The sequence below is a fragment of the Clostridium thermobutyricum DSM 4928 genome (assembly GCF_002050515.1).
Classification (GTDB): Bacteria; Bacillota; Clostridia; order Clostridiales; family Clostridiaceae; genus Clostridium; species Clostridium thermobutyricum.
In genome coordinates, this window is the sequence record NZ_LTAY01000015.1 from 1 (window position 1) to 87339 (window position 87339).

The 87339-nt window shown below is 25.6% G+C and carries 82 protein-coding genes; 72 read left to right on the forward strand and 10 right to left on the reverse strand.

Going from position 1 to position 87339, the window contains the following annotated elements:
* The 28 genes from CLTHE_RS01115 to CLTHE_RS01250 form a co-directional block, all read left to right on the forward strand.
* A partial coding sequence (locus CLTHE_RS01115) for an O-antigen ligase family protein (RefSeq protein ID WP_207651183.1) occupies positions 1–863 on the forward strand: 863 nt, incomplete at its 5' end.
* A gap of 11 nt (positions 864–874) precedes the next feature.
* Positions 875–1768 carry a glycosyltransferase family 2 protein gene (locus CLTHE_RS01120; RefSeq protein WP_080021609.1) on the forward strand — a complete coding sequence of 298 codons (894 nt, stop codon included), beginning with the start codon at positions 875–877 and terminating at the stop codon, positions 1766–1768.
* A gap of 28 nt (positions 1769–1796) precedes the next feature.
* Entirely contained in the window at positions 1797–2702 is a 906-nt protein-coding gene (rfbA, locus tag CLTHE_RS01125) for a glucose-1-phosphate thymidylyltransferase RfbA (RefSeq protein ID WP_080021610.1), read from the forward strand.
* Between the two features lie 10 nt (positions 2703–2712).
* A complete protein-coding gene (gene rfbC, locus CLTHE_RS01130) occupies positions 2713–3264 on the forward strand; it encodes a dTDP-4-dehydrorhamnose 3,5-epimerase (protein WP_080021611.1) in 552 nt (183 codons plus the stop codon).
* A gap of 121 nt (positions 3265–3385) precedes the next feature.
* On the forward strand, positions 3386–4435 hold the full coding sequence (gene rfbB, locus CLTHE_RS01135; protein ID WP_080021612.1) for a dTDP-glucose 4,6-dehydratase: 1050 nt from the start codon (positions 3386–3388) through the stop codon (positions 4433–4435).
* Between the two features lie 16 nt (positions 4436–4451).
* Positions 4452–5282 carry an NAD-dependent epimerase/dehydratase family protein gene (locus CLTHE_RS01140; RefSeq protein ID WP_080021613.1) on the forward strand — a complete coding sequence of 277 codons (831 nt, stop codon included), beginning with the start codon at positions 4452–4454 and terminating at the stop codon, positions 5280–5282.
* A gap of 28 nt (positions 5283–5310) precedes the next feature.
* Positions 5311–6273, forward strand: a complete 963-nt coding sequence (locus tag CLTHE_RS01145; RefSeq protein WP_080021614.1) for a glycosyltransferase family 2 protein — start codon at positions 5311–5313, stop codon at positions 6271–6273.
* Between the two features lie 13 nt (positions 6274–6286).
* Positions 6287–7741 carry a lipopolysaccharide biosynthesis protein gene (locus CLTHE_RS01150; protein WP_080021615.1) on the forward strand — a complete coding sequence of 485 codons (1455 nt, stop codon included), beginning with the start codon at positions 6287–6289 and terminating at the stop codon, positions 7739–7741.
* A 3-nt stretch (positions 7742–7744) separates the two neighbouring features.
* Complete coding sequence (locus CLTHE_RS01155; protein WP_080021616.1) at positions 7745–8443, forward strand: WbqC family protein; 699 nt, start codon at positions 7745–7747, stop codon at positions 8441–8443.
* A 105-nt stretch (positions 8444–8548) separates the two neighbouring features.
* Positions 8549–9544 (forward strand): NAD-dependent epimerase/dehydratase family protein, encoded by a 996-nt coding sequence (locus tag CLTHE_RS01160; protein ID WP_080021617.1) that lies wholly within the window; start codon positions 8549–8551, stop codon positions 9542–9544.
* 1 nt (position 9545) lies between these two features.
* Positions 9546–10649, forward strand: coding sequence for a DegT/DnrJ/EryC1/StrS family aminotransferase (locus tag CLTHE_RS01165; protein WP_080021618.1), 1104 nt, complete (start codon positions 9546–9548; stop codon positions 10647–10649).
* Positions 10650–10737: 88 nt separating this feature from the next.
* On the forward strand, positions 10738–11325 hold the full coding sequence (locus CLTHE_RS01170; RefSeq protein ID WP_080021619.1) for a hypothetical protein: 588 nt from the start codon (positions 10738–10740) through the stop codon (positions 11323–11325).
* Positions 11304–12605 (forward strand): O-antigen ligase family protein, encoded by a 1302-nt coding sequence (locus tag CLTHE_RS01175; RefSeq protein ID WP_080021620.1) that lies wholly within the window; start codon positions 11304–11306, stop codon positions 12603–12605. Before CLTHE_RS01170 ends, CLTHE_RS01175 begins: the two co-directional genes overlap by 22 nt.
* Positions 12606–13066: 461 nt before the next feature.
* A complete protein-coding gene (locus CLTHE_RS01180; protein WP_002596891.1) occupies positions 13067–13717 on the forward strand; it encodes a sugar transferase in 651 nt (216 codons plus the stop codon).
* A gap of 11 nt (positions 13718–13728) precedes the next feature.
* On the forward strand, positions 13729–14841 hold the full coding sequence (locus tag CLTHE_RS01185) for a glycosyltransferase family 4 protein (protein ID WP_169840775.1): 1113 nt from the start codon (positions 13729–13731) through the stop codon (positions 14839–14841).
* 11 nt (positions 14842–14852) lie between these two features.
* Positions 14853–16067, forward strand: coding sequence for a glycosyltransferase family 4 protein (locus CLTHE_RS01190; protein WP_080021621.1), 1215 nt, complete (start codon positions 14853–14855; stop codon positions 16065–16067).
* A 10-nt stretch (positions 16068–16077) separates the two neighbouring features.
* On the forward strand, positions 16078–17190 hold the full coding sequence (locus CLTHE_RS01195) for a glycosyltransferase family 1 protein (RefSeq protein WP_080021622.1): 1113 nt from the start codon (positions 16078–16080) through the stop codon (positions 17188–17190).
* A 67-nt stretch (positions 17191–17257) separates the two neighbouring features.
* On the forward strand, positions 17258–18217 hold the full coding sequence (locus CLTHE_RS01200; protein ID WP_080021623.1) for a glycosyltransferase family 2 protein: 960 nt from the start codon (positions 17258–17260) through the stop codon (positions 18215–18217).
* Between the two features lie 86 nt (positions 18218–18303).
* A complete protein-coding gene (gene galU, locus CLTHE_RS01205; protein WP_080021624.1) occupies positions 18304–19188 on the forward strand; it encodes a UTP--glucose-1-phosphate uridylyltransferase GalU in 885 nt (294 codons plus the stop codon).
* Positions 19189–19198: 10 nt separating this feature from the next.
* Positions 19199–20302: a UDP-galactopyranose mutase gene (glf, locus tag CLTHE_RS01210; protein WP_080021625.1), complete on the forward strand. Its 1104-nt coding sequence runs from the start codon at positions 19199–19201 to the stop codon at positions 20300–20302.
* A gap of 11 nt (positions 20303–20313) precedes the next feature.
* A complete protein-coding gene (locus tag CLTHE_RS01215) occupies positions 20314–21336 on the forward strand; it encodes a glycosyltransferase (protein WP_080021626.1) in 1023 nt (340 codons plus the stop codon).
* Between the two features lie 177 nt (positions 21337–21513).
* The gene (locus CLTHE_RS01220) at positions 21514–22146 is read left to right on the forward strand and encodes a Wzz/FepE/Etk N-terminal domain-containing protein (RefSeq protein ID WP_080021627.1); all 633 of its coding nucleotides are present in this window, start codon (positions 21514–21516) and stop codon (positions 22144–22146) included.
* The gene (locus CLTHE_RS01225) at positions 22143–23117 is read left to right on the forward strand and encodes a glycosyltransferase (protein ID WP_158082637.1); all 975 of its coding nucleotides are present in this window, start codon (positions 22143–22145) and stop codon (positions 23115–23117) included. Before CLTHE_RS01220 ends, CLTHE_RS01225 begins: the two co-directional genes overlap by 4 nt.
* On the forward strand, positions 23114–23995 hold the full coding sequence (locus tag CLTHE_RS01230; protein WP_080021629.1) for a glycosyltransferase family 2 protein: 882 nt from the start codon (positions 23114–23116) through the stop codon (positions 23993–23995). The genes CLTHE_RS01225 and CLTHE_RS01230 overlap by 4 nt, the downstream gene beginning before the upstream one ends.
* The gene (locus CLTHE_RS01235) at positions 23985–25298 is read left to right on the forward strand and encodes an O-antigen ligase family protein (RefSeq protein ID WP_080021630.1); all 1314 of its coding nucleotides are present in this window, start codon (positions 23985–23987) and stop codon (positions 25296–25298) included. The genes CLTHE_RS01230 and CLTHE_RS01235 overlap by 11 nt, the downstream gene beginning before the upstream one ends.
* A complete protein-coding gene (locus tag CLTHE_RS01240; RefSeq protein WP_242945602.1) occupies positions 25273–26733 on the forward strand; it encodes a flippase in 1461 nt (486 codons plus the stop codon). Before CLTHE_RS01235 ends, CLTHE_RS01240 begins: the two co-directional genes overlap by 26 nt.
* Before the next feature lie 9 nt (positions 26734–26742).
* Positions 26743–27618, forward strand: a complete 876-nt coding sequence (gene galU / locus CLTHE_RS01245; RefSeq protein WP_080021632.1) for a UTP--glucose-1-phosphate uridylyltransferase GalU — start codon at positions 26743–26745, stop codon at positions 27616–27618.
* Positions 27619–27680: 62 nt separating this feature from the next.
* Positions 27681–29402 carry a phospho-sugar mutase gene (locus CLTHE_RS01250; RefSeq protein WP_080021633.1) on the forward strand — a complete coding sequence of 574 codons (1722 nt, stop codon included), beginning with the start codon at positions 27681–27683 and terminating at the stop codon, positions 29400–29402.
* A 33-nt stretch (positions 29403–29435) separates the two neighbouring features.
* Here CLTHE_RS01250 and CLTHE_RS01255 read toward each other — a convergent pair whose 3' ends face one another.
* Entirely contained in the window at positions 29436–29636 is a 201-nt protein-coding gene (locus CLTHE_RS01255) for a hypothetical protein (protein WP_002596906.1), read from the reverse strand.
* Positions 29637–29831: 195 nt separating this feature from the next.
* On the opposite strand from CLTHE_RS01255, the gene CLTHE_RS01260 reads away from it, so the two are divergent.
* The 5 genes from CLTHE_RS01260 (at position 29832) to CLTHE_RS01280 (ending at position 35504) form a co-directional block, all read left to right on the forward strand.
* Positions 29832–31154, forward strand: coding sequence for a J domain-containing protein (locus CLTHE_RS01260; protein ID WP_080021634.1), 1323 nt, complete (start codon positions 29832–29834; stop codon positions 31152–31154).
* Between the two features lie 17 nt (positions 31155–31171).
* Positions 31172–31750 carry a nucleotide exchange factor GrpE gene (grpE, locus tag CLTHE_RS01265; protein WP_080021635.1) on the forward strand — a complete coding sequence of 193 codons (579 nt, stop codon included), beginning with the start codon at positions 31172–31174 and terminating at the stop codon, positions 31748–31750.
* A gap of 3 nt (positions 31751–31753) precedes the next feature.
* Complete coding sequence (locus CLTHE_RS01270) at positions 31754–33463, forward strand: Hsp70 family protein (RefSeq protein ID WP_080021636.1); 1710 nt, start codon at positions 31754–31756, stop codon at positions 33461–33463.
* A gap of 7 nt (positions 33464–33470) precedes the next feature.
* Positions 33471–33977, forward strand: coding sequence for a tetratricopeptide repeat protein (locus CLTHE_RS01275; RefSeq protein ID WP_080021637.1), 507 nt, complete (start codon positions 33471–33473; stop codon positions 33975–33977).
* A 105-nt stretch (positions 33978–34082) separates the two neighbouring features.
* A complete protein-coding gene (locus CLTHE_RS01280) occupies positions 34083–35504 on the forward strand; it encodes an ABC transporter substrate-binding protein (protein WP_080021638.1) in 1422 nt (473 codons plus the stop codon).
* A gap of 69 nt (positions 35505–35573) precedes the next feature.
* On the opposite strand, the gene CLTHE_RS01285 is transcribed toward CLTHE_RS01280, so the two are convergent.
* Both CLTHE_RS01285 and CLTHE_RS01290 read right to left on the reverse strand, forming a co-directional pair.
* A complete protein-coding gene (locus CLTHE_RS01285; RefSeq protein ID WP_080021639.1) occupies positions 35574–36872 on the reverse strand; it encodes an APC family permease in 1299 nt (432 codons plus the stop codon).
* Between the two features lie 70 nt (positions 36873–36942).
* Complete coding sequence (locus tag CLTHE_RS01290; RefSeq protein WP_080021640.1) at positions 36943–37668, reverse strand: gamma-glutamyl-gamma-aminobutyrate hydrolase family protein; 726 nt, start codon at positions 37666–37668, stop codon at positions 36943–36945.
* A 443-nt stretch (positions 37669–38111) separates the two neighbouring features.
* Between CLTHE_RS01290 and CLTHE_RS01295 the strand changes: the two genes are divergently transcribed.
* Positions 38112–39230 carry an NAD/NADP octopine/nopaline dehydrogenase family protein gene (locus CLTHE_RS01295; RefSeq protein ID WP_080021641.1) on the forward strand — a complete coding sequence of 373 codons (1119 nt, stop codon included), beginning with the start codon at positions 38112–38114 and terminating at the stop codon, positions 39228–39230.
* 126 nt (positions 39231–39356) lie between these two features.
* The gene (locus CLTHE_RS01300; RefSeq protein WP_080021642.1) at positions 39357–40148 is read left to right on the forward strand and encodes a VgrG-related protein; all 792 of its coding nucleotides are present in this window, start codon (positions 39357–39359) and stop codon (positions 40146–40148) included.
* 78 nt (positions 40149–40226) lie between these two features.
* Here the strand turns inward: CLTHE_RS01300 and brnQ are convergent, their stop codons facing one another.
* The gene (gene brnQ / locus CLTHE_RS01305) at positions 40227–41495 is read right to left on the reverse strand and encodes a branched-chain amino acid transport system II carrier protein (RefSeq protein ID WP_080021643.1); all 1269 of its coding nucleotides are present in this window, start codon (positions 41493–41495) and stop codon (positions 40227–40229) included.
* A gap of 283 nt (positions 41496–41778) precedes the next feature.
* Between brnQ and galU (CLTHE_RS01310) the strand changes: the two genes are divergently transcribed.
* From galU (CLTHE_RS01310) to CLTHE_RS01320, 3 genes are all read left to right on the forward strand, one after another.
* Positions 41779–42657: a UTP--glucose-1-phosphate uridylyltransferase GalU gene (gene galU, locus CLTHE_RS01310; protein ID WP_080021644.1), complete on the forward strand. Its 879-nt coding sequence runs from the start codon at positions 41779–41781 to the stop codon at positions 42655–42657.
* Positions 42658–42801: 144 nt separating this feature from the next.
* A complete protein-coding gene (locus CLTHE_RS01315) occupies positions 42802–43737 on the forward strand; it encodes an LCP family protein (RefSeq protein ID WP_080021645.1) in 936 nt (311 codons plus the stop codon).
* A 108-nt stretch (positions 43738–43845) separates the two neighbouring features.
* A complete protein-coding gene (locus tag CLTHE_RS01320; RefSeq protein WP_080021646.1) occupies positions 43846–44982 on the forward strand; it encodes a hypothetical protein in 1137 nt (378 codons plus the stop codon).
* A 37-nt stretch (positions 44983–45019) separates the two neighbouring features.
* Here CLTHE_RS01320 and trpS read toward each other — a convergent pair whose 3' ends face one another.
* Together trpS and CLTHE_RS01330 are read right to left on the reverse strand one after the other, a co-directional pair.
* The gene (gene trpS, locus CLTHE_RS01325; protein ID WP_080021647.1) at positions 45020–46024 is read right to left on the reverse strand and encodes a tryptophan--tRNA ligase; all 1005 of its coding nucleotides are present in this window, start codon (positions 46022–46024) and stop codon (positions 45020–45022) included.
* Positions 46025–46155: 131 nt separating this feature from the next.
* Positions 46156–47232: a GerAB/ArcD/ProY family transporter gene (locus CLTHE_RS01330; RefSeq protein WP_080021648.1), complete on the reverse strand. Its 1077-nt coding sequence runs from the start codon at positions 47230–47232 to the stop codon at positions 46156–46158.
* A 104-nt stretch (positions 47233–47336) separates the two neighbouring features.
* Between CLTHE_RS01330 and CLTHE_RS01335 the strand changes: the two genes are divergently transcribed.
* From CLTHE_RS01335 to CLTHE_RS01370, 8 genes are all read left to right on the forward strand, one after another.
* Positions 47337–48764, forward strand: coding sequence for a spore germination protein (locus CLTHE_RS01335; protein ID WP_080021649.1), 1428 nt, complete (start codon positions 47337–47339; stop codon positions 48762–48764).
* Complete coding sequence (locus CLTHE_RS01340) at positions 48742–49866, forward strand: Ger(x)C family spore germination protein (protein ID WP_080021650.1); 1125 nt, start codon at positions 48742–48744, stop codon at positions 49864–49866. The genes CLTHE_RS01335 and CLTHE_RS01340 overlap by 23 nt, the downstream gene beginning before the upstream one ends.
* 97 nt (positions 49867–49963) lie before the next feature.
* The gene (locus CLTHE_RS01345; RefSeq protein WP_080021651.1) at positions 49964–51055 is read left to right on the forward strand and encodes a sensor domain-containing diguanylate cyclase; all 1092 of its coding nucleotides are present in this window, start codon (positions 49964–49966) and stop codon (positions 51053–51055) included.
* A 103-nt stretch (positions 51056–51158) separates the two neighbouring features.
* Positions 51159–51569 (forward strand): hypothetical protein, encoded by a 411-nt coding sequence (locus CLTHE_RS01350; protein ID WP_080021652.1) that lies wholly within the window; start codon positions 51159–51161, stop codon positions 51567–51569.
* Positions 51570–51721: 152 nt separating this feature from the next.
* On the forward strand, positions 51722–52948 hold the full coding sequence (gene tyrS, locus CLTHE_RS01355) for a tyrosine--tRNA ligase (protein ID WP_080021653.1): 1227 nt from the start codon (positions 51722–51724) through the stop codon (positions 52946–52948).
* Between the two features lie 106 nt (positions 52949–53054).
* Positions 53055–54935, forward strand: a complete 1881-nt coding sequence (locus CLTHE_RS01360) for a hypothetical protein (protein WP_080021654.1) — start codon at positions 53055–53057, stop codon at positions 54933–54935.
* Between the two features lie 92 nt (positions 54936–55027).
* A complete protein-coding gene (locus CLTHE_RS01365) occupies positions 55028–55291 on the forward strand; it encodes an EscU/YscU/HrcU family type III secretion system export apparatus switch protein (RefSeq protein WP_080021655.1) in 264 nt (87 codons plus the stop codon).
* Between the two features lie 7 nt (positions 55292–55298).
* A complete protein-coding gene (locus CLTHE_RS01370; protein WP_080021656.1) occupies positions 55299–55982 on the forward strand; it encodes a metallophosphoesterase in 684 nt (227 codons plus the stop codon).
* A 45-nt stretch (positions 55983–56027) separates the two neighbouring features.
* On the opposite strand, the gene CLTHE_RS01375 is transcribed toward CLTHE_RS01370, so the two are convergent.
* Both CLTHE_RS01375 and CLTHE_RS01380 read right to left on the reverse strand, forming a co-directional pair.
* Entirely contained in the window at positions 56028–57005 is a 978-nt protein-coding gene (locus tag CLTHE_RS01375) for a methyl-accepting chemotaxis protein (RefSeq protein ID WP_080021657.1), read from the reverse strand.
* A 101-nt stretch (positions 57006–57106) separates the two neighbouring features.
* A complete protein-coding gene (locus CLTHE_RS01380; protein WP_080021658.1) occupies positions 57107–57781 on the reverse strand; it encodes a DUF2225 domain-containing protein in 675 nt (224 codons plus the stop codon).
* A 134-nt stretch (positions 57782–57915) separates the two neighbouring features.
* Here CLTHE_RS01380 and yjbM point away from each other — a divergent pair, with 134 nt between their 5' ends.
* The 5 genes from yjbM to CLTHE_RS01405 all read left to right on the forward strand — a co-directional run bounded on the left by yjbM (position 57916) and on the right by CLTHE_RS01405 (position 62809).
* The gene (gene yjbM, locus CLTHE_RS01385; RefSeq protein ID WP_080021659.1) at positions 57916–58707 is read left to right on the forward strand and encodes a GTP diphosphokinase; all 792 of its coding nucleotides are present in this window, start codon (positions 57916–57918) and stop codon (positions 58705–58707) included.
* A 203-nt stretch (positions 58708–58910) separates the two neighbouring features.
* Entirely contained in the window at positions 58911–59630 is a 720-nt protein-coding gene (locus tag CLTHE_RS01390) for a hypothetical protein (protein ID WP_080021660.1), read from the forward strand.
* A 23-nt stretch (positions 59631–59653) separates the two neighbouring features.
* Positions 59654–60733, forward strand: coding sequence for an AAA family ATPase (locus tag CLTHE_RS01395; protein ID WP_080021661.1), 1080 nt, complete (start codon positions 59654–59656; stop codon positions 60731–60733).
* Positions 60734–60748: 15 nt separating this feature from the next.
* Positions 60749–62092, forward strand: a complete 1344-nt coding sequence (locus CLTHE_RS01400) for a vWA domain-containing protein (protein WP_080021662.1) — start codon at positions 60749–60751, stop codon at positions 62090–62092.
* Between the two features lie 54 nt (positions 62093–62146).
* The gene (locus tag CLTHE_RS01405) at positions 62147–62809 is read left to right on the forward strand and encodes a hypothetical protein (protein WP_080021663.1); all 663 of its coding nucleotides are present in this window, start codon (positions 62147–62149) and stop codon (positions 62807–62809) included.
* Between the two features lie 49 nt (positions 62810–62858).
* Here CLTHE_RS01405 and CLTHE_RS01410 read toward each other — a convergent pair whose 3' ends face one another.
* A complete protein-coding gene (locus CLTHE_RS01410; protein WP_080021664.1) occupies positions 62859–63866 on the reverse strand; it encodes an amidohydrolase family protein in 1008 nt (335 codons plus the stop codon).
* Positions 63867–64008: 142 nt separating this feature from the next.
* On the opposite strand from CLTHE_RS01410, the gene CLTHE_RS01415 reads away from it, so the two are divergent.
* The 9 genes from CLTHE_RS01415 (at position 64009) to CLTHE_RS01455 (ending at position 74962) form a co-directional block, all read left to right on the forward strand.
* Complete coding sequence (locus CLTHE_RS01415; RefSeq protein ID WP_080021665.1) at positions 64009–64620, forward strand: TetR/AcrR family transcriptional regulator; 612 nt, start codon at positions 64009–64011, stop codon at positions 64618–64620.
* Between the two features lie 36 nt (positions 64621–64656).
* Positions 64657–65418, forward strand: coding sequence for an EFR1 family ferrodoxin (locus tag CLTHE_RS01420; RefSeq protein WP_080021666.1), 762 nt, complete (start codon positions 64657–64659; stop codon positions 65416–65418).
* 375 nt (positions 65419–65793) lie between these two features.
* Positions 65794–68382 carry an ATP-dependent chaperone ClpB gene (gene clpB / locus CLTHE_RS01425; protein WP_080021667.1) on the forward strand — a complete coding sequence of 863 codons (2589 nt, stop codon included), beginning with the start codon at positions 65794–65796 and terminating at the stop codon, positions 68380–68382.
* 205 nt (positions 68383–68587) lie between these two features.
* The gene (locus CLTHE_RS01430; RefSeq protein WP_080021668.1) at positions 68588–69748 is read left to right on the forward strand and encodes a cation:proton antiporter; all 1161 of its coding nucleotides are present in this window, start codon (positions 68588–68590) and stop codon (positions 69746–69748) included.
* A 220-nt stretch (positions 69749–69968) separates the two neighbouring features.
* A complete protein-coding gene (locus CLTHE_RS01435; RefSeq protein WP_080021669.1) occupies positions 69969–70397 on the forward strand; it encodes an ATP-binding cassette domain-containing protein in 429 nt (142 codons plus the stop codon).
* Positions 70398–70461: 64 nt separating this feature from the next.
* Complete coding sequence (locus CLTHE_RS01440) at positions 70462–70755, forward strand: ABC transporter ATP-binding protein (RefSeq protein ID WP_242945604.1); 294 nt, start codon at positions 70462–70464, stop codon at positions 70753–70755.
* Positions 70756–70852: 97 nt separating this feature from the next.
* On the forward strand, positions 70853–72799 hold the full coding sequence (locus CLTHE_RS01445; protein WP_080021671.1) for an elongation factor G: 1947 nt from the start codon (positions 70853–70855) through the stop codon (positions 72797–72799).
* Between the two features lie 98 nt (positions 72800–72897).
* Positions 72898–73560 carry a response regulator transcription factor gene (locus tag CLTHE_RS01450; RefSeq protein ID WP_080021672.1) on the forward strand — a complete coding sequence of 221 codons (663 nt, stop codon included), beginning with the start codon at positions 72898–72900 and terminating at the stop codon, positions 73558–73560.
* Positions 73550–74962 (forward strand): sensor histidine kinase, encoded by a 1413-nt coding sequence (locus CLTHE_RS01455; RefSeq protein WP_158082638.1) that lies wholly within the window; start codon positions 73550–73552, stop codon positions 74960–74962. Before CLTHE_RS01450 ends, CLTHE_RS01455 begins: the two co-directional genes overlap by 11 nt.
* A gap of 36 nt (positions 74963–74998) precedes the next feature.
* On the opposite strand, the gene CLTHE_RS01460 is transcribed toward CLTHE_RS01455, so the two are convergent.
* Positions 74999–75625, reverse strand: a complete 627-nt coding sequence (locus CLTHE_RS01460) for a lysoplasmalogenase (protein WP_080021674.1) — start codon at positions 75623–75625, stop codon at positions 74999–75001.
* 195 nt (positions 75626–75820) lie between these two features.
* Between CLTHE_RS01460 and CLTHE_RS01465 the strand changes: the two genes are divergently transcribed.
* The 12 genes from CLTHE_RS01465 to CLTHE_RS01520 all read left to right on the forward strand — a co-directional run.
* On the forward strand, positions 75821–77269 hold the full coding sequence (locus tag CLTHE_RS01465) for an ABC transporter permease (protein WP_080021675.1): 1449 nt from the start codon (positions 75821–75823) through the stop codon (positions 77267–77269).
* A complete protein-coding gene (locus CLTHE_RS01470; protein ID WP_080021676.1) occupies positions 77262–77948 on the forward strand; it encodes an ABC transporter ATP-binding protein in 687 nt (228 codons plus the stop codon). Before CLTHE_RS01465 ends, CLTHE_RS01470 begins: the two co-directional genes overlap by 8 nt.
* 217 nt (positions 77949–78165) lie before the next feature.
* A complete protein-coding gene (locus tag CLTHE_RS01475; RefSeq protein ID WP_158082639.1) occupies positions 78166–78849 on the forward strand; it encodes a sensor histidine kinase in 684 nt (227 codons plus the stop codon).
* A gap of 127 nt (positions 78850–78976) precedes the next feature.
* Entirely contained in the window at positions 78977–79534 is a 558-nt protein-coding gene (locus tag CLTHE_RS01480) for a lytic transglycosylase domain-containing protein (RefSeq protein WP_080021678.1), read from the forward strand.
* A gap of 357 nt (positions 79535–79891) precedes the next feature.
* Positions 79892–80467 carry an NUDIX hydrolase gene (locus CLTHE_RS01485; RefSeq protein WP_080021679.1) on the forward strand — a complete coding sequence of 192 codons (576 nt, stop codon included), beginning with the start codon at positions 79892–79894 and terminating at the stop codon, positions 80465–80467.
* Positions 80468–80571: 104 nt separating this feature from the next.
* Positions 80572–82725, forward strand: a complete 2154-nt coding sequence (recQ, locus tag CLTHE_RS01490) for a DNA helicase RecQ (protein ID WP_080021680.1) — start codon at positions 80572–80574, stop codon at positions 82723–82725.
* Between the two features lie 73 nt (positions 82726–82798).
* Entirely contained in the window at positions 82799–84076 is a 1278-nt protein-coding gene (locus tag CLTHE_RS01495; RefSeq protein WP_080021681.1) for an L-cysteine desulfidase family protein, read from the forward strand.
* Positions 84077–84241: 165 nt separating this feature from the next.
* Positions 84242–84859 (forward strand): NUDIX hydrolase, encoded by a 618-nt coding sequence (locus CLTHE_RS01500; protein ID WP_080021682.1) that lies wholly within the window; start codon positions 84242–84244, stop codon positions 84857–84859.
* Between the two features lie 11 nt (positions 84860–84870).
* Positions 84871–85737, forward strand: coding sequence for a radical SAM protein (locus CLTHE_RS01505; RefSeq protein ID WP_080021683.1), 867 nt, complete (start codon positions 84871–84873; stop codon positions 85735–85737).
* 139 nt (positions 85738–85876) lie between these two features.
* A complete protein-coding gene (locus CLTHE_RS01510; RefSeq protein WP_080021684.1) occupies positions 85877–86179 on the forward strand; it encodes an urease subunit gamma in 303 nt (100 codons plus the stop codon).
* 17 nt (positions 86180–86196) lie between these two features.
* Positions 86197–86520 carry an urease subunit beta gene (gene ureB, locus CLTHE_RS01515; protein ID WP_080021685.1) on the forward strand — a complete coding sequence of 108 codons (324 nt, stop codon included), beginning with the start codon at positions 86197–86199 and terminating at the stop codon, positions 86518–86520.
* The coding region (locus CLTHE_RS01520; RefSeq protein WP_143324011.1) for an urease subunit alpha at positions 86520–87339 on the forward strand (820 nt) is incomplete at its 3' end. The genes ureB and CLTHE_RS01520, both read left to right, overlap by 1 nt.

Below are 87339 nucleotides of genomic sequence, written 5' to 3' on the forward strand. Positions count from 1 at the left end.
TAGTATATATGGCAATTATTAATCTAATTTTATATTTAATTATAAATGTAATAAATATACCAATTAATTATAAAATATTAAATTTTAGTGGTATACCTTTACAAAAGAGTTATTTATACATTTTTTTTACAGGACCTAAATTAATAATGTTCAATAGAATATTAACTAGAATACAAGGCGTTTTTTGGGAACCAGGATTATATCAAATATTTTTGAATTTAGCATTACTTTCATATCTTTTTCAGGAAAAAAAGCATAAAAAGAAAATAATTTTTATACTTATAGTCAGCATAATACTGACATACTCAACAACAGGATATATATTGGGAATAGTTCTTATATTTATAAAATTATTGGCTATGATTAGAGATATGAAAAATAATAAAATATTGAAGTTTTTATTAATAACTTTTATGCCGATAATAACTTTAATATGTATATATTTTGCATTAAAAATTATGATATTAAAAATAAATGCGGGAATAAATTATGGAAATAAGTCCTATAGTATTAGAACTACAGATCTTATTGATTGTGCAAAACAATTTTTAAAAACTCCTATTATAGGAAGTGGATTTTTTAATTATAGCGTATTGCCGAGAAAAGGAAGTGTAAATGGATTATTTTCAATTTTCTATCAAACAGGAATTATAGGGACTTTTATTTTATTAGTAATACCTATGAAGAGATTATTTGGTAAATTTAAGAAAGAGATTTGTTTAGAATTTGCTATTGGATTTATTTTATGGCTAATTATGTCTTTGATGAATGAACCAATACAATACAGTAATTTTATATTAATGATAATATCATACGGATATTTATTTAATTATGAGAAATATAATAAAAATAAGTTTTTTTAAAGAGGTGTGAAATGAAACCTAAAATAGGAATAGTTCTTGTAAATTATAATGGGGAAAAATTTCAAAATGAATGTATAGAATCTATAAAGAGTATGGATTATAAAAATTATGAAATAATAGTTGTAGATAATGCCTCAACTGATAAATCAGTTGAAAAATTGCTAGAAAGTTTTTCGGATATACATCTAATTAGAGAATCTGTTAATAAAGGAATTGCAGAAGGAAATAATATAGGAATAAAAAAGGCTATACAATTAGATTGTGAATATATTTTATTATTAAATAATGATACAGAAGTTGATAAATACATGTTAACAAATATGCTTAATAAAGCAAATGAAAGAACTTTAGTAACTTGCAAAATGTTTTATTTTGATGAAAAAAATAAGATATGGTTTGCTGGAGGAGAAATCTTATGGGGAAAAGGAACTACTAAGCATTATGGTATAGACGAATATGATACTGATAGGTTCAATAAATCAAAATATGTAGAATATTCTCCAACTTGTTCGTTATTAATACATAGAAATGTATTTGAAGATATTGGTTTTATGGATGAAAAATATTTCTTATATTTTGATGATACTGATTTTATTGCTAGAGCAAATAATAAAGGATATAAGATTTGGTATGAAGCAAGTGCTAAATTATGGCATAAGGTAAGTTCATCTAGTGGAGGAAACAATTCAAAACTATATAATTATTACATAAATAGAAATAGGATATATTTTATAAATAAGTTTTGTAATAAAAGAATATTACCTAAAATGTATTTTTGGACAAGTAGAAAAATATTGATTTTAAAGCATAAATTAAAAAAAGACGGAGTGGATGTAATTATAAAAGAAGCAATAAAAGATTACAAAATGAATAATATGTATTATAAAAATTTAAACAAAATATAATTGTTTTTGAATAAAAGGAGATGGAAATATGAAAGGTATAGTATTAGCTGGAGGAAGTGGAACAAGACTATATCCTGTAACAAAATCAATGTCAAAGCAAATGGCACCTATATATGATAAACCAATGATTTATTATCCAATGTCAGTACTTATGCTCGCTGGAATTAGAGAAATATTAATTATATCTACTCCAAGAGATATAGTTAATTTTAAAGAATTATTTAAAGATGGAAATGAATTTGGTCTTGAAATTGAATATGCTGTCCAAGAAAATCCAAATGGGCTAGCAGAAGCATTTATTATTGGTGAAAAATTTATTGGTTCTGATAGTGTTGCTATGATACTTGGAGATAATATTTTTTATGGACAAAATTTTTCAAGTCATTTATTAAATTCTGCAAAGTTAAAAGAAGGAGCTATAGTATTTGGATATTATGTACAAGATCCGAAATCGTTTGGAGTAGTAGAATTTGATAAAAGTGGAAAAGTTATTTCTTTAGAAGAAAAACCAGAAATACCAAAGTCAAAATATGCAATTCCTGGGCTCTATTTTTATGATAATACTGTTATTGAAAAAGCAAAATCTCTTAAACCATCTATTAGAGGAGAACTTGAAATAACAGATTTAAATAGGATTTATATGGAAGAAGAAAAACTTAGAGTAAATCTTTTAGGAAGAGGAATGGCTTGGCTTGATACAGGAACTCATGATTCAATGCTTAAAGCATCAAATTTTGTACAGGCAGTTCAAAGTACTCAAGGAACTTATATAGCATGTTTAGAGGAAATTGCATATAGAAAAGGGTGGATTGATTCAAAAAAAGTTCTAGAGCTTGCTAAACCACTAATGAAGACAGGATATGGTAAATATCTTATTGAGATAGTAGATGAAGTTGAAAAATTAAGAGCTGAATCAATGGCAACTATAATGTAAAGGAGAAAAAATGAGTAACTTTAAATTTATAAAAACAAAAATAAAAGATTTATATATCATAGAGCAAAAAATTTTTGAAGATGATAGAGGTTATTTTATGGAATTATATAATAAAAAGGATTTTAATGAGGCTGGACTTGATATGGAATTTGTTCAAGACAATGAATCAAAATCAAAAAAAGGTGTTTTAAGAGGGCTTCATTTTCAAAAACAACATTCTCAAGGTAAATTAGTTAGAGTAATCGAAGGTAAGGTTTATGATGTAGCGGTTGATTTGAGGAAAGAGTCAGAAACATATGGACAATGGGAAGGTGTACTTTTAACTTCAGAGAATAAAAAACAATTTTATATACCTGAAGGATTTGCTCATGGATTTTTAGTAATTTCTGATTATGCAATATTTAATTATAAGTGTACAGATTTTTATGCACCTGAATATGAAGATGGGATTATTTGGAATGATCCTGATTTAAAAATAATTTGGCCTTTAGATGGAATAGAAGAAATTTTTCTTTCAGAAAAAGATAAAAAACAAAAAAGATTTATAGATTTAGATATTTAATTTTTATGTGTATTTATTAAATAAAATATTTATAAAAGTTAAAATATAGACGATTATGAATTATGTTTTTAGAAATTAATTAAATAATTATTTTTATAGAAATATATAAGGAGAAAAGAAAATGAAAACTTATTTAGTTACAGGTGGAGCAGGATTTATAGGATCAAATTTTGTTCTATATATGCTTAAGAAATATAAAGATATAAAAATAATAAATTTAGATAAATTAACTTATGCAGGGAATTTAGAAAATTTAAAATCAATAGAAAATGATGAAAGATATATATTTGTTCAAGGAGATATATGTGATAAAGAATTAGTTTCAAATCTTTTCAAAACTTATGAAATAGATTATGTAGCTCATTTTGCAGCAGAATCACATGTTGATAGAAGTATAAGAGAACCAGAAGTTTTTGCAAAAACAAATGTTTTAGGAACAGTAAATCTTTTAAATTGTGCAAAAGAAGCTTGGGAAACTGAAAAAGGATGGAAAGAAGGCGTTAAATTCTTACATGTTTCAACTGATGAAGTATATGGTTCATTAGGAGAAACAGGTTATTTTATGGAAACAACACCACTTGATCCACATAGTCCATATTCATCAAGTAAAGCTAGTTCAGATCTTATGGTAAAAGCGTATTCAGATACTTATAAAATGCCAGTTAACATAACAAGATGTTCAAATAATTATGGACCTTATCAATTTCCAGAAAAATTAATTCCATTATTAATAAACAATTGCTTAAATCATAAAGATTTACCAGTTTACGGAGATGGATTAAATATAAGAGATTGGTTATTTGTTGAAGACCATGCAAAGGCAATAGATATGGTAATCAATAATGGTAGACTTGGAGAAGTTTATAATGTTGGGGGGCATAATGAAAGAACAAATATCCAAATAGTTAAAACAGTTATTTCATATATAAATGAAAATGTAGATAAAGAAGTAACAGAAAACTTAATTAAATATGTAGAAGATAGAAAAGGTCATGATAGAAGATATGGAATAGATCCCACAAAGATAAAAGAAGAACTTGGATGGTATCCTGAAACAACTTTTGAAGTTGGAATAAAGAAAACTATAAAATGGTATTTAGATAATAAAGAGTGGATGGAAAATGTAACATCTGGAGATTATCAAAAGTATTATTCAAAAATGTATATTTGAAAGGATGTGATAATTAATGAAAATATTAGTTACAGGGGCTAATGGATATTTAGGAAAACATGTAGTTAATAAATTGGTTGATATGGGATATACAGTATATGCGAGTGATTTAAATTTTAATGGAATTAATGAAAAAGCTATAAAAGTATATGAACCTATTTTTTCAGAGAAAAAGGATATTTATAAATTAGTTGGAGCACCAGATATATGTATACATTTAGCATGGAGAGATGGATTTGTTCATGAGTCTGAAAATCATATAGTAGATTTATCAAAGCATTATATATTTTTGAAAAATATGATTGAAAATGGATTAAAACATTTAGTTGTAATGGGGACTATGCACGAAGTTGGATATTATGAAGGTAAAATAGACGAAAATACCCCTACTAACCCATTATCAAAATATGGTATTGCTAAAAATACTTTAAGACAGTTGTTACAAAACTTGGAAAGAAGAAATGAATTTATTTTTCAATGGCTAAGAGCTTACTATATTATAGGAGATGATTTAAGAGGAAACTCTATTTTTTCCAAAATAGCTTTAATGGAAAGTAAAGGAGAAAAATATTTTCCTTTTACAACAGGAGAAAACAAATATGATTTTATATCAATTGAAGAGTTAACTAATCAAATTGTTATGAGCTCTATACAAAATGAAATAACTGGAATAATAAATTGTTGTTCTGGAAATCCTGTTAAATTAAAAGATAAAGTTGAAGAATTTATAAAGAAAAATAATTTTAAAATAAAACTTAAGTATGGAGTATATCCATCTAGGATATATGATTCTCCAGAAATATGGGGAGATAATAGTAAAATAATTAAGATTTTAAATAATAAGTAATATTATTTAATTTAGGAGTGGAGCAAATATGGAATCACAAATAATGGTAACAATAGGATGTATTACATATAATCATGAGAAATATATAGAAAAAGCTATACAGAGCTTTTTAATGCAAGAATGTAAATATAAATATGAAATAATAATACATGATGATGCTTCATTAGATAATACAGCTAAAATAATAAAAAAATATGAAGAAAAATATCCAGATATAATAAAGGGAATATATCAAACTGAAAATCAATATTCAAAAGGTATCATGACATCACAAATAGTTAGAAATGCAGCAAGAGGAAAATATATAGCTTTTTGTGAAGGAGATGACTATTGGATAGATAAAAAAAAGATAGAAGAACAAGTTGAGTTTCTTGAAAATAACCCCGATTATATAGCTACAGGGCATTGGTGTAATATAGTTGATAAATATGGAAAAATAAGTAATCAATATAAAAATGCAGATAAAGTTTTTAATTTTAAAGAAAATGAATATACATTAAGACATTATAAAAAAGATATGATTCCAGCACATATAAATACTATAATGCATAGAAATATATATTTAAATTCAAAATATGATTACAATCAGATATATAAAGCAAGCAGATTAGTAGGAGATAGAACGACAATATTAATATTAGCTTTATCTGGAAGAATTAATATAGAACATAAAGTAATGAGTGTATATAGATTTGTTATTGATGAGAAAGGAAGCTATAGTAGTAAAATTATAAATCAAAATAGATGTTATGAATGGTATTTATATTATAAAAAATTAGAAGAATATATTCTAAAAATAATGCAAATAAGAATTAATTTGAGTAAATTAAAATGTCAACATTTCATTAATTCAATAATATATTATTTGAAAACAAAAGATTTAGAGGATAAAAAAGTTATTTATAGAATATGGAAAGATTGCAATAAAAAAGATATTATATTATACTTTCCTATTTCAATAATTAATAAAATTAAATTCAAAATACAATAAATTGGAGTAATAAATGAAAGAAAAAAATGAATTAAGAAAAAAAACTTTTAGTGGGTTGATTTGGACTTTCTCTGATTTAGTTATAAACCAAGGTCTGCAATTTATAATTCAAATTGTTTTAGCAAGATTATTATTACCAGAAGAGTTTGGACTTATAGGAATGATTACTATTTTTATAGCTGTATCTAATTCAATAGTTGACAGCGGATTTTCAAATGCGTTAATTAGAGAAGATGAGGTTACACAAGAAGATTATTCTACAGTATTTTATTTTAATTTAGGGACATCTATTATATTATATATTATTTTATATTTTTCATCACCGAGTATAGGTAGTTTTTTTTCAGAGCCACAATTAATTAGTGTCTTGAGAGTGTTAGCAATTACTCTTATAATAAATTCTTTTGGATTAATTCAGAAAACTAAGATGACTAGAGAACTTGAATTTAAATTACAAATGGTAATAAATATGATTTCTTCAATTACTTCAGGAATAGGTGCAATTATATTAGCATACTTAGGATTTGGAATTTGGAGTTTAGTATTTAGAACAATAATTTTACAGGGAGTACAAGCCATAATGCTTTGTTTTTTTAATAGATGGTGGCCATCTTTTGTATTTAGTATAAAATCTTTTAAAAAGCTATTCGGTTTTGGATGGAAATTATTAGTTTCAGGGTTAATAGATACAACTTATAATAACTTATATTATGTAATTATAGGGAAAATATACTCTTCAACTGATTTAGGATATTATACAAACGCACAAAAACTCAGAGATGTAGCATCTAATTCAATTTCATTAGCTGTGCAAAAAGTTACATATCCAGTATTGAGTAATATTCAATCTGAAGAGGAAAGGTTGCGTATAGCTTATAGGAAAATGATAAGAAGTGCAGTTTATGTTACGTTTCCTTTTATGTTTGGATTATTGATTATAGCCAAACCATTAATAACAATTTTATTTGGTGAAAATTGGGTTAATAGTATAGTTTATTTTCAAATATTATGTATTGCAGGAATGCTATATCCATTACATGCTTTGAATTTGAATATTTTACAAGTTAAAGGAAGATCAGATTTATTTTTGAGATTAGAAATAATAAAAAAAGGAGTATCTGTATCATTAATAATAATTGCGATTATATTAAAATTTAGAATTGATAATCTTATATGGATTATGGTTTTGAATTCAGTAATATGCTTTTTTATTAACTCTTATTATTCAAAAAGTATAATTGGATATTCAACATTTCAACAATTAAAAGATATATCAAAAATATTTATAGTTACTATTTTAATGGGAATTATAGCTTGTATTCCTATATTTTTAAATATGGATAGCAATTTTCTATTATTAATAATTCAAGTTTTATTAGGGATTATATCATATATAATATTTAGTAAAATTTTAAAATTAGAAGAATTTAAAGTGATTTTAACATTATTAATAAAAAAAGGAGAATAGATAATGAAAGTTGGAATAATGCAACCTTATTTTTTGCCATATATAGGATATTGGCAGTTGTTAAATGCTGTTGATAAATATGTTATATATGATGATGTTAATTTTATAAAAAAAGGATGGATAAATAGAAATAGAATACTTATGAATGGACAAGCAACATTGTTTAACATACAAATGAAAGGAGCTAGTCAAAATAAAAAAATAAATGAGATAGAAATTTCAAAAGAAAATGTGTGGAGAAATAAGCTTTTAAAGAGTATAGAACTATCTTATAAGAAAGCACCTTTTTATGAAGTAATTTTCCCTATTATAAAAACTATAATTAATTTTGAGACAAAAAATTTAGCAAAATATATAGAAAATTCGATTAGAGTAATATGTGAGTACTTAGATATAAATACAAAATTAATTATTTCTTCTGATTTAAAAAAGGATAATATATTAAAAGGAGAAGATAAAATTATCAATATATGTAAAATTTTAGGTGCGAATGAATATTATAATGCTATTGGAGGAAGAGAACTATACAATTACGATACTTTTAAAAAAAATGATATAAAACTGAAATTTTTAAAAACAGAAAATTTTATGTATAAGCAATTTGGAGATAGCTATATTGAAGGATTATCTATATTAGATGTTATTATGTTTAATTCAAAAGAAGAGGTAAAAGCTATGTTAAATAAATATAGTTTAATATAATGAATAATATTTGATCATATTGTGATAATCATAAATAAAATAAAAATATATTTTAACATAAGTTATTTTATTAAAATTAGATATATAAAATGAGGAGGGAATTATATGAAAAAGATAATTATATTTGGTGCTAGTGGAAATATAGGCTCATATTTCACAAAATATTGTAAAGAGTATTTTAATAATAAGGAATATGAGATTATTGCAAGCGGAAGAAAGGAAACAGCTATATTTGATAAAATAGGAATTAAATATATATCAGTAGATATAACTAAAGAATCAGATTTTGAAAAATTACCTAAAAACGATATATATGCTATTATCTTATTAGCAGCAAAAATTCCTTCATATATGGATGTTTATAATCCAAAAGAATATCTTGAATCAAATATAATAGGAGCTTTTAATGTTTTGGAATATTGTAGAAAAGTAAAAGCTGATAGAATTTTATATACTCAAACTACATTTGATATATCAGAATATTTTGGAGAAAATGTGGTTTTAAAACCAGAGTTAGATAAAAAATTTAGTTATACAGGTGATCATGCGATTTATGTTATATCAAAAAATACAGCTATTGATTTAATAGAGCATTACCATCAAGAATTTGGTTTGAAAAAATTTATTTTTAGATTACCAACGATATATAATTATAGTTCATATCACTATTATTATCCTGATGGAGTTAAGAAAAAAAGACCAATATATATTATGATAGAAAATGCAATAAAAGGAAAGCCTATCGAATTATGGGGTAATCCTAAATATTCAAAGGACATGGTTCATGTATATGATTTTAGTCAAATGTTATGCAAAGCGATTGAGGTTGATAGAAAGTCTGGCATGTATAATGTAGGAACTGGAAATCCAATAACGTTAGAAGAACAAATTAAAACAATTATTGATGTATTTTCTCCTATAGATAAAAAATCAGAAATAATATACAAACCAGAAAAACCTTGTGGAGGTGGATTTTTAATGGATATATCAAATGCAAAAGAAGAGTTAGGATATGAACCTGTTTATAATTGCAGAAAATTATTTGAAGATTACAAAAAAGAAATGGAAATAAATAGATTTAAAGAGTTAAGAGGCGAATAAGATGAAACAAAATGAAGAAACTATACTAGTTACTAGATCTTCAATTCCAGATTTATATGAATATATAGATGAAATTAAAAGTATATGGGAAACTCATTGGTTAACTAATATGGGAGAAAAGCATAAAAAATTAGAGTATGAGCTAAAAAAATATTTAAAAGTTGATAATATAACTTTATTTACTAATGGACATTTAGCTTTAGAAAATATTTTGGCAGGTCTTAATTTAAAAGGAGAGGTTATTACTACGCCATTTACTTTTGCATCAACTACACATGCAATTGTTAGAAATGGATTGACACCAGTATTCTGTGATATAAATAAAGAAGATTATACAATTGATGTGAGCAAAATTGAAAAATTAATAACTGACAAAACATGTGCGATAGTTCCAGTTCATGTATATGGGAATATATGTAATGTAAAAGAGATAGATAATATTGCTAAAAAATATAATTTAAAAGTAATATATGATGCGGCACATGCTTTTGGTGTTAAGATTAATGGTAAAAGTGTTGCAAATTTTGGAGATGCATCTATGTTTAGCTTTCATGCTACTAAAGTATTTAATACAATAGAAGGTGGAGCTGTATGTTATAAGAATAGTAAATTAGAAAAAACACTAAATGATATAAAAAACTTCGGAATAACAGGACCAGAAACTGTTGAGTATATTGGTGGGAATGCAAAAATGAATGAATTTCAAGCAGCTATGGGTATTTGTAATTTAAGACATTTAAATGTTGAAATAGAAAAAAGAAGAAAAGTTGTTGAAAAATATAATTATAGGTTAAAGAATGTTAAAGGAATTAAGTTAAATAAGATTCCATCTAATATTGAAACTAATTATGCATATTTCCCAGTTATTTTTGATGGATATAAGTTAAGTAGGGATGAAGTTTTTGAAAAATTAAAAGAACATAATATAATAGCACGTAAATATTTTTATCCATTAACTAATAGTCATAAATGTTACAAAGAAAGATTTAAATGTGAAGAAACTCCAATTGCAGAATATATATCAGATAGAGTATTAACATTACCACTTTATGCTGACTTGGATTTAAAAATAGTGGACAAGATTTGTGATATAATATTGGAATAATAGAGATTTGATAATGCCTTAAAGATGTAAATACTATTTATGTTTAAATCTTTAAGGCTATTTGTTTATCAAAGAAGGGAGAAAACTTGTGATACGCAATGTTGAAATAAAATATAATAGATATTTTAATTTTAAAAAAATTTTGATAATAATAGTTAGTATTTTATTATTTTCTTTAATATCAATATTTTTAAATTTTGTATTATCAAAAGAAAAGTATTGTATAAATTTAAACTTAAAATTTGATTTGAATACTAAATATGATTGGAATATTATAAGTAAAAGATACGAAAACATAGTAAATTCATATGATACTGAATATAAAAAGGAAAATTTAATATATGAAGCTTTAAATAATAAAAACATTCCTTATGATTCAAAAAAATTAACAATAAATCCATACGTATATGGTAGACAAATTAATATAGAATATATGGCTCAAAATGAATCAAATGGAATAAAAGTTGTTGAAAGTATTGGAGATTCAATAATTAAAATTAATGAAAGTTTTATGCCTAATAAATTTGTAAAGTTAGAGAAAAATCTTTCAATTAATAAAGAAGAAGTTACATTAGATAAAAGGTTAAATGTTCTTATTTTTGCTATATGGGGACTAGCATTAGGAATAGGAATATCTATGATTATGGAGGCAAAATGTATATTAAGGAAAAAGTAATTAGCATCTTAGAATATTTATTAGCATTTTGCATAATAGTAAATGCTAATACTGTTTGGAATTTTTCATATTGCAGTCAGTATCTTTGGATATATACAATAATAATTTTATATTTGATTATAATTCTATCAGTAAAACATATCAAAAAGAATAAAGGTAGGTTATTTATTCTAGGAATTTTACTTATTATTATAAGTAGTTATAATGCTATATTTATAATGATAAATGGTAGAAGCAAAGGAACATTTATAATAGATTTTATGGCCATATTACTTGGGTTTGTTATATATTCTTTAATATGTATAAATAAAGAGGATAGATATAGGTTATTATTAAAAATATCTAATATTGTAGTAATACTAGCAATAATATCTCTTGTTTTTTATTTCGGAGGAACTATATTTAAATATTTTAAGCCTACAGAATATATACCATATCATTGGGGATTTACAAGAAAAATTCCGAGTTATCATAATATATATTATGAAACACAAGACGTACTTATTGGTGGAAAAGTATTTACCAGAAATACTGGAATTTTTACAGAAGCGCCTATGTATGGATTTTCGTTATCAATAGCATTAATAACAGAACTATTTATTAGAAAAATAAAAGGATTTAAAAATTTGATAATATTTTTTATAAGTATGCCAATATTAATTTTTACTATATTAACAACTTTATCAACAACAGCTATAGGAGTTATGAGTGTAGCAATCCCAATTAGGATTTTAATTTCAATAATAAACAATTTAAAAAAATCTAAAAAAATAGTTTTAGTAAATATAATATTACTTATAATAGTAGCTTTTATTGGACTAAAAGTAGGAGGATATTTCTTACACAATAAAATTCAAAATAGTGCCCATAATAAATATGGATCTTTTGCTGTAAGAAAAGATGATTTTAAAGTTGGTTATAAAGTATGGAAAGAAAATAAAATATGGGGTGTTGGTTTTGATCAATATCAATATGTCCAACAACAAATGAATTTTATTGGAAGAGGAAGTAATATTGGTGGAAGTTCTGCATTAATGAAAGTAATGCCAGAAGGTGGAATAGTTCTCTTAATACTTTATATAATTCCTTTTGTATTAGCTATGTTATACGGAATTAAGAAAAAAGATTTATGTGTAATTAGTATATTTATTTTTGTTTATATATTATTTGCAGTTACAGAAATTCAGTATAGATATATGATGATATATTTCTTAGCTTTAGGATATAGTTATATTTTAACAATTAAAAAAGATAAGTGTTTAAAAGAAAATAATAAATAAGTATATAATGGTCATAAACTATCTTTAATTTTATGACCATTATTTATTTGATATAAAGTGTATAAAAGCATAATTTTTTATAGAATTCTATTTATTATAAATAAAAATAATAAAATATATGTTTAAAATACAATCTTTTAATAAATAACTTTGTTAAATGATTAAAATTTTGTTTAAATATCAATTTAAATGGGAAAAATTTAATATATAGATAAAATAATTAAAATTATCGAAAAAAAACTTTTAAACAGCTTAAAATAAGGGTTTTAGAGGGATTTAAGCCAAACTATAACAATGGAGGAATTTTGATAATATTAAAATAACGGAGAAAATGTGCTATAATTCTATAGAACTAAAGTAATACTTTAGTTCTATTTATGTAATTTATAAAATAAATCGACAAAGGAAGATACTTAATTGTTATTTATATGAAACACAAAAGTTACAGGGAGGACTAATTAATGAGTGAAAAATTACGTGAAGATGTTAATGTATATACTCAACATGCTAAAAGTTATGAAGTAGTCAAAAGAATATCTGATATATTTCTTTCATTAATAGGGTTAATTATTTTAAGTCCAATATTATTAATAGTGGCAATAGCTATAAAGCTTGAATCACAAGGACCATTAATATTTTCTCAAGAGAGAGTTGGTAAAGACAGAAAAAATTTTAAAATGTATAAATTTAGAAGCATGGTAGTAAATGCTGAAGAAATAAAGAAAAAATTAAAACATAAAAATGAAATGTCAGGGCCGATGTTTAAAATGAAAGATGACCCTAGAATAACGCGCGTTGGAAAATTTATAAGAAAAACTAGTATTGATGAGCTTCCACAGCTTGTAAATGTAATAAAAGGCGATATGAGCCTTGTAGGACCAAGACCAAGCTTACCAGAAGAAGTTAAAGAATTTGAGCCATGGATGATGAAAAGATTTGAGGTAAAGCCAGGGCTTACTTGTTATTGGCAAGTTAATGGAAGAAATAAAATAGGTTTTGAAGATTGGATGAAGCTCGATATATATTATGTTAATAATAGAAGTGTTGCTGTAGATACTAAATTGATTTTTAAAACATTTTTTGTCCTGTTTGGTGATAAAAACGCACATTAGAGGTGAAATAGATGAAAAAAATTATGCATATTGTACAGTCAGCAGGGGGCGTTGAAAGATACATAGAAATGCTATTGAAAAATATAGAGGGAGATTATGAGCATATTTTAGTTTGCTCATATGATTATTCAGAAGAATTTTTAAATTCTTTAAACATAAAATATAAACGTATTTCAATGGTTAGGGAATTAAGTTTCTCTAAAGATTTAAAATCTATAAAGGAAGTAAGAAAAGCTATAAAAGAATATAAGCCTGATTTAATATATGCACATAGTAGTAAAGGGGGAGCTATAGGTAGAATTGCCAATATTGGTTTAGTAAAAACAATATTATATAATCCTCATGGTTGGGCCTTTAATATGAGATGTGGAAATTTAAAAAAGAATATATATAAGTATATAGAAAAAATATTAGCTTTATTTACTACTAAAATTATTGTTATTTCAGAATTCGAAAAAGAATCAGCCTTAAGAAATAAAATATGCAAAGAAGAGAAAATTGAATTAATTTTCAATGGAATAGATATTGATAAGTATGAACGTGAAAAATATGATTTCAATTTAAAAAGAAAAGATTTTAATATTGATGATGATGCTTATGTAATAGGAATGGTAGGAAGAATAAGTGATCAAAAAGCACCAGATACTTTTATAGAAGTAGCTAGTAGGATAGTTAAACAGATACCTAAAGCTTTTTTTATTATTGTTGGAGATGGTGATGAAAGAAAAGAAATAGAAGATCTGATTAAAAGAAAAAACTTAGAGGATAAAGTTTTAATAACTGGATGGATTAAAAATTCTTTAGAATATATTAATTTATTTGATTTAGCAACATTGTTTTCAAGATGGGAAGGATTTGGGCTAGCAGTAGCTGAATATATGGTATCTAAAAAGCCTATTGTAGCTAGTAGAATAGATGCTATACCAAATTTGATAGATGATAATTGTGGAATATTAGTTGAAGTAGACAATGTTGAACAAATGACAAATTCAATAATGAAAATATATAACGATAAAGAATTTAAAGATAATATTGTTGAAAATTCTTATAAAAGAGTTAAAGAAAAATTTGATATAAAAAGAGTAGCTTTAGAGCATAAAAAATTAATTGATAAAATTATTTAAAGGGGATTTTTATGAAGATTGCAATATTAACATCTGGAGTAGCACCTGTTCCGGCTACTAAAGGAGGAGCAGTAGAAAATTTAATTCAGAATATATTAGAAGTTAATGAAAAGAATAAATCTTTCCAAATTGATGTTTATAGTATTTACGATTTAAAAGCTGAAGAAGAAGCTAAGAGATATAAAAATACAAAAATTAAATATTTTAAACCAAGCTTTATTTGTAGTAATATGGATAAAGTTATTTATTTTGGAATGACTAATGTACTTAAGAAAAAAAATAATATGAAATATAGAAATATATTATGTAGATTTGAGTACATAAATAAAATAAAAAAAGAATTATATAAAAATGATTATGATAAAGTAATTTTAGAAAATCATCCTACACTTCTAATGGCTATGAAAGATAAGAATTATGAAAAATTTAAAGGTAAATATTATTACCATTTACACAATGAAGTTAATAATCTTTATGGCTGTGAAGAAATAGCTAGAAATAGTAAAAAGATTATGGGAGTTAGTAATTTTATATGTGAGAATATAAAAGAAGCTTGTAATGCTGAAGAAAGTAAACTTGTATCATTATATAATTGTATAGATATAAATAAATTTTCAAAAGATAATTATAAAGATGATATTAAGGAAATAAGAAAAAAATATAAAATTGCTGAAGATGACATAGTAGCTGTTTTTAGTGGAAGACTAACTAAAGAAAAAGGAATATTTGAAACCTTACAAGCAATAAAAAAAGTTAATAATAAAAAGGTAAAACTTCTTGTTATAGGAGCTTATTTTTATGGAAGTGATATGAAGAGTGATTATTTAAATAATATAAAAGCTCTTACAGATGGAATGGAAGATAGAGTTATATTTACAGGTTATGTAGATTATAATGAAATTCCTAAAGTGTATGCAGCAAGTGATTTTGCTATACTTCCATCTATGTGGAATGAGCCAGCAGGATTAACTATAATAGAAGCTATGGCTATGAGATTACCAGTTATAACTACTATATCTGGAGGTATTCCAGAGTATGCAGATAATACATGTGCGTTCTTACTTGAAAGAAATGAAAAAATAGTAGATGAAATAAAAGAAAAGATAGAGCTTTTAGTTAAGGATAAAGATTTAAGATTAGAAATGGGTTTAAAAGCAGAAGAAAAAGCTAAAATCTATAATATAGATAATTATTATAATAATTTTAAAAAGATAATTGAAGAATAGGTGAGTTACTATGAAAAATATATTAGTTTATGGATTGACTGCAACTAAAGGTGGCGTTGAAAGCTTTCTTATGAATTACTATAGAAACTTTGATTTAAATAAGGTTAATCTTCATTTTATATCTAATACAGAAGAAGCAGCTTATGAAGATGAAGTGTTAGCTTTAGGAGGAAAAGTATTTAAAGTTTGTTCTAAAAAGAAAAATCCTTTTAAGTTTAAGAGAGATTTAGAAAATATATTTAAAGAAAATAAATATGATGCTATATGGGTAAATCTTTGTAGTTTAGCTAACATAGATTATCTAAAAGTAGCTAAAAAATATGGAATAAAAGAAATCATAGTACACAGCCATAATGCAGGAAATATGTACGGAAAGCTTAAATTATATTTCCATGAAAAAAATAAAAAAAATATAGATAGTTATGCGAATCATTTTTGGTCTTGTTCTAGATTAGCTTCAAAATGGCTTTATGAAGATGAGATAATAAATAGTGACAAATTTAAAGTTGTAAATAATGCAATAGATATTGAAAAATTTGATTATAATGCAGATATTAGAGAAAAGTATAGAGAAGATATGAATTTAAAAGATAAATTTGTTCTCATGAATGTTGGAAGATTTAATATCCAAAAGAATCATCACTTCTTAATAGATGTTTTCAATGAAGTTAGAAAAGAAATTAATGAAGCAAAATTACTTCTAGTTGGAGTTGGAGAATTAGAGGATGAAATAAAAGATAAAGTTTCAAAATTAGGAATTAATGATTATGTAGAGTTTTTAGGAACTAGAAATGATGTTAATAATTTAATGCAAGCTTCTGATATATTTTTAATGCCTTCTTTATTTGAAGGATTACCAGTTTCAGCAGTTGAAGCTCAAGCATCAGGAATAAGATGTATTTTATCAGATAAAATTACAGATGAAATAAAAATAACAGATTTAGTAGAATTTTTAGATATAGATAAAGAAGATTCAGTTGATAAATGGAAAGATTTAATTATATCAATTAAAGATAAAGGTCTAGATGATAGAAAAAGTAAAAAAGAAGATATAAAAAATGCTGGTTTTGATATAAAGAGTGAAGCAAAGAAATTAGAAGAATTTTTCTTAAATAAGATTTAAATTGAATAGAGTAAGTTGGATTAAATATGTGTGTTGCTTATAAATCCAGGCTGTGGAGGTCAAAATAATGTTGAGTATAATAATACCAATATATAATACAGAAAAGTATGTAAAGGAATGTCTAGAGAGTTTATTAAATGAAAATATTGAGTGTGAAATTATTCTTGTAAATGATGGGTCAACAGATGGTAGTTATCTTCAAGTAAAAGAATACTTAGATCGTGATAATATTAAATATTTTTATCAAGAAAATAGTGGAGTTTCAAAAGCAAGAAATTTTGCACTTTCAAAAGCTACAGGTGATTATATAATGTTTGTAGATTCTGATGACGTTATAAAAAAAGGAGCTTTAAAGCTAATAAGTGAAAAAATAAAAAGATATAATCCGGATGGGATAATTTATGGAAACAGAAAGTTTGATTCAAAGGGTACTATAAGTATTGATAAATTAGATTTTTTAGAAGAAGATAAAATATATAGCTCAGATGAAATATTGAAATATGTTTTTAATTTAAAGATACGTGGATTTGTAAGTGATAAGATTTTTAAAAGATCTATTTGGATTGATAATAATATAAAATTTGATAATAAAAAATATTGTGAAGATTGGTATCCAATAACATTATGTATAGAAGAATCAAATAAAATAATAGCAATTAATGATGATATACATTTTTATAGACAGCATGATGAATCTGCAATGCATACTAAAGATATGAAACTTGCAATAGGATATAATGAAGCTGTTCATGATATATTAAATAGATTTGAAAATAAGGTTAATAATGAGAGTGTATATACTTTTAAAGGAAATACATTTGGAGAAATAATATCAGCATATAATGAAAATTATACAGGAGATTCTATATATAATGATTTCAAAAAAGAAGGATTTTTATGTATAAACTTTAATGAAACTTTGCATATACTTTTAAATTCTGAAGTTAGTAATAGAAATAAATTGGCAATTATACTTTGGAAACTAAGATTATATAGATTTATAAAAAAAGTAGCATGGAAAAAATAATAATATTTAATAAATTGAAATGCATAATTTAATGAGTTAATTCTTTCAGAGACAAAAGAAAATTTTAAGAAAAAGGGATGATTAGTATGGATAAGAAAATAAGGAAAGCAATAATACCTGCTGCAGGTCTTGGAACTAGATTTTTACCTGCAACTAAAGCTCAACCAAAGGAAATGCTACCTATAGTTGATAAACCTACTATACAGTATATTATTGAAGAAGCTATTGCGTCTGGAATTGAAGAAATTCTAATTATAACTGGAAGAAGCAAAAAATGTATTGAAGACCATTTTGATAGAAGTGTAGAATTAGAACTTGAACTTGAAAAATCAGGAAAGCAAAGTATGCTTGATATGGTACAAGATATTTCAAATATGGTAGATATACATTATATAAGACAAAAAGAACCAAGAGGATTAGGTCATGCTATAAATTGTGCTAAAGTATTTGTTGGTGATGAACCATTTGCTATATTACTTGGAGATGATATTGTTTATAATGACCAAAAACCATGTTTAAAACAACTTATTGATTGTTATAATGAGTATCATACATCAGTACTTGGAGTTCAAACAGTTCCACATGAAAAAGTTAATAAGTATGGAATTGTAGATGGTACATTTGTTAAAGATAGAGTTATGAAAGTTAAAGGATTAGTAGAAAAACCAAATATAGATGAAGCACCTTCAGATGTAGCAATATTAGGTAGATATATAGTAACTCCAAAAATATTTGAAATATTAGATAGAACTAAGCCAGGAAAAGGTGGAGAAATTCAACTTACAGATGCACTTTTAGAGCTTATGAATGAAGAAGAAATGTATGCATATGACTTTGAAGGAAGAAGATATGATGTTGGAGATAAATTAGGTTTCTTAGAAGCAACAGTTGAGTACGCTTTAAGAAGAGATGGTTTAAAAGATAAATTTACTGATTACTTAAAAGACATATTAAAAAGTGAAGAGAAATAAGGAGTTAAATATGAAAAAATATGATTATTTAGTAGTAGGAGCAGGACTTTTTGGAGCAACATTTGCTTATGAAATGAATAAAAGAGGAAAGAAATGTCTTGTTATAGATAAAAAATCACATATAGGTGGAAATGTATATTGTGAAAATATAGAAGGAATAAATGTTCATAAATATGGAGCGCATATATTCCATACAAGCAATAAGGAAATATGGGATTATGTAAATAGCTTTGTTGAATTTAATAGATATACAAACTCACCAGTGGCTAATTATAAAGGAGAGCTTTATAACCTTCCATTTAATATGAATACATTTTATCAATTATGGAAAGTTAAAACTCCACAAGAAGCTAAAAATAAAATAGAAGAGCAAAAAAAAGAAGCAAGAGTTGAAAATCCTAAAAATTTAGAAGAGCAAGCTATAAGTTTAGTAGGAAAAGATATTTATGAAAAACTTATAAAAGGATATACAGAAAAACAATGGGGACAAAAAGCTACAGAGCTTCCTGCATTTATAATAAAGAGACTTCCAGTAAGATTTACTTTTGATAACAACTATTTCAATGATAAATATCAAGGTATACCAATAGGTGGATATAATAAAATAGTTGAAAAAATGTTAGATGGAGTAGAAGTTAAATTAAATACAGATTTCTTCAAAGATAGAAATGAATTAGAAAATATTGCAGAAAAAATAGTATTTACAGGAATGATAGATGAGTATTATGATTATAAATTTGGAACTCTTGAATATAGAAGTTTAAGATTTGAAGACGAATTATTAGATGAAGAAAATCATCAAGGAAATGCAGTTATAAATTATACTGAATATGAAATACCATATACAAGAATAATTGAACATAAACATTTTGAAGATTGTGATTCTAGTAAGACAGTTATAACAAAAGAATATCCTGCAACTTGGAAAAAAGGTGATGAACCATATTATCCAATAAATAATGATAAAAATAATGACTTATATGCTAAATATAAAGAACTAGCAGATAAAGAAAACAATGTTATATTTGGTGGAAGACTTGGTCAATATAAGTATTTCGATATGCATAATGTAATAGAATCTGCATTGAATTGTGTAAAAGAAGAATTAAAATAGAAGGATGATATATGAATATGATTTATTTTTTAAAGGATTATCAAGAAGAGAATTTTAATGCTCTAAGTAAGGCAAGATTAGATGCTGAAAAGATAATGATTAAAAATGGATGTAAAGAATTAAATTTTTATTTAGGCGGAAGAAAAATATATTATAAATCATTTTTTAAGAGAAGAAATGAAAAGAAAAAATTAAAAAGTGGCGATACATTATTAATCCAATACCCATATTACTTTAAATATTGGGGAAGCTTTTTTAATACTATTCAAGAATTAAGAAGTAATGGAATAAAAGTTGTTGCTTTAATACACGATATAATATGTCTTAGACCTTATGAAAAACCTATAACAATGAATGATGAAGTAAAAGTTTTTAATCAGTTAGATGGTATTATTTCTCATAATGAACATATGACTAAGTTATTAGTCCAAAGTGGAGTTAAAGTTCCAATATATAATTTAGATATATTTGATTATTTATCAGATAAATTTGATATGGAAATTGTAGATGATTTTAAAAATATTAATATTGCAGGAAATCTAGTTATAGATAAAGCAAAATATATATATTTAAAAGAGTTAGATGATGTAAAAACTAAAATATCTCTTTATGGAGTTGGTTTTGAAAAGGAAAAAGTCCTTAATAACAAAAATAATTTAGATTATATAGGATGCTTTAAGCCAGAAGAATTAGGTAAGCATATGAAAACAGGATTTGGTTTAATATGGGATGGAGAATCCTTAGATAAATGTAGCGGAATGATGGGAGAATATTTAAAAGTAAATAATCCTCATAAAACTTCAATGTATTTATCTATAGGAATGCCTGTAATTGTATGGAATAAGAGTGCTATGAAAGATTTAGTGCTAGAAAATAATATTGGAATAGCAATAGATTCATTAAAAGAAATTGATAAGACTTTAGAAAATATAACATTTGAAAAATATAAAGAAATGGCTGAAAACTGTAGAAAATTTGGAGAAAAACTTAGAAATGGATATTTCTTAGGTAAAGCCATAGAAAAAATAAAGTAGAATAAAGATTATATAAAGTATAAACCAGGGGGATTTTTAGATAGTATTAATCTCCTTGGTTTTATTTTGTATAAACTGAAAAAAAGTTTTGAAGAAAATAAAATAATATTAAAAAAAAGAAAAAATGTGGTATAATTCTAATTGAATTTAAAATAGTACTATTAAGGAGGAGAAATATTGCAGAATAAAGAAGTAGAGATTAAAGAGCTATTAAATATATTAAAAAGAAAATATAAAATTATATTTGGAATAACATTTTTAATTTTCATAATATCCATTTTAATAAATTTTTTTGTTATGGGAATAGATTATAATGCAAAAGTAAAGTTAACTGTTGGAAATATTAATAGTGCTAAAATAGGAAAAGATAGTACAAAAATGTATCAAAGCATAATAAAATCATATTTAGGCAATGATATAGAAAGAAAAATGATAGAAAAAGCAATTAACAATTCTAAATTAAACGTTAATGTGGAAGATGTTATTAAAAATATAACTATAGATCCAAGCGTTTATTCTTCAACTTTTGATATAGACTATACTAATAAAAATAAAAATCAAGCTATAGATGTAGTTGAAGCTGTGGCAGCAACTATGATAAATGATGGAACAGAATATAGTAAAAGATATGGCGACATTACAAATGTTAATATGGAAGAAAGACTATTTTGTTCTAAAAAAGCTGTAATAAATCAAAGAGCATTAAATGTTGTTCTTATAACAAGTATAGGATTTGTATTAGTTTTAGGAATTGTTTTTTTAAGAGAAATTAATTATGATAAAAATAAAATAGGTGGATTAGAAAAGTGATAAAATTAAGCGTAATAGTTCCTGTTTATAATGTTGAAAAATATGTGTTGGAATGTATAAATTCTTTATTAAATCAGTCACTAGATTCTATGGAGATAATAGTAGTAAATGATGGATCAACAGATTCAAGCATGGAAAAAATATTAAATTTAAAAAATCCAAAAATAAAGATAATAAATCAAAAAAATGGCGGATTATCTAGTGCTAGAAATAGAGGAATAGAAGAAGCAAAAGGTGAATATATCTCTTTTGTTGATAGTGATGATTTTATAGAAAATAAAAATTCATTTGAAAATATGTATAACATAGGAATAGAAGACAATAGTGATATGGTAGTTGGAAGTTGCGTTAAATTATATGATGATGGAAGACGTGAAGAATTAAATTTTGATTTTAATATATTTAATAAAAGTCCTATGAACCCAGAAGAGTTTTTATTAAAATCTTTGAAAACAAAAAGAGTTTATGCTCCAGTGTGGTTAAGTATTTATAAAAAAGATCTTATAAATAAAAATAATTTGAGATTTATGCCCAATATTGTTCATGAAGATGAAGAATTTACACCAAGAGCATTATTATGTGCAAATAAAGTAAGTATTTACAAAGATATTTTTTATGTATATAGACAAAGAGAAGGTTCAATTATCAATTCTAAAAAAAATATTAAGTATGGAAAAGATATTTTAAAAATAGTTAGTAAGTTAAATAAAGAAGCGGATAAATTTAGAAATGAAGAACTAAAAAAATATTTTTGCAATAGATTAAGTGCAATGGCATTGAATTCTATATATAATTATAAAATTAAAGAATTTGATGAAGAAGTATTTGATCTTTTAGACAGAGATTTTTATGGTAAAAATATAAAAATAAGAAAAAATATTTTAAAAACTAATACAATAATATTTTTCTGTATAGAAGATATATATAGATTTTTTAGAGATATGATATCAGGAAAGGAAAATAACATATGAGAATATGTGCAGTAATTGTAACTTATAATAGGATAGACTTGTTAAAAAGTACAATAGAAAAATTACTTAATCAAAGCCTAAAATTAGATGAGATTATTATTATAGATAATAATTGTACAGATGGAACTAGAGAATATTTAAGAGATTTAAAAGAAGAAAAAGTAACGCCAGTATTTTTAGACGAAAATATAGGAGGTGCTGGTGGCTTTAATAAAGGTATTAAAAAGGCATATGAAAAAGGGCATGATTATATCTGGATTATGGATGATGATACATTTGCTACAGAAACCGCTTTAGAAAATATGATTAATAAAATAGAAATCATAGGAGAAGATAAAATAGGGTTTTTATGTAGTAATGTTCTTTTTAAAGATAATAAAGCATGTGTTATGAATGTGCCAACAGTAAAACCTGTTTGGAATGATTATATAACGGATGGATTAGTTAGAGTTAAAAATGCATCTTTTGTATCTATGCTATTTTCAAGAAAAATAGTAAAAGAGTTTGGACTTCCAATAAAAGATTTTTTTATTTGGGGAGATGATACTGAGTATACTTTACGAATAAGTGAAAAATATGAATGCTATATGTGTATTGACAGCATAGTACATCACTATATGAAATCAAATGTAGGGGTGGACATAATAAATGGAGATACAGATAGGGTAGGAAGATATTTTTTTGAATATAGAAATAAATTTTATATGAATAAAAAAAGAGGGTTTAGAGGAGTTATTTTTCATACAAAATATACTATTAAATCTATACTTCAAATATTACTTAAAAGTAAAGAGGGGAAAGGAAAAAAGGTTAAAGTTGTTTTAAAAGGATATTTTAGCGGAATAACATTTAACCCAAGGATAGAACATGTTAAATAAGTATTATGAAAATAATTTAGATAGAAAAGAAATGCTTTTAAATATTTTAGAATATATTTTAGCAATAGTTGTTGTAATTAATAGTAATAGTGTTTGGAACTTTATGTATATTTCTAAAAAGGTAACATATTTAACTATAATTGTGTTATATATTCTAATTATATTAAGTTTTAAAGATATTATAAGCATAAGGAAAAACTTTAAAAAGCTCATATATGTTTTTATGTTTTTAAGTATCTATAATATGGCATATGCATTATTTAGTGGAGTAAATAGAGTAAATTTCATTATAGATTTTGTTGTTATTTTAATAGGGTTCTTATTATATAATTTAGGATTAATAAATAAGGGACAAAAATATAGATTTTTACTTAAAATATCAAATATAATAGTAATTCTTGCAGCTATTTCATTAATATTTTATTTTTTAGGTAGCGTAGTTCACTTAATTTATCCTAGTAATCAAATGTATTATACATGGGGTGGAGATAGATTTATTCCTAATTACTATAATATATATTATGAAACTCAAACAATACACCTTTCAGGAAGAGAGTTTATAAGAAATTCTGGAATATTTACAGAAGCGCCAATGTATGCATTTATTTTATCTATAGGACTTATGTGTGAGCTTTTTGTAAGAAAAAATTTAAATAAAATAGCATTAGGTATATTAATAGTTACTATATTAACTACTCTATCAACTACAGGAATTTTAATTATGATGAGCTTAATATTTTTCAAAATATTAATAGTTATTAGTAAGAGTAAATATAGAAAAATGTTATTTAGAATTATAATTCCATTATTAATTATAATAGGGGTTGTAATAGGAGGATATTTCTTAATAAATAAAATTCATCAAGGAAATGGAAAAACAGGTTCATTTTCAGTAAGAATGGATGACTTTAGAGTAGGATTTGAGGCTTGGAAATCTCATAAATTACTTGGTTGGGGATATAATCAATATGACTATGTAAGACAATACATGAATCTAGTATTAAGAGGAACTGATATTGGTGGAAGTAGTGGATTATTAGCATTATTACCGGAAGGTGGATTAATGCAATTACTTATATATATTGCACCATTATTTTTATCTATTGCATATGGCATAAAGAAAAAAAAGATAGGATATGTAATAGTTAGTATAATATTATTTGTTTTACTAACTGTAACTAAAATACCATATAGATATATTATTATATATTTCTTATCTATTGGATGGAGTATTTTGTTTATGAACTGGGATAATACAAAAAAAGACGATAAAATTTATGAAGAGAGAAGTAATGATGAGTAAGACTGTAAGCGTAAAGAAAAATGTTTTATATAATCTAATATATCAAGTAGTAACTTTATTATTGCCATTAATTACTGTACCTTATATATCTAGAGTATTAGGACCAGATGGAGTAGGTATATCTAGTTATACAAATTCTATAGTTCAATATTTTGTAATACTTGGTACAATAGGGATAAGTTTATATGGAAATAGACAAATAGCATATGTAAGGGACGATAAACATAAATTGTCCGTTACATTTTGGTCTATTACTATATTAAAATTAATTACAACTGGAATAGCATTAATAGTCTATGTACTAATATTTTCTAGAGATAAGAATTATGGGACAATATTTTTAATTCAAGGAATAAACATATTAGTTGCTACTGTTGATATTTCTTGGTTATACATGGGATTAGAAGATTTTAAAAAGACTGTTACAAGAAATTTATTTGTAAGAATAGTTGGGGTTATACTTATATTTACATTTGTAAAAAACATGAATGATGTAGCTTTATATGTATTTATAAACGCTGGAATGGCTTTTTTGGGAAATTTAGTTATGTGGCCATATTTGCCTAAAACAGTATCAAAGGTTAAAATTAAATGGAAAGATATACAATATCATATAAAACCAGCATTAGCTTTATTTATTCCACAAATAGCTATACAAATATATGCTGTTTTAGATAAATCTATGCTAGGAATTTTATCAGACACAGTTCAAGTTGGTTTTTATCAACAATCTCAAAATATAGTAAAAATGGTTTTAGGATTAGTAACTTCATTAGGTGTTGTTATGCTTCCTAGAATGAGCAATGTTTTTGCAAGTGGTGATAAAGAAAAGCTAAAGGAACATTTAAATAATAGTTTAATAGGAGTATCATATGTTTCTATTCCAATGGCATTTGGACTTGCAAGTATTTCAGAAAAGTTTGTACCATGGTTTTTTGGAAAAAATTTTGATGAAGTAAAATATTTATTAATTATATCAGTACCTATTTTATTTTTCATAGCAATAAGTAATGTATTAGGAGTGCAATATTTATTACCTACAAATAAAAATAGGGCATTTACTATTTCAGTTACTGTAGGTGCAATAGTAAATGTAATCCTGAATTTTATATTAATACCATATTTTAAAGCTTTTGGTTCATGTGTTGCAACAGTAGTTGCTGAATTTGCCGTAACAGCTGTACAATATGCATTATTATATAAAGAAATAGATACAAAACCATTATTAAAAGCTATATTAAAATATATTATAGCTGGAGCTATAATGACAGTAGTTGTTGTATTCATAGGGAAATTTATGTCAGCTACATTTATAACGACAATAATCCAATCAATAGTTGGGGTAATAGTATATTTTATAGTTTTAGTTATTATTAGAGATGAAATAAATAAACTAGTGATTGAATTTATAATAAAAAAATTAAAGAGAAACTAAGGAGTAATTATGAATAACAAGATAAAAAAAGCGATAATCCCTGCCGCAGGTCTTGGAACTAGATTTTTACCTGCAACTAAAGCTCAACCAAAGGAAATGCTTCCTATAGTTGATAAACCTACAATTCAATATATTATAGAAGAAGCAATAGCTTCAGGTATTGAAGAAATATTAATCATAACTGGAAGAAGTAAAAAATGTATTGAAGACCACTTTGATAGAAGTGTAGAATTAGAACTTGAACTTGAAAAAGCTGGAAAGCAAAGTATGCTTGACATGGTTCAAGATATTTCAAATATGGTAGATATACATTATATAAGACAAAAAGAGCCAAGAGGATTAGGTCATGCTATAAACTGTGCTAAAGCATTCGTTGGGGATGAACCATTTGCTATATTACTTGGAGATGATATTGTTTATAATGATGAAAAGCCTTGTTTAAAACAACTTATTGATTGTTATAATGAATATCATACATCAGTACTTGGAGTTCAAACTGTTCCACATGATAAAGTAAATAAATATGGAATAGTAGAAGGAATTGATATAGAAAATAGAGTTATGAAAGTAAAAGGATTAGTTGAAAAACCAAATATAGATGAAGCACCTTCAAACGTAGCAATATTAGGTAGATATATAGTAACTCCAAAAATATTTGAAATATTAGATAGAACTAAACCAGGAAAAGGAAATGAAATCCAACTTACAGATGCACTTTTAGAGCTTATGCATGAAGAAGCTATGTATGCATATAACTTTGAAGGAAGAAGATATGATGTTGGAGATAAATTAGGATTCTTAGAAGCAACAGTTGAATATGCTTTAAGAAGAGAAGAATTAAGAGATGGATTTATGGAATATTTAAAAGAAATAGTTGGTAAATAATTATCTTTAATTACTAAAATTTTAAGAGAAAATAAATTCTTTTATGGATTAGGAGGTTCAATATGGATTATAAAGAAAAGCTAAACCTATGGTTAGAATCAGACATAATTGATGATACTACTAAAGAAGAGTTAAGAGCTATAGTTGATGAAAAGGAAATAGAAGATAGATTTTATAAAGAGTTAGAATTTGGTACTGGTGGATTAAGAGGAATAATTGGTGCTGGTGATAATAGATTAAACTTCTATACTGTAGGAAAAGCAACAGAAGGACTAGCTAGATATTTAAATAAAAAATATAAAGAAAATGTATCAGTTTGTATAGCTTTTGATTCAAGAAATATGTCAAAAGAATTTGCTGAAAGAGCCGCATTAGTACTAGGTGGAAATGGAATAAAGGCTTATCTTTTTGAAAGTTTAAGACCTACTCCAGAACTTTCATTTGGAGTTAGAGAGCTTAAATGTAAAGCAGGGATAGTTATTACTGCATCTCACAATCCAAAAGAATATAATGGATATAAAGTTTATGGAGATGATGGATGTCAAATAACTGATGAAGCAGCTAAGACTATAATAAATGAAATAGGCAATGTTAATTATAAAGACATCAAATTAGTCTCAAGAGAAGAAGCTTTAGAAAAAGATTTATTAAATATTATAGGTGAAGAAATAGATAATAAATTTATTCAAACATTAAAGGGACATACTATAAGAAAAAAATTAGTAGAAGAGAATGCTAAAAATTTAAAAATAATCTACACTCCAATTCATGGAACAGGATTAATGCCAGTTAAGAGAGTTTTAACTGAATTAGGATATACAGATTTACACATAGTAGAAGAACAAGCTACACCAGATGGAAACTTCCCAACTGCACCATATCCAAACCCAGAAGATAAAAGTGTATTTAAAATAGCACTAGATATGGCTAAAACTATGAATCCAGATATAATCTTAGGAACTGACCCTGATGCGGATAGAATAGGGGCTATAGTTAAAGATTCAACTGGAGAATATAGAGTTCTTACAGGAAACCAAGTTGGGGCATTATTAACTCATTATATCTTAAGTTCATATAAAGAACTTGGAGAACTTCCTAAAAATGGAGCTGTTATAAAAACAATAGTTACAACAGAAATGGTTAGAGGAATATGTAATGAATATAATGTAGAATTATTTGATGTTTTAACTGGATTTAAATATATAGGTGAAATGATGACAAGCTTCCAAGAAACAGGAAAGAATACATTCTTATTTGGATTTGAAGAAAGCTATGGATGTCTTTTTGGAGATCATGCTAGAGATAAAGATGCTATAATAGGAGCTCAAATGGTTGCGGAAATGACTCTTTATTATAAAACAAAAAATAAGAGTCTTTATGAAGCTTATGTAGAGCTTTGTGATAAGTATGGATACTTTAAAGAAGAGCTTCAATCTGTAACTTTAAAAGGAAAAGAAGGAGCAGAAAAGATACAAAGCTGTTTAGAGTCATTAAGAAAGAATCCTATAGAAGAAGTTGATGGAGTTAAAGTAAAAACTTTCTTTGATTATAAAGAATCAGTAGAAAAAGATTTAGTATCAGGAGAAGTTAAGGAAATTAAGTTACCAAAATCAAATGTTCTTAAATATATATTAGCAGATGGTTCTTGGTTTGTTGTAAGACCTTCTGGAACTGAACCTAAAATAAAATTCTATCTTTCTGTTATAGGAAATTCAATAGAAGATTCAGAAGAAAAAATGAGCAAATTTAAAGCTTGTGTAAATGAAAAGATTGGATTAAATTAAAAAAAGCTATGCAATTATTGCATAGCTTTTTTATTATTTAGATTTTTTGAAATCTCTAACAACACCTTTTTTTATTTCATACCATGATGGTAAAAGGTCTATTTGATCTAAAATAGTTTCTATTTCTCCAACAGTTTTCATTTCTTCAAGTTGTTTTGAAAATTCTTCAACTTTTGCATCTAAATCTAATCTTTTTTTAGTTTCTTTTGCTACTCTTTTTTGAAATTTATTCATAAAAAAGCCTCCTTGTAATTTAGTCTCTATATATACATTATACCATAACATAAATTTTAAAATGTATTTTATATTAAAATAGGTAAAAATATAGGAAAATAGAAACTAGGATGTTTAATTTAAATATTAATATTATTGTTATAGAAGAATTTTAATGTTAAAATTGTAATATAATGGATTTATTTTGGAGGGGCTATGGGGGAAAATTTATATGAGGTTTTGGAGGTTTCTAAGAAAGCTAGTTTGTCAGAAATAAAAAAAGCTTATGCTAAAATGCTTAGAAAATATCCGCCAGAGAAATATAGTAAAGAATTTTCAAAGGTAAATTCTGCTTATGAAATATTGAGTGATAAAAAGCAGAGATATGAATATGATCAATTTAATGGATATGACAGTAATGCACAAGTAATTTTAGATGAAGGATTAAGACTAATAAAAGAAGGAGAACTACTGGAAGGAAAAAATAGACTTATTAGTTTTCTAAAATTAGAAGGAGATGTTCCAAGTGTTTTACATGAACTTGGTAAAATATATGCAGAAGAAGAAAATTACACAAAGGCATATAATATACAAAAAAAGGTTTTTGAGAAATCTAAATATTTAACTTACTCTCAAATAGAATGGATGTTATTTTATCTTTATAAATTAAATGATGAAGAGAATTTAAAATCATATTTAAAAAAAGGTATACTTAAATTTAATGATGTTAATTTATATTTTAATATATTGGATTTATATATTGAAGATAGAAATTATGAGCAAGTGAGAGAGATTTTATTTGAAAATGTTATACCATTTTTAAATAAAAGAGGAAGTGTATATGGTTTTTGTGAGTTATCTAAATATCTATTTAGAATAAAAGAAATTGAACAAGGTTCAAAGTATTTAACTCAAGCTATTAATTTTGAAATAAACCCAGATAATAATGAAAAATTAGAATTAATAAAGGGAACAATTATAGAAATATTAGATTTTGAAAATGCCAACGCAATTATTATATGTTTAGAAGAACTTATAAGTTATATAAGAGATATAAAAAGTGAAATTTCAGAAGAAGACTATAAAGATAATTTAGGATGGGCAACAATTACGTTTTCATTAGTTAAAGAGATGGCAATTGTAGATAGAAATAATTTTCATAAAACTTTAAAGAAGTTTTTATTGGCATCAGTAAAGAAGAGCATTGCAATAGATGAAGAATTGAAAGAGCAAATAGATGAAGAATTAATCTTTTATTTAGAAAAGCTGAAAGAAGAATATAATGTAGAAAAAATAAAGTTTAATTTAGAAATTTTAGAGAAATTTCATAAGGAACTATATTCAATAGATGCTAAATATTTATTTGATAAATATGGAGGATTTATTCCCTATGAAGGAGAAGCAAAAAATAAAAAAGCAAATATACATGAAAATAATAAAAATAGAAGAAAATCTAAAACTAATGGGAAAAAATTAAGTTTTTTCATTTTTATTTGTTTAGTAATTGTGATAATCATAGGTTTATTGAGGTTTTTATAATAGGGAGAAGTGAATATATGAGGGGGATAGATTTAGAGAAAGAGTTTGATTTTTATAAGGCAAAGTACTTAGATGAGAAATCTTCTATAGAGAGTATTTTATTAAGTAAAGATATAAATGATTTATTTAAAGATATAGAAAGATTAAGAAAAAAAGAGCTAATAAAGTTTGAAAGATTAGAACAATCCTATATAGATAAAATAGATAGACTTGAAATGGAGAACATAAAGTTAAATAAAGAAATATGTGAAAAAGATAAGTCTATTAAAAAAATTTTAAATGGAATGATACAGATATTAGATGAAGTAGATGAGCTTAAAGAACTTTTAGAGGAACGTAACGACTTAAAGGGTTTAAAAGCTTTTAATAAAACTTTTAAGAAGATAAATAAAAAAGTAAATTATATAGGATTAGAGAGAATAAAGACTATTTCTGAGCAATTTAATGAGGATGTTCATTATTGTGTAGAGGTTATAGAAGGAAATGAAGAAGAGAATGAAACTATAGTAGAGGAAGTTAAAAGCGGCTATTGTTATAAGGGGAATATAATAAGAGAAAGTCGTGTAGTTGTTATAAAAAATGAGGGGGAAATTTAGTATATGGGAAATATAATAGGAATTGATTTAGGAACTACTACTTCGGAGGTTGCATATATAAAAGATGGACATCCTGTAATTATAGGAAATGAAAAGTATTGTGATGGAAATATAATGCCATCTGTAGTTACCATAAAAAAAGATGAAATAATAGTTGGGAAAAAAGCAAAGAGACAAATGCTTATAAGACCAGAAATAACAGTAAGTGAAATAAAAAGACTTATGGGAACAAATGAGAAGATAGTAATAAATGAAAAGGAATACCTTCCACAACAAATATCAGCAATAATATTAAAAGAATTAAAAGAAATGGCAGAAGAGCAAATAGGGAAAGTTGATGAAGCAGTAATAACTGTTCCTGCAAATTTTAATGATATACAAAGAGCGGCTACAAAGGAAGCAGCACAAATTGCTGGATTAAAAGTAGAAAGAATTATAAATGAGCCAACAGCAGCAGCTATGTATTATGGATTAGAAAATATAGGTAAAGAAGCTAAAATTTTAGTTTATGATTTAGGTGGAGGAACTTTTGATTGTACAGTTCTTGAACTTTTTTCTGGAATAATGGATGTTAAAGCAAGTAGAGGAGATAATCTTTTAGGTGGAAAAGATTTTGATAATAGAATAGAGGAATATATTTTAGAATATATATCTAAAAATACAGAAGTTAACATAGAAAAATTAAGTAAGAAAAAGAAAAGTGAAATAAAAGAGACAGCAGAAGAGGCTAAGAAAGATTTATCAGTATCCAATAGTACAGACATAATAATAAATAATTTAGGGATAGATAAAGAGGGAGAATCTATAGATATAGAATTTGAATTTTCAAGAGATAGATTTAATCAGTTAACAAAAGATCTTATAGAAAAGACAGAAGTAATAGTTGGGGAAACTCTTCTAGCATCAGGAATAACAGGTAAGGATATAGATATTGTTCTTCTTGTAGGTGGCTCAAGTAGAATGGTAGCTGTTTCAGATATGTTAAAGAAATCTTTTGGAGATAAAATTATAAGTAGTGTAAATGCTGATGAAGCAGTAGCACTTGGGGCAGCAGTTCAAGCAGGAATTAAAGATTCTAAAATAAGTTCAGAAAGTGGACTTATTGTTACAGATGTTTGTAGTTATACACTTGGAGTAGCAGTTGAAGAAAATGAATTTAGTCCAATAATAAAAAGAGATATGAAGTTACCAATAATTAAATCAGAAATTTATGTAACTTCTTCTGATGATCAAGAAAGAGTAAATATAAGAGTTTATCAAGGAGAAGAAAAGCTGACTGATGATAATATGTTTGTTGGAAACTTTGTCATAGATGGTATTCCAAAGAAAAAAGCTGGAGAAGAAAAAGTAGAGGTAACTTTTGAATATGATTTAAATGGAATGTTAGATGTTTCAGTTGAAGTTTTATCAACAGGAAAAAAGAAACATAAACTTATGGCTGTTGAGAGATTAAATGAAAAAGATATAGAAGATCTATCAAAAGATATAAATATAAAACAGAAGAATCTAACATGGAAAGATTCAGAACTTTATAATATAGTTAGTGTAAGTATATCAGTAGCTAAAGATAAATTTGAAAAAATGGATAGTAAAACTTTAGAAAATGTAAATAGTATAATATCTGAAATGAAAACTGCTATTGAAAATGAAGATAAGGATAAAGTAACAAAGTTAGATGATACTCTTACAGATATCTTATTTGATATAGATTAGGAGAGATATGACAGAAGAACTAATTTATAAATATAAAATTATAAGTTTAGATTATATAAAGAATAGAAATATAACTTTAGCAATAAAGACTTTAGTAGAAGGATTAGAAATAAATAATAAAGATGTAGACTTATTAAATATATTAGGATTATGTTTTTATAAAAAATGTATGTTTAATGAAGCGAAGATTGTATTTGAAAGAAGCTTATCTATAACAGCTAGAAATAAAGCTAAAAGATATCTAGATTATATTAATTCAGATAATTTTAAACTTTTATTAGTAGATTATAATGAAGGAATAAAGGCTTTAAAGAATAGAGAGTTAAATAAAGCTAAAATATTATTTGAGGATATTATAAAAAGAGAAAATGAATTAATTGAACCATATTGTATTTTAACTGAAATATATATTTATGAAAATAAATATGAAGAAGCTAAAGCTTGGTTAGAAATTCTTATGGAAAAAGATATTGGAAATGAAAAGATATTAACGTATATTAAATATAAAAAATAGGCTTAAAAAATTTATATAAAGATGTGAAGTTTTACTATTGTTCAAAAAAACTTCATATCTTTTTTTTATAATTAATTGGATATAGATTAAACCTTGGAGGAAATTATGAGTAAGAAAAAGATCACTAAAATAATAGGCGCTCTTGTTGTAATAGGAATAATTATAGGCGGAGGATATGCTATTAATCATAGAAATTCACATAAAGTAAGTAAAGATCTTGAATTGACGCTTTCAGGCACACCAGAAACAATGAATCCCTTTTATGTAAGTTCAAGTAACGCTTTATTTGTTTCAGATATGTTATATGAACCAATTTATAATTTAAATAATGATGGATCAATTAATTGTGATGGATTAGCTAAAAATATAGTACATACAAAAGATGAAAAAACTTATACAGTTACGCTATATAAAGATTTAAAATGGTCTGATGGGCAACCGGTAACAGCAAATGATTTAATATATTCATTTAATGAAATGATGAATCCTAAAAATAATATAAAATTAAGAGAGAAATTTCTTATAAATAATGAACCAATTAAAATAAAGAAAATAAATGATTTAACTGTTGAATTTGATTTGCCAGAGCCTTCTAAAGATTTTATTGGAAATTTAGCACTTTTCCATCCTATACCAGAGCATATATATAAAGGTGTTATTGATTTAAAAAATTCACCAGAAAATAATAAGCATGTTACAGATGGACCTTATATGTTCCAAAGTGAAGAGAAGGGAAAAGATTTAATTCTTGTAAGAAATCCTTACTATGAAAAAAATCATTCAAAAGTAGAAAAGATTACATTTAATGTAGAACCAGAAACAAATTCAGGAATAGTTAATGTTATGGCATTTAATCTTAACAATAAAGCATTAAGTAATATAAAGGTTAGAGAAGCAATTAGTTATGCATTAAATAGAAAAGATTTATCACAATCAAAATATGAAAATAGTAGATATATACAAGATGCATATTCAATTTTTACACCTTCAACAGAATATTATAATAATAATGTAGTAGAGTACAATCATGATTTAAACAAAGCTAAAGAATTAATGAAAGAATCAGGAGAACATAATTTAACATTAAAATTAACATATGAAGCAGGAGCTAAAGCAGCTGCAAGTGAAGCTTTAGTAGTTAAAAATAATTTAGCTAAAATAGGAATTAATATTATGCTTCAGCCTTTAGCAGAAAATGAATTTAACAAAGAAGTTTCAAATCCTAAGAGTGGAGAATATGATTTAGCTATTACTTCATATAATGAAGGAACTAATCCAAATAATTATGCCCAATTAGTTATTACAAATGGAGCTAAGAATATTTCAGGATTTAATAATATAGAAGTAGATAGACTGTTTAAAGATGCAGAAAATACAAAGAATAAAGTGGAAAAAGAAAAATTATATGGACAAATACAAGATATAATTGCAAGAGAAATACCAATTTATACAATAAATTATCAACAAAATATAGATAGTATTTCTAAGGATGTATTAAAAGTTGGTATGTCAGGAATAGTTATGTAGACTATGATAAATTTAATATTAATATAAAATAACCCCCTCTAGATTTATTTAAACTAGAGGGGGTTATTTTTATTTAAATTCTATGTTTTTACGTTTATTATAATATCTCATAAAGAAATAAAGTGGAATTGCAAGAATTAATCCGCCAAGTCCCCAAACAATTTCTTGAAGATCTGATTGTGTAAGAATCCATACACTAACGGCCATAGCTATTATAGGAATTACAGGTCCAAATGGAATTTTAAATGAACCATCTAATTCAGGACGTTTTTTTCTTAATACTAACACTGCAAGACAAGTAGGTAAGTATTGAGCAAATCTAGAAATTGAACTTATTAAAGCTAAATGAGTAAAACTTCCTGATAAAGCTATTGGAATAGTTATTATAGTACTAACTATTACAGAAACATAAGGAACTCCTCTTGAATCTGTTTTTGCCATAATTCTAGGGAAAAGTCCATCATTAGCTAAAGCCATTCCAAGTCTAGGTGTAAGGAAAGCTTGTGTTGCATTTATTCCTATTATTGAAACAAGTATACCAAGACTTACAAGTATTCCACCAAAAGGTCCCAGAATTTCAGAAGATGCTGTAGCAACTGGAGTAAGGTCTGTTGCTAATTTAGGACCAAGAATACCAATTGAAATTGCTTGTATAAGCATATAAATAACTGATACAAGAAGCATAACAACTACAATAGCTTTAGGTATATTTTTACTTGGGCTATCCATATCTTCGGCAGCTAAAGCTATACTTTCAAATCCAGTAAAGGAGAAGAAAATTAAAAGAGCAGCTGAACCAAAAGATCCATGTGTATATGTACCATGTGGAAATACTGGAGTAAAGTTTCCACCTTTTATAAAAAATATTCCTACTGCAATGAAAATAACTAAAGGAATTAATTTACCTATAGTTGAAACATTAATTACTATTTTAGAAAGATTAACACCAGCTAAATTCATTATTGCAAGTAAAATTAAAAGACCAATAATTAGAATATCTTTTGTAATCCCATGTGATGCAGCTGGGAAAAATACTGAAAGAGCAGTAGTAAATCCAACTGCCATAGTTGCTGCTGCAATTATACATATTGCGTATGTCATAAATCCAACTTCAAAAGCAGGGAATATTCCAAAAGCTTCTTTAGTATAAAGGTAAGGACCACCATTATTTTTGAATTTACCACCAACTTCAGCAAAACATAAAGCAATAGTAATTGCAAGAAATGCATCAAATAAAATTACACCTAAACTAGCAGGTCCAATTAAAGCCATAGCTTTATTTGGTAATAGAAAGATACCACTTCCAACAATAGCATTGAATCCAAGAAGAACAATGCTCAGAAAACCAATTTTAGATTTTTTACTCATTAAATTACTGCTACATAAAGAGGTAATTTATGTAGCAGCATCCACCTCCTTTTTCTTCTGTTTAAAAGTATTAGCATTTAGAAATAAAATATTTAAAGAGATCTAATGTTTTAGAGTCACTAGCTGCCATTATTTCAGGATGCCATTGAACTCCTAAAAGAAAATTATCTTCATCTATTTTTTCAATTGCTTCTATAGTTCCATCAAGGGACTTAGCAGTAATTTTAAAACCATCAGCAACTTTTTTTATTCCTTGATGATGAAATGAATTTACTCTATATTCTTTCCCAAAAACATTAAAAAGATTAGAATCTTCAGTAATATTAATTTTATGATATCCTTTATGAGGATCACCTTTTTGAACATGATTTATATTACATGAATCAAATTCAGAAAGATCTTGATAAAGAGTTCCTCCATTAGCAACATTTAAAAGTTGATGACCTCTACAAATACCTAGGTAAGGAATCTTAGCCTTTGTAGCCATTTCTAAAAGAGTAAATTCAAATTCATCTCTTTCATTTGAAATAATGCTAAGAAGAGGATGAGGTTCTTCACCATATCTATTAGGATCAATATCATAGCCACCAGTTATGATTAATCCATCAATTAAATCAACTTGTTCTTTGATTATATCTCTGTCTGTAGTTGCAGGAATTAATATAGGAATTCCCCCAGCTAGTTTTACGGCTTCTACATATTCAGTAAAAATTCTTTGAACTGTAAAACCAGGAAAAGAATCATTATCTTTAGTGTTTACTATATTACAAGATATACCTATAATTTTTTTCTTCATGATTATACCTCCATTTAATTTTGTATATTATATTATATGCAATAAAAGGACTTCTCTCTAAAGTATAGAGACCCAATTTTGGGCGGTTCCACTCTACTTTAGACAAAAGTCCCTCAATGAATTTAAAATTCTAGCTATAAGGTAGCAATCCTGCCAAACTACTTAATTTCATAAGGCATACTCCATAGCGCAATAAAAAAAGTTACTAAGTTAAATCTCTCACCAAAATGATTTATTCTCTGTGACTTTTAGCTTTTTAAATCTCTATTTCAACGTATCCGACTATTCTTATCTGATTAAAAAATTTGTTAAATACATTATATCAATTGAAAAATTCTTGTCAATATAAAAAAATTTAATAAAAATAAATATTACAGAATTGTAAACACATAAAAAAGAAAATATGGTAAAATGTAGACAAAGAATTTTTGAGGAGGAACAGTATGAATATTTGTATTATAGGAGCAGGAAATATAGGAACTTACTTAGCAAGTTTTATAGGTTTAAATGAGAATAATAAAGTATGGTTACATACTTCAAAAGTTGATATGTTTGATGGATTTATTGACTTAATAGAAGAAGAAAAAAATTTAGAACATAGAGTTAAACTTCATAAAGTTGTTGATAATTATAAAGAAGGAGTAGAAGAAGCAGACATAATTCTTGTTACATATCCTTCATTTATGCTAGAAAAAGCTTTAAATGAAATTATAAAATATATAAAACCTGGAGCAGCAATAGGTATAATTCCAGGATTTGGTGGAGTTGAATTTTTTAAAGATAAATTTTTAGAAAAAGGTTGTACTTTCTTTGGCAGTCAAAGAGTTCCATCTATTACAAGATTAAAAGAATATGGTAAGAGTGTTTATTTAAAAGAAAGAAATCCTTTTATGAAAATAGGTGCATTTCCAAAGGAAAAATGTAGTGAAATTGCAGATATAATGACTAAATTAATAGATATTCCTTGTATACCTTTAGAAAGTTATTTAGCTATAACATTATCACCTTCAAATCCAATTTTTCATCCATCTAGACTTTATGAATTATTTAAAGATCATCATGATGAAAAAGTATATGATGAGCATTCATTATTTTATGAAGGATGGGGAGATTTTGCATCAAAATGCTTAATTAATCTTGATAAAGAATTAGAAGATGTAACTAAAGCTTTAATAAATAATCCATCTAGTGAATTTGAAAGAATAAAATCTAGATTTAATATAGAGCATCCATCTGAATTAACAGAAAAAATTAGGACAGCACCAGGATTTATAGGAATAAAGACTCCAATGATAGAGTGTGAAAATGGGTTTAAACCAAATTTAGAGTCAAGATACTTCATAGAAGATTTAGAGTTTGGAACATGTATTATAAAGGGATTCGCAGAAGTTTTAAATGTGAAAACACCTTTAACAGATGAAATAATAATGTGGGGACAAAAATTATTAAATAAAGAATACTTGGTAGATGGTAAATTAATAGGGAAGGATTCAAAAGAATTATTAATTCCTAGAAATTTAAATTTAAATACAAGAGAAGATATTCTAAATTATTATAAATAAATTAGAGACGCAGAATAAAATATTCTGCGTCTTTTTTAGTTTGTAAATAAAGTGTAAAAAGCATTGTAGAGGGATAAAATAACTTTTAATATTAATATATACAGAAGAAAGAGGGGTAACTTTGAATTGAAACGAATATTTATAGCTGCAGCAGTAACAGCAGCCATTACAGGAGCAACTGGAACAATAACAGCTCATGCAGATACTATAAATCACTCAGTAAGAGCTAATTATATAAGTAAGAAAAATAACGTACGAAATAAAGTTAACAATCAAAATGCTAATAATTATTATACAACAAGACAAATTACACAGCTTTCTGCTATTTTTGAGTCTAATAATAATCCGGGAAGTATTTCAACAGGAAAAGGAGATTTTGGCGGGAAATCTTATGGAGCTTGGCAATTTTCAAGCAATACTGGGACTTTAGCTGAATTTATTAATTTTTTAAAAAGAGAAAATTATAGTTTTTATTTTGCCTTAGTTAGAGCTGAATATAAACAAAAGGGAATACAATACGGAAATGAATTTGATAATGTTTGGAAGTCTATAGCAAATAAATATCCAAATACATTCTATAATTTACAAATGGAGTTTATAAGAGAAAATTATTATGATAAGCTTGTTAGAATGTTAAGAAGAGATGGGGGATTTTCAAAAATGCTTTCAAATTTAGCAGTACAAAATGTTTTAGTTTCTACTGCAGTACAAAATGGTGTTATGGGAGCATATAAAATAATATCACCTTTAAAATACAGAGATAATCCAAGAGATTTTATAAAAGATATATATAATAGAAGAGCACTTGTAAATGAAAAAGGAGTCTTGGTTAATTTTTATTCTTCTTCTAATTCTGTTCAACAAGCTATAAAATGGAGATTAGTAAGAGAAGAAGATACTGCACTTAGTATGTGTTAACAGAAAAAAATTAGGAATAGTTCGGAATATATAAATTATTTTATATTAAAATGGAGCATATTTTATATGCTCCATTTTTTATGCTTGAACTAATTCTTGAGATGGTATTCTAAATATTAAATTTCCAATAATAACACTTAGTATTGTTGGAATTAACCATGAGAAACCTAAAGAGGCAAGTGGAATAAAGCTTAAGTTAACAAAAGGTATAACTTGAAGAATTCCAAATATTAATGATACATAAACACCTAATCTAATAGCACGTACATTTTTTAAGAATTTACTAAATAAAGTGGTAAATATTAAAGTTATTGCTACAGGATAAAGTATATTAAGTATTGGTCCGGAGATTTTTATTATTTTATCTACTCCAAGACTTCCAATAAAAATACTTATTATAGTTATACAAATAGCATTATATTTATATTTTAATTTGCCTTTTGATATTTCTTCAAAGAAAGAGGATCCAGCAGTTATTAATCCAATTGAAGTAGTTAAGCAAGCAAGTCCCATTGCAACACCGATTATTGTAGTACCAGCACTACCTAGTATTCTTTTAGAAATAAAAAGTAAAAGACTTGTATTAGTTATATCTCCACTAACTACTGATGTAGTTTGTGCACCTATAAAAGTTAATCCTCCGTATACAATAGCAAGTCCAATAGCAGCAACTAAGCTAGCTTTAATAGTCATAGGAAGTAGCTTTTCTTTTGAATATCCTTTAGAAGAAATATTTTTTGAGACAATAGCCGCAAAAAGTAAAGCAGCTAATGCATCCATAGTTTGATAACCTTCTATAAGTGAATTTGAAAATACACTTGTAAATCCAGTATCTGCAACATCTCCTATTGGTAAAAATATTCCTTTAACTATTATTATTCCAAGGATTATAAGTAATGCAGGTGTTAAAAATTTTCCTATAGTATCTATGATTGAAGTTTTGCTAAATACAAAAAATAAATTTATACCAAAATAAATTAACATCCAAACAAATGGAGGTATTTGAGGTAATATTGGGTGAATAGTAAGTTCATAAGTAGTTGCAGCAGTTCTTGGAATTCCAAGCATTGGTCCAATTGCAATAAATAAAATTGCTGCAAAAACAATTGCAAATTTAGGTCCAATTTTTGAAGCCATTGTTTTGAAAGTTCCATCACCTTTAGTACAAGCGATTATAGCTAGCAAAGGTAAACCTACTCCAGTTAAGGTGAATCCTATTATAGCAAAGATAAAATCCTTACCTACAGCATGTCCTAAAAATGGTGGAAATATTAAGTTACCTGCACCAAAAAACATAGCGAAAAGTGCAAAGCCAACAATAAAAAAATCTCTCGTACTCTTTTTCATATAAAAAACCTCGCTTTTGTAAAATTTAATATGACATTAATATATCATCAAATATTATAAGATTCAACATAAAATACGTTAAAAATAAAATTAATATTAAAATAAAAGCTAATTTTTTAATACTTTACTAAAAAATATCGCATTAAAATGAAAAAGTATAAAAATAGAATAAAATTTAAGGGGGTAAAATGAAAAATCTATAATAATTAATTATTTTAAATAATTATATGGAAATATATGTGATATAATTAAAATGATAACGATGTTATAAGGGGGAAAAATTATGAAAGTAAAAAAGGCTATAATACCAGCAGCTGGGTTAGGAACTAGATTTTTACCAGCAACTAAAGCACAACCAAAGGAAATGTTACCAATAGTTGATAAGCCAACTATTCAATATATTATAGAGGAAGCTGTTGCATCTGGAATTGAAGAAATTCTTATAATAACAGGAAGAAATAAAAAGTGTATTGAAGATCACTTTGATAAAAGTATTGAGCTTGAAATGGAATTAGAGAAATCAGGAAAAGAAGAACTTTTAGAGTTAGTAAAAGATATTTCAAGTATGGTTGATATTCATTATATAAGACAAAAAGAGCCAAAAGGATTAGGGCATGCAATTCATTGTGCAAAAACATTTGTGGGAAATGAACCTTTTGCAGTTCTTTTAGGAGATGATGTTGTTTATAATGAAAAACCATGTTTAAAGCAATTGATGGAATGTTATGAAGAATATAAAACTTCTATTTTAGGAGTTCAAACTGTATTAGAAGAAAATGTATCTAAATATGGGATAATAAATGGAATTCACATAGAGGACAGAGTTTATAAAGTAAAAGATTTAGTTGAGAAACCAAGTGTTGAAGAAGCTCCAAGTAATGTAGCTATTTTAGGAAGATATATAATAACTCCTCAAATATTTGATATATTAGAGAATACTAAACCAGGAAAAGGTGGAGAAATTCAGCTTACTGATGCATTAAAAACTTTAATATCTCAAGAAGCAATGTATGCATATAATTTTGAGGGAAAAAGATATGATGTTGGAGACAAGCTTGGATTCTTAGAAGCAACAATAGAATTTGCTTTAAGAAGAGAAGAATTAAAAGGTGAAATGTTAGATTATTTAGAAAATAGAAGCTGGGAAAAAGTTTTAAAATAAAAAAGAGATTTAAAGATTAAGAGTTATGTAACTCTTAATCTTTTTTTTGAAAATAAACAAGTAATATGAAAATAAAATTAATTTTGTAAAAAAATGATGAATGATATATAATTTAGTAGTGGATATTTTTTAAGGGGGATTGAAATGGGTAAAAAAAAGAAAAAAGATTCTACAAAAATACTAAAAAGAATTTTGATTAGTCTTATTGCAGTTATAGTGCTTTTAGTTGGAGTAGGAGTTTTTTATGTTTATAATGTTTTAGGAAAAATAGAAAAAACTGAAATAAATAAAGATGATCTAGGAATTGTAAAAGAAGAAACAGGTAAAGACATAACTAATATAGCTCTTTTTGGTGTAGATGCACCTAAAGGTCAAACAGGTAGGTCAGATAGTATAATGATTTTAAGTCTTGATAAAGAACATAAGAAAATTAAATTAACTTCTATTATGAGAGATTCATATGTAAATATACCAGGAAGAGGTATGGATAAAATAAATCATGCTTATGCTTTTGGAGGACCACAACTTGCTATAAAAACTTTAAATACTAATTTTGGATTAAATATAGAGAATTTTTTAACTGTTAACTTTACATCATTACCAATAATAATAGACAAAATTGGTGGAGTAGATATAAATTTAACTAATGGAGATTTAAAATATTTAAATCAGCATTTAGGGAATAAATCAACTCCTGTAAATGGAACTGGAGTTCATACTTTAGATGGTGAGCAAGCAATGGCTTATTGTAGAATAAGATATGATGGCGGAGATCAAAGAAGAACTGAGAGACACAGAACTGTATTAGAAGCAGTATTTAAAAAAATTAAAGAAGTACCAGCTTCTAAAATTCCAAGTATAATTACAGATTTATTGCCATATGTTGAAACTAATTATTCTTCAACAGAAATACTAGGATTAGGTACTAGTAATATGAGTTTATTAAATACTGATATGGTTCAATATAGACTACCTGAAGATGGTAAATATCAAGGAAAGAATATTAAAGGAGTCTATTACACAGTATTTGATATTCAAGAAACTAAAAATGATTTAAAGAAATTTATTTATGAAAATTAATATAAAAAGACTATCAGTTTTGATAGTCTTTTTTGTATTAATTTGTAAAAAAAAGATTTAAAAGAAAATAATCATATGGTAAAATATGTATTAAAAGGGGTGGATATAATGAGAAAGAAAAAAAGAGATATGGGAAATATATACATAGGAATTTCAGTACTATTATCTATCTTATTAATAGGTGGAGGGATTATTTTTAAAGGCTTAAAAAAAGGTGATGAATATAAGCCTTTAGCAGTAGAGAAAGAGGAACCAGAAGAGAAAAAAGATAATTTATTATTAGCATTTATAAAAGATAAAAAATTAGAAGGACTACGCTTTTTAAATATAGATAAAAATAATAATAAAATAACAGGAGATAATTATCCAAAAGAATTTTTAGTAGAAAATAAAGAAGAACTTATAAAATTAGAAAGATTATATACAAGTGAAAAGAAATTTGAAAAAAGTATGCTACAGAAAAATTTTGAGATAGATGATTTTAGTTATATAGAAGTGGATGTTGATATTGTATCTAAATACATTAAATATGATAAAAATTTCATAAATAATATATTTTTAAAATCTTTAGAATTAACACAAGAAGAAAAAAATGAATTTTATAAAGGGTTTAAAATTATAGATGGAAAGACTAAATTAAGTAAAGAGGAATATGAAGAGTTATTAGGGAAAATAAGTGAAGAAGATTTAAAAATAGAAAAAGCAGAATTTAAAACTGTAACTTTAGAGGAGATAATAGATAAAAATGCTATTGAGATATTAACAGAAGAAGAAAAGAAAATAAAGATTTCTTATAGAAATGAAGAACAACTTAGAAATTATAAAGGATATATAGATATAAAAGAAAAGGAAAAGATAAAGCTTGAAGAAAAAAAGGCTATTATAGAATCTACAAATAATAATTTAAATGTAACAAGCAATAATAGTAGTGTAGGAACAAGTAATGTTAATGGAGTTAATAGTAATACATATAATTCTAATAGCTCTAATAATTCAACAAATAGACCATCTACTAATACGAAACCAAATGGTAATGTAACAAAACCAAATGATAATGTAATAAAGCCAAGTGATAATGTAACAAAACCAAATAAACCAAATTCAGATAAACCAACTGAAACTCCACCAATTCAAGAAGAGAATTCAAATACTAAGCCACCATCAGAAAATGTAGATAAAGAAGAACCAACAACTCCACCAACTAATACAGAGTCAAGCAATCCGAATGAAAATAAACAAGAATAATTATAATAAAAAAAAGAGGACATTTAATGTCCTCTTTTTATCTTGGTATAAATCCAATTTTCTTTTGAACTTTTCTTAAAGTTTTATTTGCTATATAAGAAGCTTTTTGAGCACCATTTCTATAAATTTCTTCAAGAGTTTTCTTATCTTTTTGTAATTCAAGAGCTCTTGCTTGAATTGGAGCTAATTCTTCAATTATTGCATCTGCAACATCTTTCTTTAATTCCGCATATCCAAGATTTTCATAGTTCTTTACAATATCAAGTGGATTTTCACCTTTTATTGTAGCTAATATATCTATAAGATTTTTAACTCCAGGTTGTTCTTCGGTATAATTTACAACACCAACACTGTCAGTTACAGCTCTAGAAATTTTCTTTCTTATAACTTCTGGAGGATCCATAACTAATATGAAAGAGTTAACATTTTCATCTGATTTAGACATTTTTTTAGTTGGTTCTTGAAGGCTCATTATTTTAGCACCCTCTTTAGGAATATATCCAGTTGGAATTTTAAATGTCTCACTATAAGCATTATTAAATCTATTTGCTAAATCACGAGCTAATTCTAAATGTTGAGTTTGGTCTTTTCCAACAGGAACAAGATCAGTTTGATATAAAAGAATATCTGCTGCCATTAATACTGGATACATAAAAAGTCCAGCACCTATTGAATCGCCAAATCTTTTTGATTTGTCTTTATATTGTGTCATTCTTGAAAGTTCACCAACATAAGAATTACAAGTTAAAAGCCAACCACACTCAGCATGAGCAGGTACATGTGACTGAATGAAAAGAGTATTCTTTTCTGGATCTATACCAGCTGCTAAATATATTGAAAGAAGTTCTAAAGTTTTGCTTCTAAGATCTTTTGGTTTTTGAGGAACTGTTATAGCATGTAAATCAACTACGCAAAAATAACAGTCATAATCTTCTTGTAATTTAACCCAGCTTTTTATAGCACCTAAGTAATTCCCAAGAGTTATGTTTCCTGAAGGTTGAATACCACTAAAAATAACTTTTTTAGCTTCTGAATTTTCCATAATTTCACTCCTTACTAGGTATTTATAATATAAATTATATGTTCCTGTAAACCCAATGTCAATTTGAAATAATACAGTAAAATCAGGTTTTTATATTCTTTTCAAATAAAAAGAAAACGTATATTTTCACCTTACATTTTCATTCTTTTATATTTAAAGAAATAAATTACATAAGTTATTAGTGGAATAACGAAAAATACCACTAAAAGTATAAATTGCAAAGGTCTAAGTAAATTAAACATAACAAATTGACTAGAACCGATAAAATAGGATAATACAGCAATTATTATTGTATATATAGTGATAAAAACTTTTTTTCTTTTAATTTTATTTCTTAATAAGGTTATTATTCCTGTTAATGATAAGACATATTTTAAAAATAAATTACAAACAGTTCTAAGTAAGAAAAAGAAATCACCAAACTCAAGAAAATCTTCAATGTCTAATCTTTGAGCTTGATAAAATTCTGGATAATATATATTAGATGCCCTAAGTGGACCAAAAGTTCCAATTAAAAGTACAAAAACAAATGTAACTAATATACAAATAATAAAAGTACCTAATAAGCTATTTTTTATTAAATTTTCTTTATCACGTACATATCTTAAAAAAGGAAATATTATAGCTATGGAAGAGAAAGAACCTAGCAGCATAAGTGTTGCAAAAATGTTTTCCTTTGAAAGTCCATTAAATAAAATAGGCAAAAGATATTGGAAGTTTTTATATTGATAAAGCAATGCCATTAAAAATAAATTAGATACAAAAATAATAGTTATAGTTACAATTACAACTATAGTTATTGTTCTAAAATTTTTACTAGCTACATATGCAGCAGGAATTATAAAAAATGCTAAGCAATACCATATTGGAGTTTCTATAAATATTGTTGTATGAATTGCACTAGACTCCACTGTAGCAGCTTCTAATGAAGTTAAAAATAGTCCTACACAAAATAGAAATAAAAAAATATTTCCAAGCAATTTAGGATAAGTATTATAAAAAACTTTCTCTAATGTTAAAGTCTTAGTTTTTAAAGATATAAACATTATTAGAAAAATAAATCCTAATAAAAGAAAGGTTGCTACTAATGCAGAGATCCAAGTATCTCTTCCATTAACTCCTATAAAAATTGAAGCATAAGTTCTGGCACTTATGGCAGTAACCGAAAAAATAAAAAATATCAAATGTTTTGAATTTATTTTGTACATTTAAAAACTCTCCCTTTTATATAAAAAATGAATTTAAAGTTAGTATTTACAAAATAATGAATATTAAACATTTATTTAGGAATAATATTTTTAGGTGATGTAGAATGAATAATAATTTAATGAAAATTAAGAATGTTTTAGAGGGGAGTTTTGATGTTAAATATAGAGAAGTGGAAACTTCCTTAGGAAAAGCAACTTTAGTGTTTGTAGATAATTTATGTAGTACACAGTTTATAAGTCAATATATTGTTTTTCCATTAAAAGAAAAAAAGTATAAATGCAGAAATATGGATGACATAATTAAAAATGTTTTAGATATAAACATAACAAATTACGTTAAAGATAAAACAGACATAGAAGATGCATTATTACATATCGTATCTGGAGATGTAGTGATTGTTATTGAAGGATATGAAGAATTAATATATTGTGAAGCAAAAGGATTTGTTAGAAGAAGTATTTCTATACCAGTTACAGAAGCAGTAGTAAAAGGTCCAAGAGAAGGATTTAATGAGGTTTTTGTTGATAATATATCTTTATTAAGAAGAAAAATGAAAAATCCAGATCTAAAATTTGAGCCTACATATGTAGGAGAAAAAAGTCAAACAGTAGTTTGTTTAGCATACATAAAAGGAGTAGCACCAGAATCTTTAGTAGAATATGCAAGAAACACAATAAAATCATTAAAAATAGATTTCTTATTAGATACAAACTTTGTTGAAAGTAAATTTAAGACAAAAAATTCAGTTTTTGATACAGTAGGATATACTGAAAAACCAGATGAAGTTGCGGCAAAAATGATGGAAGGAAGAATTGCAGTACTTGTTGATGGAACTCCATTTGTTATAACAATACCATACTTTTTCTTAGAAAATTTCCAAATGCCAGATGATTATTATACAAATAAAACATTTGCAAATTTTACAAGAGTAATAAGATGGTTTGCTTTCTTTTTTGCAACATTTATTCCAGGTATGTATGTAGCAATAATTACATATCATTTTTCTTTAATACCTCCATTATTTGTATTTAGGTTAGCAGTATCTAGAGCTGGAGTACCATTACCAACAGTATTAGAAGTGCTCGTAATGATGGTATCCTTCCAATTGGTGAAAGAAGCAGGATTAAGGCTCCCTCAACCTATAGGAAATGCAATGAGTATAGTTGCAGCACTTATATTAGGAGAAGCAGCAGTTGGAGCAGGGATAGCATCAAGAATTACAATTGTGATAATAGCTTTAAGTATGCTAAGTTATTTCCTAGTTCCTAAAATGTATGGTGCATTAACCATATGGTCATTTGTTTTTGTAATTGTTGGAGGATTCTTTGGCTTACCAGGTTTATTCGTATTTTCAATGGTTTTCTTAGCAAATATTGCAGATTTAGAAACAGGAGGATACCCTTATTTATTTCCAATAGGAAGTTCTGAAAGATTTAGATTTAAAGATGTTTTTTTTAGAGGAAAATTGGATAGAATTTCTAAAGAGATAATTGGGAAAGGTGAGAAAGATGAAGATAAGAAAATTGATTAAAGTTGGTATACTTTTAATTGCTATACTTCTTATGTTAGCAGGCTGTTATAATTATAGAGATATAAATAATGTTACTTTTGTTACTAGTATGGTATTTGATTTAGATCCTATAGGAAATGTAGTAATTTATATGGATTGTGTTAGACCATATAGAGATAATAATGAAAGTTCTGATAATGGAAAAAGAATACTATATAAAGGTACAGGAAAAACAGTTTTAGAAGCATTAAGAGATGTAAATATGGCATCAAGTTATAAAATAAATGTTACACAGAATAAAGCTTTTATATTTACAGAAAAAGCTGTTAAAGAAGGAATAGATAAATTTTTAGGTATTATAAATAATGACCAAGAATTTTTAGTTAAGCCTTATATCTTTGCTTATTTTGGAGATGTAGAAAGATTATTAAAAGTAGCAGCTAGTGATGAAGAGTATATGGGACTTTTCATAAATGATCTTGTTAAGAAAAATAAAGCAAATTCAAGAGCAATAATTGTAAATATAAATGAATATATGACTGCAAGTGAAATTGGAGCTAATAGTGCTCTTATTGGAGCATTAGAGTTAAGAAAAGATGTAATTGATGAGAGAATAGAATTAAGTGGTGGAGTAATAATGAGAAATAATGTTATGCAAGAGAAAATTGACATTATGGATGGCTTAACATTTAACATTTTAGAAGATAAAGTTAAAACAGGTACTTTAGAAATAGTTAATCCGCAAATGGAAGAAGGATTTATAACTTTTGAAATATTAAAAAATAAAACTAAAACCAAAATAGAATATAATGGTGATAGAGTTTTATTAACTAAGGATGTAAATATGAAGGTTACTTTAGCAGAATCACAAGGAAGGTTTATAGTTGATAAACAATCCTTACAGATTATAGAGGATACAACAGAAGTAAGAATAAAAGAATATTTACAAGCATTCTTTGATAAATATAATAAAAAAAATATTGACATTCTTGGCGTAGAAAGAATGTTAGAAATAAAATATCCAGGTTTAGTTAAGGAAGACATATTAAGTATCTTAGATGTAGATATAAAAGTGAACTTGGATGTAGAAGGAACTAGTAATACTAAGAACAGTTATTTCTAGTTGTAAATCTTATTGAAATTAAATGTTAAAAATAGTATCATTTAAATATATCAAATAAATTGATGAACTTTATTTTAGGTGGTGGTTTTTTTTAGCTATGGATTATTATAGAGAGCTGTATAATAATTTGAAAAATGAATATGAAATCTATCAAAATTATACAGAAAAAAAAATTCAACAAGTAATCAATAGGAATATAAAATTAGAAAAAGACATGGATGTTTTATCTAATATAGTACAGATAAGTCAGTACATAAATTCTTATATAAGAGATAAAAACTTGGTATCAATGATAAATGATATGATAATTGGAGTTTTAGGTGTAAAACATTCATCTATATATACAATGAAGCTTGGAAAATTAGAAATTAGAGCTAGTAGTCCAGAAGCTTGTAAAATGGAATTAACAGAAGAGGAAAGAAAACATTTTGAAGAGGGAAGAGAATATATTTTCAATTCAAATACTTATTTAAAAATTTGCCCCAGCTGTAAAACTAAAATAAAATCATCAATGGGAATGCCAATAAAATTAAGGGATAAGTTTATAGGATATATAATAGTAGATCATACAATAAATCTAACTGAGGAAAATAGAATATTTTTAAGATCAATTTCTAATCAAATTGCTATAGCACTTGAAAATTCTATCTTGTATATGGAACTTAGTAATATGGCAAAAAAAGATCCTTTAATGGGAATATATAATAGAAAGTACTTTTTTAAAAAGGTAGAAAAATTATTAGAAAAAGAAAAAGATATTGATTATGCAATAGTAATGTTAGATTTAGACAATTTTAAAAAGATAAATGATACTTTTGGACATCAATATGGTGATGAAGTATTAAAAGTTGTTGGTAGAGTAGTTATTAAAAATGCTTTGAAAACTTCTATATTTGCTCGATATGGTGGAGAAGAGTTAATATTATTTGTATATGGATTTAAAAATAAAGAAGAAGTTTATAATCAAGTTGAAACTATGAGAAAAGAAATTCAAGATAAAGAAATTATATTAGGAGATATAAAATCTAATGCAACAGCAAGTTTAGGTTTAGCATTTTCTTCTAATGAAAATAGAACATTATTAGATATAATAAATAAAGCAGATATGCTTTTATATAAAGCAAAGCATAATGGAAAAAATAGAGTGGTTTGTGAAGAAGAATTTATTAAAGAAACTAATATCTTATAAAAAAATAAGGTATTAGTTTTTTATATTTTTATAAATAAATTAGAACATAAAAAAATTGGATATGAATATAAATATATAAAAGAATTTATAGGGGTTGAAGATTATGATTCAAATTTTTTGCAATGAAAGGGGTTCTGGGAAGACAAAAAAACTTATAGAAAAAGCTAATATGTGTGTAAAAGAAGCTAAAGGAAATATGGTGTTTATTGATGATGATCATACCAATGCAAGATTTGTAGATAGGAATATTAGATTTGTGTCTACTGAGGATTTTCACATAAAAGGATGTAAATGTTTTTATGGATTTTTATGTGGTATAATTTCTAGTGACTATGATATTGAGCACATATATATAGATGGACTTTTAAGTGTGCTTAATTGTTCATTATATGAAACTAAAGATTTATTTTTAAAATTATCAAAAATATGTAATAAATATAACATTGATATGTTTATAAATATAAATAGTGAAAAGATGACTGAAATCCCTGAATTTATGGAGGAATTTGTTTAAATAAAGAATAATATTAAATTTTATAAGCCAGTTAGAAAACATGTTTTTTTAATTGGCTTTTGTTTTTTTAAAATCTTATAATATTGCAAAATGGAAAGCATGGTTATATACTATATTTATGCCTTTTAAGGGCTGAGGCAGGAGGAAGAAAGATGACTAATGTATTAGATGAGTTACTAGAACGTGGATATATAAAACAATTTACTCACGAAAAAGAAACAAGAGAATTATTAGAAAAAGAAAAAATAACATTCTATATAGGGTTTGATCCAACAGCTGATAGCTTACACGTTGGGCATTTTATTGCAATGATGTTTATGGCACATATGCAAAAAGCAGGACATAGACCTATAGCATTATTAGGTGGAGGAACTGCTATGGTTGGTGATCCAAGTGGAAAAACTGACATGAGAAAAATGCTTACAAAAGAACAAATACAACATAATGTTGATTCAATTAAAAAGCAAATGTCAAGATTTATAGATTTCTCTGATGATAAAGCTTTAATAGTTAATAACGCTGATTGGTTATTAGATTTAAACTATATTGATTTCTTAAGAGAAGTAGGTTCACATTTTACAGTTAATAAGATGTTATCAGCAGAATGCTTTAAAAAGAGACTAGCTACTGATAACGGTTTATCATTCTTAGAATTTAACTATATGCTAATGCAAGGATATGATTTCTATGTTTTAAACAAAAAATATGGATGTAAAATGGAATTAGGTGGAGATGACCAATGGTCAAATATGATTGCTGGTGTTAACCTAGTTAGAAAAAAATCACAGGAAAATGTATTTGCAATGACTTGTTCATTACTTACAAACAGCCAAGGTGAAAAAATGGGTAAAACAGTAGGAGGAGCATTATGGCTTGATCCTGAAAGAGTATCACCATTTGATTTCTATCAATATTGGAGAAATGTTGCTGATGCAGACGTATATAAATGTTTATCATTATTAACATTTGTTCCAATGGATGAAGTTAAAAAACTTTGTGCTGTAGAAGGTTCAGCTATGAATGAAGCTAAAAAAGTATTAGCTTTTGAAGTAACTAAACTTGTACATGGTGAAGAAGAAGCTAAAAAAGCAGAAGAAGCATCAAAAGCTTTATTTGCAGGTGGAGCAGATATGTCAAATGTTCCTACAGAAGAATTATCAGCTGATATGCTTGAAGGAACACTTTTAGATGCATTAGTAAGTGTTAAAATATTCCCTTCAAAGTCAGAAGGAAGAAGATTAATACAACAAGGTGGAGTTACTTTAAATAATGAAAAGGTAACTGACATACAAAGACTATTAACAAGTGATGACTTTAAAGATGGGTCAGCTATGCTTAAAAAAGGAAAGAAAAAATTCTTTAAATTAATAATAAAATAGTTAAATAAAGTCCTTAGAAAAATTTTTCTAAGGACTATTTTTATGTAAAAAAATAATAAAAGCTTTCGATAATTACCTATAAAGATTTAGATTATGAGGTGATAGAATGCCTGCAATTTGGAATATAAATGGAAGCAATATAGTTTCGAATAAAAAACTTTCAAGTAAATTAACTTTTAGTGTTGGAGAAAAATTTACTGGGAAAATAACTAAAAAAGAAGGAAGTAAAGAAGTTACTATAAAATTAGCAGATGGATGGCAATTTAAAGCAGAAATTGATGAATATATAGATTTAAGTGAAAAAACTGTTTTTAAGTTTAAAGTAGAAGATTTAAAAGATGGAAAATTAAAATTGAAAATAATAAAAGAAAACAGTGATGGGGGTGAATCTAAAAACAAAAATAATATTTTAAACAAATTTATAAAAAGTGAGGGATTATTTAAAGAGGATTTACCACTACTTAAAGAGATGATGAAAAGAGATATTCCTTTAACTAGAGAGAATATAACTAAATTTAAAGATATTATAAATTTTAATAATGAGATAAGAGAAAATCCAGAGGAAATAGATAATTTCATAGATAAATTTTTATTTTCAAAAGAAATTAATAAAAATTCAATTGAAGGTGTAAAAATAGAAAGTTTATTAAAAGATTTTATAAATGTTTTTAAAAAATTATCTAAGGAAGATATAATGTTCTTATTAGAAAATAACATAGAATTAAACAAAGAAAATATAGAAAGCTTTAATAAGCTTTTTAAAGAAGAAAATAACATAAATAAGTTAATAGCTGATTTAAATGAAATTATAGAGAATAATGAATTAGGTGAAGAATTTAAAACAGAAATTAATAGAGAAACGTCAAAAGATAATAAAAATTTCATTCAAAAAGGGAATTTGCTTAATAAAGAAATTGAGTTAAATAATAAAAACTTACTAGATGACTTAGAAAAAGACATAAATGAAATTACAGAAAAAAATATAAAAACAATTTTTAGTAAAAATGTTCCATTAAACAATACTTATGGAAGCAATGAAATAAAGGGGAGTATGCTTAGTCTTTTAAAAACAATAGTTAATGGTGAAAATAAAGATATAGAAACTATAATTAAAGATATAATTAGCTCAAAAATTGAAAATGAAGAAGTAAACAATTCAGAAATTAAATTAGATAATATTACAAAAGATGTTTTAAAAAAAGAATTTATTGAAAAAGTCATAGATAAAAATGACAACAGAAATTTTATAGAAAAAGAAATATTATCTAAAGAGAGTGTTGAAAAAACTTTATCTAAAATAATAAATAAAGAAATAAAGCTAACAGTAAAAGAATATGAAACTATTCTAAAAGGTATAATAAAAGAAGTAAATATAGAATCAGAAAAAAATATAAACAAAAAAATAGATATTAATGAAAAGATATTTGAAAATTCAGCTTTAAAAGGAAAAGAAATAGAAAAGAATATTAAATTAAAGCTAAATAATATTAAAGGAATAATTAGTTTAGTAAAAAATGAAGATGGAGAAGCTAAATTAAATGATAAGATAATTCAATTTATAAGAGAGAATTCATCTGACTTCAAACTTTTTAATTCAATAAGTAAGGAATATTATTATTTAGATATTCCTGTGAATATTAGTGAAAAAGAATATCCTTGTAAGCTTATAATAAAAGATAATAGAAAAGATGATAAAAAAATAGATAAAAATAGTTTTAAAGTTGTAGTTAGCATAAAAACTAATAATATAGGAGTAATAGATAGTTATATACATTTAAATAATAGAACTCTAAATATCTTATTAAAATGTAATGATGATTTTGTTATAGTATTAGAAAAAGGAATAGAAAATTTAAAGAAATCTTTAGAAAGTATGAGTTTTGATATAAAGATATCTGTAGAGAATAAAGTAGAAGAAGTAACAATATCAAATTGTAGAAATTTCTTTTCTGATAAAGAACATAATTTCTTAGATAGAATAGTTTAAGTAAAAACAATACTATTATTATAGAATATTGCCTTATAGCATTATGAGAATATATAATAAAATTAGGTATAAAGAATTTTGGGGGAGAATTTATGCAGCAGAGAAGAAAGGCAGCAGCGTTAAAATATGAAGAAAATAATGGTGCACCTATTGTTACAGCAGCTGGAATGGGGCATATAGCAGAAAAAATAATTAAAAAAGCAGATGAAAATGAAGTTCCAATAGTTTATAACAAGGAATTAACAGATTTATTATGTAATTTAGATATAGGAGATAGTATTCCAACAGAACTATATGAAGCAGTAGCCCATGTAATTGCATATGTAACAGATTTAGATAAAAAAATAGAAAGGTGATTAAAATATGGCATTATATGCAATATCAGATTTGCATTTATCTTTAAATACAGATAAACCAATGGATATATTTGGAGAGAATTGGACGGCACATGACCAAAAGATAAAAGAAAACTGGTTACAAAAAATAAAAGATGAAGATACAGTTTTAATAGCAGGGGATATATCTTGGGCTATGAAATGGGAAGAAAGTGAAGCAGATTTAAAGTGGATAGATAGTTTACCAGGAAATAAGATAATATCAAAAGGAAATCATGATTATTGGTGGGCGAGTATTACAAAATTAAATAATCTATTTAAAAGAACTAAATTTCTTCAAAATAATTTTTATGTATATGAAGATTATGCTATTTGTGGAACAAGAGGATGGACAGCACCAAATGAAAAATATACAGAACATGATGAAAAAATATATAAAAGAGAATGTATAAGACTTAAATTATCACTAGATGCAGCAAAAAAAGAAGGATATGAAAAATTTATAGTTATGATTCATTATCCTGCAACTAATGAAAGATTTGAAGATTCGGAATTTACTAAGATATTTAAAGAGTATGGAGTAGAAAAGGTAATATACGGACATATACATGGATACGGACTTAAAAATATTTTAAATGGCGAGAGAGATGGAATTGAATATATAATGACATCATCAGATTATTTAGAATTTGATCCTATAAAAATACTATAAAAAGTGCCTAAGAAAATAATATTTCTTAGGCACTTTTTATTGAATTTAATTATATTTATTAGCCATAGATTTTATTTTAGATATTGTAGAATTTAAATTATTAACAGAAGTAGCTTGTACATCCATAGTAGATGCTATTTCTTCAGTTAAAGATGTGTTTTCTTGTGATATGGCATTTGCTTTTTCAACAGAATTAAATACTTCATTTGTTTTTTCAGAAGCTGTCACAAGATTTTTAATACATTCATCTATTTCTGTTGTAGCAGAACTTATAGATGTTTTTATATCAGAAAAATTTTGTTTTGCTACTACTATTGTGTTATGTTGAGTTTCAACAGCTTTATTACCTGTATTCATAGCAACAGAAGCTTTTAAAATATCACCTTTTATTTCTTCAAGTATAGCAGTAATGCTTTGGACAGCCTGTTTAGAATTTTCGGCAAGCTTTCTAACTTCACCAGCAACTACTGAAAAACCTTTTCCTGCTTCACCTGCTCTAGCAGCTTCAATAGCAGCATTAAGTGATAAAAGGTTAGTTTGACTTGCAATTTGGCTTATAGAATCAGTTATTGAGTTAACGGATTCTAATTTATCAACTAGTGCATCAACTGTACAACTAGAAACTGAAAATGCCTCTTCTAAATCATTTAAAGAATTATCTAATTCATTTATTGAGTTTAATCCGTCAGTTGCAAGTTTATCTGTATCTAATGCTTTTGCATGTGCATTAGACACATTAAAAGCTAATCCTTCCATTGATGTCTTAAAATTATTTAAAATTGTTGCAGCGTTTTCTATTTCATTACTTTGAGAAACACTAGAATTACTTAAATTAGATAAAGATGAGTTTATATCATTAAAAGAAGACGATATATTATCGGCATATGAATTTAAATTTTTTAACTCTTTAAGCATATCAGGTGGAACAGTATGCTTTTCAACAATTGTTTCTATAGTTTTTACTTCATTATTATTATCCGAAACTTTAGATGAATCGCGTGATTTTCTATTAAACAATCCCATAAAAACCCTCCTAAATAAATAGTATAAAATAATTATATCACACAATTTGTAATTTTATCCAAATATTACGTAAAATATTTAGAAATATAGTTTAAATAATTTTAATCTAAAGTTTTAAGACTATATTTAGCTGTACGTGCCATTTCTTTTATTTTAGACGAAGCATTTATACTAGTAATAACTTGAGAAAACCATAAAATAGCATTTTTGTTATCATTTAATCTTCTGTATAAATCTCCTATTAAGTATGTTAATCCATCTCTTTGTAGACCAAAGATAGGAAAAGGATCATTATAAAAGGCATCTAAAAAGCAAGTAAGTGATTTTTCTAGAAAGAAGCTCTCTAAATTTGAATCTTCTTTTAATCTATACATCCAAGCTAGTTTTAAAGTTATTATTGCTGAAATAGTAGCTCTTTTATTTATTATATTAGAAGTTATTAAGGCTAATTTATATCTTTCTATAGCATTATCAACATTTAAAATTTCAGGATAATTTTTTTTAGACCATTTTGGGCTTATTTTTTCTAATATTTGATTTTTTTGAAAATCTCTTAATTTAAAAAATTCACTTTTTAAAGAACTATAACCACAAGAATTACAAATCCATACATCATAAAAGTAAGGATTAATTGCTTTATATCTTATAAAAAAATCAGAGTCTTTAGAAATAATTCTAGGACTTTTAACTTTAACAGCTTTTTGATAAAAGGTAGAATTACATACAGGGCATATTATTTTTTTATCAAATAGATCTTTAATATAATTTTCATCCATAAAAGTACCTCTCAAAAATAGTAATATTAAACATATTATACCATAATATATATACTACTTTTATATATAAAAAATTTATACATAGTAAGGGATTTTTTGATATAATAATATAAGAAAATTGGTAGGTGGTTAAGATGGCTATAATTAATTGGAAAGGTTTTTTAGTACCTTATGAACAAGCAGTAGATGAGCTAAAAGTCAAACTAAGAAGTATAAGAAAAGAATATAGAAAAAGAAATGAATATTCACCAATAGAATTTGTAACAGGTAGAGTTAAAGAAACATCAAGTATATTAGAAAAAGCAAATAAGTTTGGTATTCCTGTTGAGAGAATAAAGTTTGAAATGGAAGATATAGCAGGAATAAGAGTTATGTGTCAATTTGTTGATGATATTGATAAAGTTGTAGAGCTTTTAAGGGCAAGAAAAGATATGACAATTCTTTATGAAAAGGATTATGTTAGAAATGTAAAAGAAAGTGGATATAGAAGTTATCATATGATAATAAAATATCCAGTAAATCTTGTTGAGGGGCAAGTTGAAATATTAGCAGAATTTCAAATAAGAACACTTGCAATGAACTTTTGGGCAACTATAGAACATTCATTAAATTATAAATATAAACAACAAATACCACTAGAATTAAAGCAAAAATTAAAAACAGCAGCAGATGCAGCATTTATATTAGATGAAGAAATGTTAGAAATAAAAGATGAAATAAAAGATGCACAAAAACTATTTGAAGTTAAATCAGGAATTATATCAAACATAATGAATAGTATATTAACTTTAATATCTTTAGGTAAAATTCCTGAAGCAAGTAGATATGAGAAATCTTTAAATAAGCTTATTGATGATGGAGATGTTTGGGAGTTAAATAATCTTTTATCTTCAATAAAAAAAGAAATAGATAAATATAAAGACTAATATAGGTCCTTAAGTAGATAGTATAAAATTAAGTGAGAAGAGAAAAATAAAATCACTTAATATAAAAATCTAGCTATTTAAGGGCTTATTTTTTAAGGAAATTTATTTGTAAACTTGAGTAAAATAGTAAGAAATGATATAATTTAAGAAATTAAATTATATAATAATTATTATTTATTAATATTTTTAAAGGTGGAATAATTATGAGTTTAGATATGAATAAGGAAATAACTAGGGAAGATTTAAGTAAAAATGGATTATTAATAAAGGATATAAAAGAAAAAACAGAAGAACTTCAAATAATAGCTGTTAAAAATAATCCACTTTCAGTTGAATATATTGAAAATTTATCTGAGGAAGCTGGGATATTAGCAGTTACAGCACTTTGGAATTCTTTAAAATATATAAAAAATCCAACAGAAAAAATAATAAAAAGAGCTTTAGAAGTAAAAGGTTGGGCTATACAATATGTAGAAAATCCAACTTATGAAATGAAAATTTTAGCTATAGAAAGTGATTTTGATTCTATAAGATATATTGAAAATCCTGAAGAAGAATTACAAAAGAAAGCCATAGAAAAATATTGGGGAGCTATAAAATATATAAAAAATCCAACATTAGAAAGTAAACTTTTAGCTATAACAAAAAGTGAAGAAGCTATAAATTTTATGAGTAATTATAGTTATGATGAGATAAAAGATTTTTTAAGTGCTAATATTAATGTTTTTAAATATGTATATGATTCTGTTGATATAGATATAGTTTTAGAAGTTTTAAAAGAAAAATTTGAAGATGGAACTATGACATATGAATATATGAAAAGTTATATAGATTTAGAAATGTTAGAAATGGATAAGCTAGAATTTGTTAAGACTTATGGTGATAGAAAGTCAAAGAAATTTATAGTAGATTGTGTTTTATAGAAAGTTAGGAAGAGGTTAAAAAAATGAAATATTCAGATATAAAAAATGCGGTTAAACTTGTTGTAAGTGTAGGAGATGTTCCTATTATTGTAGGAGAAAGTGGAATAGGAAAAACAGCGCTTGTTAGAGATTTAAGTAGAGAAATGAATGCTAAACTTATTACTATAGATGCAAACCTTCTAAAAGAAGGAGAAATTGGTGGACTACCAACAGTAGAAAAAGGAAAAACTATATATGCAACTCATAATAAACTTTCTTTAGCAGCAGAAGAAGAAAGAAAAGGTAATAAAGTATTAATTTTTATAGATGAACTTAATAGATGTGATCATGCAGTTCAACAAGAGCTTATGAATATAATTTTAAACAGAGAAATAAATGGTTTTGAAATTGGAGATAAAATAAAAATAGTTGCAGCAGTAAATCCATTTAGTAATGATGGTTATGGTGGAGATGGATATGATGTTGTAGAAATGGATTTAGCGCAAAAGGATAGATTTGTTTGGCTTGATATGGAAGCAGATGTTAAAGAATGGATAAAATGGGGAATGAAAAATAATAATATTGAAGATATAGTTATTCAATTTATTTCAACTTTCCCAGAGTATTTAAATAGTAAAAATGTCAAGGGAGATATAAAACCAAGTCCAAGAAGCTTTGAAAGAGTTTCTAAAGCTTATAGAGCTTATAGAGAAAATGCAGACCTTTATACAGAAGAAGTATTTATGAATATAGTAAAAGGAAATGTTGGAACTGAAATTGCATTAGATTTTATGAGTTTTATAAAAGAAAATAAAAAACCAATGATAAATGTTTCTGATATATTTGCTTATGAAGTTTTAAATGGAGAAATAGTAGATAGAATAAAGGGAGAAACTAATTCTAGACTTTATATATTAATTAAAAAAGTAATTACTTTCTTAGAAGATGATAAAAACAGAAAAGAAAAATTAAAAATATTTGGTAAGCTTTTAGAACTTTATCCAAGAGACTTAAGACTAGGAATAATGAAAGAAATAAAAAGAGAATCTAAAAATGGAATATATGAAGAATTATTAGATACTGACGAATTTTTAAATGCTTTCTTCTCAATTTATGATTTCTAATAAGAGGTGATAATTATGAGTTTTGACGAAAAAAGAGAGGATTTATATCATAAAGCCTTAATACTTGAAGAGAAAAAAGGAGAAGATTCTTCTTTCAATAAAGAGTTTTTTGATCTTGTATCAGATGTAGTAATTTATTTAATGAAAGGTGAAAATTCTTTTTTTGGAAGCTTTATGCTTAAAATAAAAAGAAAATTAAGTTTTTCATTAACTTATCCTTTAGGAACAATTCCTTTTAAAGGAGAATATGTGATGTATTTTAATCCAGTTTTATTTCTTCAATGTACTAAAAAAGAAATGGGAGCTTTATTTAAGCATGAAATTTATCATATAATGTTTTCTCATTATGAAAGAGAAAAAGAGTTAAGAAATTCTTTTTCAAAGGAAGCAGTAAATGTTGCTTTAGATGTTGCTATAAATCAATTTATAAAAGATTTACCAATGGATGCAATGAGATTAGATAGAGCAGAAAAAGAGTATAATGTAGAATTAAAAGAAGATATGCCAGTTGAGTATTATGCAAAAGAAATTGATAAAAAAATAAGAAAAAGAGAAAAAAAAGAAAAGAAAGATGTTAGAAGTGATGAGGCTAAAAGAAGCTTTGATATAAATACTGCTCATGATGTATGGGAAAGTTTAGATATAAGTAGTGAATTATCTGAAAGTATAAAAGATAAAACTTTAAATGGAATAGAAAGTGAACAGGCTCCTGAAAGTATAAAAGAGCTTATTAAAAATAGAGGAGAAGCAGAAGTTCCATGGCAAAGTGTATTAAAAAAACTTATTCCATCTATAGAAAAAGGATATAAAAAAACTATTACTAGAAGAGATAGAAGACAAAGTGAAAGATTAGATCTTAGAGGAAGATTGAGAGATAGAATTCCAGAAATAATAGTTGCAATTGATATAAGTGGTAGTATTTCAAAAGATGAGTTTAGAAAAATATTAGTAGAAGTTATGAATATAGCTGATACTAGAAGAGCTAAAGTAAAAATAATAGAATGTGATAATAAAATTAGAAGAGTTTATGATATAAAATCAATAAATGAAATAAAAGATAGATATGATTCTTTAGGTTCAACAGCTTTTTCACCTGTTTTTGAATATATAGCCGAAAATAAACTTTTTAATAGACCAATTATTTATTTTACAGATGGAGTAGGAGAAAAAAGTCTTAGCGTAAAAGTAAATAAAAAAAATATAATTTGGGTTCTTACAGGAGAAGATGAGCTATCTTTAGAAGATGGACCATATGTTATAAAGAAGCTTAGTTATGAGAAAAAAGAAAAAATTGATGGTGCAGAAGGAATTAGAATGTATAAAGAAGTGATGCAAGATAGAAATAGTACTTGTTTATAAAATATAGATAAAATGTTACGAATATGTTACAATTACTCCGTGAGGGGGATTTTTATGAGAGGAAAATTAAATTATTTTAAGATTGTTATAGCAGTTCTTTTAATAAGTCTTAGTGCTAATGTTTATTTAAGTATAAACCATTATATTTATAAGCAAAAAGCATCAAAAAATACATATTCGTATATGCGAGGAGTAAAAGAAAAGGTAAATTTAAATTTAGAAGCTATAAATGTTATTTTAGATAATAAATCATATTCAGGTAATGAAATATTAAGTATATATGATAATTTTTCAGGAATAAATAACAAGTTAATAGAGCTTTGGGATGATTATAACTTTTATTCAGATACAATAATAATTAATAAAGATAGAATAGATACAGGCAATGTTTTAGAAAATGATGTTTTTTCAAGAATAGATGAGTATATGAGAAACATGTTAAATAATATTATGGTAAATAATAAACATACTTCTTATAAATTGACTGCAAAAGAAAAAAAAGATTTTGATAAAATAAACGAATTATTATTAGATATTAGTAATATGTTTAATGAATATGATAAAAATGAATTAAAAGGTTTAGAAAATGGAGCTAGAGAGAATGCTGTAATGAAAAATGATTATTGGATAGATATGTTAGATAAAATAAATAATATTTCTAGAAAATTTTCTGATTATAATTTTTCAAATGAAAACAAACAAAATAATAGTATTTAATATAATAAAGAAGACATACATAAAAGAAAATTTATGTATGTCTTTTTAGCTATTTTTTAAATCTAGGAAATAAATTTAAAGCATTTAAATAAAATATTTTATCTTTAATATTATTATTAAATCCAGAATATTTACAAATAGAAGTTTCTGCAATAGAAGAGAAATTTGGAGGAGCATAATTAGCATCAGAACCAAATAATATATGATCATTATTTGTTGTAAGTTTTAATGATTCATAAGTTACATCATGAGTAGACAAAGCTAAATCATAATAAAAATTTCCTATATATTCAGAAATATTTTTTTTAATAGAATTATATCTATTACTTATAAGCTCATCTTTAATTAATCCATTTGAATTTAATATCTTAGCAAGATTAAAAGTATCTTCTATTCTATATTTAATATATGGAAGTGTACCTCCAGCATGAGCTAAGATTATCTTAATATTAGGAAAACGCTCCATAGTACCACTTAAAATTAGATTTGTAGCAGCACGAGTTGTATTAAATACAAATTCTTCTACAAAGTCAGCCATTATAAATTTAGGTCTTGGAGTATCTTTTGGTGGAGTACTAGGATGAACAAATACTACTGCATTTCTTTTATTTAATTCTTCAAAAATAGGATCAAAAATAGGGTCTCCTAAAAAATGTTCACCATAATTAGATAAAAGTCCAACTCCATCAAGCTTTAAGACATCTAAGGCATATTTAATTTCATCTATAGATTCTTTAATAAATGGAAGAGGAAGAGCTGTAAAAGCTCCAAATCTATCTGGGTATTTATCAATATAGCTTTTTTGAATTTCATTTAATTTATGAGCTAGCTTTTGTGCTTTATTGGCATCCTTTATTGGTATTGTTACTGGTTCAGATATAGAACATATAGCTACATCAATTCCATTAGAGTCCATTATTTTTAAGCTATCATCAATAGTTTTACTAGAAATTTTTAATCCTCCAGAATTGTCAATTCCTAATTCTTTTAATGTTTCTATATATTCATTTGGTATTATGTGATGATGTATATCAAATTTCTTTATTTGATTAGACATATTAAAACCACCTTTCATATTATTTGACTATATAATAAAATAATAATTGAAGAATTCAATGTTCAAAAAATTATATAATGTTTATTACTGAACATAAATATAAAATTTGTCTATTAATTTTGAAAATAAAGGATTAAAACATATGGATGAAAAAATAGATATTAGAGTAAAGAAAACAAAAAGAAGTTTAATAAATGCTTTTATAGAATTAGCAAATAAAAAAAATATAAATTTAATATCAGTAAATGAAATTGTAAAGATGGCAGAATTAAATAGAGGAACATTTTATTTGCATTATGAAAATAAAAAAGATTTTATAAAGACAATTTCAAATGAAATTTTAGATGAATTTGTTATGTGGATAAAGCGCGCTCAAAAAATAAATAGCATAAAAAGTGAGACGTTTAATTCAAATAAACCAAAAGATACTTTATATGAAATGTTTAATTTTGTAGGAGAAAATTATAAATTTTTTTCTGCTATGCTTGGAGAAAATGGCTCAACAGTATTTAGAGATAAAATGCAAGAAACAATAAAGAATAGAGTTTATAAAGAGTTGATGTATTCTATAAAGTTAGAAGGAAAATGCGTAGTAGATAGAGATATATTATTTGAATTTACAAGCTCATCTTGTATGGGACTTATATTATATTGGTTAAATAATGGAAGAAAAGAATCAGTAGAATATATGGCAGAAGAACTAACAAAGATAAGTGTATTAGGACCTATAAGAGCATTAGGAATAATAAAATAGAGATATTATAATAGGATATTAAAAGAGGTGTTTTAAATGGGAAAAATATTTTATTTTACTTCAACAGGTAATTCATTATATGTAAGTAAAAAAATAAAAGAAAAAATAGATGTAGATTTAGTATCGATTCCAAAAATAAAAGATGAAAAAGTAGTAGTTAATGAAGATATGATAGGAATAATTTTTCCACTACATTGCTTTAGTATTCCAGAGATTGTTGAAAACTTTATAAAGAAGTTAGATATAAAGGGAAATCCTTATATTTTCGCTGTCCAAGTTACTGGGGGCGGAAGTTCTAATAATGGCTTCTTTACAATAGATAAAATATTAAAAAGTAAAGGACTTAAATTAAATAATTTTACTGAAATAAAATATATATCTAATTATACGAGAGCAGGAAAAAATCCAACAGAAGAAAGAGCAAAAGAGGCAATTAAAAGAGAAGAAGAAAAGTTAAATCAATTTATAGAAGATTTAATTGATAGAAAAGAAAAGAATAAAGCAGTAAATAAACAAGCTTTAAGTATGTTTATACATAATATGTGGAGATATAAATATAAAAATAAAGATAAACATTTTAATGTTAATTCTAATTGTATTTCTTGTTCTATGTGCAAAAAAATATGTCCAGTTGAAAATATAGAGTTAGAAGATGGAAAACCAGTATGGAAAGGTAAATGTATAGACTGCATGGCTTGTATAAATATATGTCCTAAAAAAGCCATAAATATAGGAACAAAAACAGAAAAGAAAAATAGATATAAAAATCCATATATAAATCCAAATGAATTAATTTAAAATATATGATTTAATATTTTTAATAAGTTTTATTTTAAAGAATAAGTATTACTTATAAAAAAAGAATAAGTAATTTTATTATGAGAAGTATATCATATATAAAGAGAATAGCTTTTAGAAAAACAGCATTTAATATGCTGTTTTTTTATAAAAAAATTTATTTAAAATTATATATAATAAGAAAAGTATTTTTAGGAAAAAATAAAAAAAGTTAAAGGTAAAAAAATAAGAAAAACTTAGAAAATAGAAGAAATAATGTGATAAATTAAATTAATGATAGATATTAAAAACAAAAAAGAAAAACTTTCTTTGACTTTCTTTGACCTTTGATTTAATATATAAACAAGATAAGAAACAAGTAAGAGGTGAATGGATATGAACGTAGAAAAAATGACATTAAGAGTACAACAAGCTTTAAATGAAGCAAATGGAATTGCTATAAGATATAAAAGTCCACAAATAGATACAATTCATCTTTTCAGTTCTTTATTGGAACAACAAGATGGATTAATTCCAAATATTTTCACTAAAATGGGTGTAAATGTTAAGGGATTGCAAGATACAGTTACTAGAGAAATTCAAAATGGGCCAAAAGTAAGTGGAGAAGCTCAAGTTTATATAACAAGAAAAATAGAAGAAACTCTTGTAAAGGCAGAAGATTTTTCAAAGAAGTTTGAAGATTCATATATAAGTGTTGAACATTTAATGCTTGCAATGATGGAAGTAGATAAAAATGGTCCTGTAGGTCAAATTTTAAGAAATTCAGGAATAACAGAAGATAGATTTATGCAAGTATTAAAAGAAGTTCGTGGAAGTCAAAGAGTAGATACTCAAGACCCAGAAGGGACTTATGATGCTTTATCAAAATATGGTACAAATTTAAATGAACTTGTAAAAAGTCATAAGCTTGACCCTGTAATAGGTAGAGATGAAGAAATAAGAAGAGCTATTAGAATTCTTTCAAGAAGAACTAAAAATAACCCAGTATTAATTGGTGAACCTGGTGTTGGTAAAACAGCAATAGTTGAAGGGTTAGCACAAAGAATAGTTAATGGAGATGTTCCAGAAGGATTAAAAGATAAAACTATTTTCTCACTTGATATGGGTTCATTAATAGCAGGTGCAAAATATAGAGGGGAATTTGAAGAAAGATTAAAAGCTGTATTAAAAGAAGTACAAAGTAGTGAAGGTAAATTAATTCTTTTCATTGATGAAATTCATACAATAGTTGGTGCTGGTAAAACAGATGGTGCAATGGATGCAGGTAACTTAATAAAACCTCTTTTAGCAAGAGGAGAATTACACTGTATTGGTGCAACAACTTTTGATGAATACAGACAATATATAGAAAAGGATAAAGCTCTAGAAAGAAGATTCCAACCAGTAATAGTTGAAGAACCTTCAGTAGAAGATGCAATTTCAATTTTAAGAGGATTAAAAGAAAGATTTGAGATTCATCATGGAATTAGAATTCATGACCAAGCTATAGTTGCCGCAGTTAAATTATCAGATAGATATATTCAAGACAGATATTTACCAGATAAAGCAATTGACTTAATTGATGAAGCTGGAGCTATGATTAGATCAGAAATTGATTCTCTTCCAACAGAATTAGATACTGTTAGAAGAAAAGTATTCCAATTAGAAGCAGAAAAAGAAGCATTAAGTAAAGAAAATGATGAAAACTCTAAGAAGAGATTAGAAGCAATAGAAAAAGAACTTGCAGAGTTTAAAGAAAAAAATGATGAAATGACTGCTAAATATGAAAAAGAAAAAGAAGCAATAACAGCAGTTAGAAATATTAAAGAGCAAATTGATAAAGCTAAAGGAGATTTAGAACAATATCAAAGAGCTTATGATTATAATAAAGTTGCTGAAATTCAATATAGTTTAATTCCAAAACTAGAAGAAGAAATGAAAGAAAAAGAAGCTTTATTAAAACAACAATCAGAAAACTCACTTTTAAAAGAAGAAGTAACTGAAGAAGAAGTTTCTGAAGTTTTATCAAGATGGACAGGAATTCCAACTTCTAAACTTTTAGAAGGAGAAAAAGAAAAATTATTAAAACTTGACAAAGAATTAGAAGAAAGAGTAATTGGTCAAGAAGAAGCTGTTAAATCTGTTTCAAGTGCAATTTTAAGAGCAAGAGCAGGATTAAAAGATATAAATAAACCAATTGGGTCATTTATATTCTTAGGACCAACAGGAGTTGGTAAAACAGAGCTTGCAAAAACTTTAGCAAGAAGTCTTTTTGATACAGAAGATAATATGATTAGAATAGATATGTCTGAATATATGGAAAAACATGCTGTATCAAGATTAGTTGGGCCTCCTCCAGGATATGTTGGATATGAAGAAGGAGGACAATTAACAGAAGCTGTTAGAAGAAATCCTTATTCAGTAGTGTTATTTGATGAAATTGAAAAAGCACATCCAGATGTATTTAATATGTTCCTTCAAATATTAGATGATGGAAGACTTACAGATAATAAAGGTAAAACTGTAGATTTTAAAAATACAATAATTATAATGACTTCAAATATAGGTTCTGCAAATCTTCTTGAAAATGATGTTAAAGATGGTATAAATGAAGAAATTCGTTCAAGAGTAATGGATGAAATGAAAATGAGATTTAAACCAGAATTCTTAAATAGAGTTGATGACATTATAATGTTTAAACCATTAAATGAAGAAGGAATTGAAAGAATTATTGATATCTTCATTAAAGAAGTATCAAATAGATTAATAGATAGAAACATTCATTTAGAAATAACTGAAGAAGCTAAAAAAGTTTTAGCAAAAGAAGGTTATGATCCAATCTATGGTGCAAGACCATTAAAAAGATATATCCAAAATACAATTGAAAATATTTTAGCAAGAAAAATAATTAAAGGCGAAATAGGTTATGGTATGACAGCAGTTGTAGATATGGATGGAGAAGAATTAGTTGTAAAAGGAAAATAAAAATAAAAGCCTTACAATTTATGTAGGGCTTTTATTTTTTAATACATAAATTATAGAAAAAATGTAAAAAATATTTCTGCAAAACATATTTTTATTTAATAAATAGTTAATAAAATGAAAAAAATAAAAATATATCTTAAACTATGATACAGTTAAAAATGAGTAAATAAATTATAAAAAGCACAAAAGATGAGAGGAGAGTAAAATGTCATATAAATTTTTACTAGATCTAGCATTAATTTTATTAAGCACTAAAGCGTTGGGGCTATTATCAAAAAAGTTTAACTTACCTCAAGTAGTAGGTGCACTTTTAGCTGGAATATTACTTGGACCAGCACTTTTAAATATATTACATGAAACAGATTTCATACATAGTTTAGCAGAGCTTGGAGTAATTATATTAATGTTTACTGCAGGTCTTGAAGCTGATGTTAAAGAATTAAAAAAGACTGGAAAAGCTGCAACTATAATTGCTATTTTAGGAGTATTTATACCACTTATAGGTGGATTTTTAGTAGCAAAAGCATTTAATACAGGAACTGGAACAAAAGCTTTAATGGAAAATATATTTATGGGAGTTATATTAACAGCAACTTCAGTAAGTATAACAGTTGAAACATTAAAAGAACTTGGAAAACTTAGTACAAAAGCAGGTAATACAATATTAGGAGCTGCTCTTATTGATGATATTTTAGGAATAATAATACTAACAGTAGTAACAAGTCTTTCAGATGCAACTGTTAACGTATATATTGTATTAGGTAAAATTGTTGCCTTCTTTGTAATTTCTATAATAGTAGGAATAATATTAAAAAAGTTATTCTTAAAGTGGATAGGAAGACACGATCAAGACTTAAGAAGATTTGTAATAGGAGCTTTCGTAGTTTGTCTTTTATTCTCTTATTGTGCAGAGCACTTCTTTGGAGTTGCAGATATAACAGGAGCTTTTATAGCAGGACTTATAATGGCAGGAACTGATAGAACACATTATATAAATACAAGATTTGAAACTCTTTCATATATGTTTTTATCTCCAATATTTTTTGCTAGTATAGGGATTCAAGTAACACTTGGAGAGATGAATGGAAAATTAATTTTACTTACAATAGTATTATTAATAGTGGCAATATTAACTAAAGTAATTGGATGTTTAATTGGAGCAAAAATATGTAGATATACAACTAGAGAGGCTCTTCAAATTGGAACAGGAATGGTTTCTAGAGGAGAAGTTGCACTTATAGTAGCAAATAAAGGAATAATGGCAGGACTTGTTACTTCGGCAATGCTTGCACCAATAGTAATAATGGTTGTTGTAACTACCGTAATTACTCCAATATTCCTTGAAATGGTATTTAAAGAAAAATAAAATATTAAAGTTTTAAAATAAATATTTTAAAATTGAAAAACTTAAGAGTAAAGGGCATTAACAAATTATTTTGTTGATGCTCTTTTTTATATGCATTTTTTATTTCAATGAAACAAAGTAGAAATAAAATTATATGAAATTAAAAATAACTTTATTCAAAATTAAAAAATATTGCATAAATGAATATAGTATTTAATAAATATTTTAAAGGAGTTCTATAATGTTAGAAATAAAAGATTTATTTATAGATATAGAAAGTAATAATGGAACAGTAAATGCGGTTATAGGAGTATCTTTAAATGTTAAGAGAAAAGAATTATTAGCTATAGTTGGAGAGTCTGGGTGTGGAAAATTTATACTTTGTAGAAGTATAATAAAGCTTTTACCTAAAGGTGCAAATATAAAAAGTGGAGAAATTATTGTTAATGGAAAACATGTAGAAAATATGAGTGAGAAAGAGGCTTATAATTTTAGGGGAAAAGATGTTGGAGTAATTTTTCAAAATTCAATGACTTCATTAAATCCAACAATAACTATAGGTAATCAAATCGCAGAAGCTTTACTTGTTCATAAAAATATAAGCAAAAAAGAAGCAATAGAAGAAGCAATAACATTAATGGAGTTAGTAGGAATAGATTATCCAAGGTAAATATTTAATATATGAATATTCTGGAGGACAAAGGCAGAGAATTAGTATAGCAAGAGCTCTTACAATGAATCCAAAATTTATTATTGCTGATGAACCCATAGCTTCATTAGATGTTTCTATGCAAGCTCAAATAGTAAATCTTTTTAAAAAACTAAAAAAAGAAGAAAAGTTAACTTGTCTTTTTATTGCCCATGATTTATCTATGGTTAGATATATTAGTGATAGAATTGGAGTTATGAATAAAGGAAAACTCGTAGAGGTAGGAAAAACAGAAGATATATATAATAATCCAAAGGAAGAGTATACAAAACTTTTAATTAATTCTATTCCTAAAATAAAAAAAATTAATAGAGCGTAAATTTAAAGTTGTCTAATTCTAGAATAGGTAGAAATAAGGCAACTTTTTTTGAAATTATGTATAATTAACTTAAACATAAATTGATTAGGAGAAGAAAATGAAGAAGACAATAGGTGTGTTTGCTCATGTAGATGGTGGAAAAACAACATTTTCAGAGAGCTTACTTTATAATACAAATACAATTAGAAATAAAGGAAGAGTAGACCATAAGGATACTTTTTTAGATAGCCATTCAGTAGAAAAGGAAAGAGGAATAACAGTATTTTCAGATATAGGAATTTTTAATTATAAAGATAATAAATATTTTTTAGTAGATACTCCAGGACATGTAGACTTTTCTCCAGAAATGGAAAGAGCAATTAGTGTTTTAGATTACGCTATATTAATAGTTAGTGCAGTTGAATTAGTTCAAGGACATACAGAAACTATATGGGAGCTTTTAAAAAAATATAATGTTCCAACCTTTATATTTATAAATAAAATAGATAGAGTTGGCGCAAATATAGAAGAAGCTATAAAAGATATTCAAATGAAATTAACGAAAGATGGTCTTTATATTGAAAATTCAATAAAAGAATTAAAGGAAGATGATATAGAGTTTATTGCAGAGAGAGATGAGACTCTTTTAGAAGAATATTTAAACGGAGAATTAGAAGAAGATAAAATTATAGATGCTATTAAAAAAGAAATAAAAGAAAGAAAAGCATTTTTAATTTATAAAGGTTCAGCTCTTTTAGATGATGGTATAAAAGAATTTTTAGATGACTTTGATTTTTTAACTTATACAAAGAGAGAAGAAGGAGAATTTAAAGGAAGAGTATTTAAAATAAGATATGATGAAAAAGGAAATAGAGTAACTTTTATAAAAGCTTTATCAGGAAAAATAAAAACTAAAGAAGAGATTAAATTTAAAGTAAATGGAGAAGAAAAAAGAGAAAAAATTAATGAAATAAGAGAATATAATGGTCAAAAATATAAATTAATAAATTCAGCAGAACAAGGAGATATTTTTGGAATTGTTGGAGTACAAGACCTAACGGCAGGAGATTCTATAGGATTTGATGAAAAATTAAATTTAAATACGACACCAGCATTAATGGTAAAAGTAATTTATGATAAAGCATTAAATCATACTGAAGTATTGAAAATTTTTAAAACTCTAGAAAGTGAAGATAGTAGTTTAAATGTTTTATGGAATGAAGAAATAAAAGAATTATCTATAAGTATAATGGGAAAAGTTCAATTAGAAGTTCTAGAGGGAATTTTAAAAGAAAGATTTAATTTAAAAGTAGAATTTGATAAACCAGAAATAATGTATAAAGAAACTATAGAAGGAACAGCTTTAGGTTGTGGGCATTTTGAACCATTAGGACACTATAGTGAAGTTCATTTAAAATTAGAAGAAGGAAAAAGAGGAAGTGGAATAGTATTTTTTAATGAATGTCATGCTGACCATTTAACAACAGGAAATCAAAATTTAATAAAGACACATATTTTTGAAAGAGAACATAAAGGAATTTTAACAGGAAGCCCAATAACAGATATGAAAATAACTCTTTTGACAGGTAGAGCTCATAATAAGCATACAAGTGGAGGAGATTTTAGAGAAGCTACAAAAAGAGCTTTAAGACAAGGATTAGAAATGGGAAAACCTAGACTTTTAGAGCCATATTATTCTTTTAATATATCAATAAATGTTGAACATCTAGGAAGAGTTTTATCAGATATACAAAAGATGAATGGAAATTTTGAAGACCCAGAAAATTTAAATTCAGAAATAGTTAGAATAAAAGGAAGAGGGCCAGTAAAAACTTTTATGGAATACCCTTTAGAATTTGTAAGTTTTACAAGAGGAAAAGGAAGTTTAAATTTAATTTTTGATGGATATGATTTTTGTCATGATGAAGAAAGAGTTATAGAGGAAAAAGGATATGATAAAAATGCTGATATAGAATACACTAGTACTTCAATATTTTGTTCAAAAGGACAATCGTATCTTGTAGAAGGAAAAAATGCGAGAGAGTATATGCATTGCTTAAAATAATAATATTTTTGTTAAAGTGAATTCTATGTGAAGTTTAATTGATTTTTTTATATTGATGATAAAATAAAATAAGTAAATTTTATAGGAGAACAAGTGAAATGAAAAAAGTTTTAGTAGTAGAAGATGATTTGAAAATTAGAGAACTTGTAGAGGAGTTTTTAAAAGCTGAAGGATATTTTGTAAGAGGAGCTAGTGATGGATTAGAAGGTTATTCTGTATTTAGAGAAGAAGAATTTGATTTAGTAATAACAGATATTATGATGCCAAGAATGGATGGATACGCATTAACTAACCTTATTAGAGAAGAATCAGATGTGCCTATAGTTATGCTTACAGCTCTAAATGATGAGGAAGACCAAATAAGAGCTTTTGATGAAAAAGTAGATGATTTTATTTCTAAACCATTTTCTTTTGCACTTTTAATAAAAAGGGTTGAAGCAATATTAAGAAGATGTTCAAGAGAAACTGGAGAAAGTTCTTCGCTTCAATTTGAAAATATAATTTTAAATGAAGATACTTATAAAGCTCTTGTAGATGGTGAAGATATAGAGCTAACATTAAAAGAATTTAATATATTAAAATTACTTATTTTAAATTTTCCAACAGTTTTAAAAAGAGAAGTTTTAATGGATAAAATATGGGGGTATGATTATTATGGTGATATGAGAGTTATAGATGCACATATAAAAAATTTAAGAAAAAAAATAAGGTACGATTACATAAAAACTGTAAAGGGTGTAGGTTATGTACTTGAAAAATAAATGGGAAAGTATAGGAATAAAAAAGAAGCTTTTCATAATATCAACTGGAATTGTTGTTGCAACTTCCATACTTATTTATGCAGCTTTATTTATTTTATTTCCCAGAATATATCTTCATACAAAAATATCTAATATAAAATCAGATACAGATGTTCTTATTACTAAAATGGGTGAAGATCCAAATTTTAATTATCAACAAGGAATAAATGAATATGCATATCAAAATGGTGCTATTGCAGCTCTTTTAGATTTTAAAGGAAATGTAATATATACTCCAAATAAATTTGAGAGAAATATGATAAGAAATCGTGAAATGGAAGGCGAGCATAATAGAGATATTTTTAGAGAGCAAAAAACTGATTATGAATTTGCTATAAGTGTATATGTAAAAAGTTTAAATAAAAATTGTATTTTAAAAGTTAATATGCCTCTTAGATTTAAAGATGATATAAATAGAGTTATAATAATTATTTTTCCTATAATAGTTCTTATAACTATAGCTCTAGGTGTATTTTCTGTATTAGTATATAGTTCAGTAATAAGTAATCCACTTTTAAGTATAAACAGAGTTGCAAGAGATATAGCTCAATTAAAATTTGACAATAAATTAAGGCCAGAAGGTAATGATGAGTTTGCAGAACTTTCTAATAGTATAAATCTTATAAGTGAAAATTTAGAAAAAAATATATCTATGCTTGAAAAGGCAAATGAAAAACTTAGAAAAGATATAGAAAGAGAAAAAGAAATAGATAGAAAGAGAAGAGACTTTATAAATGCAATTTCTCATGAATTAAAAACACCTATAACTGTTATAAGTGGGCAAGTAGAAGGGATGATTTATAATATAGGTCCTTATAAAAATAGAGATAAATATTTAAAGGAAACTTTAGAAAGTGTAAATGAACTTAATTCTCTAGCACACGAAATAATAAGTTTAGCAAAAATTGAAGAAGGTGTTGGGATTCAGCTTGAAAATAAATCTATAAATGAGCTAGTAAAAGAAGTCTTAAGTGGATATGAGTATTTCGTAGAAAAAGAAAAACTAGATATAAGTTTAAATGAAAAAAATCAAATATTTAGAGAAATAGATAAGGGGATAGTAAAAAAAATACTTTCAAATTTAATTGGGAATGCTGTTAAATATAGCAAAAGTTATATAGAAATAAATATATATGAAAATATTATAGAAATAAAAAATGACGTAATAGAATGCATAGATGAAAAAGATATTGAAGAAATATTTGCACCTTTTTATAGAGGAGACAAATCAAGAAATAAAAAGAAACCAGGAACAGGATTGGGATTATATATAGTAAAATCATTAATACAGGCACATGGTGGAATGAGTTATTCAGTAAAATGTGAAGATAATATTTTTGAGTTTAGGTTAAATATGGAATAGAAAAATAAAGGTAGGCTAAAAGCTTACCTTTATTTTTTAGTACAAACTATAAGACAATAAGAATTGTGCCATTATATAAGTAATCATTATAAAAAAAGAATCTCTTTTAAAAGAGCCTTTAAATGTGCTTATTGAAAGTATAGAATCAGATAATACAAATAAAATTGCACCTAACATAGCTATAAGTGGTAAACTGGTTGTATTTGTTAAAAAATAAAAAATTGATAAGCAAAGCATAGTTGCTATTATAGAAATATACATTATTACAGGTGTTTTAAAACTTCCTAAGTAATTTTTTATTTTATTATATACAAAATAAGAAATTAAAATTGGAATTAATAATGAAAATAGATAAATAAAATAAAAATTTTTAAAATTAATATTTTTAAATAATTCAACTATATAAAAAATGTGACCAATTAAAAAAGATAGTAATCCCATAATAAAAAATTTAGAATTTTTAGATTTTATAAGAAAAACATCTCCTAGAAATCCAAAAAATAAAGCTAAAATTATTATTGTATTTATGTCTTTGCCATTAAATAAAAAATTAAAAATTAATATAGGCATTAATAAAGGTTTAGTAATATTTCTTAATTTAGTAATTTCTTTATAACAAGAAATTACATGAAGTATTGATATTATTAAAAATAAAATTATCAAAGTCAAATCTCCTTACATATATGAGTTTTATATTATAGATATATGTTTAAAATAAAATTTTTAATTAAATAACTAAAAATAATTTTCATCTAAAATTCAGATTACATTCAGTATAATTACATATTAGTTTCAAAGTAAATACAGGCAAGCTAGTTAATATATATTTGTAGCTTAAAAAGAGAAAGGGGAATTTGGATGAATTTTTTATCAAGAGCTTTTCTAAGTACAAAAGAAAACTTAGGTAAAACAGCTCTTTTGTTTTTAGTAATGACAACGATATGTGTTTTTGTATTATCAGGAATATCAATACAACAAGCAACAGATCAAGCAAGTAACTTAGCAAGAGAAAAATTAGGTGCAACAGTAACACTTCAACCTAATATGCAAAAACTTAGAGAGGATATGAAAGAAAAGGGTGATGGTAGATTTCAAATAAAAAATATTTCTATTCCAATGAGTGTTGTAGATCAAATTTTAAAATTAAATAATATAGTTGGATATAATTTAACTACTACAGCAACAGGAATAGCAGATGGATTTGAGCCTATAACAAGTTCAGAAAGTTCTAGTAATTCAGATGAACAAGCACCTCCATTTAGAGAAAATAATCAAAAGAAAATGGGAAATTTAAAGATAAATGGAGTATTAGAACAAAGTTTAACTTCAGAAGCTGAAAATGGAACTATAAAATTAGTTGAAGGTAGCGGAATAACAAAAGAAAATTTAAATCAAAATGTTGGAGTAATATCACAGACACTTGCAAGTGCAGATAGTTTAAAAGTTGGAGATACAATAAAAATAAAATCACCAATAACTAATGAAGTATATTCAATAAAAATACAAGGGATATATGAGACAACAGAAGAAATAAGTGAAATGGCAGTAAGAAATGAAGCTATGAATCCTTATAATGCAATTTATGTACCATATACATTTGCTAATGAAATGAAAGGTAGTGATTATAAAGATTCAGTAGATCAAGCAACATTTACATTAAATGATCCATTAAATGTAGATTCATTTTTAGAATCAGCTAAAAAGCTTAATATTGATTTTGACACATATATGCTTAATGCAAATAACAGAGCTTATGAAACTATGATTGGGCCTATAAATAATGTAAGTTCATTTGCTAAAACTACTGTTTTAATAGTAAGTATAGCAGGAGCTATTATAATGTCTTTAATAATAATACTTACTATAAAAGGTAGAAGAAGTGAAATTGGAATACTTTTATCTTTAGGAGAGAGAAAAGGAAAAATAATATCGCAGTTTTTAGTTGAAATGCTAATAGTTCTTATAATTTCACTAGGAGTTTCAGGTGGAATTGGAAATGTTGTTAGTAATAGTATAGGAAACTCATTAGTACAAAAAGAAATTGCTGTAAATGCAGAAAATCAATCACAAAATGGATTTGGTGGAGGACGTTTTGATAATTTTGAAGGAGGCCCTAGAGGGCATGAAGGTTTAAATAATGAAAAAGTAGATGCTCAGCCAATTAGTTCATTGAATGTAAATGTAAGTGGAAAAGATTTCTTAGATATGTCACTTATAGCAATACTTATAGTAATAATTTCAATAGGAATTCCAAGTGTAGGTATAATGAGACTTCAGCCAAAGGAGATATTGAGTAGACATGATTAATGAAAAGATAGAAGAAAATATTTTAGAACTAAAAAATGTTAAATATTTTTATAATAAAGATAGTATTATATTAGATGATGTAAATGTGTCATTTGAAAAGGGAAACTTTTATACTATATTTGGTCCATCAGGAAGTGGAAAAACAACTCTTTTATCTTTAATTTGTGGATTAGATAAAATAAAAGATGGAGAAATAATTTATAATGGAAAAAATTTGGATAAAATAGGACTTAGTAAATATAGAAGAGAATATGTGTCAATAATTTTCCAATCATATAATTTAATAACTTATATGACTGCACTTCAAAATGTTATATTAGGAATAGAAGTTAAAGGAGTTAAATGTAAAGATAAAAAAGATTTAGCAGTTAAGATGTTAAAAAGAGTTGGACTTACAGAAGAACAAATAAATCAAAAAGTTCTTACTTTAAGTGGGGGACAACAACAAAGAGTAGCTATTGCAAGAGCTTTAGTTAGCAGAACAGATCTTATAATAGCAGATGAACCAACAGGAAATTTAGATGAAAAAACATCTAATGAAATAATAAAACTATTCAAAAATATAGTAAAAGAAGAAAATAAGTGTCTTTTGATGGTTACTCATAATAATGATATTGCAAAAGAAGCAGATAAATCTTATATTTTAAAAGATAAAAAAATAAAAGAGATTACCCAATAAAATTTAATATATAAACTACAAAATAAGAGCTTAGAATAAAAGCTCTTATTTTTTATTATTTATTTAAAAAAATATGATATATAATAATTTTAAGTAATTAAAATGATAAATTATACTTAAAAGCTTATTTCTGTAACATGGAGGTAATAATTTAATGGCATAATATTAAATAATGAAAGGAGATGAACTTTTTAAATTGACTATAAAATTAAAAAAAATGAGTAAAAGCTTTAAAGTAAAGCACAGGAGATTAAAAAATAAAGAATTTATTTCTAACATGCAAGAAGACATAAAAACTCCATTAACTTTAATAAAGTCATATACAACTAGCATTAAAGAAGGATTAGAAGGTGGAACATTTGAAAATATAATAGCTGAAGAAATGGATAACACTTCAAAGATTTTAGAAAACTTTATAGATCTTTCTAAAATCCAAATATCTGAAACTAAAAAAGAATTATTTTATATAGGAGAATTTTTAGATAGAGTTTTAGAAAAACTTAAATCTCAAATAGAGAGCAACGGATTAACATTAATAAAAAATTATAATGGGTTAGAAGATGAAGCTGTTTTAGCAGATAAAGGACAGCTAGAAATATGTGTACATAATATTATACTTAATAGTATAAAGTATGATAATGATAATTACATAAAGATAGAATTAAATAAAATTAAAGATAAGACTATACTAAGTGTAAAAGAAAGATGCAAAAACTTATCAGAAATTGATTTATTAAAACATTCTTGGAAAAGATTTAATATATTTGAGAAAATAAAAACTAAATATTCATCAAAGTCTGATATGGAATTAGCTATAGTTAAAGAAATTTTGAAAAAAAATAAATTAGAATATGGTATAAGTCTAAATAATAAAGAGGTAGAATTTTACATAGAATTTTAGAGAAAAGTCATAAGAAATTATGACTTTTTTCTTTTTATAAAAAGGAATAAAATTATTCTTTCTAGAATATATGTAATAAGTAAAATTTACGAAATTAAAAGGGATAGGATAAAAGAGAGGGGATATTATGAAAAAATTAATTATAGCATTATTAATTATAATTTTAGGAGTAAGTCTATTTAAATTAGGATTTATTATAAATAAAAAAGTAGAGCTTAATAGATATCCATATAAGTATAGTGAGGAGGTAAATCATTATAGTAGAGAATATGACCTTGATCCATTGTTTGTTCTTTCAGTAATAAAAGTGGAAAGTAATTTTAATCCTGATGCTACTTCAAATAGTGGGGCAATTGGGCCTATGCAAATAACTGAAGAGACAGGTAGAGATATCGCAAAGCATTTAGGAAATGAAAATTTTAATCCAAAAGATTTATATAATCCAGAGATAAATATAGAAATGGGTTGTTGGTATTTAAATGATTTATTTAAAGAATTTCAAAATAGAGATTTAGTTCTTGCGGCTTATAACGGAGGAAGAGGAAATGTTCAAAATTGGCTTGTTGACTCTAGATATTCATCAAATGGTGAATTAATAAACATTCCTTTTAAGGAAACACAAGACTATGTAAAAAAGGTTAATAATGATTTAGAGGTTTATTCAAGAATATATAGTAATAAATAAAAAAATATAAAACTTCATATAGAATTCACATAGAATTCTCCATAGCTACAGATAGATATATTATTATAAAGATGTTGAAAATTTAAAGAGCCAAAATGTAATAATTAATTTTTCTTAGTCTTCCAATCAAAAATTAATATAAATTTTATATGAGAAAAGTTAATCAAAAATTCCATTAGAATATTTAAGCCACACTTATTCTGATGGAATTTTTTGTATTTATATAAGTAAATTAGTATGAGATAGGATAAAATATTTATTCTAATTTATTTTATAAATAATTGTTATTAATAAAAGTGGTTAAAATATTTTAATTGATTTAAACTTATATATAATAAAAACTTTAGGAGGGAGAATATGAATTATATAGATTCAATTAAAAATTATAAACCTATAAATGAACAAGAAGAAAAAGATAAAGAATTATTTTTATTTTGCATAGATAAATTTGATGATATTCTAACTAGAAAAAATGTAGTTGCGCATTTAACAAGTTCTGCCTTTGTAGTTAATAAAGATAGGACAAAAACATTAATGATATATCATAATATATATGATACTTGGGCTTGGACAGGTGGACATATGGATGGAATGGATGATTTAATATATGTTGCTAAAAAAGAATTAATGGAAGAGACAGGTGTTAAAAATCCAATTTTAATAACTGATGAAATAATGGCATTAGATTCTATAACCGTTAATGGACATATAAAGCGTGGAAAATATGTTTCTTCTCATCTGCATTTAAACGCAGCATTTCTTTTTGAATGTGATGAAAATGAAGAATTAATAGTAAAAGAAGATGAAAATAGTGGAGTAAGATGGATAGATATAGATAAGATTGATTCATATGTTTCTCCTAATGATAAGCATGTATTAGAAATTTATAAAAAGATTTTAAGGAAAGCAAATATAATAAATAATTTCAATTAAAAGGACAAGGTTAATTTCTTAATTAACCTGTCTTTTTTTATGGTAAAATGATTAATAGAGATTAAAATGGATAGAATTATAAAAAAATTTTAAGGAGCGATTTTTTGAATAATATAATAGAAATTTTAAATAAATATTATGGATATAAAAGCTTTAGAAAAGGTCAAGAAGAAATAATAAATAATATAATAAATGGAAATGATGTACTGGCTATAATGCCAACAGGTGGAGGAAAATCAATATGTTATCAAGTTCCAGCTATAGCTATGGATGGACTTACAATAGTTATTTCACCTCTTATTTCACTTATGAAAGACCAAGTTGATTCTTTAAATTCTCTTGGGATAGATAGTGCATATATTAATTCAAGTTTATCTAATATAGAAATTCAAGAAGTATATTTTAGATTGAATACAGGTGATATAAAAATACTTTATGTTGCTCCTGAAAGATTAGAAGGAGTAGAGTTTTTAAATATAATAAAATCTTTAAAAGTAAGTCAAATAGCAGTTGATGAAGCACATTGTGTTTCTCAATGGGGACATGATTTTAGAAGTAGTTATAAAAGAATTTATAATTTTATAGAAGCTCTTCCTAAAAGACCTGTTGTAACTGCATTTACTGCAACAGCTACAAAAGAAGTTAGAGAAGATATATTAGAAAGTCTAAAATTAAGAGATGCTAAAATATTTATATCAGGATTTGATAGAGAAAATTTAAAAATAACTGTTGAAAGAGGAATAAGTAAAAATATATATATTTTAGATTATATAGAGGAGAATAAAGGCGAATCAGGACTTATTTATTGCTCTACTAGAAAAGAAGTTGATAAACTTTGTGATTTACTTAAAGCAAATGGAATAAATGCATTAAGTTATCATGCAGGGCTTTCTGATATGGAGAGAAAGAAAAATCAAGAAGATTTTATTTATGATAAAGTTGATGTTATGATTGCAACTAATGCTTTTGGAATGGGAATAGATAAACCTAATATACGATATGTTATTCATTACAATATGCCTAAGAATATAGAAGGATATTACCAAGAGATAGGTAGAGCAGGAAGAGATGGAGAAAAATCTGAATGTATACTTCTTTTCTCTCCAGGAGATGTTCAAACACAAAAATATATTATAGAAACAGGAACAACTAATCCATTTAGAAAAAGAAATGAACTAGAAAAATTACAAAGTATGATTGATTTAGTTTATTCAAATGGATGTTATAAAAAATATATATTAAATTATTTTGGAGAAGAAAGAGAAGAAGATTGTAATAACTGTAGTAATTGTCTTTTTGATGGAGAACTTATAGATAAAACTATAGATGCCCAAAAAGTAATTTCTTGTGTTTATAGAATGAAGAGACCTTTTGGAATTGGAGTTATAGTAGAAGTTTTAAGAGGTTCAAAAAATAAAAAGCTTATAGAACAAGGATTAGATAAGCTTACTACTTATGGGATAGTTAAAGATTACACAAAAGATGAGCTAAAAGATTTTATAAATACTCTTATATCTCATGGATATATAAATTACGGAGGAGAATTTCCTGTAGTTACTCCAAATAAAAATTCATTAAAAGTAGTTAAGGGAGAAGAAAAAGTATACTTTAAAGAAGCGAGAAAAGTTAAAAAGATTACTACTGATAATGATTTATTTGGTTTATTAAGAGGATTAAGAATGTACTTAGCAGGAGAAGAAGGAATCCCACCATATATGGTATTTGGAGATAATACATTAAAAGAAATGAGCACAAGAATGCCATTAACAAAAGAGCAACTTTTAGATATAAGTGGTGTAGGTGAAAAGAAAGTAGAAAAATATGGTGAAAAGTTTATAGAAAAAATAAAAGAATATGTAGATGAAAAAAATATAAAAGTAGATTTTAAATTTGAAAATGATATAAAATTACCAAAAGCAACAGAGAAAAAGAAAAGAAGAACTACTGAAAAAGAAAAATCTTATGAAATTTCTATAAGAATGCTTAGAGAGGGAAAATCTTTAAAAGAAGTTTCAAAAGAAAGAGGCAGTACAATAGGTACAATTTCAACTCATATTCAAACATTCTTAGGAGAAGGAAAAAATATAGATTTTAATATAAGCTTTGAAGGTTTATTTACAGATGAAGAAGAAAAAGAGATTTTAGAAGCTGGAGAAAAAGTTGGATTTAGTAAGCTTACTCCAATAAAAGAGATTGTGAACAAAGATATTTCATATGATAAAATAAAATTAGTTATTTTAAAAAGAAGTTTAGAATAAATCAATTTAAAAATAAGTTATAATAAAGGTGTTTTAATAAATTAATAGAAAGACTAGAAAGAGGAATTTACGTATGATTAAAGATTCAATGTACAAAGATTATCTAAAAATATTAGAAGAAGAATTAGTTCCAGCAATGGGATGTACAGAACCGATTGCAATAGCATACGCAAGTGCAAAAGCGAGAGAAGTCTTAGGTGAAATGCCAGAAAAAATTGAAGTTTTTTGTAGTGGGAATATTATAAAAAATGCAAAATGTGTTACTGTTCCTAATACAGGAAATCTTATAGGAATAAAAGCAAGTGCAATAATAGGAGTTTTAGCAGGAAAAGCAGATAGAGAATTAGAAGTTATAAATGAAGTTGATGAAGAGAGCATAGAAAAGGCAAAGAAGTTAGTAGAAGGAGACTATTGCAGAGTAAAAGTTTTAGATACTGAAATACAATTACATTTAATTGTAAAAGCATTTAGTGGAAATTCTATTAGCGAAGTTGAAATAAAATATGCTCATAATAATATATCTAGAATAACTAAAGATGGAAAAGACTTAGTCAATGTAGTTGAGGATAAGGATAAATATTTAGGTGTATTTGTAGATAGAAGAATATTAAGTGTTGAAAAAATATATGAATTTGCTAATACAGTTGATTTAGAAGATGTAAAAGAACTTTTAGATAAACAAATAGAATATAATATATCTATTGCAGAAGAAGGGCTTAAAGGTGCATATGGAATAGGTATAGGAAAAGTAATTTTAGAAAGTTATCCAAATACTATTGAAACAAAACTTAAAGCTTATGCAGCTGCTGCATCAGAAGCTAGAATGAGTGGAAGTTCATTGCCTGTTATGACAAACTCAGGGTCAGGAAATCAAGGTATGACTTCTTCAATTCCAGTTATAGTTTATTGTAAAGAAAATGGATTAACAGAAGAGCAATTATATAGAGGTCTTGTTTTTGCAAATCTTATGACAATACATCAGAAAACTGGAATAGGAAGATTATCAGCTTTTTGTGGAGCAGTAAGTGCAGGATGTGCTAGTGGAGCAGCTATAACTTATTTAAAAGGTGGAAGCTTAGAACAAATAAATAAAACTGTAACTAATACTCTTGCTAATATATCAGGAATAGTTTGTGATGGTGCAAAAGCTTCTTGTGCAGCAAAAATAGCAACAAGTCTTGATGCAGCAATGATGAGTCATTATTTAGCAATGGCAAATCAAGCTTATAATCCATTAACAGGAATTCTTAAAGAAGATATAGAAAAAACTATAGGAGCAGTTGGAAGACTTGGAAAAGAAGGTATGAGAGATACTGATAGAGAAATATTAGAGATAATGTTAGAAGATTAAATAAGATAAATTATAAAATAGGACACTGACAAATTAAATTTAGTTAGTGTCTTATTTTTTATAGAGTTTTCATTTCTATAATTTATATATGAATTATAATTTTTGTAATAAATAAAAATGATTAAAGCATTACAATAAAGTAAAATAATGTTAGAGGTGAGTAATATGGAAAGTAAATGGTTAACATGGGCAAAAGAACTTCAAAGTATAGCACAAGCAGGAGAACATTATTCAAAGGATAAATTTGATATTGAAAGATTTAATAGAATAAGGGAAATATCTGTAGAGATATTAAATGAATATACAGATATAGATAATGAAAAAATAAGAGATTTATTTTGTAATGAAAAAGGCTATCAAACTCCAAAAGTAGATGTTCGTGGAGTAGTATTTAAAGATGGAAAAATACTTTTAGTACAAGAACAAATAGATAATAAATGGGCTCTTCCAGGAGGATGGGCAGAATATAATCTTTCCTTAAAAGAAAATGTTGAAAAAGAAATTTTTGAAGAGGCTGGAATTAAGGCAAAAGCAAAATCTATAATTGCAATTCATCAAAATTCTAAGCATTCAGAAAGACCTAGTGCTTATGGAGTTTATAAAGTTTTTATTTTATGTGAGTATATATCAGGAGAATTTATTGAAAATATTGAAACTTTAAAAAGTGGGTATTTCACATTAGAAAATTTACCAGAATTATCTTTAGGAAGAAATAATAGAAGTCAATTAGAAATGTGTTTTAATTGGATTTCAGAAGATAAAAGAGAAACACAATTTGATTAGGAGGAGTTTTTATGTATAATATGCCATTATATAGACCACCAAGTGAAGCTAATAGTCTTATAATTCAAGCTACTTTAGGATGTTCACATAATAAATGTTCATTTTGTAGTATGTATAAAGGAAAAAAGTTTACTATAAAACCACTAGAAAAAATAAAGGAAGAAATTTTAGAATTTAGAAGAATTGATTCTTATGTACAAAGAATATTTATAGCTGATGGAGATGCTCTTATAATTCCTATGAACGACTTAAGAGAATTGCTTAAATTTATAAAAAATACTTTCAAAGAATGTACTAGAGTAACTATGTATGCATCACCAAAATCAATAAGACTTAAAACAATAGATGAACTTATAGAACTTAAAAATTTAGGTCTAGAAATGGTTTATATGGGAATAGAAAGTGGAAATGAAGATATTTTAAAAGATATAAATAAAGGTGCTACAAGAGATGAAATAATTCAAGCTGGTAAAAAAATAAAAGAAAGTGGCATAAAACTTTCTGCAACAATTATTTCCGGAATAGGTGGAAAAGAAAAAACAGATATACATGCAAAAGATACAGGAAGTATTATAAGTATTATAAAACCTGATTATATTGGAGTATTATCTCTTATGGTAGAAAGAAATACCGAGATAGAAGGAAAAGTTAAAAATGGTGAATTAGAAATTTTGAGTAGCTTTGAAATTTTAAAAGAAATAAAAGAGATATTAAAAAATATAAATACAGATGAAAAAATTATTTTTAGAAGTAATCATGCATCTAATTATGTTAGCTTAAAAGGAACTTTGCCAATAGATAAAGGTAGATTAATTGAAGATATAAATTGGTGTATAGAAAATTCTTATATAAAAAATGAAAAGAATAGAAGCTTATAGTTAAACTTTGAGAAATATAATTTTATATTTCTCAAAGTTTTTTTTTTGATTAGAATAAAGTACAAAATTATTGGGAAAAGTATCTTTGTAATAATTATGGCAATATATTCAATATTTAAATTGTGAGGAGGAATAAGCTTTGAGAATTACAATGCGTGAACAAGAAAAATTAATGATTGTTGTTGCGGCTGAGGTAGCAAGAAGAAGAATGAAAAAAGGTCTTAAGCTAAATTATCCTGAATCAGTAGCACTAATCACAGATGAAATAATGGAAGGTGCTAGAGAAGGAAGAAGTGTTACAGATTTAATGGACGAAGGAAGAAAAATCTTAACAAGAGATCAAGTAATGGAAGGAATTCCAGAAATGATACATACAGTTCAAGTAGAAGTAACTTTCCCTGATGGAACTAAATTAGTTACTGTACATGATCCAATTCAATAATATAAGGAGGGTAAATTATGGTACCAGGAGAAGTAATTTTAGGTGAAGGAACTATAAAATATAATGAAGGAAAAGAGGCTATTCAATTAAAAGTTACAAATACTGCGGATAGACCAATACAAGTAGGTTCACATTTTCACTTTTTTGAAGTTAATAATGGATTAAAATTTGATAGAGAAAAATCTTATGGAAAGAGATTAGATATACCAGCTGGAACAGCAGTTAGATTTGAACCAGGTGATGAAAAAGAAGTTAATTTAATTGATATAGCAGGTGTTAGAAGAGTATATGGATTGAATAATAGAGTAGACGGATATTTAGATGAAGGGAGAAGAAAATAATGAGCTTTGAATTAGATAGAAAGCGTTATTCAGATTTATTTGGACCAACAGCTGGAGATAAAATAAGATTAGGAGATACAGATCTTTTTATAGAAATAGAAAAAGACTTAACTGTTTATGGAGATGAATGTAAGTTCGGTGGAGGAAAATCTCTAAGAGAAGGAATGGGAGAAAACTCTATTGAAACTAGAAAAAATCCTAAAGTAGTTGACTTAATAATTACAGGAGTTACAATTCTTGACTACACAGGAATTTATAAAGCTGATATAGGAATTAAAGATGGAAAAATATTAGCTATAGGAAAAGGTGGAAACCCATTAGGAATGGATGATGTAGATTTTATAGTTGGAGTTAGTACTGAAGCTTTAGCAGGAGAAGGATTAATCTTAACTGCTGGTGGAATTGATACACACGTACACTATATTAGCCCAGATTTAGTTAGAGTAGCATTAGAAGGTGGAATAACTACTGTAGTTGGTGGTGGAACTGGTCCAAATGATGGAACAAATGCTACAACTTGTACTCCAGGAGCTTGGAATATAGAAAGAATGATAGAATCTGCTGAAGCTTTACCAATAAATATTGGATTCTTAGGAAAAGGTAGTGGAGCTAATGTAGAAGTTAATGGAGAACAAATCGAAGCAGGAGCTTGTGGTTTAAAAGTTCACGAAGACTGGGGAGCTACAAAATCAGCAATAGATTATTCACTTAGAGCTGCTGATAAATATGATGTTCAAGTTTCAATCCACACTGATACTTTAAATGAAGCTGGATTTGTTGAGGATACTATTGATTCTATCCAAGGAAGAGTTATTCACA

Excerpts from the sequence above, each read along its gene's own strand:
- CLTHE_RS01320 (WP_080021646.1), top strand. The coding sequence starts at position 43,846 with ATGAGAAAGAAAAAAAGAGATATGGGAAATATATACATAGGAATTTCA.
- CLTHE_RS01215 (WP_080021626.1), top strand. The coding sequence starts at position 20,314 with ATGAATATGATTTATTTTTTAAAGGATTATCAAGAAGAGAATTTTAAT.
- CLTHE_RS01500 (WP_080021682.1), top strand. The coding sequence starts at position 84,242 with ATGGAAAGTAAATGGTTAACATGGGCAAAAGAACTTCAAAGTATAGCA.
- CLTHE_RS01395 (WP_080021661.1), top strand. The coding sequence starts at position 59,654 with ATGAAATATTCAGATATAAAAAATGCGGTTAAACTTGTTGTAAGTGTA.
- CLTHE_RS01330 (WP_080021648.1), bottom strand. The coding sequence starts at position 47,232 with ATGTACAAAATAAATTCAAAACATTTGATATTTTTTATTTTTTCGGTT.
- CLTHE_RS01195 (WP_080021622.1), top strand. The coding sequence starts at position 16,078 with ATGAAAAATATATTAGTTTATGGATTGACTGCAACTAAAGGTGGCGTT.
- tyrS (WP_080021653.1), top strand. The coding sequence starts at position 51,722 with ATGACTAATGTATTAGATGAGTTACTAGAACGTGGATATATAAAACAA.
- glf (WP_080021625.1), top strand. The coding sequence starts at position 19,199 with ATGAAAAAATATGATTATTTAGTAGTAGGAGCAGGACTTTTTGGAGCA.
- galU (WP_080021632.1), top strand. The coding sequence starts at position 26,743 with ATGAATAACAAGATAAAAAAAGCGATAATCCCTGCCGCAGGTCTTGGA.
- CLTHE_RS01150 (WP_080021615.1), top strand. The coding sequence starts at position 6,287 with ATGAAAGAAAAAAATGAATTAAGAAAAAAAACTTTTAGTGGGTTGATT.
- yjbM (WP_080021659.1), top strand. The coding sequence starts at position 57,916 with ATGGCTATAATTAATTGGAAAGGTTTTTTAGTACCTTATGAACAAGCA.
- rfbB (WP_080021612.1), top strand. The coding sequence starts at position 3,386 with ATGAAAACTTATTTAGTTACAGGTGGAGCAGGATTTATAGGATCAAAT.
- CLTHE_RS01435 (WP_080021669.1), top strand. The coding sequence starts at position 69,969 with ATGTTAGAAATAAAAGATTTATTTATAGATATAGAAAGTAATAATGGA.
- CLTHE_RS01340 (WP_080021650.1), top strand. The coding sequence starts at position 48,742 with ATGAAGATAAGAAAATTGATTAAAGTTGGTATACTTTTAATTGCTATA.
- CLTHE_RS01275 (WP_080021637.1), top strand. The coding sequence starts at position 33,471 with ATGACAGAAGAACTAATTTATAAATATAAAATTATAAGTTTAGATTAT.
- CLTHE_RS01505 (WP_080021683.1), top strand. The coding sequence starts at position 84,871 with ATGTATAATATGCCATTATATAGACCACCAAGTGAAGCTAATAGTCTT.
- grpE (WP_080021635.1), top strand. The coding sequence starts at position 31,172 with ATGAGGGGGATAGATTTAGAGAAAGAGTTTGATTTTTATAAGGCAAAG.
- CLTHE_RS01365 (WP_080021655.1), top strand. The coding sequence starts at position 55,028 with ATGCAGCAGAGAAGAAAGGCAGCAGCGTTAAAATATGAAGAAAATAAT.
- galU (WP_080021624.1), top strand. The coding sequence starts at position 18,304 with ATGGATAAGAAAATAAGGAAAGCAATAATACCTGCTGCAGGTCTTGGA.
- CLTHE_RS01140 (WP_080021613.1), top strand. The coding sequence starts at position 4,452 with ATGAAAATATTAGTTACAGGGGCTAATGGATATTTAGGAAAACATGTA.
- CLTHE_RS01415 (WP_080021665.1), top strand. The coding sequence starts at position 64,009 with ATGGATGAAAAAATAGATATTAGAGTAAAGAAAACAAAAAGAAGTTTA.
- CLTHE_RS01480 (WP_080021678.1), top strand. The coding sequence starts at position 78,977 with ATGAAAAAATTAATTATAGCATTATTAATTATAATTTTAGGAGTAAGT.
- CLTHE_RS01290 (WP_080021640.1), bottom strand. The coding sequence starts at position 37,668 with ATGAAGAAAAAAATTATAGGTATATCTTGTAATATAGTAAACACTAAA.
- CLTHE_RS01255 (WP_002596906.1), bottom strand. The coding sequence starts at position 29,636 with ATGAATAAATTTCAAAAAAGAGTAGCAAAAGAAACTAAAAAAAGATTA.
- brnQ (WP_080021643.1), bottom strand. The coding sequence starts at position 41,495 with ATGAAAAAGAGTACGAGAGATTTTTTTATTGTTGGCTTTGCACTTTTC.
- CLTHE_RS01370 (WP_080021656.1), top strand. The coding sequence starts at position 55,299 with ATGGCATTATATGCAATATCAGATTTGCATTTATCTTTAAATACAGAT.
- CLTHE_RS01160 (WP_080021617.1), top strand. The coding sequence starts at position 8,549 with ATGAAAAAGATAATTATATTTGGTGCTAGTGGAAATATAGGCTCATAT.
- rfbA (WP_080021610.1), top strand. The coding sequence starts at position 1,797 with ATGAAAGGTATAGTATTAGCTGGAGGAAGTGGAACAAGACTATATCCT.
- CLTHE_RS01185 (WP_169840775.1), top strand. The coding sequence starts at position 13,729 with ATGAAAAAAATTATGCATATTGTACAGTCAGCAGGGGGCGTTGAAAGA.
- CLTHE_RS01350 (WP_080021652.1), top strand. The coding sequence starts at position 51,159 with ATGATTCAAATTTTTTGCAATGAAAGGGGTTCTGGGAAGACAAAAAAA.
- CLTHE_RS01450 (WP_080021672.1), top strand. The coding sequence starts at position 72,898 with ATGAAAAAAGTTTTAGTAGTAGAAGATGATTTGAAAATTAGAGAACTT.
- CLTHE_RS01295 (WP_080021641.1), top strand. The coding sequence starts at position 38,112 with ATGAATATTTGTATTATAGGAGCAGGAAATATAGGAACTTACTTAGCA.
- CLTHE_RS01260 (WP_080021634.1), top strand. The coding sequence starts at position 29,832 with ATGGGGGAAAATTTATATGAGGTTTTGGAGGTTTCTAAGAAAGCTAGT.
- CLTHE_RS01380 (WP_080021658.1), bottom strand. The coding sequence starts at position 57,781 with ATGGATGAAAATTATATTAAAGATCTATTTGATAAAAAAATAATATGC.
- CLTHE_RS01200 (WP_080021623.1), top strand. The coding sequence starts at position 17,258 with ATGTTGAGTATAATAATACCAATATATAATACAGAAAAGTATGTAAAG.
- CLTHE_RS01375 (WP_080021657.1), bottom strand. The coding sequence starts at position 57,005 with ATGGGATTGTTTAATAGAAAATCACGCGATTCATCTAAAGTTTCGGAT.
- CLTHE_RS01180 (WP_002596891.1), top strand. The coding sequence starts at position 13,067 with ATGAGTGAAAAATTACGTGAAGATGTTAATGTATATACTCAACATGCT.
- CLTHE_RS01495 (WP_080021681.1), top strand. The coding sequence starts at position 82,799 with ATGATTAAAGATTCAATGTACAAAGATTATCTAAAAATATTAGAAGAA.
- CLTHE_RS01440 (WP_242945604.1), top strand. The coding sequence starts at position 70,462 with ATGAATCCAAAATTTATTATTGCTGATGAACCCATAGCTTCATTAGAT.
- trpS (WP_080021647.1), bottom strand. The coding sequence starts at position 46,024 with ATGGAAAATTCAGAAGCTAAAAAAGTTATTTTTAGTGGTATTCAACCT.
- CLTHE_RS01335 (WP_080021649.1), top strand. The coding sequence starts at position 47,337 with ATGAATAATAATTTAATGAAAATTAAGAATGTTTTAGAGGGGAGTTTT.
- CLTHE_RS01250 (WP_080021633.1), top strand. The coding sequence starts at position 27,681 with ATGGATTATAAAGAAAAGCTAAACCTATGGTTAGAATCAGACATAATT.
- CLTHE_RS01485 (WP_080021679.1), top strand. The coding sequence starts at position 79,892 with ATGAATTATATAGATTCAATTAAAAATTATAAACCTATAAATGAACAA.
- CLTHE_RS01190 (WP_080021621.1), top strand. The coding sequence starts at position 14,853 with ATGAAGATTGCAATATTAACATCTGGAGTAGCACCTGTTCCGGCTACT.
- CLTHE_RS01155 (WP_080021616.1), top strand. The coding sequence starts at position 7,745 with ATGAAAGTTGGAATAATGCAACCTTATTTTTTGCCATATATAGGATAT.
- CLTHE_RS01315 (WP_080021645.1), top strand. The coding sequence starts at position 42,802 with ATGGGTAAAAAAAAGAAAAAAGATTCTACAAAAATACTAAAAAGAATT.
- CLTHE_RS01410 (WP_080021664.1), bottom strand. The coding sequence starts at position 63,866 with ATGTCTAATCAAATAAAGAAATTTGATATACATCATCACATAATACCA.
- CLTHE_RS01175 (WP_080021620.1), top strand. The coding sequence starts at position 11,304 with ATGTATATTAAGGAAAAAGTAATTAGCATCTTAGAATATTTATTAGCA.
- CLTHE_RS01280 (WP_080021638.1), top strand. The coding sequence starts at position 34,083 with ATGAGTAAGAAAAAGATCACTAAAATAATAGGCGCTCTTGTTGTAATA.
- CLTHE_RS01120 (WP_080021609.1), top strand. The coding sequence starts at position 875 with ATGAAACCTAAAATAGGAATAGTTCTTGTAAATTATAATGGGGAAAAA.
- ureB (WP_080021685.1), top strand. The coding sequence starts at position 86,197 with ATGGTACCAGGAGAAGTAATTTTAGGTGAAGGAACTATAAAATATAAT.
- CLTHE_RS01235 (WP_080021630.1), top strand. The coding sequence starts at position 23,985 with ATGTTAAATAAGTATTATGAAAATAATTTAGATAGAAAAGAAATGCTT.
- CLTHE_RS01145 (WP_080021614.1), top strand. The coding sequence starts at position 5,311 with ATGGAATCACAAATAATGGTAACAATAGGATGTATTACATATAATCAT.
- CLTHE_RS01345 (WP_080021651.1), top strand. The coding sequence starts at position 49,964 with ATGGATTATTATAGAGAGCTGTATAATAATTTGAAAAATGAATATGAA.
- CLTHE_RS01360 (WP_080021654.1), top strand. The coding sequence starts at position 53,055 with ATGCCTGCAATTTGGAATATAAATGGAAGCAATATAGTTTCGAATAAA.
- CLTHE_RS01470 (WP_080021676.1), top strand. The coding sequence starts at position 77,262 with ATGATTAATGAAAAGATAGAAGAAAATATTTTAGAACTAAAAAATGTT.
- CLTHE_RS01270 (WP_080021636.1), top strand. The coding sequence starts at position 31,754 with ATGGGAAATATAATAGGAATTGATTTAGGAACTACTACTTCGGAGGTT.
- rfbC (WP_080021611.1), top strand. The coding sequence starts at position 2,713 with ATGAGTAACTTTAAATTTATAAAAACAAAAATAAAAGATTTATATATC.
- CLTHE_RS01405 (WP_080021663.1), top strand. The coding sequence starts at position 62,147 with ATGAGAGGAAAATTAAATTATTTTAAGATTGTTATAGCAGTTCTTTTA.
- galU (WP_080021644.1), top strand. The coding sequence starts at position 41,779 with ATGAAAGTAAAAAAGGCTATAATACCAGCAGCTGGGTTAGGAACTAGA.
- CLTHE_RS01165 (WP_080021618.1), top strand. The coding sequence starts at position 9,546 with ATGAAACAAAATGAAGAAACTATACTAGTTACTAGATCTTCAATTCCA.
- CLTHE_RS01400 (WP_080021662.1), top strand. The coding sequence starts at position 60,749 with ATGAGTTTTGACGAAAAAAGAGAGGATTTATATCATAAAGCCTTAATA.
- CLTHE_RS01240 (WP_242945602.1), top strand. The coding sequence starts at position 25,273 with ATGAAGAGAGAAGTAATGATGAGTAAGACTGTAAGCGTAAAGAAAAAT.
- CLTHE_RS01420 (WP_080021666.1), top strand. The coding sequence starts at position 64,657 with ATGGGAAAAATATTTTATTTTACTTCAACAGGTAATTCATTATATGTA.
- CLTHE_RS01445 (WP_080021671.1), top strand. The coding sequence starts at position 70,853 with ATGAAGAAGACAATAGGTGTGTTTGCTCATGTAGATGGTGGAAAAACA.
- CLTHE_RS01465 (WP_080021675.1), top strand. The coding sequence starts at position 75,821 with ATGAATTTTTTATCAAGAGCTTTTCTAAGTACAAAAGAAAACTTAGGT.
- CLTHE_RS01475 (WP_158082639.1), top strand. The coding sequence starts at position 78,166 with ATGAGTAAAAGCTTTAAAGTAAAGCACAGGAGATTAAAAAATAAAGAA.
- CLTHE_RS01390 (WP_080021660.1), top strand. The coding sequence starts at position 58,911 with ATGAGTTTAGATATGAATAAGGAAATAACTAGGGAAGATTTAAGTAAA.
- CLTHE_RS01230 (WP_080021629.1), top strand. The coding sequence starts at position 23,114 with ATGAGAATATGTGCAGTAATTGTAACTTATAATAGGATAGACTTGTTA.
- CLTHE_RS01285 (WP_080021639.1), bottom strand. The coding sequence starts at position 36,872 with ATGAGTAAAAAATCTAAAATTGGTTTTCTGAGCATTGTTCTTCTTGGA.
- clpB (WP_080021667.1), top strand. The coding sequence starts at position 65,794 with ATGAACGTAGAAAAAATGACATTAAGAGTACAACAAGCTTTAAATGAA.
- CLTHE_RS01430 (WP_080021668.1), top strand. The coding sequence starts at position 68,588 with ATGTCATATAAATTTTTACTAGATCTAGCATTAATTTTATTAAGCACT.